This is a genomic window from Pseudomonadota bacterium (assembly GCA_039193195.1).
In the GTDB taxonomy this organism is placed as follows: Bacteria; Pseudomonadota; Gammaproteobacteria; order Steroidobacterales; family JBCBZW01; genus JBCBZW01.
On sequence record JBCCWS010000026.1, the window covers coordinates 1 to 82,972 of the forward strand.

At 64.8% G+C, this 82,972-nt stretch carries 71 protein-coding genes; 46 read left to right on the forward strand and 25 right to left on the reverse strand.

Translation table 11 applies throughout. The features are described 5' to 3' along the window. Nucleotides 1-192 precede the first annotated feature (192 nt). Both AAGA68_17835 and AAGA68_17840 read right to left on the reverse strand, forming a co-directional pair. Nucleotides 193-798, reverse strand: a complete 606-nt coding sequence (locus AAGA68_17835; protein MEM9386927.1) for a hypothetical protein — start codon at nucleotides 796-798, stop codon at nucleotides 193-195. 9 nt (nucleotides 799-807) lie between these two features. After that, nucleotides 808-2,481 (reverse strand): hypothetical protein, encoded by a 1,674-nt coding sequence (locus AAGA68_17840; GenBank protein ID MEM9386928.1) that lies wholly within the window; start codon nucleotides 2,479-2,481, stop codon nucleotides 808-810. 264 nt (nucleotides 2,482-2,745) lie between these two features. Here AAGA68_17840 and galE point away from each other — a divergent pair, with 264 nt between their 5' ends. The 3 genes from galE to AAGA68_17855 are packed head-to-tail and all read left to right on the forward strand — an operon-like array spanning nucleotide 2,746 to nucleotide 6,586. After that, on the forward strand, nucleotides 2,746-3,738 hold the full coding sequence (galE, locus tag AAGA68_17845) for a UDP-glucose 4-epimerase GalE (protein ID MEM9386929.1): 993 nt from the start codon (nucleotides 2,746-2,748) through the stop codon (nucleotides 3,736-3,738). After that, entirely contained in the window at nucleotides 3,735-5,336 is a 1,602-nt protein-coding gene (locus AAGA68_17850) for an acyl-CoA ligase (AMP-forming), exosortase A system-associated (GenBank protein MEM9386930.1), read from the forward strand. Before galE ends, AAGA68_17850 begins: the two co-directional genes overlap by 4 nt. After that, a complete protein-coding gene (locus tag AAGA68_17855; GenBank protein ID MEM9386931.1) occupies nucleotides 5,333-6,586 on the forward strand; it encodes a pyridoxal-dependent decarboxylase, exosortase A system-associated in 1,254 nt (417 codons plus the stop codon). Before AAGA68_17850 ends, AAGA68_17855 begins: the two co-directional genes overlap by 4 nt. A gap of 11 nt (nucleotides 6,587-6,597) precedes the next feature. Here AAGA68_17855 and rimI read toward each other — a convergent pair whose 3' ends face one another. Together rimI and AAGA68_17865 are read right to left on the reverse strand one after the other, a co-directional pair. Further along, entirely contained in the window at nucleotides 6,598-7,113 is a 516-nt protein-coding gene (rimI, locus tag AAGA68_17860) for a ribosomal protein S18-alanine N-acetyltransferase (protein ID MEM9386932.1), read from the reverse strand. Continuing rightward, a complete protein-coding gene (locus AAGA68_17865) occupies nucleotides 7,110-7,871 on the reverse strand; it encodes a uracil-DNA glycosylase (protein ID MEM9386933.1) in 762 nt (253 codons plus the stop codon). The genes rimI and AAGA68_17865 overlap by 4 nt, the downstream gene beginning before the upstream one ends. Before the next feature lie 189 nt (nucleotides 7,872-8,060). Between AAGA68_17865 and AAGA68_17870 the strand changes: the two genes are divergently transcribed. Both AAGA68_17870 and AAGA68_17875 read left to right on the forward strand, forming a co-directional pair. Continuing rightward, entirely contained in the window at nucleotides 8,061-9,773 is a 1,713-nt protein-coding gene (locus AAGA68_17870; GenBank protein MEM9386934.1) for a proline--tRNA ligase, read from the forward strand. 65 nt (nucleotides 9,774-9,838) lie between these two features. After that, entirely contained in the window at nucleotides 9,839-10,438 is a 600-nt protein-coding gene (locus AAGA68_17875) for a lytic transglycosylase domain-containing protein (protein ID MEM9386935.1), read from the forward strand. A 2-nt stretch (nucleotides 10,439-10,440) separates the two neighbouring features. Here the strand turns inward: AAGA68_17875 and AAGA68_17880 are convergent, their stop codons facing one another. From AAGA68_17880 to AAGA68_17895, 4 genes are all read right to left on the reverse strand, one after another. Beyond that, nucleotides 10,441-10,743, reverse strand: coding sequence for an acylphosphatase (locus tag AAGA68_17880; protein MEM9386936.1), 303 nt, complete (start codon nucleotides 10,741-10,743; stop codon nucleotides 10,441-10,443). 12 nt (nucleotides 10,744-10,755) lie between these two features. Next, complete coding sequence (locus AAGA68_17885) at nucleotides 10,756-11,061, reverse strand: DUF4398 domain-containing protein (GenBank protein ID MEM9386937.1); 306 nt, start codon at nucleotides 11,059-11,061, stop codon at nucleotides 10,756-10,758. 81 nt (nucleotides 11,062-11,142) lie between these two features. Further along, nucleotides 11,143-11,868, reverse strand: coding sequence for a DnaA regulatory inactivator Hda (gene hda / locus AAGA68_17890; GenBank protein ID MEM9386938.1), 726 nt, complete (start codon nucleotides 11,866-11,868; stop codon nucleotides 11,143-11,145). A gap of 35 nt (nucleotides 11,869-11,903) precedes the next feature. Beyond that, nucleotides 11,904-13,172 (reverse strand): DUF2066 domain-containing protein, encoded by a 1,269-nt coding sequence (locus AAGA68_17895; GenBank protein MEM9386939.1) that lies wholly within the window; start codon nucleotides 13,170-13,172, stop codon nucleotides 11,904-11,906. A 184-nt stretch (nucleotides 13,173-13,356) separates the two neighbouring features. Between AAGA68_17895 and purM the strand changes: the two genes are divergently transcribed. Further along, complete coding sequence (purM, locus tag AAGA68_17900; protein ID MEM9386940.1) at nucleotides 13,357-14,400, forward strand: phosphoribosylformylglycinamidine cyclo-ligase; 1,044 nt, start codon at nucleotides 13,357-13,359, stop codon at nucleotides 14,398-14,400. Here the strand turns inward: purM and dcd are convergent. Together dcd and apbC are read right to left on the reverse strand one after the other, a co-directional pair. Continuing rightward, entirely contained in the window at nucleotides 14,397-14,963 is a 567-nt protein-coding gene (dcd, locus tag AAGA68_17905; protein ID MEM9386941.1) for a dCTP deaminase, read from the reverse strand. The two genes, purM and dcd, sit on opposite strands and share 4 nt — an antisense overlap. Next, nucleotides 14,963-16,054, reverse strand: coding sequence for an iron-sulfur cluster carrier protein ApbC (gene apbC, locus AAGA68_17910; protein ID MEM9386942.1), 1,092 nt, complete (start codon nucleotides 16,052-16,054; stop codon nucleotides 14,963-14,965). The genes dcd and apbC overlap by 1 nt, the downstream gene beginning before the upstream one ends. A 166-nt stretch (nucleotides 16,055-16,220) precedes the next feature. Between apbC and AAGA68_17915 the strand changes: the two genes are divergently transcribed. The 14 genes from AAGA68_17915 to AAGA68_17980 all read left to right on the forward strand — a co-directional run bounded on the left by AAGA68_17915 (nucleotide 16,221) and on the right by AAGA68_17980 (nucleotide 30,668). Continuing rightward, nucleotides 16,221-18,677: a HEAT repeat domain-containing protein gene (locus AAGA68_17915; protein MEM9386943.1), complete on the forward strand. Its 2,457-nt coding sequence runs from the start codon at nucleotides 16,221-16,223 to the stop codon at nucleotides 18,675-18,677. A gap of 5 nt (nucleotides 18,678-18,682) precedes the next feature. Then, the gene (locus AAGA68_17920) at nucleotides 18,683-19,783 is read left to right on the forward strand and encodes a PilT/PilU family type 4a pilus ATPase (protein ID MEM9386944.1); all 1,101 of its coding nucleotides are present in this window, start codon (nucleotides 18,683-18,685) and stop codon (nucleotides 19,781-19,783) included. Next, nucleotides 19,780-20,877 carry a type IV pilus twitching motility protein PilT gene (locus tag AAGA68_17925; GenBank protein MEM9386945.1) on the forward strand — a complete coding sequence of 366 codons (1,098 nt, stop codon included), beginning with the start codon at nucleotides 19,780-19,782 and terminating at the stop codon, nucleotides 20,875-20,877. Before AAGA68_17920 ends, AAGA68_17925 begins: the two co-directional genes overlap by 4 nt. Nucleotides 20,878-20,962: 85 nt before the next feature. Beyond that, nucleotides 20,963-22,615, forward strand: a complete 1,653-nt coding sequence (gene metG, locus AAGA68_17930) for a methionine--tRNA ligase (protein ID MEM9386946.1) — start codon at nucleotides 20,963-20,965, stop codon at nucleotides 22,613-22,615. A gap of 9 nt (nucleotides 22,616-22,624) precedes the next feature. Then, a complete protein-coding gene (locus AAGA68_17935; protein MEM9386947.1) occupies nucleotides 22,625-23,197 on the forward strand; it encodes an Rnf-Nqr domain containing protein in 573 nt (190 codons plus the stop codon). A 22-nt stretch (nucleotides 23,198-23,219) separates the two neighbouring features. Continuing rightward, nucleotides 23,220-23,747 (forward strand): RnfABCDGE type electron transport complex subunit B, encoded by a 528-nt coding sequence (locus AAGA68_17940; GenBank protein MEM9386948.1) that lies wholly within the window; start codon nucleotides 23,220-23,222, stop codon nucleotides 23,745-23,747. Further along, nucleotides 23,744-25,381, forward strand: a complete 1,638-nt coding sequence (gene rsxC, locus AAGA68_17945) for an electron transport complex subunit RsxC (GenBank protein ID MEM9386949.1) — start codon at nucleotides 23,744-23,746, stop codon at nucleotides 25,379-25,381. Before AAGA68_17940 ends, rsxC begins: the two co-directional genes overlap by 4 nt. A gap of 6 nt (nucleotides 25,382-25,387) precedes the next feature. Beyond that, entirely contained in the window at nucleotides 25,388-26,416 is a 1,029-nt protein-coding gene (locus tag AAGA68_17950; protein ID MEM9386950.1) for an RnfABCDGE type electron transport complex subunit D, read from the forward strand. Then, the gene (locus AAGA68_17955; GenBank protein ID MEM9386951.1) at nucleotides 26,406-26,993 is read left to right on the forward strand and encodes an FMN-binding protein; all 588 of its coding nucleotides are present in this window, start codon (nucleotides 26,406-26,408) and stop codon (nucleotides 26,991-26,993) included. Before AAGA68_17950 ends, AAGA68_17955 begins: the two co-directional genes overlap by 11 nt. Then, nucleotides 26,990-27,592: an Rnf-Nqr domain containing protein gene (locus AAGA68_17960; GenBank protein ID MEM9386952.1), complete on the forward strand. Its 603-nt coding sequence runs from the start codon at nucleotides 26,990-26,992 to the stop codon at nucleotides 27,590-27,592. The genes AAGA68_17955 and AAGA68_17960 overlap by 4 nt, the downstream gene beginning before the upstream one ends. Before the next feature lie 44 nt (nucleotides 27,593-27,636). Further along, nucleotides 27,637-28,071 carry a DUF1841 family protein gene (locus AAGA68_17965; GenBank protein ID MEM9386953.1) on the forward strand — a complete coding sequence of 145 codons (435 nt, stop codon included), beginning with the start codon at nucleotides 27,637-27,639 and terminating at the stop codon, nucleotides 28,069-28,071. A 220-nt stretch (nucleotides 28,072-28,291) separates the two neighbouring features. Continuing rightward, a complete protein-coding gene (locus AAGA68_17970; protein MEM9386954.1) occupies nucleotides 28,292-29,146 on the forward strand; it encodes a DUF692 domain-containing protein in 855 nt (284 codons plus the stop codon). Next, nucleotides 29,139-29,957, forward strand: coding sequence for a putative DNA-binding domain-containing protein (locus tag AAGA68_17975; protein ID MEM9386955.1), 819 nt, complete (start codon nucleotides 29,139-29,141; stop codon nucleotides 29,955-29,957). Before AAGA68_17970 ends, AAGA68_17975 begins: the two co-directional genes overlap by 8 nt. A 30-nt stretch (nucleotides 29,958-29,987) precedes the next feature. Next, entirely contained in the window at nucleotides 29,988-30,668 is a 681-nt protein-coding gene (locus AAGA68_17980) for a DoxX family protein (GenBank protein ID MEM9386956.1), read from the forward strand. 237 nt (nucleotides 30,669-30,905) lie between these two features. Here AAGA68_17980 and AAGA68_17985 read toward each other — a convergent pair whose 3' ends face one another. Then, a complete protein-coding gene (locus AAGA68_17985) occupies nucleotides 30,906-31,247 on the reverse strand; it encodes a histidine triad nucleotide-binding protein (protein ID MEM9386957.1) in 342 nt (113 codons plus the stop codon). 178 nt (nucleotides 31,248-31,425) lie between these two features. Between AAGA68_17985 and AAGA68_17990 the strand changes: the two genes are divergently transcribed. Together AAGA68_17990 and AAGA68_17995 are read left to right on the forward strand one after the other, a co-directional pair. Then, nucleotides 31,426-32,853: an MATE family efflux transporter gene (locus tag AAGA68_17990; GenBank protein ID MEM9386958.1), complete on the forward strand. Its 1,428-nt coding sequence runs from the start codon at nucleotides 31,426-31,428 to the stop codon at nucleotides 32,851-32,853. Nucleotides 32,854-32,991: 138 nt separating this feature from the next. Continuing rightward, nucleotides 32,992-33,474 (forward strand): DUF6265 family protein, encoded by a 483-nt coding sequence (locus tag AAGA68_17995; GenBank protein MEM9386959.1) that lies wholly within the window; start codon nucleotides 32,992-32,994, stop codon nucleotides 33,472-33,474. Between the two features lie 4 nt (nucleotides 33,475-33,478). On the opposite strand, the gene AAGA68_18000 is transcribed toward AAGA68_17995, so the two are convergent. The 5 genes from AAGA68_18000 to aceE form a co-directional block, all read right to left on the reverse strand. Beyond that, the gene (locus AAGA68_18000) at nucleotides 33,479-35,293 is read right to left on the reverse strand and encodes a hypothetical protein (protein MEM9386960.1); all 1,815 of its coding nucleotides are present in this window, start codon (nucleotides 35,291-35,293) and stop codon (nucleotides 33,479-33,481) included. A 1,113-nt stretch (nucleotides 35,294-36,406) separates the two neighbouring features. Beyond that, complete coding sequence (locus AAGA68_18005; GenBank protein MEM9386961.1) at nucleotides 36,407-36,664, reverse strand: hypothetical protein; 258 nt, start codon at nucleotides 36,662-36,664, stop codon at nucleotides 36,407-36,409. Between the two features lie 18 nt (nucleotides 36,665-36,682). Then, nucleotides 36,683-38,113 (reverse strand): dihydrolipoyl dehydrogenase, encoded by a 1,431-nt coding sequence (gene lpdA / locus AAGA68_18010; GenBank protein ID MEM9386962.1) that lies wholly within the window; start codon nucleotides 38,111-38,113, stop codon nucleotides 36,683-36,685. After that, on the reverse strand, nucleotides 38,110-39,987 hold the full coding sequence (locus AAGA68_18015) for a 2-oxo acid dehydrogenase subunit E2 (protein ID MEM9386963.1): 1,878 nt from the start codon (nucleotides 39,985-39,987) through the stop codon (nucleotides 38,110-38,112). Before AAGA68_18015 ends, lpdA begins: the two co-directional genes overlap by 4 nt. 16 nt (nucleotides 39,988-40,003) lie before the next feature. Beyond that, the gene (gene aceE / locus AAGA68_18020) at nucleotides 40,004-42,664 is read right to left on the reverse strand and encodes a pyruvate dehydrogenase (acetyl-transferring), homodimeric type (protein ID MEM9386964.1); all 2,661 of its coding nucleotides are present in this window, start codon (nucleotides 42,662-42,664) and stop codon (nucleotides 40,004-40,006) included. A gap of 263 nt (nucleotides 42,665-42,927) precedes the next feature. On the opposite strand from aceE, the gene AAGA68_18025 reads away from it, so the two are divergent. The 3 genes from AAGA68_18025 to rnt all read left to right on the forward strand — a co-directional run bounded on the left by AAGA68_18025 (nucleotide 42,928) and on the right by rnt (nucleotide 46,248). After that, the gene (locus tag AAGA68_18025; GenBank protein ID MEM9386965.1) at nucleotides 42,928-44,487 is read left to right on the forward strand and encodes a leucyl aminopeptidase family protein; all 1,560 of its coding nucleotides are present in this window, start codon (nucleotides 42,928-42,930) and stop codon (nucleotides 44,485-44,487) included. Then, entirely contained in the window at nucleotides 44,484-45,542 is a 1,059-nt protein-coding gene (gene pyrC / locus AAGA68_18030; GenBank protein ID MEM9386966.1) for a dihydroorotase, read from the forward strand. The genes AAGA68_18025 and pyrC overlap by 4 nt, the downstream gene beginning before the upstream one ends. A gap of 85 nt (nucleotides 45,543-45,627) precedes the next feature. Beyond that, nucleotides 45,628-46,248: a ribonuclease T gene (gene rnt / locus AAGA68_18035; GenBank protein MEM9386967.1), complete on the forward strand. Its 621-nt coding sequence runs from the start codon at nucleotides 45,628-45,630 to the stop codon at nucleotides 46,246-46,248. A 26-nt stretch (nucleotides 46,249-46,274) separates the two neighbouring features. Here rnt and grxD read toward each other — a convergent pair whose 3' ends face one another. Together grxD and AAGA68_18045 are read right to left on the reverse strand one after the other, a co-directional pair. Further along, nucleotides 46,275-46,592 (reverse strand): Grx4 family monothiol glutaredoxin, encoded by a 318-nt coding sequence (grxD, locus tag AAGA68_18040; protein MEM9386968.1) that lies wholly within the window; start codon nucleotides 46,590-46,592, stop codon nucleotides 46,275-46,277. 58 nt (nucleotides 46,593-46,650) lie between these two features. Next, nucleotides 46,651-46,962 (reverse strand): BON domain-containing protein, encoded by a 312-nt coding sequence (locus AAGA68_18045; protein ID MEM9386969.1) that lies wholly within the window; start codon nucleotides 46,960-46,962, stop codon nucleotides 46,651-46,653. 191 nt (nucleotides 46,963-47,153) lie between these two features. On the opposite strand from AAGA68_18045, the gene nadC reads away from it, so the two are divergent. Beyond that, nucleotides 47,154-48,029: a carboxylating nicotinate-nucleotide diphosphorylase gene (nadC, locus tag AAGA68_18050; protein ID MEM9386970.1), complete on the forward strand. Its 876-nt coding sequence runs from the start codon at nucleotides 47,154-47,156 to the stop codon at nucleotides 48,027-48,029. A 13-nt stretch (nucleotides 48,030-48,042) separates the two neighbouring features. Here nadC and AAGA68_18055 read toward each other — a convergent pair whose 3' ends face one another. After that, a complete protein-coding gene (locus AAGA68_18055; GenBank protein MEM9386971.1) occupies nucleotides 48,043-50,751 on the reverse strand; it encodes an EAL domain-containing protein in 2,709 nt (902 codons plus the stop codon). 231 nt (nucleotides 50,752-50,982) lie between these two features. On the opposite strand from AAGA68_18055, the gene AAGA68_18060 reads away from it, so the two are divergent. Further along, a complete protein-coding gene (locus AAGA68_18060; GenBank protein ID MEM9386972.1) occupies nucleotides 50,983-51,159 on the forward strand; it encodes a hypothetical protein in 177 nt (58 codons plus the stop codon). 62 nt (nucleotides 51,160-51,221) lie between these two features. Here the strand turns inward: AAGA68_18060 and AAGA68_18065 are convergent, their stop codons facing one another. Beyond that, on the reverse strand, nucleotides 51,222-51,908 hold the full coding sequence (locus tag AAGA68_18065; protein MEM9386973.1) for an FKBP-type peptidyl-prolyl cis-trans isomerase: 687 nt from the start codon (nucleotides 51,906-51,908) through the stop codon (nucleotides 51,222-51,224). 416 nt (nucleotides 51,909-52,324) lie between these two features. Here AAGA68_18065 and AAGA68_18070 point away from each other — a divergent pair, with 416 nt between their 5' ends. The 11 genes from AAGA68_18070 (at nucleotide 52,325) to hisIE (ending at nucleotide 64,783) form a co-directional block, all read left to right on the forward strand. Further along, the gene (locus AAGA68_18070) at nucleotides 52,325-55,498 is read left to right on the forward strand and encodes a TonB-dependent receptor (GenBank protein ID MEM9386974.1); all 3,174 of its coding nucleotides are present in this window, start codon (nucleotides 52,325-52,327) and stop codon (nucleotides 55,496-55,498) included. Between the two features lie 65 nt (nucleotides 55,499-55,563). Continuing rightward, nucleotides 55,564-57,051, forward strand: coding sequence for a hypothetical protein (locus AAGA68_18075; GenBank protein ID MEM9386975.1), 1,488 nt, complete (start codon nucleotides 55,564-55,566; stop codon nucleotides 57,049-57,051). A 185-nt stretch (nucleotides 57,052-57,236) separates the two neighbouring features. After that, complete coding sequence (locus AAGA68_18080) at nucleotides 57,237-57,551, forward strand: YerC/YecD family TrpR-related protein (GenBank protein MEM9386976.1); 315 nt, start codon at nucleotides 57,237-57,239, stop codon at nucleotides 57,549-57,551. After that, nucleotides 57,548-58,465 (forward strand): ATP phosphoribosyltransferase, encoded by a 918-nt coding sequence (gene hisG, locus AAGA68_18085; protein MEM9386977.1) that lies wholly within the window; start codon nucleotides 57,548-57,550, stop codon nucleotides 58,463-58,465. Before AAGA68_18080 ends, hisG begins: the two co-directional genes overlap by 4 nt. A 33-nt stretch (nucleotides 58,466-58,498) precedes the next feature. Further along, on the forward strand, nucleotides 58,499-59,809 hold the full coding sequence (gene hisD / locus AAGA68_18090) for a histidinol dehydrogenase (protein ID MEM9386978.1): 1,311 nt from the start codon (nucleotides 58,499-58,501) through the stop codon (nucleotides 59,807-59,809). Then, nucleotides 59,806-60,879, forward strand: a complete 1,074-nt coding sequence (gene hisC, locus AAGA68_18095; GenBank protein MEM9386979.1) for a histidinol-phosphate transaminase — start codon at nucleotides 59,806-59,808, stop codon at nucleotides 60,877-60,879. Before hisD ends, hisC begins: the two co-directional genes overlap by 4 nt. Next, nucleotides 60,876-61,952: a bifunctional histidinol-phosphatase/imidazoleglycerol-phosphate dehydratase HisB gene (gene hisB, locus AAGA68_18100; protein MEM9386980.1), complete on the forward strand. Its 1,077-nt coding sequence runs from the start codon at nucleotides 60,876-60,878 to the stop codon at nucleotides 61,950-61,952. Before hisC ends, hisB begins: the two co-directional genes overlap by 4 nt. Then, a complete protein-coding gene (gene hisH, locus AAGA68_18105; GenBank protein ID MEM9386981.1) occupies nucleotides 61,949-62,587 on the forward strand; it encodes an imidazole glycerol phosphate synthase subunit HisH in 639 nt (212 codons plus the stop codon). The genes hisB and hisH overlap by 4 nt, the downstream gene beginning before the upstream one ends. Further along, entirely contained in the window at nucleotides 62,584-63,330 is a 747-nt protein-coding gene (locus tag AAGA68_18110) for a HisA/HisF-related TIM barrel protein (protein MEM9386982.1), read from the forward strand. Before hisH ends, AAGA68_18110 begins: the two co-directional genes overlap by 4 nt. Further along, complete coding sequence (gene hisF / locus AAGA68_18115; protein MEM9386983.1) at nucleotides 63,327-64,124, forward strand: imidazole glycerol phosphate synthase subunit HisF; 798 nt, start codon at nucleotides 63,327-63,329, stop codon at nucleotides 64,122-64,124. The genes AAGA68_18110 and hisF overlap by 4 nt, the downstream gene beginning before the upstream one ends. After that, complete coding sequence (gene hisIE / locus AAGA68_18120) at nucleotides 64,121-64,783, forward strand: bifunctional phosphoribosyl-AMP cyclohydrolase/phosphoribosyl-ATP diphosphatase HisIE (protein ID MEM9386984.1); 663 nt, start codon at nucleotides 64,121-64,123, stop codon at nucleotides 64,781-64,783. The genes hisF and hisIE overlap by 4 nt, the downstream gene beginning before the upstream one ends. Nucleotides 64,784-64,791: 8 nt before the next feature. Here hisIE and AAGA68_18125 read toward each other — a convergent pair whose 3' ends face one another. Then, nucleotides 64,792-66,831: an NADPH-dependent 2,4-dienoyl-CoA reductase gene (locus AAGA68_18125; protein ID MEM9386985.1), complete on the reverse strand. Its 2,040-nt coding sequence runs from the start codon at nucleotides 66,829-66,831 to the stop codon at nucleotides 64,792-64,794. 283 nt (nucleotides 66,832-67,114) lie between these two features. On the opposite strand from AAGA68_18125, the gene AAGA68_18130 reads away from it, so the two are divergent. Both AAGA68_18130 and AAGA68_18135 read left to right on the forward strand, forming a co-directional pair. After that, complete coding sequence (locus AAGA68_18130) at nucleotides 67,115-67,993, forward strand: EAL domain-containing protein (GenBank protein ID MEM9386986.1); 879 nt, start codon at nucleotides 67,115-67,117, stop codon at nucleotides 67,991-67,993. Between the two features lie 101 nt (nucleotides 67,994-68,094). After that, nucleotides 68,095-69,834, forward strand: a complete 1,740-nt coding sequence (locus AAGA68_18135) for an EAL domain-containing protein (GenBank protein MEM9386987.1) — start codon at nucleotides 68,095-68,097, stop codon at nucleotides 69,832-69,834. Nucleotides 69,835-69,851: 17 nt separating this feature from the next. Here the strand turns inward: AAGA68_18135 and AAGA68_18140 are convergent, their stop codons facing one another. Beyond that, nucleotides 69,852-71,246, reverse strand: coding sequence for a hypothetical protein (locus AAGA68_18140; protein MEM9386988.1), 1,395 nt, complete (start codon nucleotides 71,244-71,246; stop codon nucleotides 69,852-69,854). A gap of 245 nt (nucleotides 71,247-71,491) precedes the next feature. Between AAGA68_18140 and purT the strand changes: the two genes are divergently transcribed. From purT to AAGA68_18165, 5 genes are all read left to right on the forward strand, one after another. Continuing rightward, entirely contained in the window at nucleotides 71,492-72,709 is a 1,218-nt protein-coding gene (purT, locus tag AAGA68_18145) for a formate-dependent phosphoribosylglycinamide formyltransferase (GenBank protein ID MEM9386989.1), read from the forward strand. 154 nt (nucleotides 72,710-72,863) lie between these two features. Beyond that, complete coding sequence (gene folD / locus AAGA68_18150; protein MEM9386990.1) at nucleotides 72,864-73,766, forward strand: bifunctional methylenetetrahydrofolate dehydrogenase/methenyltetrahydrofolate cyclohydrolase FolD; 903 nt, start codon at nucleotides 72,864-72,866, stop codon at nucleotides 73,764-73,766. A gap of 68 nt (nucleotides 73,767-73,834) precedes the next feature. Further along, nucleotides 73,835-74,443, forward strand: coding sequence for a TetR family transcriptional regulator C-terminal domain-containing protein (locus tag AAGA68_18155; protein MEM9386991.1), 609 nt, complete (start codon nucleotides 73,835-73,837; stop codon nucleotides 74,441-74,443). Nucleotides 74,444-74,777: 334 nt separating this feature from the next. After that, a complete protein-coding gene (locus AAGA68_18160; protein MEM9386992.1) occupies nucleotides 74,778-77,423 on the forward strand; it encodes an EAL domain-containing protein in 2,646 nt (881 codons plus the stop codon). Nucleotides 77,424-77,507: 84 nt separating this feature from the next. Then, nucleotides 77,508-78,455 carry a universal stress protein gene (locus tag AAGA68_18165; protein ID MEM9386993.1) on the forward strand — a complete coding sequence of 316 codons (948 nt, stop codon included), beginning with the start codon at nucleotides 77,508-77,510 and terminating at the stop codon, nucleotides 78,453-78,455. Nucleotides 78,456-78,490: 35 nt separating this feature from the next. On the opposite strand, the gene AAGA68_18170 is transcribed toward AAGA68_18165, so the two are convergent. From AAGA68_18170 to AAGA68_18180, 3 genes are all read right to left on the reverse strand, one after another. After that, nucleotides 78,491-78,913, reverse strand: a complete 423-nt coding sequence (locus AAGA68_18170) for a type II toxin-antitoxin system VapC family toxin (GenBank protein MEM9386994.1) — start codon at nucleotides 78,911-78,913, stop codon at nucleotides 78,491-78,493. A gap of 42 nt (nucleotides 78,914-78,955) precedes the next feature. After that, nucleotides 78,956-79,171 carry a hypothetical protein gene (locus AAGA68_18175; GenBank protein ID MEM9386995.1) on the reverse strand — a complete coding sequence of 72 codons (216 nt, stop codon included), beginning with the start codon at nucleotides 79,169-79,171 and terminating at the stop codon, nucleotides 78,956-78,958. A gap of 84 nt (nucleotides 79,172-79,255) precedes the next feature. Next, a complete protein-coding gene (locus AAGA68_18180; protein MEM9386996.1) occupies nucleotides 79,256-80,824 on the reverse strand; it encodes an FAD-binding domain-containing protein in 1,569 nt (522 codons plus the stop codon). A gap of 143 nt (nucleotides 80,825-80,967) precedes the next feature. Between AAGA68_18180 and AAGA68_18185 the strand changes: the two genes are divergently transcribed. After that, nucleotides 80,968-82,605 carry a S8 family serine peptidase gene (locus AAGA68_18185; GenBank protein ID MEM9386997.1) on the forward strand — a complete coding sequence of 546 codons (1,638 nt, stop codon included), beginning with the start codon at nucleotides 80,968-80,970 and terminating at the stop codon, nucleotides 82,603-82,605. The last annotated feature ends 367 nt before the right edge of the window (nucleotides 82,606-82,972 follow it).

Genomic DNA, 82,972 nt, shown 5'->3' on the forward strand with positions numbered 1-82,972 from the left:
CCATAGCCGAGCTATGGCTGCATTTGACCAACGCCGCGATGGCGCCCGTGCTACTCGCCCTTCGGGTCTGCCCAGGGGCAGCGTCCGCGGCGTTGCATCGCTTGCCAATGGCGATGCCATTGGCTGCGCGACGCGCCTTGCTGACGCTGCCCCTACACAGACGGAGCGTTACCTAATTTGCCAAGCGGCCCACTAGGGTGCCGCGAGCACCTCCTCGCGCGCGGGCATGGAGCGAACCACCACGCCGTGACCATCCGTACTCACACGGGCGTAAGCCTTAGCACGTACTGCGCCAGGGTCGACGACCACGGGCACGGCGAATCCACGCATGCGACGCGCTCCCCAGTCATCGACGGTGCTCACCACGATGTTCAGGTATCGGCGCGAGGCGAGCGTGGGCGTTACCAGGATCTGCTCGCTCCAATGCTCTCGGGCAAGTCGGTGCCCGATGGCAAAGTCTGCTGACTGCACCTCTAGACCCTCTTCACCGATTAGCTTGACCTCAGCCGAGAGCCCCGTGAGGGCACGGAAATCGAGATGTATGGCCACGGGCTCGCCGAGGGTCGGGGGTGCCGCCAACCGCCAGCTCAAGGAGATCGGCGCCTTGCTGGCGAAGGCCGTGGCCGGTAGGTGGCTGTGCGCGTACTTGCCGAACGCGGGGTGGCTCGTCCCCTCCAGCAAGGCAGACGGATAGTCCGCATCCTCGGCGCCGAGCATCGGCTCAGCGGCGAGGCCCGGAATTGACACCAGCAGCGCCAACGCCAGCACGAGGCAGGGGCTTGTGACATCTGCGTTCATAACACTCTCCTAGCTGATGGCAACGGACACATCGAGGCAGGCGCGCCCACTTGGCACACCGCTGCCCAAATTGGTGAACACGAAGCTCGCTTCGTAGACCTCTACTAGGTAACGCCCTGGCGCCAACACGGGCGTTGTCATCGTCTCTTGGCCATTCAGCTCGAGCTGAGAGATGGCCAGGAATCCACGTTGCCAAAGGACGATGTCAGGGTCGGAACCGGCGGGACCCGTTACCCGCACCTCGTAGCGTGCGGATGTCGTGACGTCGAAGCGTAGGAAGCGTCGGTTGGACAGCTTGTTGAAGTCACCGAAGTTATCAATTGAGCAAACGGTTTGCGCTGGTCCGCCAACGGTGAGCTCCGTGTACACAGGCAGCACATCCGCGTTGCCCGCGTCGTTAGTCTCCGTACTCGCGAAGGGCTCGATGGTGGCACTCACTATATTCTGAGCGGCTACCACGGCATCGATCGACGCCGCATCCGCCGGGCGCGCGATCTTGAGCGCATCGATGTAGCTGAATACGGTGGTGAAGGCGTCGCTGTCGCGCTGAGTGCCGATCAGGACGTCGTAGAGCGGCTGGAATCCAAGGGCGATGTTGTCGACACCATCGTCATCTGCATCGAACAGATCGTAGAGGATCGACTGGGCCGAACCCTCGCTGTACCACCCAGGGTTGGCGTTGTTGTTGCGATCGACGTCGATCGTGAAGCCGAGCGACTGATCGTTGCCAAAGGAGTCCTGGGTTACCGGATCGCCCAACGCGATTCCCGCCCAGGCGTAGCCGAAGCCTTCGCTGAAAGCCACGCGGGGGTCGAGGATGTCTGCCGTCGTGTGCGGGCCGCCGACGCTGTCGGCGCGCGAGAGCGTGTCTTCGAAGAAGTGACCGAACTCATGAACCACGACATGACCGTCGTACTCATCCGTGTCGTTGTCCTCCGCGCCCAGCACGAAGATCTCGTTTGCGCTGTAGAAGGTGGTCCCGATCTCACCGTTGGCACGATTGCCGGACACGGGACGATTGTCAGGGCTCCAATTGACCGTCAGGGCTTCGAAGCTGACGTCAGGGTCCACGGCGAGCACGGCCAGGCGGGCCTCATTGACCGAGTCGAGGATGGCGAAAGGGCCCGCCGCGCGGGCGCTGGCGTAGGAGAAGCCGTTCCAACCCGTCTGCGCCGTCAAGTTGCGCACGGAGTCGGCGTCGCCGCTGCTCGCCACGGCCCCGTCCAGCACGTACAGCGCACCGTTGCTGGTGTTGTCCACGACCTTGAAATTCCAGCGTCCGCCTGGATCGACCATCTCAGCACGGGCGCGGATGAACAGCTGCGTCTGTCCTGGTACGACGATGGCGTAGTCGCCAGCGTCGTCCGTGCGCGTGGTCTCGAGCACCGTGCCGCCACCGTCGACCGCCTGCACCACCGCCTGGCGCACGGGCGCGTCGAAGGTGGCACCGTAGTCGAGCGGGCCTGTTCCCAAGTGGGGGACGCGCTCGAATTGGATCTTGCCGCTGATCGTCACATCGGGGACGTTCCCGCCTCCGCCTCCGCCTCCCGTGCCGCCACCACCACCAGGGTCGCCACCGCCACTATTCCCGCCGCCGCCACAAGCCGTGAGGCCCAGCGCGGCCGTCATCAGTAGGCAGAGGAGGATCCCAGGTCGGGCGACCCTTCCGTCGACTGCTCTCATAGGTTGGTCTCCAGCTCAGCCATTGTTCACAGCATGCCGTGACTTATGCACGGATCCCGCACGAGTGCCGTGGCACAGTTTGCGGTTGGCGAAACCGCCGGGATGGAACCCGACGCTACCTTGGGGCTAGTTTGGCGCGCCAAGGCTGAACTGGCCCTGAAGCGCGCCGACTTGTGGCGCTGCTATTATCGCGCCGGCGGGGGATCCCCTAGCAAGCAGGATCCCTCAGTCACCTCCCAACAGCAGCCTCGAGTCGAGAACCTAATGAGCAACGCGATACTCGTGACCGGCGGAGCCGGCTACATCGGCAGCCACGTGGTGCGCCAGCTCGGCGAGCGCGGCGAACGTACGGTCACCCTGGACGACCTCGCCACCGGCTTTAGCGATGCCGTTCTATACGGCTCGCTGGTGGAAGGCAACACCGGTGACCGCGAACTGGTGATGCACCTCCTCGACGAACACCAGGTGGACGCCGTCATGCACTTCGCCGCTTTCACCATCGTGCCGGAGAGCGTCGCAGATCCCCTGCGCTACTACCAGAACAATACGGCTGCCACATTGAACATGCTGCGCTGTTGCCGCGAAGTGGGCGTGCGACGTTTCATCTTCTCCTCCACCGCTGCCGTCTACGGCACACCCGCTTCCGGCGTTTGCGAGGAAACCGATCCGACCGCCCCTATCAACCCCTACGGCAGCTCAAAGTTGATGAGCGAGTGGATGCTGCGCGACCTGTCTGCTGCGGGCGACATTGACTACGTGGCCCTGCGCTACTTCAACGTTGCTGGCTGTGATCCTGGGCAACGCATCGGCCAATCGACGCGCAAGGCAACACTGCTCACCAAGGTGACGTGTGAGGTAGCTGCTGGCGTGCGCGACCACGTCAAGATCTTCGGCACGGACTACGACACGCCGGACGGCACCGGCGTGCGTGACTACATTCATGTGGAAGACCTCGCCGATGCCCACGTGCGAGCCCTCGATCACCTGCGCGGTGGCGGTGACTCGCTCACCCTCAACTGTGGCTACGGTCGCGGATTCAGCGTGCGCGAGGTGATCGATGCCGTGGCTCGCGCCCACGGCAGCCCCCTCAAGGTGATCGAGGAAGGTCGCCGTGCCGGCGATCCACCCACGCTGATCGCCCGCGCTGATCGCATACGCGACGTGCTCCAGTGGAGCCCGCGCTACGATGATCTCGACGTCATCGTGCGCACCGCGCTCGCCTGGGAGCACAAGCTGAAGGAGCTACGTAACTCATGAGCCATACTGGCCTGATTCACGGGCTACTGCTCGACGCTGCGGCCCGTTGGCCGCAGGCAAGCGCGGTGTTGCACGGCAAGCGAGAGCAACGATACGTCGAGCTGGCGAACGACGCGCGCGCCGTAGCGAACGGGCTGATGGCCCACGGACTGGAGCGCCAGCAGCGCGTTGCCGTCTACCTGCCCAAGCAGCTGGAGACCGTGGCCAGCCTGTTCGGCGCAGCGACCGCCGGCGGCGTGTTCGTGCCCATCAATCCGGTGCTCAAGCCACCGCAGATCGCGCATATCCTCAACGACTGTGACGTGCGGGTGCTGATTACCGCCAAGTCCCGCCTGCGCCAGCTCTCGACCACACTAGCCGACTGCCCAGCCCTGCGCCTGGTCGTGCTCACGGACGCCAAAGCGGACGAGGCGCTCGAGCCGCTAGGCGACTGCCCGGTGATCGGCTGGCCGGCGCTTATCGACGCCCCCCCAGCCACGCCCCATCGGGTGATCGATCGAGACGTGGCCGCGATCCTCTACACTAGCGGCAGTACGGGCAAGCCCAAGGGCGTCGTGCTGTCTCACGCCAACATGGTGGCGGGCGCCATGAGCGTAGCAGAGTACCTGGAGAACACCGCGGAGGACCGCCTCCTGGCCGCCCTGCCCTTCAGTTTCGACTACGGCTTCAGCCAGCTCACCACGGCCTTCAGCCGCGGCGCCAGTGTCGTGTTGCTGGACTACCTGATGCCGCGCGACGTAGTACGCGCCATCGAGCAGCACGGGGTAACAGGTCTAGCCGCCGTTCCGCCCCTGTGGGTGCAACTGGCAGGGCTCGAGTGGCCCGACGCGGCGCGTCGTACGCTTCGCTATGCGACTAACTCCGGCGGCGCCATGCCAAAGCGCACCCTCGCCGCCTTACGCGAGTCTCTACCTAACACTAGCTTCTACCTAATGTACGGACTTACTGAGGCTTTCCGGTCCACCTACCTGCCGCCGGATCAGGTGGACGCGCGACCCGACTCGATCGGTCGTGCCATCCCGAATGCCGAAGTGATGGTACTGCGTCCCGATGGCACTCCCTGCGATCGTGACGAACCTGGCGAGCTCGTGCACCGCGGCGCCCTCGTATCCCTCGGCTACTGGAACGACCCCGAGCGCACGGCACGCCGATTCAAGGCCTTGCCCACCAGCAACGGCTCGCCGCTAGAGGAGATGGCCGTCTGGTCTGGCGATACGGTGCGCATGGACGTGGAGGGCTACCTCTACTTTGTCGGCCGCCAAGACGACATGATCAAAACCTCCGGCTACCGCGTAAGTCCGGCGGAGGTGGAAGAGGAGGCCTACGGCTCCGGTGCCGTCGCCGAAGCAGCCGCCGTTGGCGTGAGCCACCCAGAGGCGGGGCAGGCGATCGTCCTTATCTGCGTGGCCAAGCAGAACGCACAGCCCGAGGAAAGCGAAGCGGCACTGCGCAGCCACTTGCAGGGCCGCCTACCGAACTTTATGCAACCTGCTGCCGTGGCCTGGGTTGACGGTCTACCGCGCAACCCCAACGGCAAGCTCGACCGCACCCAGCTGACAAGCACCTACGCCAAGCAGTTCCACGAGGATGGCGAATGAGCGAAGCGAAAAAGAAGGCTCCACCGGCGCACGCCGAGCATCCGTTCTTCCACAGCGGCGCAGCCAACGGTTTTTTGGAGGTGGATGGGCGCCCCCTGGACCTGCTGGTAGAAGAGGCCGGCGGCACGCCGCTGTTTATCTACTCGCGAAGCGCGATGGCGGCGCGCGTGAAGGCTTTGCGCGACACGATGCCAAAAGCACTGCATCTGCACTACGCCATGAAGGCCAATCCGATGCCCGCCGTGGTCGGCTACATGGCGGGTCTGGTGGACGGCCTCGACGTCGCCTCCGGCGCCGAGCTGCGGGTTGCCCTTGACGCGGGGATGCCCGCGGAACGGATAAGCTTCGCGGGCCCGGGCAAGCAGGAAGGTGAGCTAACGCAAGCTATCGCCGCCGGCGCCACCATCAATCTCGAGTCCGAAACAGAGATGCGGCGCGCGGCCGCCATCGCCGAGCGCCTCGACATGCCGGCCAAGGTGGCCGTGCGCGTCAATCCGGATTTTCAGCTGAAGACTTCAGGGATGAAGATGGGCGGCGGCTCGCAGCAGTTTGGGGTCGATGCCGAACGCGTGCCCGAGATGCTGCGGGAGGCGGCCAGCCTACCGGTTCAGTTCACTGGCCTGCACATTTACAGCGGCTCCCAGAACCTGCGTGCCGACGCCATCATCGAGTCTCAGACCAAGACCCTCGCCCTCGCCGCGCAGCTCGCTGACGCAGCGCCTGCCCCGATCACCCACGTCAACATCGGCGGCGGCTTGGGTGTTCCTTACTTTCCGGGGGAATCACCCCTCGATCTCGACGCGGTGGGCGAGGCGTTGGGGCGCACGATGGCAGATCTCCCAGCGCCCCTGCGCGAGTGCCAGATCATCATGGAGCTGGGACGATTCCTCGTGGGCGAGGCCGGCCTGTACGTGTGCCGGGTGGTCGACCGAAAGATATCCCGAGGACACCCGTTCCTGATCACCGACGGCGGCCTGCACCACCAGCTCGCCGCCTCCGGCAACTTCGGTCAAGTGCTGCGCAAGAACTATCCGGTGCTTGTCGCCTCGCGCATGCACGAACAAGCGCGCGAGGTGCAGTCCGTGGTGGGCCCCCTCTGCACGCCTCTGGATCTGCTGGGCGACCGCATGGCACTGCCGCCGGCCCAAGAGGGGGATCTGGTGGTCGTGCTCCAATCCGGTGCCTACGGCCCAACCGCCTCGCCCAGCGCTTTCCTATCGCACCCGGGCGCTCGAGAGATGCTGGTGTAGGAGAGTGCCCCTTAGCGGGGGTCGTGCGGATCCTGAGACATAGTGTCGGGATCCGCCGAGGGACCGAGATCCAGGGCTAGCACCAGTGCGTCCTCACGTCCGTGGGGTGCCTTGTAGTAGGCCGTACGCCGGCCGATCGTGCGAAAGCCGAGCGAGTCATACAGGCCGCGAGCGGCGTGGTTAGTTGGCCGCACCTCCAGAAACAGGCGCGTCGCGTTGAGCAGCGCCGCCTCGGCTATGACCTTATCAAGGAGCTTGCGACCATAGCCCCGAGCACGCGAGTCCACACCGACGCACAGGTTCAATAGGTGCGCCTCACCCACCGCCACGCTCATGATGGAGTAACCGTGCGCCACGCCGCCTTGCTCCGCCACGCGGCAGCAGTAGCCCACGCGCAGGCAGTCACGAAAGATGGACTGGCTCCACGGGTACTGGTAGGCGCCCTTCTCGAGCGCCCACACCGCGGGCAGATCGTCCTCGCTCATGGCGCGAACGATTGCCGAGGCCTCTGCGCTGGCCGCACTCATGCACTGAGCTCCATGATCAGGCGCAGGTCCTCCCACGCCTTGCGTTTCTCGCCGGGACTGCGAAGCAGATAGGCCGGATGGTAGGTCACCACCAACGGCACCGGGCCGCTGTCAGTTTGCCACTGATGGGCGCGTCCGCGAAGCCGACCAAGAGGCGTATCGACGCCCAGCAGGCGTTGGGCGGCGATACGCCCCAGGGCGATGATGACTTTCGGTCGTATAAGGGCGATCTGTCGCTGCAAGTAGGGGGCGCACTGGGCGGCCTCGTCGGCGCTCGGATCACGGTTGTTGGGCGGACGGCACTTGAGCACATTGGCGATGAAGACTGCCTGGCGCTCGCGTCCGGTGGCGTGCAGCATGGCATTGAGCAAATGACCGGCGCGGCCGACGAAGGGCTCGCCCTGGCGGTCCTCCTGCGCACCGGGGGCCTCTCCAACGAACATCCAGTCGGCCTGAAGACTGCCGACGCCGAACACCGTGTTGGCACGCGTGCGGTGCAGGCCACAGCGCTGGCAACCGGCCACCGTGGCGCGCAGGGCATCCACGTCCATGGCCTCGACGTCGATCGTGTCCGCAAGCGGCGGGGGAGCGGGAGCGGGGGCCGGCACGGCTCCAGCGGGCGCCGACGCGGGAGCAGCCGGGGCTGCCTCCGAGTCTCGCGCGCGCCTCTCGCCGGCCTCGGCGCTCTCGCCCGCCGCTCGCAAGGTCCAGCGCTCGATCCCCATCAGCGCGAGTGCGCGACGGGCGCGTCGGTCCAACCCCACCGCCATATCTCCCCAGCCTTACCTGCAACGGCGCTCAGGGTACCGCCCACATCGACGGTACCGCCATCCCCGGCACCGCCCCCGGACCCTAAGCGGGTAGAATCCCCTAAATTTTGCGCCGGTCGCCGCCGGCGCACGCCTTGACGCCACGCCTCGCGTGGCCAACTCGAAGGACCGTAGATCGTGCGACTCTCTACCCTGCCCCTGCAGACCGCCCGCGAGGCGCCGGCCGACGCGGAGATCATCAGCCACCAGCTGATGCTGCGCGCGGGGCTGATCCGCAAGCTGGCCGCGGGCCTGTACTCCTGGATGCCGCTCGGCTTGGCCGTGCTGCGTCGGGTCACCCAAGTCGTGCGAGAGGAGATGGACGCAGCTGGCGCTCACGAGCTGCTGCTGCCCTCAGTCCACCCCATGGAGCTGTGGCAGGAAACCGGTCGCTGGGACCAGATGGGGCGCGAGCTACTGCGCCTGCAGGACCGCCACGAACGTTGGTTTTGCTACGGACCGACGCACGAGGAGGTGATTACGGATATCGTTCGCCGCGAGATCCTTAGCTATCGCCAATTGCCCGTCACCTACTACCAGGTGCAGACGAAGTTTCGCGATGAGATCCGTCCCCGCTTCGGCGTAATGCGCTCGCGGGAGTTCATCATGAAGGACGCCTACAGCTTTCACGTGGGTGCGCAGTCGCTAGGGGAGACTTACCAGCGTATGCATCAAGCCTACACGCAGGTATTCGAACGCCTCGGCCTGCGCTTTCGCGCGGTCACCGCCGACAGCGGCAACATTGGCGGCGCCGTGTCGCACGAATTCCACGTACTGGCCGATTCCGGCGAGGACGCGATCGCGGTCAGCGACGAAGGCCCCTTCGCGTCGAACGTCGAGCTCGCCCCGGCCCCCACCCCCAGCACGCCCCGCCCCGCCCCGGGCGCGGACATGAGCAAGGTGCACACGCCCGGCGCACGGACGATCGATGCGCTTACCGAGCAGCTCGGCATCGCCGCTTCAACATGTGTCAAGACCCTACTTGTCGAGGGCAGCGAAGACGGTGGGCTGGTCGCACTCTTGGTGCGCGGAGATCACGAGCTGAACGCGGTCAAGGCGCAACAGCTAGACGCTGTCGCATCGCCCCTGCGCATGGCCTCACCCGAGGCTATCCAGCGAGCAGCCGCCTGCCCGCCCGGATACCTCGGCCCGGTCGGTCTGACCTGCCCCATCATCGCTGACCACGACGTGCTCGCTATGGGCGACTTCGTCTGTGGCGCGAACGAGAAGGAGCAACATCTGACTGGGGTGAACTTCGGCCGCGACCTACCCGACCCGAAGGGCGCTGATCTGCGCAACGTCGTCACAGGCGATGTGAGCCCGGACGGCGTCGGCACGTTGGAGATCGTGCGCGGCATCGAGGTGGGCCACATCTTCCAGCTCGGGGACAAGTACAGTACGGCGATGGGCGCCGCCGTCCCGGACGAGAGCGGCGAGCAGCAAACGCTCCAGATGGGCTGCTACGGCATAGGCATTACGCGCATCGTCGCCGCGGCCGTCGAGCAAAACCATGACGAGCGCGGCATCATCTGGCCGGCAGCGCTCGCCCCCTACCAGGTGGCCTTGGTGCCGCTCAACGCGCACAAATCCTACCGCGTGCGCGAAGCGGCCGATGCCTTGTACGAGCGCTTGGGCGAGGCGGGCTTCGAGGTCCTGCTCGATGATCGCGACGCCCGCCCCGGCGTAAAGTTCGCCGACATGGACCTCATCGGCATCCCCTGGCGCGTGGTGATCTCCGAGCGCGGCTTAGACGCCGGCACCCTTGAGCTCAAAGACCGGGCGGCCGCTGAGCCGGAGCACGTTGCAGACAGCGACCTGATCGAACGCCTGCGCGCGGCACTCGGCCGTTAACCTGAGATTCTCGAAGCTTGCCCCCATCATTTGCGCACAGGGTAGGAGGAGTGGGTCAGCCTCGTGTGAGCGATGGGCGCGCCACAGCATCTTCCCGATGGGCACTCGCCGCACTTGCGGCGCTCCTCGCGGGCTCCCTCGCGCCAGCCCAGCCTTCCGACACGCAGTCGCCAGACCCTGCGCTGCGGCGACTGCTCGTCGACGCGGTCAACGATGCCGAGAGCTTCCGCGATCGTTTCGATGCGGAAGTGTGGCTGGTGGACATGTCGACACGCCTCTCGCGAAAGCTGCCCGACACCAAGGAGCGACTCGAACTGCTCAAGCTAGTGCATGCGGAAGCCGCCCGGGTCGATCTTGCGCCTGAGTTGGTGCTGGCAGTGATCGATGTGGAAAGCAACTTCGATCGCTACGCCATCTCCAGCGCCGGTGCGCGCGGACTCATGCAGATCATGCCCTTTTGGTTGGATGAGATCGGTCGCCCCGATGACAACCTCTTCAAGGTACCGACCAACCTGCGCTACGGCTGCACGATCCTGCGCTACTACTACGACATGGAGAAAGGAGACCTAATCCGCGCCCTAGCGCGCTACAACGGCAGCCTCGGCCGGCGCACCTACCCGTACAAGGTGCTAGATCGTCTGCGCTCCCGCTGGTATCGACTCTAACGCTATCCGGCACTAAAGCCGCCGGGCACGCCGTCCTCGCCTAGGCGGATCTCCTCAACCTGCACCGCCTCCACGCGGGCGAGCAGGGGCCCGCGGTGCAGCCATTCGAGCAGACGGTCGAGGGCCTCAGGGTGGCCGCAGGCGAGCACTTCGACACGGCCATCGGGCAGGTTGTGGGCGTAACCTCGGATACCTAGGGCTTGAGCTTGGCGAGCGGTGCTGGCGCGGAAGGACACGCCCTGTACGCGACCGCTCACCCGCCAGCGCCGCACCTGATATGTGGACGACGAATGCTCAGGCGACACGCCAGAGGAGTCTCAGCGGTTTTCGGGGAGATTAGCCCGCGCGATGACCCGTGCCTCGACGGCGCGCGAGTGCGCGCTCACAGCATCCGTGCGAGCACCGCGGTAATCCTGCTCCTGCAGCTTCTCCTCGGCGCTCGCCAGCAGCATTTGAGCAGCGTTGAGGCGAGCTGTAGCGTAGCGATCTGCGCCGGCGTCTTCGGCAGCCATGATCGCCTGACGCGCATCGCTGAGTTCCTGCACCGGCGGGGAGGAAGCGCAACCGACGGCCAAACCAGCCACGACTCCGGCCATCGCCGCCAAGGTGATACGTCTCATCATTCTTGTCTTCGCGTGCGTCTACCGACTGTTCGACGTTAGCAGCGGCTCAAACTACCCGTCAAGCAGGGCCGAAGGGAGACTTCAATTGTCGTGCATTCGCAGCATGTCGCGTACGAAGGGCACAGTGAGCCGGCGCTGCTCCACCAGCGAAGCCTCGTCGAGTCCGTCCAGGAGTGCACACAGGGAGTGCATATCGCGGCGTGCACGGCGCAGCAACCAGCTGACCGTCTCCTCGGGCAACTCCAGCCCTCGGGCGGCGGCGCGCAGACGTAAAGCCGCGCCGGCCGCCTCGTCATCCGGCGCCTGCAAACTGGCATGTAGCCCCGACCGCAGGCGCGAGGCCAGATCGGCCAGCTGCGGCCCGCGCGCCGACAGGGGTTGTCGTGCGGCGAGCAGCAAACGCCCGCCTCGCCGCTGCAAATCGTTGTACAGACGCATCAATGCCACTTCGGACTGGTGGTCCCCGAATGCGCCATCCACCCGATCCAAAACGACCAAGGCCAACTGTCCCCAACCCTCCAGAGCTGTCGTCAGACGCACCGAGGGGAGATCGCCAAGGGAGAGGTACCCGCACGGACGCGTCCCACCGCCTGCCCTGTCCTGTCCTGCACTGAAGCGTGCACAGGCGGCCTGCAACAGGTGGGTCTTGCCGCTTGCCGATGGGCCTGACAGCACCAGGCTGATGCCATCGATCCCGGCGTCGACAAACGCCACCAGGCGCTCCAGGGTCGCGCCATTCGCACCGGGGTGGAAGGTGTCGAGCGTCGCGTGATCGGCCAGGCGTACGCCGAGCGGCAGTTGGCGCATCGTCTCAGCCTCCCGATGCCCTCTCGCCGAGCAGCTCAGCGAGACCCCGCACCATCACCGGTCAGACCCTGGGCCGGAAGTGACAGCCCGGGGGTCATGGTGACCGGTGCGCTCTGATAGTCGAAGCGTAGCGTATCGGGCAGTACCCCACGACCATCGTTCGTGGGAACGAGGAAATCCGATAGCTGCAGCAAGCGTTCGAGCTTGGCTGGCTCGTAGCGTGTCGTCAGCGACAGCATCAGCCGCCCGGCGCGCGCCTGGCGCAGGTCCACCCGTTGCACCAGGTCCAGCCGTCGCAGATAGGCGAGGGTGCGCTCGTAGGCAGTGGCGTTAGCGACTCCGTTTAGCTCCAAGGCCACCTGGCGCACGCCGATGGCCGCGTAGGCGGCGTAGCGCGAAGCCAACACATCGGCGAGGTACTCGGGACCGGACTCCAGTCCGCCAATCCAGGGCTGGGACTGCGCGTCGGCGAACAGCTGCCAACGCACCTGCCAGATACCGTTGGTCGTTCGATCGCCCTCGCCCATGAGAATCACGTCGGCGCCCAGGCCACCGGCTAGCACCTGGGCCGGATGAGTGGCGTCGTCCGCAGTCGGTAGCACGGCGGTGGCACCCGGGCGATCGAAGCGTGGGGCGTCGTCCGCTGGCGCGGCGTCCAACGGCGTATCGGCGAGCGCCGCTTGCGTGGGCAACAGGAGCGGTAGGCCGCGGCGATCGGCCGCGCCAAACAAGCTAGCGGGCACCTCGCCCTCATCCTCGCTCGTCAGGTAGCGCACACGCCAGGCGATGCCAGCGCCGCGCACGGGTGCCCCAGGGCCCGGCGCCTGCAGATCGCTCTCGAGCGCGTCGGGCGGCAATTTGAGCAGCACCAGAACATGCGGCCGATCGTCATCCCAGTACGGCAGACCAGCCGCGAGTACGGCTTCGCGGGTAGCAGCCTCATCGAACACGTAGCGCAGCGTTCGGCGAGAGCTGAAACCCTGTTGCTGCACCAGTTGCTCAGCCTGCGCCAACACTGGGGCGACCAGTGCCGAGCCCGTCACCTCGGCGAGGCCAGTCACCTTGACCAGAACCGCGGCAAGGGCGCGCTGGGCCGTCGCTTGCGACGCCGCTCGCTCCCCGGCGATCAGATCGATCGACACGCCGTAGAGATCATCGACCGTGGAGGCGGAGCCCAGCAACGGGGCGAACATCATCACCCAAGCGAGCCACGCACGCCCGATACTCGATGCTCGCTGGGAAAACGGATAAGCACCGTCCCAGTCGGTGCCACGGCGCTCTGTCGCACATGATGTCTCGCGCATGATTTGGTGACTTCCGCGAAGGTGAGCTGGGAACCGCCAGGTGCGGGCGCTTGGGACAGCCTCCGGTGGCGCGCGCGGGCGAGAACATACCACAGCGACGCCCACACCCTGCTGCTCGCCGCGCGCCGTGCGACAATCGCCGGCGCAACGGTGCCGACAGGCCGCCCAAAGGAGACTCGACCCGATGACCGACCGATCCCTCACCTACCGCGACGCTGGCGTGGACATCGACGCGGGAGACCGCCTCGTAGACCGCATCAAGCCCGCCGTTCGGCGCACGCAGCGACCGGAGGTGATCGGAGGCCTCGGCGGCTTCGGCGGGCTCTTCGCGCTGCCTCCCGGGCGCTACCACGAACCGGTCCTTGTCGCCGGGACCGACGGGGTCGGCACCAAGCTGCGCCTGGCTATCGACCTGCAGCGCCACGACACGATCGGCATCGACCTCGTTGCCATGTGCGTCAACGACGTTATCGTCCAGGGCGCCGAGCCTCTGTTCTTCCTCGACTACTACGCCACCGGCAAGCTCGACGTGGATGTGGCCGCCGACGTGGTGGCCGGCATCGCCGAGGGTTGTCGCCTCGCCGGCGCGGCCCTGATCGGCGGCGAGACGGCAGAAATGCCCGGGATGTACGCCGAAAGCGACTACGATCTGGCTGGTTTTTGCGTCGGCGCCGTGGAGCGCGCCCAGCTGATCGACGCCAGCCAGGTGGCCTCAGGAGACACGCTCATCGCCCTGCCTTCGAGCGGCCCCCATTCCAACGGCTACTCGCTGATTCGCCGCATCATCGAGCACAGCGGCGCGGACCTGCAGGCGCCGCTCGCCGCGGCCAGCGACGACTTGTCCCTAGGCGAGCACCTGTTGGCGCCCACCCGCATCTACGTAAAGGCGCTGCTGGCCGTACACGCGGCTGGCGCGTTGCACGGCGCCGCCCACATCACCGGTGGCGGGATTCCAGGCAACGTCGTACGCATCCTGAGCGACACGCTGGACGCTCACCTGCAAGCACAGAGCTGGTCATTCTCGCCGGTTTTTCACTGGCTGCAGCAAGCCGGCAGCGTTGCCCGCGACGAGATGCTGCGCACCTTCAACTGCGGCCTGGGGATGATCCTGGCGGTGCCGGGCGAGCGCAGCGCCGAGGTGTTGAATATCCTCGCCGTGCACGGCTACGAGGATGCCTTCGAGGTCGGTTCGATCCGCTCAGGCTCCGGCGCGGTGATCGTCAGCTAGGCCTTGGGCAAGGTCACACCGCGCTGCCCTTGGTACTTGCCCGCGCGATCAGCGTAACTCACTTCACACGCCTCATCGGACTGCAGGAACAGCACCTGGGCCACGCCTTCATTGGCGTAGATGCGCGCCGGCAAGGGCGTGGTGTTGGAGAACTCCAGAGTCACATGCCCTTCCCACTCAGGCTCCAGCGGCGTTACGTTGACGATGATACCGCAGCGTGCGTAGGTCGACTTACCCAAGCAAATCACTAGCACGTCACGTGGAATCCGAAAGTACTCGACGGTGCGCGCCAAGGCGAAGGAATTCGGCGGGATGATGCACTCGTCTGCGCTTATGTCGACAAAACTGCTTTCATCGAAAGCCTTGGGATCGACGACCGCGGAGTTGATGTTGGTGAAGACCTTGAATTCGCGCGCACAGCGCACGTCGTAGCCGTAGGAAGACGTGCCGTAGGAGATCACGCGACGGTCCTCAACCGTGCGCACCTGACCGGCCTCGTAGGGTTCGATCAGTCCGTGCTCTTGTGCTTGCTGGCGAATCCAGCGATCGGATTTGATGCTCATCATTCCACCACGATATTCGGGAAGCGGTGCGAGTAATCTCGCTTTTGCGCGGCGAGGCGGGAGGTCGCCCGCAGGGCGATCCGGCGGTAGTCGTCGGCGAGCCCACCGTCAGGCTCAGCAATAACGGTCGGCACGCCACCATCGGCCTGCTCGCGGATGCGGATGTCGAGCGGTAGGGCGCCGAGGAAGGGCACACCATCCTCCTCGGCCATGCGCCGCCCGCCGTCGTTGCCGAAGATGTGTTCTTCATGGCCGCATTTCGAGCATATATGGGTGCTCATGTTCTCCACCACGCCCAGCACGTTCACGTTAATCTTCTCGAACATCTTCAAGCCCTTTCGCGCGTCGAGGAGGGCAATGTCCTGTGGCGTGGTCACGATCACCACACCGCTAAGGGGCACGCGCTGACCGAGCGTGAGCTGCGTGTCGCCTGTACCGGGCGGCATGTCAACGATTAGGTAGTCCAGTTCGCCCCAGTTTGTTTGGGCGATTAGCTGGTTTAAGGCCTGGGTCACCATCGGACCGCGCCACACCATTGGCGTAGCCTCGTCCACCATGAAACCGATCGACATGGCGACGATCCCGTGGGCCTTCAGGGGATCGACATGCTTGCCATCAGGGCTCGTCGGCTGGCGCCCGCGCAGTCCCAGCATGCGCGGCTGACTTGGGCCGTAGATGTCCGCATCGAGCAGTCCCGTGCGGGCTCCCTCGCTAGCGAGGGCCAAGGCCATGTTGGCCGCGGTGGTGGACTTGCCGACCCCGCCCTTGGCGGAAGCGACCGCAATTACGTTCGCGATACCGTCGATAGGCTTCAAATTGGCCTGGACGGCGTGAGACCGGACGCTGCTCTGCACCTCGATTGTGACCTTGTCTAACGCCTCAAACGCCTCGCGCAGAGCAGCCTCCAGGGCGGCGCTTAAGCGGTAGCGGTGGCGGGCGACGGGGAAGCCCACGCCCAGGCGGACCTTCAGATGTGACTCCTCGAGCTCGGCACTGATCTCGGCACCCGCCTCATCGAGGCGCAGATCAATGAAATCGTCGGCGAACTGGTCTAGAAAGGTATCGATCGTGGATTTGCTAAGATCGGACATGTGAGGCTCTGGTGTAGATCAGGGCGACGCGCGCTCAAGCTGCGACCGGCGACAGGGAAAGTCGGCGATTGTAGCAATATCCTGCGCCGCGGCTGCCGCGTGCGCCCCGGCCCGTGTCGCCCCCTGCAGCCCACCCTCGCGTGTCATCTGGAGATCTAAGGGAAAGATGAAACTCCTTGCGGGCATGCAGGCGGAGAAGCTGATCGCCGAGCTCACCTCGCTCGACGACGGCTCCCCGGAGCAGGTCAACTCGCTGGTAGAACGAATCGCCAAGCTGGGCGGAGGCGCCGTGCCGCGCCTACTCGGCACCCTGGCCGATGCGGATCGTCAGCAGATGATGCTGCTCATCGAGCCCCTCGGGCGCCTGCTCGACGAAAAGTCCCTTCGCCATTTCCGCGACGCCCTGCGCAATGACAACCCTAAGGTTGTGCAAGGGGCCGCGTGGGCGATGGCCAGTCGGCGCAGCTACGATCCGAACAGCCTCCTCGACCTCCTGGAAGACCAGGAAGTTGCGCGCTCGCGCCTGCTCGAGGTGCTGGACGCACAGAAGGACCGCCTGGACGTGCGCCAGCTCCTGCGCTACGCCTACGAGGTGGACGGCAAGGACAAGGAGGCCCTGCTGCGCATCATCGGTGATTTGGCCAACGAATCGCTGGTGCCGGACCTCCTCGACCGCCTTACCGGTGCCGACCGCGACGTGCGTCGCTGCATTACCGACATTGTTGGCCGCTTCCCGCGCGACGACGTGGCCAGTGCCCTGGCCCGCCAGCTCGACGACCAGGACCGCGGGGTCCGCAGCGCCGCGATCCGCGGCATGGCGCGGATGCCCAACCGGATCAACATCACGCGCCTGTGCCAAATGCTGTTAGATCCAGACGTCGATGTGCAGAACGCTGCCGTCGAGGTGATCACCGAACTAAATCACCCGGAGACCACCCAGCATCTGGTGGCCGTACTCAAAGACGAGAACGAGTACGCACGCCGCTCGGCGGTGGAAGTGCTAAACGAAATCGGCACGGCTGAGAACGTGAAGGACCTGCTTTCCGCCCTGCGTGATGATGACTGGTGGGTGCGCTCACGGGCAACGGACGCGTTGGCGTCGATCGGCGGTCCACGCGTGGTGGATGCTGTGCTTTCGCTGTTCAACGACCCGGACGAGGAAATCCGTCGCGCAGTCATCGAGATCCTTAACACTACCGAGGACAAGCGCGCCCTTGACTACCTGATCAAGGCAACCCAAGACGACGACTGGTGGGTGCGCGAGCGCGCGGCCGACGCCCTGGCCAAGATCGGCGACCGCAAGGCAGTTCCAGCCCTGGTCAACATGCTGCGCACAGCGCCCAGTTCCGCCCCGGCGGTGATCCGCGCCCTCGCCGCCTTCGGCGACCGCCGCGTGGTGCCGCATTTGATGCCGCTGATTCAGGCGCCCGACAAGTCGGTCAAGATCGAGGCGATCAATACGGTAGTGCGCCTTGCGGACAAGGATCTGGCGCCCACCCTGCGCACGCGGATCGCCGCCGAGTCGAGCAGCGACACGGAGGTCATCCTGGCGATCAAGGACGCGGTGCGCAGCCTCGACCAGCGCTTCCCCGATACGCTGAGCACGGATAGCGCGAATCAGTTCGGCAACCCCTCGCGCACGCTCCTCGCCGAAGTACCCGATGCGAGCGGCCTTGCAGCCCTGCTAGGCGAAACACAGCCATCGCCCACGGAAACGCCGCCGCCGCTGCCCGATGCCGCCGCTGCGGCGTCGCGCTTCGACATCGCCAACCTCAACCCCAGCGACATGATCGACGGGCGCTACGAGTTCATCAAGCAGATCGGCCGCGGCGCCTTTGGCACGGTGCTGCTGGTGAGCGACACGGTGGTGGATGAAAAGCTAGTGCTCAAATTCCTGAACAAGAGTATCGCCAACGATCAGGAGACCATGCGCCGCTTCGTACAGGAGGTGCGCCTGGCGCGCAAGATCACCCACCGAAACGTGATCCGGCTCTACGACTTCCTCTCCCTCGAAGGCCTCAATGCGATATCGATGGAGTACTTCCCGTCGAATCCCCTGACCGCCGAGGTGGCCGATCGACAGCCCGTGCCCATGCTGCGCGCCCTGCGCATCGCCCACGACGTGGCTCTGGGCATGACCGTGGCGCACCAGGAGCAGATCGTTCACCGCGACCTGAAGCCCGCCAACATCCTCGTGAATGAGGCAGATCTTGTGAAGATCGTGGACTTTGGCGTCTCATCAGTGATGAATGCGGAGACGGACCTGACCAAGACCGGCTATGTGATCGGCTCGCCGAAGTACATGGCGCCGGAGCAGATCTTGGGCAAGGAGATTGACCAGCGCGTGGACATCTACGCCCTCGGCGTCATCCTCTACGAGCTGCTCACCGGTCGCCCGCCCTACGCGGAAGGCGATCAGATGGCCGTCATGTACGCCCACGTTCAGGGCACGGCTAAGCCGGTGGACGAGGTGAATCCGGATCTCCCGGATTCTGTCGCCGAGTTGGTCAAGCGGCTGATGATGGTGCAGCCGGACCGGCGCTACCAAACGATGGAGTACGTCGCCCGCGACCTGTCGCGGCTGATGGAAAAGCTGAGCGACCGGCCCGCCGAAGAGGACTGACCTGAATGGCCCGTATCGACGCCTTCTTGAAACTTGGCCTGCAGCAAGGCTGCTCTGATGTGCACCTCGCCGTGGGCGTGCCGCCGATGCTCCGCATGCGCGGCGACTTGATCCCGATCAAGTTCCGTGACCTCGGCGCGACGGAGCTGAACACCTACATCAGCGAGGTGCTCACGACGCAGCAGCAGTCGCGCCTGGCCGCGGGCGAGGACCTCGACTTCTCCTACGTCACGGCGGAGGGCACACGCTTTCGTGCCAACGTCTTCCACAAAGCGACGGGGGTTGGCGCTGTCCTGCGGCACATCCCCAACGACATCCCCAGCATGAAGAAGCTGAATCTGCCGCCGATCATCGAGAAGCTGTGCGACCTGCACCAGGGCATGATCCTAGTCACAGGCGCCACCGGCACGGGGAAGTCGACCACTCTCGCCTCGATGATCAATCACCTGAACGAGACGCGTAAGCTCAACATTCTCACGCTCGAAGACCCGATCGAATTCGTTCACCCGAGCAAGCAGTCGCAGGTGATCCAGCGTGAGGTGGGCTCCCATCTACAGAGCTTTGCCGACGGACTGCGCGCGGCCCTGCGTGAAGATCCGGACGTAATCCTGGTGGGTGAGATGCGCGACCCCGTCACCATCTCCATGGCGATGACCGCCGCAGAGACCGGGCATCTGGTGTTAGGCACGATGCACACCACGGGGGCTGTCAAAACCGTTGATCGCGTGCTCGACGCCCTGCCCGCGGAACTGCGCGAGCAGACCAAGGCCTTCCTATCCCAGAGCCTACAGGCCGTGGTCAGCCAAATCCTGCTGAAGACCCCCGACGGGCGCGGGCGCACGGCCGTGCAAGAGATCATGGTCACCAACCGCGCCATCGCCAAGCTGATCACCACGGACCAGACGCACCAGATTCCCTCGATCATCCAAACCGGCGGTGATCAGGGCATGCAGCTCATGGATCAGGCCCTGCTGGAAGCGGTGAAGGCGAAGAGCGTCGACCCCGACGAGGCCTTCCTCTACGCCGCCAATAAGAAGCCCTTCGAGCGCTACGTCACCGATCTCGACCTGCTACCCCAGATGCAGCAGGGGGAGAAAAGCGCATGAGCACCAGCAGCACCGCCAGCACTGGCGAGAAGCTCAGCATCGATCACTTCCTGCGCACGATGATCGAGCAGGACGGCTCCGACTTGCACCTGCTCGCCGGCGATCCACCGCGCGTGCGACGCTACGGCGATCTCGAGCCCCTGTCCGACGAGAAGCTCTCGCCCGTGGCCCTGCGCGAAGCCCTGTTCTCGATTATGCCGGCGCGCCAGCAGACGCTCTTCGACCAGCACGATGGCGCCGACTTCGCCTACGAGATCGAGGGCCTCTCGCGTTTCCGCGTGAACGTGTTTCGACACATCGGCGGAATCGGCTCGGTCATGCGCGCCATTCCGTCCCAGGCCTTGACGCTTGAGGAGCTCAACCTGCCCGACGTGATCCAGGGAATGTGTCGGCACAAGCAAGGACTAGTCTTGGTCACCGGCAAGACGGGCTCGGGCAAGTCCACCACGCTGGCGGCGATGATCGACTTCATCAACAAGGAACGTAAGGGCCACATCCTCACCATCGAGGACCCGATCGAATTCACCCACGAGCGGCGCGGGTGCCTCATGAGTCAGCGCGAGGTGGGCTCGCACACGAAGAGCTTCGCCGCCTCCCTGCACTCGGCCCTGCGCGAAGACCCAGACGTGATCCTAGTCGGTGAGATGCGCGACCTGGAGACCATCGGCATCGCGGTGACCGCCGCGGAGACGGGCATCCTGGTTATGGGAACCCTGCACACGAACGGTGCCGCCTCTACGGTCGACCGCATCGTGAACACCTTTCCCGCAGACAAGCAATCGCAGATACGTTCGATGCTCTCCACTTCGCTAAAGGGCGTGATCTCCCAGCAGCTATGCAAGAAAGCCGGAGGCAAGGGTCGGGTGGCCGCCCTCGAGATCATGGTGAGCACGCCGGCGGTGGGCAACCTGATCCGTCAGGGCAAGCTGGATCAGCTGGAAACGGCCATGCAATCCGGGGGCAACCTCGGCATGAAGACCATGGACAGTGCCCTGATGGCATTGCTCAAGGAGCGCCAGATCGAGCCCCGCGAGGCGTACGAGAAGGCCATGAACAAGAGCAAGTTCGAGTCCTTCGTGAGCGAGCCTTCCTAGGGTTCGGTTTCCCTGCAGGCGGACGGGGCCTGCCCAGGCTTGTGGCATACTGGTCGACTTCGCGCCCCAACGCGTCGGACACCTCATGAGCACGCCCCGAAAGATCCTCATCACGAGCGCCCTGCCGTACGTTAACGGTCCCATTCATCTGGGCCACCTCCTGGAGGTGGTGCAGACGGACATCTGGGCCCGCTTCCAGCGCATGCAAGGTCACGACTGCTACTACGTCTGCGCCAGCGATGCCCACGGCACGCCGGTGATGCTTCGCGCCCGCAACGAGGGCCTGGAGCCGGAGGTGATGGCGCAGCAGTTCGGAGAGGAACATCAGCGCGACTTCGCCGACATGCTCATTAGCTTCGACTTCTACCACTCCACCCACTCGCCCGAGAACGAGCGCCTAGTGGGAGAGGTCTTCACGTCTTTGGATGCGGGGGAGCACATTGTTCGCCGCAACGTTCGCCAGGCGTACGACGAGCAAGAGCAGATGTTCCTGCCCGACCGCTTCGTGAAGGGCACGTGCCCGGTGTGTAAGACGCCAGACCAGTACGGCGACTCCTGTGAGAACTGCGGCGCCACCTACAGCCCGGCGGAACTGATCGAACCGGTGTCGGTGATCTCCGGCACGCCGACGGTCGAGCGTGACAGCGAGCACTTGTTTTTCCGCCTCGAGCATTTCGCTGAGAAGGTCAAGTCCTGGCTGGACACGGGCGCGGTCAGCCGGGAGGTGCGCGCCAAGCTCGACGAGTGGCTGAACGGCGAACTGCGCGACTGGGACATCAGCCGCGACGCGCCGTACTTCGGCTTCGAGATCCCCGGTCACCCGAGCAAGTTTTTCTACGTGTGGCTCGACGCCCCCGTCGGCTACATGGCGAGCTTCACAGCCCTGTGCGAACGCGAGGGCTTGGACTTCGAGGCCTGGTGGGGCGCGGACAGCGGCGCCGAGCTACACCATTTCATCGGCAAGGATATCTTCTACTTCCACTGCCTGTTCTGGCCGGCGGTGCTGTATGGCTCCGGCCACCGCCTGCCGACCAACGTGCACGTGCACGGCTTCGTCAACGTGAACGGCCAGAAAATGTCAAAGCGTCGCGGCACGTTCGTACGCGCCCGCACCTATATCGACCACTTGAATCCCGAGTGGCTGCGCTACTTCTACGCGGCGCGCCTGGGCCCCGGCATCGACGACATCGACCTCGCCTTCGATGACTTCGTAGCGCGCGTAAACTCGGACCTGGTGGGGAAGTTCGTCAACATTGCGAGCCGCTGCGCCGGCTTCATCACCAAGCGCTTCGACGGTCGCCTGGCAAACGCGCTACCCGACGAAGCCCTCTACAGGTCTTTTGTCGAGGGCAGCGAGTCCGTAGCTCAAGCCTACGAGCAACGCGAATTCTCGCGCGCGATGCGCGAGATAATGACCTTCGCCGACCGGGCGAACCAATACGTGGATCACCACAAGCCCTGGGTATTGGCCAAGGACCCCGATCGCCTCGATGAGGTGCAGGCGATCTGCACGCAAGGCTTGAACCTGTTCCGCACCCTGCTGGTCTGGCTCAAGCCCGTGTTGCCGTCGGTGGCCAAGCAGTCCGAGGCATTCCTGCGTATCGAACCGCTGACCTGGGAGGATGCGCACACGCCGCTGCTCGGCACGGAGATAGCCCCCTTCAAGGCGCTGATGACGCGCGTGGATGCGGCGGCAGTGGAGCAAATGCTCGAGGCAGGTCGCGAGCCGGCTGCCTAGGGGCCGGCCGTGGAATCCCTCGTCTCCGCCTTTATTTCTCTCGCCCTCCTGCGCAATCTGTTGCTAACGCAGGCGATCGGGCTTGGCGCCGCCCTTGCCACTGGGGGGCGCCTGGATACGGCCTGCGCCCATGCTGCGAGCACGCTGCTCGCCCTGGTGGCGGCGGCACCTGTGGCCTTTGCCGCAGATCGTTGGCTCCTTCAGCCGGCGGATGCCACAGCCCTGCGCCTGCTGCTTTGGTCGGCCCTGTGTCTTGCGTCGAGCGCCCTCGCGCAACGCCTTGTCAGCGATCGTCACCCGGTGTTGGGTGAGCGCATCGTCGCCCAGGGTCTGATCGGCGCTGGGTACCTGCTTCAGCTGGTCGTCCTCTCGATGGTTACCGTAAACAGCGATTCCGTGGCGCACGCCACCTTCAATGCGCTCGCCCTGGGCGCTGGCTACGGTGCTGCCACCATCACCCTCGCCGGATGGCACGGACGGCTCCTGAGCGCTGGTCTACCCAACGCGGTCAGCCTGAGCGCTGCGTTGCTCCTCAGCACGGCGATCGCCAGCATGGCCGTTCTCGGCCTAGGCGGCGCCTAATGCGCAGGACAGGTGACGACACATGCTGACACTGCTTTGCCTCGTGCTCACGGGGATCCTCACTGCCTTTGCCCTGACCCTCGATCGCAGATCGGCAGCGCCGCCCGCCGACGCGACCGCGGCGCTGACCGAGCGCCTGGACCGCCTGCTGCCACAAACACAGTGCCGCCAGTGCCTCTACGACGGCTGTCGACCCTACGCGCGGGCGATGGCGCGCGGCGAAGCCCAGATCAACCGCTGCCCGCCGGGTGGCGAGGCAACGATCGCGCTGCTAGCGCGGGAGCTCGGTCGCGCACCGATTCCCTTGAATCCCGCGCACGGCACGCACGGCCCCCTCCAGCTCGCGCGCATCGACGAAAGCCGCTGCATCGGATGCCGCCTGTGCATCAACGCTTGTCCCGTCGATGCCATCGTCGGCGCGCCTAAGCTGATGCACACCGTGCTGGCCGAGGACTGCACCGGGTGCGAGCTATGCCTGCCGCCGTGCCCCGTCGATTGCATCGAGCTAGTGCCCGCACCACCGCTGTCCGATGAGGCAAGCCCCTCGTGAGCCTCAGCACATGGTGGCAAGGCCTTCGCCCTGGCTTGGCCCTTGCGCCCGAGGTGCTTCAGGGCTCTGCGGAGGAACCGGCTGGCCTGCGCCGCGTGCCGTTGCCCGAACGCCTAGCCTTTCCCCTGCACCACCCAGGAGGGTGGCCGCTAACGCCCGTGGTGAAAGTTGGCGATCAAGTGCGCTTCGGCGAGACCTTGGCAGAAGGCCCCGTTGGCTCCGCCCTGTCTCTGCACGCCGCCGCGGCGGGCACCGTACTCGCGCTTGGTGAACATCCAGTGATCGATCCCGTGGTGGAGAACGCCCGCTGCATCGTGATCGCAACGCAACCCCAAGACCATGCGCCATGGCTGGCGCCGATCGCGGCGCCCGAACAAGCGCCCCCGCCCGCCCTGCGCGCGCGCGCGGGCGAAGCGGGCCTAATGGGCATGGGAGGTGCGCAGTTCCCCACCGTAACGAAGCTCGAGCTGGCCGCAGCGGCTGGCGTGCACACGCTCATCGTCAACGGTGCCGAGTGCGACCCAAGCCTCACCTGCGATCAATGGCTGATGCAGTCCTACTCCGCGCAGATCGTGCGCGGCGCCCGGCTCCTCTTGCACGCTTGCGGTGCCGAGCGCTGCGTGCTGCCCTTAGAGGATGACAAGCCCGCAGCCGTCGCTGCGATGGCAGAGGCAGTCGCCGAAGCAGGGGACCCGTGCTTGGAGGTCATCCCCGTCGCCCCGCGCTACCCCGCGGGCGGGGAACGGCAGCTCATCGAGCGCCTGTTCGGCGTCGAGGTGCCCACCGAGACTTGGCCCGTGGACGCAGGCTACGTAAGCTTCAACGTCGCCACAGCCGCTGCCTTCGACGACGCCGTGCGTCAAGGCCAACCACTCACCGAGCGCATCATCAGCATCGCAGGCCCGGGCGTCGCCCAGCCGGGCAACGTCATCGCGCCCCTGGGCTCATCGATCGCCCATCTGATCGAACACGGTGCCGGTGGCTACCGTGAGGGGGCCAGCCGCCTAGTGGTCGGGGGCGCCATGATGGGCATCGCCATGGCGAGCGATGAGGCACCGATCACTGCGGCCAGCAACGGCCTGTTGGTCCTCACGGATGTGCGCACGCACGCTGCGCGACGGCGACAGGGCACCCTGCCCTGCATCCGCTGCGGTGACTGCGCGTCGGTCTGCCCCGCCCGTCTCCAACCACAGGAGCTTTTTCGTCAACTCCAGGCGGACGATGTACCGGGCGCCACCGCCCTGCACATCGTCGACTGCATTGAGTGCGGCAGCTGCGACACCGTATGCCCTAGCCAGATACCGCTTACCGAAGCGTTCCGTCAGTCCAAGCGTAGGCTAGCGCGAGCGCAGCGGGAGGTGCAGCGCGCTGACCGCTGGCGCAGCTTGTTCGAGCAGCGCAACGCCCGCCTCGCCACGGACGAGCGAGCGCAGGCCGCGCGTGCCTCCCGTCGGGCAGCGCAGACGGCACGACCGACGCCGGAGATTTCCAAGGAGGCGGCTGCGGTCAATCACGTCCCAGGACGCCCCCGGACCCAAGCGAACGAAGACGATCGCCAGGCGGTCATCCGCGCCGCGGTGGAGCGAGCGCGCGCACGACGGCGCACACGCAGCACCCCGGGCACGGACTCGTAGCACAGCATGCGCTTCGCGTCGGGAGCCGCTCCTCACCTCACCCCTACGCGTCAGGTCATCGGCGTGATGGCACCGGTCTGCATCGCTCTGCTGCCTGCCGCGGCAATCCACCTCCTGTGCTTCGGCCCGGGACTGGCCTTGAACCTCGCGAGCACCGTGACCGTGGCCCTGGCGAGCGACCTCCTTGGCGCGCGCTGGCTAGGCAACGCGCAGAGCTGGCACCCTCCGATCGGCGACGGGAGCGCCGTAGTCACGGCCCTACTCGTCGCCTTCTGCCTACCACCGTTGACCCCTATCTGGGTAAGCGCCAGCGCGGCGGGTATCGCCATCGTGCTCGGCAAACAGCTGTTTGGTGGACTCGGTCATAACGCCTTCAACCCAGCGATGGTCGGCTATGCCGCCGTCCTACTCGCCTTCCCTGCCCAGCTCGCGGGCTACCCTGACGAGGCTGCCGGCAGCGCTTCCCTAGCGCATAGCCTATCGGTATTCATTGGTGGTCTACCGGAAGATCTCACACAAATCGATGCGATGACCGGCGCGACGCCGCTCGATCGCCTGCAGGATGGCCTTTCCCAGATGATGATGGTGTCTGAGATTCGCGATGCAGATGCCTTCAGCGCGGCCTACGGCCCACGCTGGGACCTTCTAAGCCTATCTTTTGTTATAGGTGGACTTGGATTGCTCTGGCGTGGGACCATCACCTGGCATGCACCGCTCGGCGTGCTGGCAGGCGTCGCGTTCACAGCCACCTTCCTGAGTGCGAACGCTCCCGACAATAATGCGAGCACACTATTTCACCTTGCCGTGCCATCCACGGCCCTCGCCGCCTTCTTCATCGCTACGGACCCCGTCTCCGGGGCCACATCCCCACCCGGGCGCTTTGTCTTCGGACTCGGCGTTGGCGCCCTAAGCGTGCTTATCCGACGATTCGGGGCCTATCCTGACGGGGTTGCCTACGCCGTGCTGCTGATGAACCTCATTGTGCCGTTGATCGATCGCTGGACCCGTCCACGGGTGGTGGGCAATGAGCGCTGAGCGACCGCGACCACTAACCCTGCTGCTAGGCCTTACTCTGGCCGCCGCCGTGCTCGTGGTCCAGGCGCTGTTGGCGGAACCGACTCGGCAACGAGAACGCCGCGCAGCCCTGGGCGACCTCGCGGCCCTCGCCGCCCCAGTCACCTTCGACAACGACCCTTTCGATGCAGTCCAAGAGCTGCGCACGCGTCCGCCGACCCCAGGGTTAAACGCGACCCTCGTGCAGGCCATGCCCCTGCGAACAGGCGATCGGCAGGTGGGGCTGGTGGTGGATGCGCGCGCCACCGGCTACGTGGACCAGATCGTTTTGAGGGTCGCCTTCGCGGCGGACGGTCGGGTGCTCGGCACGCGAGTGCTAACCCAGCGCGAGACGGCAGGCCTCGGTCGCCGTCTAGTCGACTCCGATTGGCTGCGCCGTTTCACGAACAGGATCGTTGATGCTGGCGATCAGCGATGGCGCCTTAGGCGCGATGGGGGAGAGGTCGATCAGATCACCGGCGCCACCGTGACCTCTCGGGCCGCCCTGCACGCCCTGTTGCTCGCGGCCAGCGTCGAGCTACCAGCGTCTGCCCCATGAATGCCCTGCGCGCTTCAGCTACAGGCACGTTGCGCGTCGTTGCGATGGCGCCCCTGTGCATGCTCGCCAACAGCGCGCTCACGGGGCTCACGGTGACGTGCGTCGCGGCAAGCACGCTCGTGCTGAGCCAACGCCTGTCTGCGCTCGTCGCCGCTCGCTTGCCAAGTCTGCACGCATGGAGCACTGGCATTATGGTGGCTGCGGCTTGGGTGAGCGTGCTGGATCTGGTACTACAGTGGCTCGCGCCCGAACTGCGCGTAGCTCTTGGGCCGTACGCCCCGTTTATCGCCGGCACCTACGCTTTGCTGCCCGGGCGCCGTGAAGAGGGAGAGACTGCCACCGAGCGCGGTGGCGAACCGCTCGGCGCTGTACTGTTGCTGCCCTTGAGCACTGGCACGGTGCGTGAAGTCCTTGGTGCGGGACGGCTGCTCGGAGACCTCGACATGATTACGCACGACCCCAGCACGGGTTGGGTGCTATTCGCACACGCACCGCTGCCAGTGTTCGCCTTAGCGCCGGGTACGTTCCTGGTCCTTGCGATCCTGCTGATGGCATGGCCCTTCGAGAGTCGCTCGCAAGACAAAAACAACGCTAACTAACAAAACCATAAACACGGTTCAGACCTTCTCCCGAGGGCTACGGAATGATCTTCTCCAACGACCGAACGGCCCTGCGCGGCATGTACCAAGACGCCTGGCAACGGGCCCGCAGGGGCTCTCCCCTCGAGCCCCTGCAAGCGCAAATCGTCGACGTTGTGGGCGAGCACCCGGAGTATCACGCGCTGGTCGAAGCACCCGAGACCTTGGAGCGAGACTGGACGCCTGAGGAGGGCCAGGCCAATCCCTTCCTGCACATGTCCCTACACCTTGCGATTCGTGAGCAGTGCGCCACCAACCGCCCGAACGGCATCAACCAGGTGCGCGAGCGACTCAGCGCCCAGTTCGGCGGCCTCCACGGAGCCGAACACGCGATGCTAGAGGTACTAGGACGCACCCTATGGGACGCCCAAAGAGCTGGCCAAGTGCCTGACGAACAACGCTATCTGCAGACGCTGCGAGGGCTGATCCAGAGCCCCTGAATGGGGCTCCTCGCCCACCGGGCCGACCCCTGCGCCGGGGCCAAGTGCCGCTCGGCGCTGTAACCCATCGGCATTCGAAGCAACCCGGAATACAATTGCTCAAAGCGGGTCGAACCTATGGCTGACCCCGTCGGGCGGCAGCGTGGCGCTGCCGCCCGAACCCTTGAGCCTCGAGGAGTTCCGTGTGGCCGCAACTACCGACAGCAGCGCCCTGCAGGGCATCCACCCCGAGACACGACGCTACCCCGTCGCAGGCGCCGGCCTGGGCTTGCGCAGGGACTTTCTCACCAAGGCGATGGCCACCCCACCGACCGTAGACTTCATGGAGGTCGCGCCGGAGAACTGGGTGGGGGTGGGCGGCGCCCTCGCGCGCAAGCTGCGCTTTTTCACCGAGCGCTACCCCTTCGTCTCTCACGGCTTGTCCCTCTCGATCGGTGGACCGGCGCCGTTGGACGAGACCTTCCTCGGCCAGCTGAAGGCATTCCTCGACGAGCACGGCATCCGCTTCTACAGCGACCACCTGAGCTACTGCGGCGACGACGGCCAGCTCTACGACCTGCTGCCCATCCCCTTTACGGAGGAAGCGGTGCACTACGTGGCGGGGCGCATCCGCCGCGTACAGGAGGTGCTCGAGCGGCGCATCGCGGTGGAGAACGTCTCCTACTACGCTGCGCCGGGACAGGAGATGAGCGAAACCGACTTTATCAACGCCGTACTCGAAGAAGCCGACTGCGATCTCCTGCTCGACATCAACAACGTCTACGTCAATAGCATCAACCACCGCTATGATGCCGAGGCCTACCTCGCGGCGATGCCCGCCGATCGCGTGGTCTACTTCCACATCGCCGGGCACTACGTAGAGGCGGAGGATCTGCGCGTGGACACTCACGGCAGCGACGTGTGCGATCCGGTATGGGACCTCCTAAGAAAATCATATGCCCGCTTTGGCGTTGTGCCAACCCTGCTCGAGCGCGATTTCAACATCCCGCCACTGCAGCAGCTGCTGAGCGAGGTGGAGCAGATCCGCGGAATTCAGCGCGACAGCGAGGGCGCGGAGGCCGCTCGCCGTGGCTGAGGGCTACACCTCCCAGGAGCCGCTCAGTGAGCGCCCTCGTTTCCAACAGCTGCAGTACGGCCTCACCGCCCACATTCGCCGCCCAGACAAGCACCCAGCGCCAAGCGACATCGAAGACCGGCGCATCAAGGTCTACCGCGATCTGCTGTTCAACAACATCACGGGCTTGATCGGGTCCACCTTCCCGGTCATCCGCACCCTGTACCGGGCAAAGCCCGACGGCGAAGCCGCCTGGCGGCACCTCACGCGCGCCTACTTCTCGCGCCATATCGCCCGCACGGCGCTGTTCCCTAGGGTGCCCGAGGAGTTTCTGCGCTACCTGCAGGAGAGCCACGAACCGACGGCGGACGATCCACCATTTCTGCTCGAACTCGCCCACTACGAGTGGGTAGAGCTCGCCCTGTCGATTGACCCGGCGGAGATAGATGAGACGGCCGCCGATCCCAACGGTGACCTTCTCGACGGCCATCCCGTGCTCTCTCCCGTGGCCTGGCCCCTGGCCTACCAGTACCCCGTGCACCGCATCTCACCGAAGTTCCAACCCGACGCTCCCAGCGCCCAACCGACCTTCCTCGTCGTCTACCGCGACCGCGCGGACAAGGTGGGTTTCATGGAGATCAACCCGGTCACCGCTCAGCTGCTGGAACAGCTGCGAGCGGCACCGGGGGAGCGCACGGGGCGCGCACTTCTCATCGCCATTGCACAGCAGCTGGGTCACCCCGAGCCGCAGGTGGTAGTGCAGGGGGGTGCAGACATCCTAAAGACACTGCGCGCGCGGGACATCATCCTCGGCGCCTGTCCCGATAACTGATCCCATCGATAAGCGTTCCACGGAGGACCCATGCTGGCATTCATCGAGGCTTTCAACCGCATCTACGTGATGGCTTTCGGTGCCCTAAGGCACCTGGACGGCCTCGCCCCGCTAGCAATACGTCTCTACCTAACGCCCGTGATGCTCTCCTCCGGCTACACCAAGCTCACCGGGGACAACTTCTTCATGCATATCCAGGAGGACTTCCCGTTCCCCTTCAGCGTGCTGCCCTCGGCCCTGAGCTGGTTCCTCGCCACGTGGACGGAGTTCCTGGGCGGCATCCTGCTTTTCTTCGGCGTGGCTGTGCGGGTGATCGCAATTCCCCTGCTCGTGACCATGTGGGTAGCGGCCGTGTCCGTACACTGGGACAACGGTTGGGCGGCGATCGCCCCGTCCAACCCCTCGCCCGTGTGCATCGAAGGCACGAACGAGCGTGCGCAGGCGAGCGCGTTCGTGAAGTTCGTGAAGTGCTACAACGTGAACGAGCGCACGATCGCCGCCTCCGAGCGCCTGGCCAAGGGCAAAGAGATCATGCAAGCGAACGGCCGCTGGAGCTGGCTAAACGCCCACGGCAGCTTCGTCAAGCTCAACAGCGGCATCGAGTTCGCGACCACCTACTTCGTGATGCTGCTGGTGCTGCTGTTCATGGGCGGCGGACGCTACGTGAGCGTCGACTGGTGGTTAGGCCACTGGGTGGATCGGCGACTCTAAAGCCCATTCGCACTAACGCCCCGGTCGGGCGGCTCCATCCACCGCTCGACCGCCCCTCTCCTTACGAGCCCGGCTCCTAGTGGGCCGCTTGGTAAACAAGGTGACACTCAGCGAGTAGCACGGGCGCCATCGTGGCGTTGCATCGCTTGCCAATGGCGATGCCATTGGCTGCGCGATGCGCCTTGCCGACGCTGCCCCTACGCAGACTGAGCGTTGCCTTAACTACCAAGCGGCCCACTAGCCCGGCGGCCAGCTGAGCGAGCGACCACCGAGCACGTGCAGGTGCAGGTGGAAAACGGTCTGCCCCGCGCCTTCGCCGTTGTTCACTACCAGCCGGAAGGCGTCGCCGTAGCCCTCCTGTTGCGCCACCTTGGCTGCCGTCAGCATCAGGTGGCCCAGCACGGCCTGATGCTCGGACTGCGCCGAGGACAGCATGTCGATGGGCTCCTTGGGGATCACCAGCACGTGCAGCGGCGCCTGGGGCGCGATGTCGCGGAAGGCCAGAGCGTGGTCGTCTTCGTAGACGATGTCGGCGGGTATCTCCCGCTTGATGATCTTCGTAAAAATAGTCTGCGACATCCGCATGAGCCTCCCACGGCGAAAAAAGCACAGGTAAGTTCGTAGGTACCCGCGACTTGGCGGTCCACCTGGCCGATCTTATACTGCCGGCGCTCCAACTGACGCGCTCCCCCACTCGCCCCCGCGGCACGCCGATCAGAGGTTCGCCTGCCGCCGCTACGCATGGACGTTCCTCGTCATGGCATCGCCTACAGACATCCCCGCCGCACCGTCCTCCTGGGGGCAGCGGACGTGGCACACGATCCGCCGCAGCCTGCGCAACGAGACCGCCGACGCCACCCAGGGGCCCGTCGCCGACACGCTCACCTTGCTCGCCATCCCCATGGCGGCGGAGATGCTGCTCGAGGGCGTGTTCGCCCTGGTCGACATCGTGCTGGTCGCACGCCTCGGCAAGGAGGCGGTCTCCGCCGTTGGCCTCACGGAGGCGATGCTCACGCTAATCTACGCAGTGGCCATCGGCCTCGCCTCGGCGGCGACGGCGATGGTTGCGCGACGGGTTGGCGAAGGCGCCCCGAAAGCGGCGGCCGACGTGGGCGGCCAGGTGTTACTTCTGTGCGGCGTCCTCGGCCTCGTCATCGCCCTCGTCGGTTTCAACTTTGCCGACGAACTCCTGGCGCTGATCGGCGCCGACGAGACGGTGATCGAGACCGGTCGCCACTACACGACGATCCAGCTCGGCGGCGCCGTGTCCGTACTCGCCCTGTTCGTCATCAATGGCGTGTTCCGCGGCGCCGGCAACGCCGCTATCGCGATGCGCGCCCTGTGGCTCTCCAACGCGATCAACATCGTGCTCGACCCGCTGCTGATCTTCGGCCTAGGTCCCTTCCCCGCGATGGGCGTGACCGGCGCCGCAGTGGCCACCGTAATCGGTCGCTCCACCGGAGTGCTCTACCAGTGCTGGCATCTGTTCGGTGGCACCCAGGCGGTCCATCTGAGCCTCGGGTCCCTCCTGCCACGACCGCGCCTGATGGGGCGGCTCATCTACGTCGCCTCCGGCGCCATCGCCCAATTTCTGTTCGCCACCTCTGCCTGGATCTTCCTCATGCGCATCGTCGCCACCTTCGGCAGCGGCGCCGTGGCGGGCTATACGATCGCCATCCGCATCGTCGACTTCGTGATCATGCCCATGTGGGGGCTTGGCAATGCGACCGCCACCATGGTCGGCCAGAACCTCGGCGCCAAGCAGCCGCAGCGGGCGGAGGATGCCGTGTGGCTTGCATCGCGCTTCACCTTCGTGGTCATGGCAGCTGCTGGCCTTCTGATCGCGCTTATCGCGCCTTGGTTGATCGCTCTGTTGATCGACGACGGGGAGGCCCTGCGCTACGGCATCGCCGCACTGAGGTTTTTGGGTATCGGCCTCGGCGCCTTTTCCCTGGGGCTGATGCTCATCCAGGCCTTCAACGGGGCTGGGGACACCTACACTCCCATGCGGATTAACTTCGTCGTGTTCTGGGTCATGCAGTTGCCCATGGCGTGGCTGCTCGCAATCTCGGCGGGGCTTGGACCGAATGGGGTCTTCGCGGCGGTGATCGGGTGCGAAACAGTGCTGTCGATTGCGGCGTTCGTGCTGTTTCGCCGCGGGAAGTGGAAGCTGCGCGAGGTGTAGAACGTGGTGGTGCTGCGTTGCCATCACACCGCGCGTCAGCCCGGCGAGCTTGCGCAAACTTGACCTCCTGGCGTGGGTGCTGGAGGCTGTACGCAGCCTGAGCAAGGGCTCGAATAGGCTTTGAGCGCGGAGAGGAATGTGGCGAGCACGCTTTCGAAACAACCCGGTAGCCGGCGGTGCTTGCTCGCAGTGCTGCTGCCCTTTCTCGTTTATTCGGGCTCGGTGCAGGCCGACGAGACACTTACGCTTCCGCTCTGGATCATTGGGTGCTGGGAATCCGAGGACGGCAGTTCAATCGAGGCTTGGTCACGTGACGATGACACCACGTTAATCGGCTTCTCGAGCATCGTTAGCGAAGGCAAGTTGTCCTTTTACGAGCTCATGAGCATCCGCGTGCACGATAGCGGCGAGTTAGTCTTCACCGCTTACCCATCCAATCAGCCTGGCGGGTCATTTCCAGCCATCGGTCAAGACGCGCAAGCCGTCGTGTTCCAGAATGCCGAACACGACTATCCGCAGCGGATTCGATACCGGCGATCCGGTGACCAGCTGATCGCGGATATCGCCCTTACTAGCGGCGAGAAGCAGTACGACTTCATCAAGGCGCGCTGCACGAAGTAGCCTCCTAAGGCGCGTCGCCTTGCTCGCGAATGCCTACGTACAGGTTGTCGATCACTGCGCTGAGGTCCTCACCGTCTCCGCCCGCCTCGAATGCCTCGCCATAGAAGCGCACGCGCAAGGGGCCTGGCCCCGCAAGCACTGCGGACGGGATCGATAGGGACTGGAAGGCCTGGATATCGGCAGCTTCCCGTGCTCGCACGCGGCCCAAAAACGTAAAGGCGCTGCCACCGTCGCCGGACACTTCCACCTCCAGTTTGGCCAGGCCGCGTACCGCCTGGCGCACGAACAGCTGGAACTCGAGCGCGACCGCTTCGCCCCCGAGGGCGGACAGCGGGACTTCGAAATCGACGTAGCCGCGAACCTTCACTTCGGCGCGAGAGCGGGAGGTGATGCGAAGCGCCTGCAAACCCGCGTAGATGCCCTGCCCCTCATCGATTACCCGCACGTCGAAGTCGTCCGCCACCTCAGAGTACCCGCCCGCGTAGATGGGGTCTTCGAAGGGTCGCCACTCACCGTCGTCCTCGGGATCGACCTGCACGCCGATCTCGACGATCGTTGGCGGAAGATCATTGGCGTTCTGACCTCGCGGAGGCGACGCGGTGTAGTGGTCGAAGGCATCGAAGTAGAGGTAGCTCTCGAACCATCGCTTGCACGACTCGATCGTTGTGGGGTGCGAGATGCAGATCCTGTGCGCGGGATTGTTGGCATCGCTTGGAAACACGTTCGCCTCAAAGGTACAACGCTTGCCCTGCGAGTTGAGCGCGTCACACACATCGCGCATGGCCTGCTCGGTGGGGCCGTCGTGCGGTAGGCCCGAGACACCCACCTCTTCCATGTCGTCGGGGTTGTGGTCGTTGAAGCACACATCGAGGGGATCAGAGGCGCAGGAGACGATCTTGAACATGTCATGACCGAAGTCCGCACCGCTCCAGGGCGCGTGCCCAACGCTCACCAACGAGTCACGCTTCATCAACTCACATCCGGCTGGCGCGGGCCCTGACAGGGTGGCGCACTGCTCGTCACCGACGCCCTCCGGCAGCAGTTCGTTGCAGGCGAAGCTCCCTCCTTGTGGCACATTGACGCGGAAGCGCTTGCAGATGTTGTTGACGCGCGTGCCGTTGCCCTCGCCGTTGCAGTAGTGCGGCGCTTCGACCAGCACGTAGTCGCGCTCGCGAGCAATCGCATCGAGCGGCGCGTCGTAGGCGCAGATTCCGGATTTTACCGTGCCTCGAAACAGCGCCCGTGCGTCGCGCTCCATGTCGGAGCGGGCGAGACCAAGGATCAGTGCCGCTGGGCCGTGGCTCACCCCGCTCAGCAATAGATGCTTGCCGTTCCATCCCTGACCGATGCGCGGTTCCACCTGGATGCGCTCGAGCAGCGCCTTCACGCGATTGGCTTCGAGATGAAAAGGCAAATGGTTCGAGGGGCGTACCTGGCGCTCGCGATCCCCGGGCTCGACCACGCAGGCCTGCACGACGAGGTAGTTGCCCGCGGTGATGTAGCGGTCGAGATGCTGGGCGTAGCCATCCACCTGCCCACCGCCTGGCGGCATTGCATTGGGGTCGATATCGTCCGCCTCGCACCTCATGCCGCCGCCGGAGAAACTCACCACAAGGTTGTCGCAGGGCGTGATTGCGTTGCACTCGCTCGTGTCTACGCGGTAGACGAAGGAGCAGTCGATGATGTTCGTGCCCGTGCCGTTCTCATCGTTGGGCTCACCGCCGAGCCATTCGACATCGTCCGCGGGTCTGCCCTCCCGCAGATCGACGCAATCGTCCATGTGTACCTGGATGATCACGGGGTCGGCGTGCGCCGTCATCGTCAGCATCAAGAGAGAAAAGACCGCAGCCGGAAGTAGGCGTTCTGGAATCGCGCGGATCATCGTGCCCCTGGTGTACTTTTCTTAGACATAAGGGCGTGAGGGTAGCTCGACGCTACGGCCAGCTTCCGAGACGTGCGTAGCGGATCAGCGCTTCACAAACGGGTCGCTGCGGGGCACCTTTGGGCAGGTGGGGGTTAGCGTCAGGTTGGCGCCTTGGGATCTAGCGTCTGTCCGGGCCTGGCGCCAAGCTCGCGGGTTCGGCAAAGCTCACCCGCTCCAGCCGCAAATCGAGAGTGCCAGAGCATGCCACCGCCGTGCGCGTCGTAGCGCTAGCGAGGGTGGCTGTCGAAACCGTGTACTTCGGGCAGACCGCACACCTCACCCAACGCGAGCTGCGCACTACAGTACCAGTCGAGAACCCTTCCCGGAACGTCTGGAACATCACGTGCGTGGGGCCGCGGTCGCGATCGATGGCCGAAGCAGAAGCCGGCGCTCCCCAACGCCTTGACCCTTCGCTCACGCTCGAACCGTGACGATGCTGTCGAACTCACGGGCTCCGGCGTCTTGCGAGTATTCGACGAGGCGATACCGACGTGTTCCGAGCCGCCAAGGCCGATGCGGCGTTGGATGCGACCTTCACTCCGGGGTTCGACAAGCAGCCTTCACTACACACGGCTGCCCGTGGGCTAGCAACGATCGCCGGATTCAGATGACCTAGCACTTGCGCTCGCCTGCCTCGGGCCCGAGAAGTTGAGCTTGCGCCCGCCTAGGCTCAACACGCGCAGGAACTGGACTACTCGCAGCGGGGCACTGGTTGCGGGCGAGCCCTGCCGTTGTAGCGCGTGACCCAGCAGCGCTCGTAGATGGAGCAGTAGCACAGATCGAGCTGCATCGCCCACACGCGAGGCATGAATTCGTTTAAGGCTTGCTCGACAGCTTCTGAGCGCTGCCAGTCCATTTGGAGCGCGGGCTGGGACTCACCGGCGCCGAGCAGGTAGCCACCAAGCGCACCGCTGTAGCTCTCGGTCCAAGGGTCGTCCCGCAGCGTGTCGGGTCGGGCTGTAGCTCAAGGAAGTTCTGCGCACCGGCTAGGGGTCGGTCGTCCATACGTCATTGCGCCGTATCCACGTAAGCTGGCCCAATCGCTACGTTAGTCACCTCGAGCTTGAACCGTCGCACGGGCCTGCCCTGGCGGTTCTCGGCCGTGACGTAAGTGGTACCGATGCGCAGCACAGGGACGACGTCGGCATGCGGTTGGTTGCGCCCTATGCGTGCCTGATCCCACGCGACGTATAGCGCCACCACCGCCACGAACAGGGCGACCGCATTCATCAGATCACCGGTTCGGGAGCGCTTCTCGCCCGCCATCTCCCCCGTCCGTGACGCTCAGCGCGCCTTGCGCTTAGGCAGGTACAGATCGGTGATCGTACCTTCGAACACCTCCGCCGCCATCGCCACAGTCTCCGACAAGGTGGGGTGAGGATGGACCGTCAAGCCAATGTCCGCTGCGTCACAGCCAAGTTCGATGGCCAAACCTGCCTCGGCGATGAGATCGCCTGCGTTCGGGCCCACGATTCCGGCCCCCAACAGCCGGCCACTCGCGTTGTCGAACAGCAGCTTGGTGAACCCTTCGCTGCGATTGATGGCCAGGGAGCGCCCGCTCGCGGCCCAAGGGAAGTTGCCCTTCCCGTACTCCACACCCTCAGCCTTCAGCTGCAGCTCGGTCTTGCCGACCCAAGCAACCTCAGGATCCGTGTAGGCGACGGACGGAATCACACGCGCGTCGAAGAACGATTTCTCACCCGCTGCCACTTCGGCCGCCACCTTCGCCTCGTGGGTGGCTTTGTGCGCCAGCATCGGCTGCCCAACGATGTCGCCGATGGCGAAGATATGCGGCACGTTGGTGCGCATCTGGCGATCGACGTTGATGAAGCCGCGCTCATCGACGGCGACGCCGGCCGCTTCGGCGTCGATCAAGGCACCGTTCGGCTTACGGCCCACGGCCACCAGCACCCGCCCGTACACCTGTGGCTCTGGCGCACCTTCTGCGTCGAAGGTGACCTTCAGGCCAGCGTCCGTACCCTCCGCGGCGACGACCTTGGTGCCAAGCATGATCGCTTCGTAGCGGCTACCCATCAGCTTGGCCAGGGGCCGCACGAGATCGGGGTCGGCGCCGGGCATGAGTCCATCGGTGAGCTCGACGATACTCACCTTCACGCCGAGGGCGTCGTAGACGCTTGCGAGCTCCATACCGATGATGCCGCCACCGACCACCAGCATGCGCTCGGGTAGCTCCTCGAGCTCAAGGGCATCGGTGGAGTCCATGACGCGCGGGTCGTCATGATCGATGAAGGGCAATCGCACCGGCTCACTGCCGGCAGCGATGATGCACTGCTGGAACTCGACGCGGGTGGTGCCTTCATCGCCCACTACCTGGAGGGCGTTCGGCGAGGCGAAACGACCATAGCCGTGCACCACCCGCACCCCACGCTTGTTGGCCATCTGATCGAGCCCCCCCGTGAGGCGGCGCACGATGCCGTTCTTCCAGCGACGCAGGCGATCCGTATCGATCTCCGGATCGGCGAAGCGTACACCGAACTCGGCCATCGAATGGGCCTCTTCGATTACCTTGGCCGCGTGTAGCAGAGCCTTCGAGGGAATGCAGCCCACGTTGAGGCAGACGCCGCCCAGGTTCGGATCGCGCTCGATGAGCACGACGTCCTGACCGAGGTCAGCGGCACGGAACGCAGCCGTGTAACCGCCGGGACCTGAGCCCAGGACGACCAGATCCGCTTGCACCGTCGTCGCATCGCTCATCCGCGTAGGTCCTCCGGCAGCAGGCCTTGCACCTCTTTCAAGATCTCGCCCAAGCGCACCGTGAAGCGTACGGCCGCTGCACCGTCGATCACTCGATGGTCGTAGGACAGGGAAAACGGCAGCATTAAACGGGGCTGGAATGCCTCGCCGTCCCAGACAGGCGCCATCGCCGAGCGCGACACGCCGAGTATCGCCACTTCCGGAGCATTGATGATGGGCGTAAAGGCCGTGCCGCCGATGCCACCGAGGCTGGAGATCGTAAAGACTCCACCCTGCATCTGATCGGCCTTCAGCTTGCCCTCGCGGGCGAGGCCCGCGAGCGTGCCGAGCTCCCGTGCGATATCGAACAGATCGCGCTTGTCGGCATCCTTGATCACGGGCACGACGAGGCCATTAGGCGTGTCCGCCGCAAAGCCGATGTGCGTGTAGCGCTTCATAACCAGGGCATCGCCGTCGAGGGACGCTTTGAACACCGGGAACTCATCCAGAGTCAGAGCACACGCGCGCACCAGGAAGGCGAGCGGCGTAAGCTTCGCCTCGCGCTGCGCGGCCACCGGCTTGAGGCGTTTGCGCGTCGCCTCCATGTCCGTGATATCCGCTTCGTCGAACTGCGTGACGTGCGGCAGATTCACCCAGCTGGCGTGCAAGCGCGGGCCCGAGATCTTCTGGATACGGGTGAGCGGCTCGCGCTCGACCTCGCCGTACCTGGCGAAATCGACCTTGGGCACCTCCGGAAGCGACGCCTCCGTGGCCACCGGGGTAGCGCCGGTGACGATGGACTTAACGAACCCCTTCACATCATCGGCGGTGATACGCCCTTTTAGGCCGCTGCCTTTAACCAGCCCGAGGTCCACGCCGAGTTCGCGGGCAAAGCGCCGAACGGATGGGCCTGCGTGGGCGCGGGCGAAAGCGCCCTCATCAACCGGCGGCAACGACGCCGCGCGCTTGGGGGCAGGTGCTGGCGTCGACGCGGGCGACGGTGCCGCTGGCGATGGCCCGGGCGCGGCGGGTGCGGTGCTTGCTGGCCCCACGGCATCGAGATGGATGATCAAATCGCCCGGCGAAACACGATCGCCCACCCCCACGTGCAGGGCAGCGACACGGCCTGCAGACGGTGCCGGCACGTCCATCGCGGCCTTGTCTGTCTCTAAGGTGATCAGGGAAGCCTCTGCTTCCACCTCATCACCGGGCTTGACCAAGACGTCGATGATCTCCACATCGGTGAAATCACCCATGTCGGGTACACGAACTTCCACTCCGGGCACGACCACCGGCTCGTTGGTGGCAGGTGCCGTCCTAGCGGTGGCCGCCAGCAGGCTGCCCTCGTGCGGCGCTGACGCTGTGCCCGCCCCGTCGGCGTAGGTGATCACGAGGTCGCCCTGGGACACCTTATCGCCGGTCTTGACGTGCACCTCGCCCACTACGCCTTCTCGCGGCGCGGGTACGTCCATCGCGGCCTTGTCCGTCTCCAGCGTCATCAGCGCTTGCTCGGCGTCGATCTTGTCGCCGGCACTTACCAACACGTCAATCACATCCACCTGGGCGAAGTCGCCGATGTCAGGCACGTACACCTCTTCGCCGCTGCCTGAGGCCTGCGCAGGGGACGCAGGCGTGGGCGCGGCGGTAGCTGCCCCCTCTGCGAAGGTGACGACTAGGCTCCCCTCGGACACCTTGTCGCCGGTTTTCACGTGCACCTCAGCCACCACTCCAGCGTGCGGTGCGGGCACGTCCATCGCCGCCTTGTCTGTCTCGAGCGTGAGCAGTGGCTGCTCGGCCTCCACGTTGTCGCCGGGGTTTACCAGCACGTCGATTACGTCGACGTCGGTGAAATCACCGATGTCCGGCACGCGGACTTCACGATCCTCAGTTGTCACGTCAGCCCCCTTGCGTTCAGGACAGCCACGGCGCTGGCCGGTTGGGATCGATCTCGAAGCGCTCGATAGCCCGCGAGACGAGCCAGCGCTGCATGCGCCCTTCGTCAGCCAGGGCCTTCAAGGCGGCGAGAGCGATGTAGCGACGATCGACCTCGAAGAAGTCGCGCAGCTTGGCGCGCCCGTCGCTGCGACCGAAGCCGTCCGTGCCCAGGCACACGTAGCGCCCTGGCACCCATTCACGGATCTGATCGGCGAAGGACGCCATGTAGTCGGTGGCGGCGATGAAGGGGCCGCTGCGCTGGTCAAAGCACGCCTCCACGTGACAGCGCTGCGGCGTCGTCTCCGGACGCATACGGTTGTTGCGCGCAACGGCTAGGCCCTCGCGCCGCAGCTCCGTAAAGCTCGGCACGGACCACACATCCGCAGCCACACCAAACTCACCCAGTAGCTCGGCGGCGGCGATCACCTCGCGCAGGATGGTGCCGCATCCAAGCAGCTGCACGCGCAGCTCGCCCTGTTGACCTTCCTGCAGCAGGTACATTCCCTTGACAATGTCCGCCTCGGCGCCGGCGGGTATGGCCGGATGAACGTAGTTTTCGTTCATGCAGGTGAGGTAGTAGAAGACGTTCTCGTCCTCCTTGATCATCCTCCGCAGACCGTCCTTTACGATCACGGCTAGCTCGTAGCTGAAGGTAGGATCGTAGGAGACGCAGTTCGGCACGGTGGCCGAGAGCAAGTGGCTATGCCCATCTTGGTGCTGTAGACCTTCGCCTGCGAGCGTGGTGCGCCCCGCTGTGCAGCCGGCGAGGAAGCCGCGGGACTGCATGTCACCCGCCGCCCAAATGAAATCGCCCACGCGCTGGAAGCCGAACATGGAGTAGAAAAGGTAGAAGGGGATCATCTGGATGCCGTGGTTGGCGTACGCCGTCGCGGCGGCGATCCACGAGCAGAGCGAGCCCGCCTCGTTGATGCCCTCCTCTAGGATCTGGCCCTTCTTGTCCTCGCGGTAGTACATGAGCTGATCCGCATCTTGCGGGCGGTACAGCTGACCGACGCTCGAGTAAATGCCGAACTGGCGGAACATGCCCTCCATGCCGAAGGTGCGTGCCTCGTCGGGCACGATCGGCAGGATCCGTTGGCCCACCTCCTTGTCCCGCATCAGCTGCGTGAGGATCCGCACCAGGGTCATGGTGGTGGAGACCTCGCGATCGCCCGAGCCCTTGAGCTGTGCGTCGAAGGGGTCGGGCGCCGGCACTTGCAGCGTCGGCAGGGAGATCGTGCGCTGAGGCAGGGAACCGCCCAACACCTTGCGCCGCTGCATCAGGTAGCGATGCTCGCGACTGTCCTCGGGCGGACGGCAGAAGGGCAGCTTGTTGATCTCGTCATCGGCCACCGGGATATCGAAGCGATCGCGGAAGTGACGCAGTGCGTCTTCGTCGAGCTTCTTCTGCTGGTGAGTGGTGTTCTGCCCCTCACCGGCCGCCCCCATGCCGAAGCCCTTTACGGTCTTGGCCAAAATCACCGTGGGCGCACCCTGCATGCGCGAAGCCGCCGCGTACGCCGCGTGCACCTTGAGCTGGTCATGGCCGCCGCGGTTCAAGCGCCAAATGTCCTCATCGGACATATTGGCCACCATCGCCTCGAGCTCGGGGTACTTGCCGAAGAAGTGTTTACGCACGAAGTCGCCGCCGTTGGCCTTGAAGGCCTGGTACTCGCCGTCGACGGCCTCTTCCATGCGCTGGCGCAGGAGGCCATCGGTATCGCGGGCCAGGAGCGGATCCCAGCGCGAGCCCCACAGCACCTTTATGACGTTCCACCCGGCACCGCCAAAGCTGGCCTCGAGCTCCTGGATGATCTTGCCGTTGCCGCGCACGGGACCGTCCAGACGCTGCAGGTTGCAGTTGATGACGAACACAAGGTTATCCAGGCGTTCGCGCACCGGCAGGGTGATGGCGCCGAGGGATTCGGGCTCGTCCATCTCGCCATCGCCTAGGAAGCACCAGATCTTGCGATCGGACGGCGGCACCAAGCCGCGGTCCTGCAGGTAGCGGGTGAACCGAGCCTGGTAGATCGCCTTCATGGGGCCGAGGCCCATCGACACGGTCGGGAACTGCCAGAAGTCTGGCATCAGGTAGGGGTGCGGGTAGGAGCTCAAGCCCCCGCCACCCACTTCTTGGCGGAACGAGCGTAGCTGCTCCGCACTCAGGCGCCCTTCGAGGAAGGCGCGGGCGTAGATGCCCGGTGCCGAGTGCCCCTGAATGAAGATCATGTCACCCGGATGGTTCTCGCTCGGCGCACGCCAGAAATGATTGAAACCCACCTCGTAAAGCACGGCGCTTGAGGCGTAGGTAGCGATGTGGCCGCCCAGCTCGCTGTTGGCGCGGTTGGCCTGCACTACCGTAGCCATCGCGTTCCAGCGGATGTAGGCGAGGATGCGCTTCTCGACCGCCAGATCCCCGGGATAGGGATCTTGCTGACCAACTGAAATCGTATTCAGGTAAGCCGTGTTGGGGCTGTAGGGGAGGTATCCGCCTGAGCGCCGCGTGTGATCGATGAGCCGATCAAGCAGGTAATGTGCCCGCTCTGGCCCATGCACCTTGAGGACGGAGTCGATGGACTCCAGCCACTCCCGTGTTTCCGCTGGATCAAGGTCCTGCGACGTATGGTGTTCCGACATACGCTCCCCGCAATATTCGGATACTGAAAGCTAGAGGAACCGACCAACGCTTCCGTTTAGCTTCGGGCCCTTGCGCGGCGTCGCAGGCCGGTGAGCGAGCGCGGTGCAAGGTCGCCGCGTCGGTGGTTTGAGCATGCCGGTGAAGCGATCGTGGTCGGTCGAATTGCCGCCATCCACCTGCTAGCATGCGCATAACGCGCGGCGCTGTTCGAAAGCGGCGCCATCATTACTTTTTGCCTCCTAGCGGTCAAGAAATCCTTATCGTGCCCCTGCAGCTCCCCGCATCTCCGCGCATCGAGGCCACACACCATCGTTCCCCGCTCTCGGAAGCCGACATCGCGCAATGTGATCACCTCGTCATCGCCCTGCCGAGCAGCACGGCCCAGGGCGACGGCTGGCCCGAATTCCCACACCAGTCCTTGGTGCGCAGCCTTCTGGAGCGCCTGACGGAGGTGGGCGAGGCGAGGCGCGTGCACGCGGTGTTGCCAAACGCGAACGCCACTGGCCTTAGCGCAGGTTTCGTGCCAGCGGGCGAGGATGCCTTCGCCAGCCTGACGGCGGCGCGCAAGCTCGTCGCCGACGTCGCCCGTCAACAGGTGGCCAGGGTGGCGGTCGTCGCACCGGGGTTCTCCGCCCAGGAGCAGGCCCAAGTGCTGAGCGCTATCGTCCGCTCGCTGGCCGCCGCAGCCTTCGAAATGCCGTCGGCGAAGCAGGCCCCGCGCAGCGACAGCAACCGCGTCCTGCTGGAGCACATTGACACCTTCAGCCCTACCCAAACACTCGATTACCGGCGGGAGCTGGCAGAGGCCCAGGGCAACGGCCTCGCCCGCTGGCTATCGGCCCTACCCTCTAATGCGCTTACGGTCCAGGGCTACCTCGAGCGGGTGGAGACCCTCGCCGGCGAGCTCGGTTGGGAACTTGAGGTGTTGCGCACGCAGGAGCTGGAGGCACTCGGGGCGAACGCATACCTGGCAGTCGCCCAAGGCAGTCGGGGCCACAGCCCTTCGGAGCCCGCCCTGATTCACCTGCGCTACCGACCGCCGGGCGGCAGTGTTCCCAACGCGCCCGCGGAACTGGCGCTGGTCGGCAAGGGCATCTGCTTCGATACGGGCGGTGTCAACGTCAAGCCGGCCCAGTACATGCAGACCATGAACGAGGACATGGGCGGCAGCGCCGCAGCCCTCGGCACCCTGTACACAATCACCGAACTGGGCTTACCGATCGCCGTCGACGCCTGGCTAGCGCTTGCCGAGAACGCCATCGGCCCCGCGGCGTACAAGCCGCAGGACCTGATCACCGCGGCCAATGGCACCACGATCGAAGTGGTGCATACGGATGCCGAGGGGCGCATGGTGTTGGCCGATACGCTGCACCTAGCGGCCCGCGAGCAGCCTGCCCTGCTAGTCGATCTCGCCACCCTGACGGGCGCTTGCGTCAACGCCCTCACCACCGCTTACAGCGGCGTTTTCGTCAACCGCCCCGAGCTGCAGGACATGCTGGTGGAGGCGGGGCGCTCCAGCGGTGAGCGAGTCTGGCCATTCCCGCTCAGCGCTGACTTCGATCACGCCCTGGAAAGCGACTTTGCCGACGTCAAGCAATGCACTATCGATGGCCGCGGCGACCATATCCTCGCGGCTCGCTTCCTCGGTCGCTTCGTCCCCGACAGCATTCCCTGGGTACACATCGATCTTGCCGCCTCGCGCCATAAGGGTGGCCTTGGTCACGTCCCTACGGATGTGACAGGCTTCGGCGTCCACCTACTAACGAGCTTGCTAGTCGACCAGATGCTGACAAGTGCCGACGAGGATGGGCAGGCCTTCTGATGGAGCTCACGATCACGCGGCCCGACGACATGCACCTACACGTGCGCGACGGAGCCGCCCTGGCAGCCGTGGTGCCGCACAGCGCCGCGTGCTTCAATCGCGTTGTGGTCATGCCGAACCTCGTGCCACCGGTCACAGACGTGGACGCGGCGGCCGACTATCGCATGCGCGTGCGAGCCGCCGTTCCGGCCGCGCGCAAGGCCGACTTCGAACCGCTGATGACCTTGTACCTCACCGATCGCACGAGCGTACAAACCGTGCGGGAGGCGAGCACCCACGCGTGGATTGCGGGCTTCAAGCTGTACCCTGCCGGCGCCACCACTAACTCCGATTCGGGCGTGTCGCGCATCGAGGCGATAGAACCGGTGCTCGAGGCGATGGAGGAGCACGGCGTGGCACTGCTGGTCCACGGCGAAGTCACGCACGCCGAGGTGGATGTCTTCGACCGCGAAGCAGCTTTCATCGATCAGGTGCTGAGTGGCGTGCGCGAGCGCTACCCCCGCCTTCGCATCGTGTTTGAACACATCACGACGGCAGCTGCCGTGGCCTTCGTGCGCAGCTGCGATCGGGCGACCGCGGCCACTATTACGCCTCAACACCTGCTGCTCAACCGCAATGCCCTGTTCAGCGGCGGCCTGCGCCCGCACATGTACTGTTTGCCCGTGCTCAAGCGCGAACGCGATCGCCAAGCGTTGGTGGAGGCAGCGACCAGTGGCGATCCGCGCTTCTTCCTTGGCACCGACAGCGCGCCCCACGCGCGCAGTGCCAAAGAGTCAGCGTGTGGCTGCGCCGGTATCTACTCGGCCCACGCCGCCATCGAATTCTATGCGGAGGCCTTCGAGGAGGCGGGTGCACTCGAGCGGCTGGAGGGCTTTGCCGCCCACTTCGGGGCTGACTTCTACGGCCTGCCGCGCAACCGCGAAAGGATCACCTTGCGCCGCGAACCCTGGCAGGTGCCCGCCGCCTACCCCTTCGTGGAAGACGAGTCTTTGGTGCCCCTCGGCGCGGGCGAGACCCTCTCGTGGCGCTACGTCAGCGACGGCATAAGCGGCTAGTTCTGAGCGCATGGCTATCCCGTCCGACACACCCCCGACGGAGCCTGAGGCGACGGACGCCCCGGCGACATCCCAGGCGGGGGTGATGGCGAGTCGCTTTCGCGGTTTCCTGCCGGTGGTGGTGGACGTGGAGACCGGGGGCTTCAACGCTGCCACCGATGCGCTCCTGGAGATCTCGGCGGTCACCCTGCGGCTGGATGAGGATGGGCTGTGCGAGATCGACGATACGCTCAGCTTTCACGTGCAGCCCTTCCCAGGCGCCAACCTAGAGCCTGCCTCCCTGCAGGTGACCGGCATCGATCCGGACCATCCCCTGCGCCCCGCCCTGCCCGAGCGCGACGCCCTGACTCGCGTGTTTCGCGAGGTGCGTCGGCTGCTGAAGGAAACGGGATGCCACCGCGCCATCCTGACCGGGCACAACGCGGGATTCGACCTCGCCTTTCTGAACGCTGCCGTCGCCCGGTGCAACCTCAAGCGCAACCCGTTCCATCCCTTTAGCTGCTTCGATACGGTGACGCTGGCCGGCGTGGGGGTTGGACAAACCGTCCTCGCCAAGGCGATGGTAGCGGCCGGTCATGGGTGGGACAACGCGCAGGCCCACTCGGCGACCTACGACGCACGCCAAACGGCGGCGTTGTTCTGCACGATCGTGAACCGCTTCCAGCCGGTCTACCAATCGTTCATGGACGCCGACCACGAGGCGTGATCGGCGCCCGACGCCGGCCCACGCGCTTAGGCGCTGGCAGCTTCGCCCAGCACCTGCTTCAGCTCACCGCTCTGGTACATCTCCAACACGATGTCGCAGCCGCCGATCAGCTCGCCGTTCACATACAGCTGCGGGAACGTCGGCCAGTTCGAGTAGACCTTCAGTCCCTCGCGAAGCTCCATATCCTCGAGGATGTTGACGTGCTCGAAGGACGTGCCCAGGGCGCGCAGGGCCGCGACAGTCTGCGCGGAGAAGCCACACTGGGGAAAGTCTGGCGAACCCTTCATGAAGAGCAGCACGGCATTGCCGTCGAGTTGCTGCTTGATTCGTTCGTTGATGTCCATGATGTCTCCTCGGAAAAAACGCTGGTTGTGGGCCCTCCGAGGGCCCGTGCAAAAAGGTCTAGGCGCCGTCCAGGGCCAGGCGGTCGACCACACGGGTGACGCCGCTGGTGGCAGCAGCGATCGCCACGGCTCGCTCACGCGCCGCTGGCGTCGCCACGCTGCCGTTTAAGGTCACCACCGTGCCGCTGGCCGTCGCCCGCACGTTTTGGGCGTCTTGGCCACCGTCTGCGCTCAGCGCATCGTTGACGGCAGCTGCGATCTCCACGGCCTGCTGCGCCTTGGCATTGGGGTCCACGGCCCCGGTGACGAGTAGGGTGGCACATCCGCTCGTGCCCGCAAGGAGCAAAGCGCCGATGAGCGCCGCACGCAACGCTCGGCACCTAGGCACCGGCGCGAGATTCCTAAGAGAGCTCACGACTCACCTAGCGTAGTGCAATTCGGGAAGCTGGTGACTCATGCAGGCACTCCTCACGGGTTGAGTCTTCAAGATCGGGACGCGAGTATACCAGCGCCTTGCAACACCACCGGCGCAGGCCCCGCCCAAGCACGAGGATTCGCTGCATGATCAAGACAATTTCGCCCCAGTTGCCGTCACTTCCGCCAGGAATCCCCCCCCAAGTGGCCAGTGCGATCGCCGAGGATCTAGGCCCGGGCGATGTCACCGCGGCCCTGGTGCCCGTCGACGCCACGGCACGTGCTCGGGTGATCTCCCGGGAGCCGGGGGTGGTGTGCGGCACGCCATGGGTGGATGAGACCTTCGCGGCGGTCTCCGACGGCAACATCCGCGTGCGCTGGCACCTGGGCGATGGCGAGCGTTGCGACACCGACTCGCCCTTGTGCGAGATCGAGGGCCCGGCGCGCGCCCTGCTCACGGCGGAGCGCACGGCGCTCAACTTCCTGCAGACCCTGTCAGGCACCGCCACCGCCGCACGGCGCTATGTGGATGCCTTGGGCGAGAGTGCCTGCCGCCTGTTGGACACGCGCAAGACCCTGCCCGGCCTTCGCCTAGCGCAGAAATACGCGGTGCGGTGCGGTGGCGGCTCCAACCATCGAATTGGCCTGTTCGATGGCGTCTTGATCAAGGAGAACCATATCGCTGCTGGCGGCGGGATCGGTCCGACCATCGCCGCAGCACGTGTTGAGCGCTCTTCCCTCGCCGTCGAGGTTGAGGTGGAGTCCCTGGAAGAGCTGGCCGAGGCGTTGGCCGCGGGCGCCGACATCGCCATGCTGGATAACTTCTCGCTGAACGACATGCGCACCGCGGTCGCCCGCGTGCGCGAGGCTGCGCATCCTCTTCGCCTAGAGGCGTCTGGGGATATCACCCTGGAGAACGTGGCGCAGGTCGCGGCCACCGGCGTGGACTTCATCTCGATCGGCGCTCTCACCAAACACGTGCGAGCCCTCGACCTCTCGCTGCGCATTTTGCAGGTGAGCTGAGCTTCGCTTGGCGTCAGCCGATGGGCGTGGGTTCGTCCATCGCGTAACCCTGGGCGTAGTCGACGCCGATCTCGCGCAGCATCTGGCAGATCGCATCGCTCTCTGCGAACTCTGCGATTGTGCGCTTACCCATGAGGTGGCAAATATCGTTGATGGAAACAACCATACTGCGATCAACGGTGTCGTTCTCGATGTTGCGAACGAAGCTGCCGTCGATCTTCACGTAGTCCACGGGGAGGTGGCGCAGGTGGGCGAAGGACGCCATGCCGGAGCCAAAGTCATCGAGGGCAAAGCGACACCCGCGCTGGCGTAGGCCGGTGATGAAGCGCTGCGCCTGGGCGTAGCTAGCTACCGCTGCCGTCTCGGTTATCTCGAAGCAGAACTTCTCGCCGGGCAGGTTGTGGCTATCGAACTGCTCCATCAGGAAGGGCAGGAACTTGTCGTCGGCTAGGCTTTGCGCTGATAGGTTGATCGAGCAAACGGCGAGGGCGTCGAGCTCGTGGGGATTGGCGAGGAGCCAGCGAAAGGCACGGTTGATCACCCAACGGTCGATGCTCGGCGTGATGTTGAAGCGCTCGGCAGCTCGAATGAAGCGCGCCGGGGAGACGGGCATACCGCCGTCCTCATCGCGCAGGCGCAGCAGTAGCTCGTAGTGCTCGCCCTGTTCGGCGCGCTCGGTGAGCGGTCGAATAGACTGGCGGTAGAGGTCGAAGCGGTTCTCCTCCAAGGCCGTGGTGAGTCGCGCCACCCACTGCATCTCCCGCCGCCTCGACATTAGGGCGACGTCGTTCACCTGGTAGGCGTGCACTCGGTCTCGGCCCGCATCCTTCGCTGCCTGGCAGGCGACATCCGCCGCCGCCAAGAGGCTGGCCACGGTTTCGCTCTCGCCGGTGATCGGCACGATCCCCACGCTGACCCTAAGGGAGTAGACGTGTTCATCCCAGCTGAAGCGAAAGCCGCGCACTTCCTCGCAAAACGCTTCCGCGGCGCGCATCGCCTCATCCAGGGTGGCTCCCTCCATGAGCACGCCAAACTGGTCGCCACCGAGGCGCGAGGGCGTGTCGCGCCAGCGAACCTTCGTCTTCAGCAAGGAGCCCAGCTGGGCGAGCAGCGCGTCGCCGGCCGTGTGCCCGGCGTTGTCGTTGATGACACGGAACTGGTCGATGTCGATGACGCACAGGGCGAACCGCCCCTCCCCCGCGCGTACCGTATCCAAGGCCGATTCCAAGCGCTGCTCGAACTCGTGGCGATTGACGAGCCCCGTGAGCACGTCGTGGCTGGCGTGGAAGGTGAGGCGACGCTGTAGCTCGCGAGACTCGCTGACATCGTGGAAGACCAGCACGCCGCCGGACATGGCGCCGCCGCGATCGCGAATGGGCGAAGCGGTACTCTCGATAAACAGCTCCCGGTAGTCGCTAGTACGGATGAGCAGCGTGGGTCGGATCGACTTGATCGAGCGACACTGGCGAATCGCAAGGGCGAGGGGATTCTCAAGTGGCTCGCAGGTCTCCTCGTGGTAGGTGCGGAACAGCTGGTCGATAGGTCGTCCGAGGGCGTCGTCGAGGGACCATCCGGTCAGATCTTCGGCCACGGGGTTCAAGTACTCGACGCAGCATTCCGAGTCCGTGCGTATCACCCCATCGCCGATCGACTGAAGGGTGATGAGAACGCTCTCCTTCTCTCGCCGTAAGGCTTCCTCGTAGTGTTTGCGCTCGGTGATGTCGAGCTCCACGCCCACCAGGCGCTTGTGCCGATGCTGCCCAGTGCCGCTAGCTTTGGCGCGGCTTTGCACCCATATCCAATGGCCGTCGCGATGGCGCAGGCGATGCACGCTCTCGAACACATCCGTGCGTCCATCGAGGTGCTCCTTCAGCTTCGCCTGCACGTGGGCGTAGTCCTCGGGGTGCACCAAGTTGCGCCAGTCCGGGACGTTATCGTCCAGCTCGTCTTCGCGATAGCCGAGCATCTTCTTCCACCGCGGGGAGAAGTGCGTTTGCTTGTGCCGCTCATCGAAATCCCACACGCCATCGTTGGCCGTCAGCGCCTCCAATTCCTCGCGCTCGCGCACGGAAGCGAGCCGACGCGACACCCGCAGTCGCTCCAATCCGGCCGCCAGCGACGCGCCTAGCAGGCGCATCACCAGGCAGAAACTCGCTTGCCACCTCACCGCGTCTTCGCACGCGAGGGCAGCGAAACCGATAGGTCCCTCGCTGCCGTGCAGGCTGATCAACACGCAGGCCCGTACGTTGGCTTGGGACAACCAATCAGCTTCCCGCTCGGTGCCCTCGGTCGGCACCAGACAGTCGTCCATTTGCAGGTAGCCACCGGCGATCGCCAGCTGACGGTGAAGCTCGGGCATGGCCTCGAGCTTGCGCCCGAGGAGGTGGGCAGGCTTGATACGGGATCGAGGCTCGACGGACTCGAGTGCGGTCGCGAAGGTCTCCCCACGCGCGTCCAGCAATCCCACGAACATCGCGTCCGTATCGACAGCTTTGCGCACGTCTTCGAAGACGCGGGTGATCGCCGGGGTCAGCTCTTCGGAGTCGATCTGGGACAAGGCGATCGACGCTTGTGCAAACACGGGTGCGATCCCCTGTTCGCCCCCGGCGGGCACTTCGGGTGCGCGCGGGTTATTGCGCACGGGGAACAGGCGCTTGGCCTCCGTGCCTCCGCGACCCGCACGGCCGGCGGATCCTTCGCCTTCTCGTTCCGTGCTTTCCACCCTCAGCTCCCTCCGCTGTCGGTGCTTAGGTGCCACCGGTAGGCGAAGTCACACGACGCGCCTCATGCTGCAAGCGCACAATGCACCTCACCTCAAGCGGCTAAACAATAACAGGCTTTCTTGACTGAGGCCTGAAGTAACGTGACGTACGTCACAGCCGCGCCGTGGTCGAAAGACCACACTTGACGCCTCAGGGCCGGGACCGGCCTTCCGCCGCGAGAGAGCACACCGATGAGTGATCGCCGATTCGACATCGAGACCGTAGTACTCACGCGCGAGTACCTGGAAACGGTCCACGGGCGCATGACCTTTTCGGACGCCGAGGACGGCGAGGAGGCCGTGCTGCTAGGCGAGTCGACCTCCCTAGAGACCGCGAGCGACCAACCGATCGAACCCCTCGCCAGCTGATAAACAGCTGATCGCGCGAGGGAAGCCGCCGATCGAATCCTCGATCGACGGCCGCGCGCGAGCTACTCGGCGCTCGTGACGATCTCGAGCAACTCCACCTCAAAGGTCAGCACAGCGCCGCCGGGAATGCGTGGCGGTGCTCCGCGATCGCCGTAGGCGATGTTCGACGGGCAGGTGAGCTTGGCCTTAGTGCCCACTTTCATCAACTGCAGACCCTCGGTCCAACACGGGATGACCCCGTTCAGCGGGAAGGACGCGGGCTCCCCCCGGTCGTAGGAACTGTCGAAGACCGTGCCATCACGCAGGGTGCCGCGGTAGTGCACGCGCACCGTATCCGTGGCGGCGGGCATCGCGCCAGCACCGGCCTGCACCTCGCGGTAGATCAGACCTGAGTCCGTGCTGGTGGCGCCGTCCGCAGCCTTGGCTTCCTCAAGCGTGGCAGCAGCAGCAGCCTTCTCCTCTTCGATCACCAAGGCCACGCGCTTATTGCGCAGCTCCTGCACCTTGGCCTGGTACTCCTGGGGCGAGACCACGGGCTCGTTTCCTTCCACCCGGTCGCGAAGGCCCGCCATGACCATCTTCAGTTCCGTCGCGCTCAGCCCAAACGGGGTTAGGGCCTCGCCAAGCAGGAAGCCAATAGCGTAAGTGGTCTTCTCGTCCTCGCTCTGCGGCTCCTGGGCCACGGCCATCGGCGCAGCGGCGATCGCTCCGGCCAGCAGTGCGGCCGAAAGGGTGCTCAGACTCTTCATGAATTCTCCAATGGGTTGGGTTGAGGCGGGTTGAGGTCCGCCTTTGGGAAAATCGAGCTTCCTAGGGCGCAGCGCGCTGGCACACCCAGGATTCACTTGAGATCGCGGGCGCGCAAGCGGCCGCCCGGAGCCGCCCATAAGCCGAGGCCGCGCACAGTACCCGCTTGTGACAAGGGACGCCACAGTACGCTTCTCACCAGCGTTCCCGGGCGGCCCCTCACATATTAATTTTCGGACACGCGCCTGAAATAGTACTGAAATATTACTTTGTTCTAATCCGCCGCGTCGCAGCGGATCGCGGCCGGCAGTACGTCTCTTCCGGTACCTAAATCTGGCCTCCCCGCTGGTCCATGTGTCGGTGCGTCGCTCAAGGAAAACGACGCCTCGACCGATGAACCGCAACGTTAGAGGCCCCCATGATCAAGTCGTTCCTCAGCCGTCCGGCGATGTGTGTCCAGGTGCTGGCACTCGCCGCGATCTCGCCCGCCTTCGCGGACGACGAACTCGCGGTGTACACCTTCAATAACCGCCAGCCGGGCGTCGGGCTGACCCTCGTCCTCGACGGTCAGGAGACCACCACCGTCGGCAAGGATGGTGCGGCCTTCTTCGATCTTTCCGAGGGCGTGCACAGCCTGCAGGTACGCGACGGCGAACAGAGCCTCTACAGCTTCCGCTTCACCACCGCCCGAGGCCAGCAGGTGGACGCCCTGATCACTTTGGGCGACGACACGACTCACCGGGTAGAGACCTACTCCCCGTCCGAAAGTGCCGAAGACAAGCGTGACGCCCCGACCGGTACCCTCAGCGGCACGGTCAGCGCCGCCGCCGGTGGCCTCGCCGGCGCCAGCATCGTGGTGGAAGACACGGGCGAGCTGCTGCTGGCGGACGCCGACGGCCGCTTCAACGTGACCCTGCCCCGCGGCGAGTACCGCTTGACCGCCTACCACCCGACCGACGATCGCACCGCCTCGCGCACGGTTCGCGTGGTGTCGGGGGTGACGCGCGGCGTGGGCCTCACCATCCGCAACCAGTCGGCGCTGGATGTGCAGGCGCCCACCCTGAGCGGCATCGAGGAAGTGGTGGTCGTGGCCACCTTCGACCCGAACGCCTTTGAAGCTTCAGAGCGCGACACGAACCAGATCATCGACACCCTCGACATTGAGACCCTCTCGCGCTTCGCGGACACCAACGTGGCCGCCTCTGTGGTGCGCGTGCCGTCCGTGACCGTGCAGGACAACCGCTTCGTATTTATTCGAGGCCTAGGCGATCGCTACATCAGCACCACCCTGAACGGCGCCACCATGCCGAGTACGGATCCGGCCAAGCGCACCGTGCCGCTGGATCTGTTCCCGAGCAACTTCGTTAACCAGCTTGACATCCGCAAGACCTTCATCCCGGGCATGCCCGGCGAGAGTACGGGCGGCAACCTGGTGATCAACACCCGCACCTTCCCCACGGAACGCTCGGGGCAGTTGCAGGTGCGCATGAGCGCCACGCCCGGCGTCACCGGCAACGATGTCTTCGCGGATCCCACGGACGGCGACTTCGACTACTTCGGCTGGGACGCGGGTGCCCGTGAGGCCCCGGTGGCTGTGGAAGCGATCACCCAAGCGCTCAACATCGGCACGGTGACGGACTCCAACACCGGCGGCGTCTTCCAGATCAACGACACGGTGGAGCGCGAGCTGCGTCGGGTCGGCGGCCTACTGATCAGCGACAACCTCGACCTCGAGCTCACCAACGCCGCGCCGGACACGCGCATCGGCGCCAACTACGGTGACGTCTTCGACATCGGCCGTGTCGAGCTCGGCATCTTCGCCGCCGGCAACTTCTCCAACCAGTGGAGCCAGCGCAACGACGGCGTGAGCAACACCTTCACGCCCTCCGGCGACGACCTGAACCGGTTCCGCTTCCAGGAATACACCAACAGCATCGACGCCAACGCTCTGCTTTCAGTGGGTCTGAACGTCGGCCAGCACACGATCGAACTCAATAGCATCGCCTCGCGTGCAACGGAGAACCGCGTCGTGCGTACGGTCGGCCAGGAAGGTGACGAGTTCCAGGCTCGCTACCGCAACACCATCGATTGGGTGGAGCGCCAGTTCCTGTCCCAGCAGATCGCCGGTAACCACTCGCTGGTCGAGAGCGGCGCCGTCTACCTGGATTGGCAGTTCACCGCCAGCCAGGCGCGCCGCGACGCTCCTGATCGCCGCGAGATCACCTTCAGCGCGGATCAGTTCCAGACCGACCCGCAGTCGTTGCTCGATGGCTTCGATCTCGACCGCCTGAACGACGATCAGGACGTGGAGCTGAATGGCTTCTTCCTCGAGTCGAACGCGCTGGTTCGCCGCTACGACGAACTGACTGATAACAACTTCGACTTCTCCACGTCCCTGGGCTGGGATCTGATCGACAACGGCAACAGCTTTGCCAGCCTGCAGATCGGCGGCCAGATCATCTACCGCGAGCGTGACTCCGACTCGGACACCTACGGCTTCAACCTAAACCAGCAGAACGTCGAGAACCTGATCACCGAAGAGATCCTGGTCAGCGACATCATCACGGAAGAGACGATCACCGGTGACCCCGCGACGGGCTTCACCTTCCTCGATCGCACCCTCGCCAGCGACAGCTACGAGGCGGAGCTCAACTACAACAGCATCTTCGCGACCTACGATCACACCTTTAACGACCGCTTCCAGGTGGTGATCGGCGCGCGCTACGAAATGTACGACCAGACCACCGACACCTTCTCCCTGCAGGGCGCCGGCGAGGCCGTACAGTCGCGCATCGACGAGGGGTCGTTCCTGCCGAGCTTCAGCTTCAACTGGTTCGCCACCGAGGCCCACCAGTTCCGCTTCGCGATCTCGCAGACCGTCGCACGACCAGACTTCAAGGAATCGGCCAACGCCACCTTCTACGATACGGAGTTCGACTTCCGCGTGCGCGGCAATCCGAACCTCGAGATCTCGGACATCCTCAACGTCGACGCCCGCTGGGAGTGGTACCCGAACGATCGCGATAGCTTGTCCGTCGCGGCCTTCTACAAGGACTTCGACAACCCCATTGAGCGCGTCGTGCAGCAGGCCTCAGGCACCGCGGGCAACTCGCGCACCTTCTCAAACGCTGACTCCGCGTTCCTCTATGGCGCGGAGATCGAAGCGCGTAAGGAGTTCCTGATCAGCGACGACTACGCGCGCTCCTTCTTCCTCGCGCTGAACGCCAGCTACATCGAATCGGAAGTTCAACTGCCGACGCGCACGCGCGCCCTGCAGGGTCAACCCCAGTACACCAGCAACCTGGTGCTCGGCTTCGACCACGCGGGCTACGGCCAGCAGGTCACGATCCTCATCAACCAAAACGGCGAGGCGATCCGCGACGTCGGCATCCTCGGCAACCCCGACGTGATCGAAGAGCCGCGCCTTGACATCAACCTCGTGTACCGCTGGGACATCAGCGATAGCTTCACCTTCCGCGCCAAGGCGAGCAACTTGCTCGACGATGAGGTGGAGTTCACGCAGGGCGGCAGAACATTCTTCGCTTACAAGCGGGGAGTCGAATTCCAGCTCGGGGCAGACTGGAACTTCTAATTACCGAACGGCCCTATTGACCTTACGACTTCTCTTGCCACTACCACACTATTGGGAAAGGACTCATGGCACGTAAACTAATGCTCATGGCGGCGCTGCTGCCTTCTCTTGCGGCTCTGTATGGCTGCGCCGAGGGCGACCTCGCCACTATCACCATTGACGCGCCCACTGAGAACGTCACCAACAACACCGACGGCGGTGGCGATTCGGGCGACGCGGGCGATACGGGCGGTCAGCCCGGCGACGTGTCCACCAACTGCCCGGCCTTCTCCGGCGCCAAGCCGATCAACGCTGACGGCAACGACGTCTGCGCCCTGCCCGCGGTGATCTCCGAGAGCCAGACCCTCACGCCCGACGTGATCTGGCTGATGGAAGGCACGGTCACCGTCGGTAACGGCAACAACGAGATCGACGAGAACGGTGAGCTCACCAACGGCAACCCGCTGCTGAACGTCGTGCTGACGATCGAACCTGGCACCCAAATTCAGGGCGCCACCGGCACCTTCGCCAACATGATCATCACCCGCGGCAGCCGCATCGAAGCGGTCGGCACGGAAGCGGATCCGATCATCTTCAGCTCCGACGATGCCGGCCTCGACGGCTCCGGTGAGTGGGGCGGTCTGATCATGCACGGCTTCGGTGAGCACAACCAGTGCGACACCGTGCAGATGATCTGCAACATCGACTCCGAGGGTGAGTCCGGCTTTGCCGGCGGCTTCGTCGCCGACGACAACAGCGGCACCCTGTCCTACGTGATCGTGGCCGAGGGCGGCTTCGAGTTCTCCCCGGGTAACGAGATCAACGGCATCTCCCTGGTCGGCGTCGGCTCCGGCACCACCATGGATCACATCCAGGTGCAGGGTAACTCGGACGATGGCATCGAGTTCTACGGGGGTGCCGTAAACCTCAAGTACGGCGTGTTCACCGACAACCTCGATGACTCAGTCGACTGGGACGAAGGCTTCGTCGGCAACCTGCAGTTCATCATCGTGCGTCAGTCCGAGAACAGCTTCGGTAACGCCTTCGAGATGGACACCCAGGGCAACCCGCTGCCCCTGTCCAAGCCGACCCTCGCCAACGTGACCGTGATCGGCCACGGCGTGGAAGGCGATGAGACCGAGATGCTCGTGTTCAAGGCCGGCTCTGGCGGCTTCTTCCACAACACCGTGCTGACCGTCGACGATGCCAACGGCACCATCGACAACTGCCTGCTGATCGAGGGTGCAGACTCCGAAGCACTCATCAATACGGCGCTCGTGGTCAACAACTGGGTGGCAGACTGCCAGGGCGGCGCTGGTGTAGGCGTGATCGGCAACGACACGCTGGACGCCACCACCATCTCGGCGGTAGAAGCGCAGCTCGACATGAACCTGGCCTCGCAGGCACCGGAAGCGCTGCTCGCCGAGCCCCTCGACTGGGTGGCGATCAACGGCATCTTCTCCGAGAGCCTGGCCGACGTGGACTTCCTGGAAGCGACCGACTTCATCGGCGCGGTGAACCCGGACGGCAGCGACGTCTGGTGGGCCACCTGGACCCTCGACGGCACGCTCTAAGCTGATCGGTCCTCGGACACAACCGACCTCGCAGGGCCGCCCACTCGGGCGGCCCTTTGCGTTGTGGGACTCAAATGACAGGTGCCCGCGCCCCCCGCCCGTCGAACCCGGACCTTTTGGTCGAGCTTGTGCCTGGCGTCTCGTTGTTTTAATGTATTAACACGTTAATACACGCGACCTCCCCTATGAAAGCCAACCGACGCCTCAGCCCCACCCAGGAAGACGCCGAGGAACAGGCGCTCTACGCCGCCATCCTGACTTTGCGCAACGCGCAGGAATGCCAGCGCTTCTTCCGGGATCTGTGCACCCCAGCGGAGCTGCAGGCACTGAAAGACCGCTGGCACGTGGTGGGCCTGCTTGAAGACGGCCAGGCCTACCGCACCATCCAGGCGCAGACAGGTGTGAGCGTCACCACCATCGGCCGCATCCGCCGCTTCCTAGACGAGGGCTTCGGCGGCTACCGGATCGCGCGAGATCGCATGCAAGGAAATACCGAGTGAGCACTACCCCTACGCCCCCGAGCAGCGAACGCCTGCGCATCGCGCTGCAGAAGTCGGGCCGACTGGCCGACAACTCGCGCGAGCTGTTAGTGCGCTGCGGTCTGCGGATCAGCGCGAACCGCGACGGCTTGGTCTGGACAGGCGAGAACCTCCCCATCGACCTCATGTTGGTGCGGGACGATGACATCCCCACGCTGGTGGCCGACGGTCACTGCGACGTCGGCATCGTGGGGCAGAACATTGCCCGCGAGATCGCCTGCGAGCGTCAGCAAGAGGGCGAGGCCGGGGGCTACGAAGAGCTCCTGCCGCTGGACTTCGGCTATTGCCGCCTGAGCCTTGCCAAGCCGGTCGAAGCTCCCTTCAAAACGTTGAGTGACCTCGCCGGCAAGCGTATCGCCACCAGCTACCCCGCCTCCCTACAGGCCCACCTGAACGAGCACGGAGTGGATGCGCAGGTCGTACTACTCTCAGGCTCCGTCGAGCTAGCGCCTCGCTTAGGTAAGGCAGATGTGATCTGCGACCTAGTCTCCACGGGGGCGACGCTCGCTGCCAACGACCTAGTGGAAATGAAAACTTTACTCGAGAGTAAGGCAACGCTGATTCGAGCGACACGCCCCTTGAGCGAAAGCTCGGAGACCCTCCTAGCGCGCTTACTCAAGCGCATGCAGGGTGTTCTGCGCGGCCGCGAGAGCCGCTACATCATGCTCCACGCACCGCGCGATCGCCTGGCCGAAGTGCACGAGCTTCTGCCGGGTGCCGAGGCCCCGACCGTGCTCACCCTGGATGGCCGACCGGACCGGGTCGCGGTCCATGCGGTGTGCAATGAACAGGTGTTCTGGGAGACCTTGGAAGCTCTCAAGGACGTTGGTGCCAGCGCCATTCTGGTGCTACCGGTGGAGAAGATGCTGGCGTGAGCCCGCGGGCTCCACCGCTTGGCGAGAATAGCTGTGAAGAAGATTGTTTGGTCGAAACTGTCGCCCGACGCACAGAAGGAGGCCCTGCGCCGCCCGGCGCAACGCCTCGGCGCCGCCTTCCAAGCGCAGGTCGAGAACATCGTCAATCGCGTGCGCGCGGATGGCGACTCTGCCCTACTCGCGCTGACCAAGGAACTCGACGACGTCAACCTCGAGAGCCTGCAGGTCAGTAGCGCAGAGCGCGAGGAAGCCGTAGCCGCTCTAAGTCCTGCCGAGCATGAGGCGCTGACCATCGCCCGCGCCAACCTGCAGCGCTTCCACCAAGCTCAGGTGCCGGGCGAGCCGCTGGCGATCGACACCCAACCCGGCGTGCGCTGTGAGCGTATTCGCCGGCCCATCGAGGCCGTCGGTCTTTACGTTCCTGCGGGCAGCGCGCCCTTGCCCTCTACGGTGTTGATGCTCGGTGTGCCCTCGGCGATCGCCGGCTGCCCCGTGCGGGTGCTCTGCGCACCGCCGCAAGCGGATGGACGTATGGCGCCGTCCATCATCGCGGCGGCAGCCCTGTGCGGCATCGATCTCCTGTTCAAGGTCGGCGGCGCGCAAGCTATCGCCGCGATGGCCTTCGGCACCGAGACCATTCCTTCCACGGATAAGCTCTACGGCCCAGGAAACGCCTGGGTCACCGCCGCCAAGCGCATGGTGAGTACCGACGATGCCGGCGCCGCCATCGACATGCCCGCCGGCCCGTCGGAGGTGCTGGTCATCGCCGACGCGCAAGCCGATCCAGCCTTCGTGGCGTCGGATCTGCTGTCTCAGGCCGAACACGGCCCCGATTCCCAAGCCCTCTTGGTAACGCCAAGCACAACGCTCGCCGACGCCGTTGCCGACGCCGTTGGCCAGCAGCTGCAAGTGCTCACGCGGGCGGCGATCACCGGCCAGGCGATCGAGCACGCGCGCCTGATCGTGGTCGACGACCTGGCCGAGGCCGTGCAGGTCAGCAACCAGTACGCGCCCGAGCACCTGATCATCCAGACCGCTCAGCCACGAGCCCTCCTGCCGCAGATCACTGCCGCGGGCTCGGTATTCCTCGGCGCGTGGTCGCCGGAAGCGGTCGGGGACTACTGCAGCGGCACAAACCACGTCTTGCCCACCTACGGCCACGCGCGCGCCTGGAGCGGCCTATCCGTCGACGCCTTCAGCAAGAGCGTCACCGTGCAGGAGCTCACGGCGCAGGGCCTGCGAGCGCTCGCTCCCACGGTCCTGACGATGACCAAGATGGAAGGTCTCGACGCCCATGGCTGGGCCGTACGCCATCGGCTAAACCGCCTAGGGCCTGCCCAATGAGCAAGGCTGATGTGCTCGAACTCGTACGCGATGACCTAAGGCAGCTAAAGGGCTATCAAGCAGCTGCCCCGGACTTCGAACGCCTGCGCTTGCACGCCAACGAGAGCCCATGGGACGACACGCTCGAGGTCGATCAGCGCCAGATCAACCGCTACCCGCCAGTACGCGCTCTGGACCTAGAAGCGCGCCTGGCTGAGGTGTACGGTGTGAGCTCGGAGCAACTCCTCGTCACACGCGGCAGCGATGACGGTATCGACCTGCTGGTGCGCACCTTTTGCGCCGCGGGCCAGGACGCGGTGCTCGTAACGCCCCCCACCTTCGGCATGTACGCCGTTGCCGCTCGCCTGCAAAACGCGCAGTGCGTGGAGGTCCCCCTTAGGGCAGACCAGGGGTGGCGCGTCGATGAATCGGCGATCTTGAACGCGGTGGACGCACACCCCGTGCGCCTGCTCTTCCTGTGTTCCCCGAACAACCCCACCGGCAGCACCCTGGAGCGAGATGCGGTGCTGCGCCTATGTCAGGCCCTGGGCCGCAAGGCGGCTGTCGTCGTCGACCAAGCGTACGGCGAGTTCACTGGTGAGGCTGGATTCGCAGCGGATCTCGATACGCAGCCCAACCTGATCGTCCTACGCACGCTCTCAAAGGCCCATGGGCTCGCCGGGGTCCGCTGTGGGGCCTTGCTGGCCGATCCCGCACTGATCTCCCTACTCGCCACCCTCGCGCCCCCTTACGCCACGCCCTCACCCGTGATCGGCGCCGTGCTCCAGCGCCTCAGCGATGAAGCACTCGCGCAGACGGACCGGCGACTGCAGGTGATCGCCGAGCAGCGCGCACGTCTGCGCAAGGTGCTGGACATGCTGCCCTACGTACACAAGGTCTGGCCTAGCGAGGCGAACTTCCTCCTCGCACAGGTCGACGACGCTGCGCGACTGGTAGCCGATTGCTACGAACAGGGCGTGCTCCTGCGCAGCTTTCGTGACAAGCCTGGTCTCGGCGAGGCCGTGCGGATAAGCGTAGGCACGCCGGCACAAACGGACCGACTCATCGCGATCCTGGAGAGCATCGCGTGAGTGGCCTAAGGGTATTGTTCATCGATCGCGACGGCACCCTTATCGAAGAGCCCGAGGACAAGCAGATCGACCGCCTGGACAAGCTGCGCCTGGTGCCGGGCGTCGTGCCAGCACTGCTGCGCCTTCGGGCAGCGGGCTACCGCTTTGTGATGGTGAGCAACCAAGACGGCCTCGGCACGGCGTGCTTCCCTCAGGCCGATTTCGACGCTCCGCACGCCTTCCTCCTCGACCTGCTCGCCAGCCAGGGCATCCACTTCGATGAGGTCTTCATCTGCCCACACCTCCCTGACGCCGCCTGCGATTGCCGCAAGCCGGCCACGGGCTTGCTCACCAAGTACCTGGCGGGCAACACCCTAGACCTCGAGCATTGCGCCGTGATCGGCGATCGGCAAACGGACATCACCTTGGCGGAGCGCCTCGGCGTGAAGGGCCTGCGCGTACGTGTGGGCACAGACCCGGGCCTTAGCTGGGAAGAGATCACCGCCGAGCTCACAAGCCAGCGCCGCGCCGCGCAACACAGGCGCAGCACCAACGAGACAGACATTCACTGCGAGGTAGACCTCGATGAACCTAACCTAACGGTTATCGCCACGGGTCTAGGATTCCTCGATCACATGCTCGAACAACTGGCCCGTCACGGCGGCTTCAGCCTGAAGCTACGCTGCGATGGCGATCTGCACATAGACGAGCACCACACGCTCGAGGATGTGGCCCTCACCTTAGGCGAGTGCATACGCGAAGCCCTGGGCACGAAGATTGGCATCGCGCGCTATGGATTCGTGCTGCCGATGGACGAGGCCCAAGCGCAGATCGCCATTGATCTGAGCGGGCGCGCGCACTGCGAGTGCGAAATGGACCTGCGGCGCGAACACGTAGGTCAGCTGCCGACCGAGCTCGTTCCTCACTTCTTCTCATCCCTGTCACAGGCCCTCGGAGCCGCCATTCACGTGCGCGTGAACGGCGACAACGATCACCACGTGATCGAGGCCGCGTTCAAGGGACTCGGGCGCGCGCTACGCCAGGCCGTGCGGCTGGAGGATCAGGCGCTGCCAAGCACGAAGGGCGTCCTGTGAGCGAGCCCAAGGGCCAACGAGAGGTCGTGGTGATCGACAGCGGCGGCGCCAACCTGGCGTCTGTTCGCTTCGCCCTCGAGCGTTTGCAGTGGAACCCTGTGGTGAGCACGGACCCCGCCCAGATCCGCGCAGCAGAGCGCGTTATTCTGCCGGGCGTGGGGGCTGCGAGCGATGTGATGGCGCGCCTTCGCAGTGGCGGCTTAGATCAGGTAGTGGCATCGCTCACCCAACCGGTATTGGGGATATGCGTCGGCTTGCAGGTGCTCTACCAACACTGCGCCGAAGGCCAGGTCGACGGCCTTGGGTTGCTGGATGGGGTGGTCGAACACCTGCCGAGCGCTCCGCAGCTCAGCGTGCCGCAGATGGGCTGGAATCGAATTGCAGCACTCGCTGACCACGCCCTATTCGACGGCTTGGATCTAACTGAGGCGCACTTCTACTTCGTGCACAGCTACGCGGCAGCGCCCGGCGCACAGACGCTGGCCACGGCGTCCTACGGCAACACGTTCACCGCCGTCGCCGGTTGCCGCAACCTGCTCGCAACCCAATTTCACCCAGAGCGCTCGGCGCGCTGGGGCCATCGCTTACTCAAGAACTTTCTGACCACACCGCCGGAGAACTTGCTGTGCGAATGATCCCCGCCATCGACCTGATCGACGGGCGCTGCGTACGCCTGCGCGAGGGGAACTTCGAGGCTCAAACTGCCTACGATGCCGACCCCATCGAACTTGCGCTCGAGTACGCCGAGGCCGGCGCGCATTGGCTTCATGTGGTGGATCTCGATGGCGCGCGCGATGGGAAACGGCGCAACGCCTCGCTCATCACCCGCCTGGTGGAGGCTGTTCAGGAGCGGGCGGACATGCAGGTGCAACTGGGCGGCGGCATACGCAACGCCGACGCGATCGCCAGCGCCCTAGGGATGGGCGTTGGTCGCGTCGTGGTGGGGAGCGCCGTGTGCGCTAACCCCGGGCTACTGGTCGATTGGCTGGACACCTTCAATCCGGCGAGCGTCGTGCTCGCCGTGGACGTGCGGATCAGCGATGACGACGGCCGCCCCTGGCCGTGGGTGCACGGCTGGACGCAACGGGCCGACATCGACTTATGGGCCTTGCTAGGTGCAGCCTCGAGCGCCGGCCTGCGCCAGGTCCTGTGCACGGACATCAGTCGTGATGGCACCCTCGCTGGTCCCAACATAGCGCTCTACGAAGCCCTTCGGGACCGCTACCCAGGGCTGTGCATTCAAAGCTCAGGCGGCGTCGGCAGCGTGGACGACCTGCGTGCCCTGGAGCTTGTCCGGGTCGACGCCGCCATCACGGGTAAGGCGCTTCTGGACGGGCGGATCAGCCTGGATCAAGCACGTCCTTGGCTACGCGGATGAGCGCCGTGCAAGTGAGCGCCCCCATCACCCGACGCATCGTGCCCTGCCTCGACGTGCGCGATGGGCGGGTGGTCAAGGGCGTTCGCTTCGCGAATCACCAGATCGTGGGTGATATCCCCACGCTAGCGTCACGCTACGCGCAGGAGGGCGCCGACGAACTGGTGTTCTACGACATCACCGCGAGCCCGGAGGGGCGCTCGGTGGACCGCCTGTGGGTAAGCGCGGTCGCCCGCTTACTCGACATTCCCTTCTGCGTGGCCGGGGGTATCCGAAGCGTCGACGACGCGCAAGGCGTCCTCCACGCAGGCGCGGACAAGGTCTCCATCAATACGCCGGCGCTGCGTGATCCTAGCCTCATCGATCGCTTGGCAAAGCGCTTCGGCAGCCAATGCGTGGTGATCGGCGTCGATGCCAAACCCGACGACGACGGCGTCTGGCGTGTCTATCGCGATACGGGAAGCGACAGTACCCGCCGCGGCGCCGGCCGCGAGCTACTCGCGTGGCTCGCTGAGGCGCAGGACCGTGGGGCTGGCGAGATAGTTCTCAACTGCATGAACCAGGACGGGGTGCGACGCGGCTATGATCTCGACGGCCTACAAGCTGCTCGCGAGGTCTCCCGCGTACCCCTGATAGCCTCCGGCGGCGCCGGCGCCATGGAGCACTTCGCCAGTGTCTTCACCCAGGCCCACGTCGACGCCGCCTTAGCGGCCAGCGTGTTCCATTCCGAAGAGATTCGCATCCCTCAGCTCAAAGCCTTCCTAGCCCAGTCTGGCATCGCGGTGCGCCCCGTATGAGCATCGCAGAAGGTCACGAGTCGCGCGTAGAGAAGCTCGCCTGGGATAAGTCCGCGGACGGTCTGCTGCCGGCCATCGTGCAGGATGCGGACGACGACCGCGTGCTGATGCTCGCCTACATGAACCGTGAGGCCCTAGATCACACGCTGAACAGCGGCCTGGTGACCTTCTACAGTCGCTCCCGGCAGAAGCTGTGGACCAAGGGTGAGAGCTCCGGCCACACGCTTACCTTGGTCGAGCTGCAGGCGGACTGCGACGGCGATACGCTGCTAGTAAAGGCTCGCCCAGCCGGACCCGTTTGCCACTTGCTCACGCCCACGTGCTTCGATGCCGATACAGAGCACAGGAAGAGCGAACTCCCCTCGCCTGGCCGTGTGCTAAGCGAGCTCGAAGGGATTATCGATTCCCGCGCGCAAGGCTCGGACGAGGGCAGCGCCGGTGGCAGCTACGTCGCCAAGCTCCTCAGTCGTGGCCGCGGCAAGGTGGCCCAGAAGGTGGGGGAAGAGGGAGTCGAGGTTGCCCTTGCGGTGGTCGGCGAGGACGATGAGTCGCTGGTGGGCGAAGCGGCGGACCTGCTCTTCCACCTGCTCGTCGCCCTCAAGGCCAGGGGCTTAGGGTTGCATCGGGTGACGGACGAACTCGCCCGTCGCCGACGCTAGCACACCGCCTAGAGACCCGCGGCCAGCCGCGTGCCTTGATCGATAGCCCGCTTGGCATCCAGTTCCGCCGCCACGTCCGCGCCACCGATCAGGTGCACGGTTAGGCCAGCTTCGATCAAGGGCTGCGCCAAGCCTCGGCGCGGCTCCTGACCAGCGCAGATCACCACGTTGTCCACGGCCAGGACCTGCGGTGCGTCTTCTCCCCGACGGATCGTGAGTCCCTCGTCGTCGACCCCGAGATACTCGACGCCGCTGACGGGTTTGACCCGCTTGAGCCTAAGCTCCTGGCGATGTATCCACCCGGTAGTTTTCCCAAGGCCCGTTCCCGGCTTCGCCAGGCGGCGTTGCAAGATGAAGATCTGCCTTGGGGATGGGTCCGGCCGCGGCCCCTCGGGCGCCAGACCGCCGCGCGCAGTCGCCGGGTCCGTGACTCCCCACTCGCGTAGGAACGTCTGCGTATCCACACTCGGCGCTACCGTACCCGGTCGGTGGGAGAGGAAGATCGTGGTGTCCACTCCGATGCCGCCGGCGCCGATCACCGCCACCCGCTCACCCACCGCAGCCCCACCGGCCAGCACATCCACGTAGGAGAGCACCTTGGGGTGATCGAGGCCTGGGATGGCAGGCACGCGCGGGGATACCCCCGTGGCCAATATCACAGCCTTATAGGCTCCCTTGGCAAGTTGCTCGGCGCTTGCACGCGTGTTGAGCAGGACGTTGACCCCCGTGCGCTGGAGACGCGCTCGAAAGTAGCGGAGGGTCTCGTTGAATTCCTCCTTGCCGGGCACCTTGCGAGCCATATTGAACTGGCCACCGATCTGATCAGCTGCCTCAAAGAGGTCCACCTGATGACCTCGTTCAGCAAGTGTGCAGGCGCAGGCGAGGCCGGCCGGCCCTGCCCCAACCACCGCGAATCGATCGCTGGTCGTCGCCGGTGTAAGCCTCAGCTCCGTCTCGTGGCAGGCCCGCGGGTTGACCAGACAGGAAGCCAGGCGCTTGGAGAACGTGTGGTCTAGGCATGCCTGGTTGCAGGCGATACAGGTGTTGATCTGCTCCTCTCGCCCCTGCTCTGCCTTCGCCATGATCTCGGGGTCGGCTAGGAAGGGTCTCGCCATGGAGATGAGATCCGCTTCCTGGTCCGCGAGGATACGCTCCGCCACTGCCGGATCATTGATCCTGTTCGTCGTGCAAAGCGGCAGCGAGACCGAAGACTTCAGCTTCGCCGTGACCCAACTGAATGCGCCTCTCGGCACCATGGTGGCAATCGTGGGAATGCGCGCTTCGTGCCACCCGATACCCGTGTTGATGATGTTGGCACCGGCAGCTTCAATCGCCTTGGCTAAGGTAATGACCTCTTGCCAGTCTTGGCCGTCTTCGATCAAATCCAACATCGACAGGCGGTAGACGATGAGAAAGTCGGGCCCAACCGCCTCGCGTACGCGCTCGACGATCGATACCGGCAGGCGCATGCGATTGGTGAGGCTCCCACCCCATTCATCCTCGCGCCGATTGGAGCGTGATACCAGAAACTGATTGATGAAGTACCCCTCGGAGCCCATGATCTCAACGCCATCGTAACCTGCCGCGCGCGCAATGCTTGCGCATCGTGCGAAGGCATCTATCTGGCGCCGCACCCCTCGACTGGAAAGGGCACGTGGCCGAAACGGAGAAATGGGTGACTTCACGGCGGAAGCGGATACGCAGAGGGGGTGATAGCCGTAGCGCCCGGCATGCAGGATTTGTAGCGCGATATGCCCACCGTGCTCGTGCACGGCCTCGGTGATGGGGCGATGCCAGCGGGCCTGGGAGGGAGAGGACACGGTCGACGCAAACGGTGCCAGCCAGCCCTCCACGTTCGGAGAGAATCCCCCGGTGATCATCAAGCCGGCACCGCCCTGGGCGCGTTCGGCAAAGTAGGCGGCTAAGCGAGGGAAGTGCTTGCGCCTATCCTCGAGGCCCGTGTGCATGGAGCCCATGACGGAACGGTTGCGCAGGGTGACAAAGCCGAAATCTAGGGGCTGGAATAGGCTTGGGTACTTGGGATGCATTCTCATTCAAGGTCCGTGGAGAGAAGGAGCGAGGCAGACGCGCGACCTGGAAGCATTTCCTGTCGCGGGTAAACACCCTACCCGACACCGCGACATCAAACTTTGCACCGCCTTCAGCCCCGTACGCACTAATCACACTTGCCTTTCCTTCGCAAGCGTGTAGGCTCAACGTCAAGTGAAGAGATCGGATAGCCATTCGGGGTGGCCATCCGCGGGCTCGCAGGGATCGCGGCCCGCTGACCCTCCCAAGGACGACGACGCTGTGCGGAAGGTCGCCCCTCGAATGAATGAGTCTACATCCACCGCCGCTCCCTGTGCAGCATTGTCCCTGGCCACCCGCGCCAGCCCCAGCAGCGTGCTTCCACCGCCCTGCGCCGTGGGCAGCGCCGAGAGGGACATCGCCCGGGGCATCGCCCAAAGCGAGTTCATCGTCTACTACCAACCGGTAGTCGAGACCGCGGGGCTCAGCGTCGTCGCGGCCGAGGCGCTGCTGCGCTGGAAACACGCTGAGCGAGGCATCCTACGACCCGAGGCCTTCATCGCAAGTGCCGAGCGCACGGGGCAAATCCTAACCCTGGACCGAATCGCCCTGGGACTAGCAGCACGACAGGTGAGTGCGTGGGAGCGCTCGGGCGAAGGGCCTGCCAACGTGTCCGTAAATCTCTCCGCGATGCACTTTTGCACGGACGATCCTCTAGGGCCGTTGCTGCGCACTCTGCGAGCAGCTCAATGCCCGGCTCGCCTGATCGATCTCGAACTCACCGAGAACGTGCTCATCGGCGATGTCGAACGGGCTATCCGGGCCATGAACACCGCCTGTTCGCTCGGCATGTCCCTGACCATCGACGACTTCGGCGTGGAGTACGCCGCGCTCAATTACCTCCGTCGCTTACCGGCGAGCGGGCTGAAGATCGACCGCAGCTTCGTGGTGGATCTGGATAATCACAAGACGCGCACGATCGTCGCCTCCATGATCCGCCTGGCCCATCGCCTGGACCTGACGGTGACCGCCGAGGGCATCGAAACGCGCACCCAGGAACACTTTCTCCGGGCCAGCGGTTGTGACTACCTGCAAGGCTACCGCTACGGCGCGCCAATGCCAGCAGAGGATCTCCAGGAGCACGTTAGAGCCTTTGCAAGCCGCAAATCCTGTCGCCTTTAGCGCGCAAACGTGACCCGGCTCACAGTTCCGGCGTCCGGCGCTGTGATCTGCGGCGATAGATGGGAATATGTCATCTCAGACCTTCCTGGGAGCACCCGGTCATGAAAGTGCTGCTTGTCGAAGATGTCGACAGCGATGCAGAACTGACGACCCGAGCCCTAATGAAAGCCTTCGGCTCAGCGCCGGAGCTATCCCGGGCAAGCACACTCACGCAAGCTCGCACCCTCCTCACCGCCCGCGAAGTTGATGTGGTTCTTCTCGACCTATCACTACCAGATGCCAAGGCGCTTGATGGACTCCATAGCTTAGTTTCTATCGATCCCCTCGTGCCGATCGTCATCGTTAGCAATAAGCAAGATGAGGAGTGTGCCCTTTCCGCTGTCCGAGCTGGCGCGGAGGACTTTCTGGTCAAACATCGCGAGTCACCCGAACACTTACGCAGGGCAATCCATCACGCGATGGAGCGCAAGCGCACGACCAGACGCCTGCACGACATGGCCAGCCTGGACGAGCTCACAGGCTTAGCGAATCGCGCCACCTTCAACGAGCGCGTCGAGCAAGCCGTTGGCAGGGCGACCCGCAACAACGGCCGATTCGCCCTCTTGTTCATGGATCTGGACGGCTTCAAGGGCATCAACGACGCCTACGGCCACCAGATCGGCGACACGATACTGCGCGAAGTAGCCGCACGCCTGTCGCGCCAGCTACGGCGAGACGATCTTGTGGCACGCATTGGAGGTGACGAGTTCTGCGTCATCGTCGAGGGGCTGCAGCGCGAGGACGACGCCCGATTGATCGCCGAGAACCTCAGCACGATCGCTGACCGACCGGTAGTGGTCGGCAACGACCGCATCAGCTTTGGCCTAAGCACCGGGGTGAGCATCTACCCCGATCACGGGACCAGCCCGGAGGCACTCCTTCGCCACTCTGATCAGGCGATGTACCGAGCGAAATCGCAAGGCGGCAACAGCTACTCAGTCTTCCGCGGAAACGGTCCGCCGTCTCCGGAAGCGGCGCTACAGAGAGAGTTCGAGGAGAGCCTTAGCAACGGCGCGCTTCAGCTACGCTTTCAGCCGATCGTGGAGACTGGCTCACTGCGAATCAAGCGATTTGAGGCCCTGGTGCGCTGGCGTCATCCTCGCCTCGGGCTGCAGCACCCAGGCAAGTTCCTAGGCATGGTGCGGCGACGAAACTTGGGCCCGAGGCTCGATCATTTCGTGGTCGCGACCGCCTGCGATGCGGCAGCACGCTGGAACGAGGCGGGCATCATCGACTGCCCCATCGCGATCAACATCGGCAGTGAAAGCGTCAACGCAGGCTCCTTGGAGCACCTGGTTGGCGAATGCCTGACCGCCAGCAAGTGCCCTGCGGATCTGCTGGAGATCGAATTGAGCGAACGGGCCTTGATCGCGGACCCGGCGCGTACCCAGTCGGTGATTGAGAGTCTGCGGGCGATGGGCGTGCGCATCTGCATCGACGACATGGGCACCACGATGACCTCACTCGCCTACCTTCGCCACCTGCCCATCGACAGCCTGAAGATCGACCGGATGTACCTGAGCGGTTTGGACAACTCCTACACGCGCTCAATCGTGCGCGCGATCATTGGCCTCGGTCGCAGCATGCGGGTAAAAGTGGTCGCGCAGGGCGTTCAGACACGCGCCCAACACCAGTTCGCGGTGGAGAATCGATGCGATCAGATGCAGGGCTACCGCTTCGGTATGCCGATGACGGCAGCGCAGATGGAACAGCGTAGCCCCGTGGCCATGATCACTGCCCCCTTGGGAGCACCTAGCGCGGGCGTCACGGCCGTGGCGAGCAGCAGCGCGCTGCGCCACTAAGCTTCCTGCGGGCGCCCCTAGCGCTGACCCTCGCAGGTGCTTCCCTGGTTGAGCAAATCGAGCTCATCCCCGATCCGCCGCACCAAGTCCAACATCTGCAGCGCTAGATCGCGGGCGCGATCGTTCGCAGCACCGCTGTAGCCCAGGTAGTCCCAAGGCGTGAGGTGCTGCTTGTGCAGTTTCAGCTCGACTAGATCGAGCAGCAGGGGACGGTCGTCCTCGCGCAGGGCGCCACCGCCCTTGCCGGCGTGCAGCACTTGGAGTGCATCGCGCACGATGCGCTCGTGGTAGCTGGTGCCTCGGGTGGCGTGTCGCGGTCCAACGAAGCGATCGTGATAGAGGGCGTTGCCCATCGGCGTGGCGATGAGCCACGCATCGACGAGGCGCAATACGTGCTTAGCCTCCTCGAGGGCGGCGGACAGGAGCCGGCGCTCGCGCAGGCGGTCCACATCGGCAGAGGGGTCGCGTGAGTCCTCCTCGTGCGCCACCCGCATCAAGGAAGATCCCATATGGCAGGTCACATCACTGGCGAATGTCACCGCGGACTCAGGCGCAATCGAGCGCGGATGGCACGCGCGCTCAACGAGGCCGCGCAGCGGCCGGCCGCTGTAGTACATCTGGTTGACGATCCAGCGCAGCCCCGCATCGCAAACGAAACGACTTGGGTTGTTGGTGCCGATCGGAACGCGACAGCCTGGCGGCAGCATCTGCGCGTCCGCATCCCCTTCCCGACTCGCTGGCTGGACGAAGACATGCAGATCGAGCGTTCGGTTGCAGCCGCCAGCGCTTAGCGGGTAGCCCGTCCAAGCGAAGCTAGTCGCCAGGGCTTCGCTAACGCGGGCAAGCTCCTTTGGCGAGGCGCTATCGGTGAACACTGTAAAGTCGATATCTCCAAAGATCCCCCTGTACTCGGGATCGCCGCGGGTGGCTCCACCTTCCACGATGGCGACGACGCGGTGTTCGAGGTCCGGGTAGTTGGTGAAGAAATCGCTCAGCAGTCGTTCGATCAATGCGCTGCGGCGCGCATCGACGGTAGCGGCGGCCTCGAGCGAGCCGATAACCCCCTCCCCGTCGTCCGTCTCGCGAGCGGCCGTATACGCCTCGCGCAGAGCCTGGCGGATTGGTGTGATCGGCAGAGAGTCTGTGAGCAGAGATGCTTGGATGGCAGCGCGCGGGTGAGCCAAGGCGCTCAATAGGGCTGGAGAAGGCATAGCGCCGGTGAGCAACGCGTGGTGCATCGCCGGTGAGACCTGGACGCTTGGGGCAGGTCCTCGCCTCGCCGTCGCCCCGCCTACGCTGCGTCCGGACGGACTGCTCGATCCAATGTCGCGACGCCAGGAGCCGCTAAGGTCGATGGTGCCATCGTCTTCCGGTGTGGAGACGATCCGCAGGCGGTCTGTTGGTTCAGTCAATCGATCACCGATAGAGAGCTGGACGGCGTTTTGCCGCAGGCCCACGCCGCTGAGGCTACACGCTCACGTATCAAGTGTGGCGCCGCAAGCGCGTTCTTGCGGCGTCTGATCAGGTGGCGTCGCCCGACGCTTAGGAGCGATACTCCACACCGATTATGGGCAACGACCCAGAGCGAAGGTGTGACGCAGCTCACACGACGCGGGCACCCTGCGCGCGCAACACCCCCCACGAAAGGCACCTCACCATGATGTCCATCGGCACGCCCCTCACCGACTCCGCCCGGCGTGTGATCCTGCTCGGTTGCGGTGAGCTCGGCAAGGAGGTCGCGATCGAATTGCAGCGGCTGGGGGTGGAAGTGATCGGCGTGGACCGATACTCCAACGCCCCTGCCATGCAGGTTGCCCATCGTAGCTACGTGATCGACATGCTCGACGGGGAAGCGCTGCAAGCGGTGATCGAACAAGAGCACCCCGCCTTGATCGTGCCGGAGATCGAAGCCATCGCCACGGACACGCTATTGGAGCTGGAAACACGCGGCCACCGCGTCGTGCCCGTGGCGAGGGCAGCCCACATCACTATGAACCGGGAGCGAATCCGACGTCTGGCGGCCGAAGAGCTGCGCGTACCCACCTCTCCCTATCGCTTCGCTGACAGCGCGGATGCTTGTGCGGAGGCCGTAGACGCGCTGGGCCTGCCCGTGTTCATCAAGCCGGTGATGAGCTCCTCAGGTAAGGGCCAATCGATCGTGCGTGAGGCGCAGGACGTGGCCGCTGCCTGGGATCACGCCCAAGTGGCCGGGCGCGCTGGCGGTGGACGGGTGATCGTCGAAGGCCAGGTCAGCTTCGAGTCGGAGATCACCCTGCTGACCGTTCGCCATCGAGGCCGCGACGGACAGGTACGCACGAGCTACTGCGCACCGATCGGTCACCGTCAGGAGGACGGCGACTACCGCGAGTCGTGGCAACCCCATGCGGTCAGCAAGCCTGCGCTCGAACGTGCCCAGGAGATGGCCGGGAAGATCACCAACGCCCTGTGCGAAGAACGTCCGGACGCAGGCTTCGGTGTGTTTGGCGTCGAGTTTTTCTTGCAGGGCGATGAGGTGATCTTCAGCGAGGTATCGCCCCGCCCCCACGACACTGGCTTGGTCACTTTGATGACCCAAGACCTCTCTCAGTTCGCCCTTCACGCGCGGGCAATCCTCGGGTTGCCTATCCCTGTGATCAGACAACTCGGCCCAGGCGCGTCCTACGCGTTGGTGGCCGAGGGGGACTCGAACGCACCGCGCTTCGAGGGCTTGGAAGACGCCCTCGCGATGTGCGATGTCCATCTGCGCCTCTTTGGCAAGCCGCAGATTCACGGACGGCGCCGAATGGGGGTCGTCCTTGCCGCCTCCGATACGCTGGCCGAATCTCGCCTGCGGGCGCAGGCCGCGGCAGATTCCATTCGCATCGCGCTGGAGTGACCGAAGTCCGGCACTGCCACATCTGCTTATGGCCTGCTAAAGGATCCTGAGCCACCCGGCCCGCAGCGGCCGGTCGCGAGTCGTTAGACTCGGAGGCGATCGGATAAGGCCTGACAACGAAAAGACTCCAACGGACGACACTGAGGGGATACGAATGAGCGCTACGGTCATCGACGGCAAGGCATTCGCTGCCAAGATACGCGGCGAGGTGGCAACGCAGGTGCGCAAGCTATCCGAACAGCATCAGCTGCAGCCAGGCTTAGCCGTTGTCCTCGTTGGCGAGAACCCGGCGAGCCAAGTCTACGTGGCGAACAAAGCCAAGCAGACCGTCGAAGTGGGCATGCGCTCGATCGAGCATCGCCTCGAGGCAGACGTGTCTGCCGACGAGCTGCTCGGCCTCGTTCATCGACTCAATGACGATCCTGAGGTGAACGGGATCCTCGTGCAGCTGCCCTTGCCCGATCACATCAATTCGGACGACGTGCTCAACGCTATAGATCCCGCCAAAGACGTCGACGGCTTCCACGTGGTGAACGTGGGTCGCCTTTCCACAGGTATGCGCTCGTTGGTGCCCTGCACACCCCTTGGCTGCCTGCTCATGCTTCGCGATCACCTCGGTGATATGTCCGGCGCCAATGCGGTAATCGTCGGTCGCTCAAACATCGTGGGCAAGCCGATGGCGCAGTTGCTGCTCAGTGCCAATGCCACGGTCACCGTTGCCCACTCACGCACGCGCGACCTGGCGGACGTGTGCCGAGCCGCGGACATCTTAGTGGCCGCGGTCGGCCGCCCCGAGATGGTTCAGGGCGAGTGGGTAAAGCCCGGTGCCACCGTGATAGATGTTGGCATCAACCGCGTGCCTGCGCCGGAGCGCGGCGAAGGTAAGACGAGGCTGGTTGGCGACGTGGACTACCCCGCGGCGGTGCAGGTGGCCGGCGCGATCACGCCGGTGCCCGGCGGCGTGGGTCCGATGACAATCGCCTGTCTGCTCGCCAACACGGTAACGGCCACCTGCCTGGCGAACGAGCTCGACCCGCCGGCGCACCTGACCGCCTGAGTTCGTCACCCGTTGCCAACCGACCGGTCGGTTTGTATAGTGAGTGCGTTACTAGCAGAGTCATCCTCATGACCGACCGGCTGCAGCAGGCTGAGCACACGCGCGAGCGCATTCTCGAGGGCGCGGCCCAGGAGATGTACCGCGTCGGCTACCAAGCTGCTTCCACGGGCAATATCCTCAAGCGCCTCGGGATTTCCAAGGGCGCCCTCTATCACCACTTCCCGAGCAAGCAGGCGCTTGGCTACGCAGTCCTCGACGAGTACTTGGCCGCGCGCCACGCACGCCACTGGGACCACGTGAGCCAAACGGGCGATCCCCTAGGCGCCGTCATCGACCAGCTCGCCACCCAGTGCCAGTCGATGCGGGCCGAGCAGATGCGTCATGGCTGTCCAATCAACAATTTGGCCCAGGAAATGTCTCCTCTGGATGAAGGCTTCCGAGAGCGCGTTAGCGCCATCTACGCGTGTTGGCAGCAGTCCCTCGAGCGAGCCTTCGAGCGGGCCCAAGCGCTCGGCACGATGGCGCCCACCACGGACGCCCGAGGCTTAGCGACGCTGATCGTGGCCACCACTCAGGGGGCAGTTGGGCTGATGAAGAACTCGATGGACGAATCGCTGTTCCGCCAAGCCATCACGGCTCTGCTGGTGCACCTACGGGCCCAGCGCATCCAACGCTGATCTTCCCAACGTAAGCGCTTCTAAATACGCCCTTGAGAAGCCTTGCTCCCCAACAAACCGACCCGTCGGTACGCACAGACACCCGCTGATGATGACCAAACCCCCAATGCGTCGCTTTGACAAGCTGTTCTCCATTGCTTTGCTGCTCGTAGGCCTGTTCGTGCTTACTCAAGCGGGGATCCGCCTCGCGGCTCCCTGACGGCACCAGTCTTATGCGGACTCACGCTAAAGCCGACAGGAGAATTGCCGACACCATTTTGTAGATTCGCAGCCCGCCGCCCGGTTCTCGATGCACCAGCGCCGCACGGCGCGGCGCCGTCGCAATGAGGATTTCGTGAAGCTGTCGCCGCCCATAAAGCGAGAGGGCCCATCCCAACACCCTCTACGCCTGGACTCCCTGAAGATCCTGGTGGTGGAGGACTTGCGTCCCCAGCAACAGGTCATCGAACGCCTGCTGCAAAACATGGGTTGCGTGACGACCGTGGCCGGGGATATGCGCCTAGCACTCGAGTACGCGCGCTACCGTCAATTCCACGCCATTCTCATCGACAGCCTGGTCGGCGACGTCGCGGGTGAAAGCAGCGTGGAGGCGATCCGCGGGGTGAGCGATGCCCTCGGCCGCGAAATCCACGTGGTCGCCATATGCGGAACCGCCCACTGCCACCCGCAGGCTGCGCAGCTCAAGCAAGCGGCCGACGCAACATTGCGCAAGCCCCTTCGAGCCGAGACCCTGTATCGGTGTCTACAGCCCCTTACGCTCGGCGCCGCCGCCGTGGAGGCAACCGCACCCATTGAGGCAGCTGCCCAGACCACTGCCGATGCGCCGGATGCAAACGCACCCCTACCTACAGGCCATGACGGTGCTCGCCCCCTGCGCGTGGTCCTCGCGCACGTCGACGCCTCAGCGTGGCATAACGCGTCCGTTGCCCTGTCCGTGCACCTCGGCGATCACGCTCTGGAGGTGCAGTGCGTGATGGCCCGCGAAGAACTCTCGCAGCGCCTCACCGATGACTCGGTAGATCTGCTGGTGGCGGACTACCCCCTCATCCAGGCGCTCATACGCGACGACACCGCGCTCAGTGCCGACGTTCCCTGGATCGCGCTCGTTAGCAACCTTGCGGACGCCGACGCGGCGCTGGAAGGGGGCGCCAGTGACTTCGCAACCGCACCCTACGATTGGGCCGCCCTGGCCCGGCGCCTGCAGCGCCTGCAACTGGCCCAGACGCAACTGCGTGAGCTTCACCAGTACCGCGACCGACTATTGATGATGCAACGGGTTGCCCGCGTCGGCGAATGGGCGCTCGACCCGAGCAGCGGTGAACTGCGCCTATCCAGCCAAGCACGCCAACTCCTGCGCCTTGGTCAACGACATGATGAGCAGTTCAAGCAGCAAGATCTGCTGCGCAGGGTGCATCCGCGCGATCGTGAGCGCTGCTCCCGCACCCTGCGCGCCGTCGCCGAACGTGGCACCGCTATGGAGTGCGAATTCCAACTGGCGATAGGCGATGTTTGGCTGGCGCAGCACATCGTGCCCGTGCGCTCGGGCGGCGCCAACGTACGTCTGCGCGGCACCTTGCAAGACGTCAGCGCGCGCCGCGCGCAAGAGCAGGAAATACGACGGCTGGCCTATTTCGACGACGTGACTGGCTTGCCCAACCGCCGCCACTTCCGCGAACGGCTAGGGCGCGCCCTGGACCGAGCCACGGTCAATGAGAGAAGCCTCGCAGTTCTGTTCATCGACCTTGATGAATTCAAGCGAATCAACGACACCTTGGGTCATACCTTCGGCGATCTACTCTTACGCCAGGTGGCAGATCGACTGGCCGCGGTGGTCCGCGAGAGCGACGCGATCGGTCGTGGCCCCGGAGATACGCAGGAAGTCGTCGATGACGCGGACCGACTCGACGAGGTCGCGCGCATGGGTGGCGATGAATTCGTCGTGCTGCTTACACAGCTGCCCGAGGGTCAGGACGCAGCTGGGGTTGCTGCGCGCATCGTCAATGTCCTAAACCGGCCGATCGTCGTGGACGGCCATGACATGCGGGTCACACCGAGCATCGGAATCGCCCTTTACCCGCGCGATGGACAGGACGTGGAGACACTCCTGCGCTGTGCCGACACGGCGATGTACCATGCGAAGTCGCTAGGCAGGAATCGCTTCGAGTACTTCTCCGAGGAGCTCGGCGAACGCGCCCTGCGCCGCCTGACGCTCGAAGGCCGGCTGCGCGTCGCGCTGCGCGCCAATGAGTTCACCCTCGCCTATCAGCCCAAGATCGCATTGTCGAGCGGCCGCTGCGTCGGCGTTGAGGCACTCATCCGCTGGGAACGCGACGGCAAGGCCCAAATGGAGCCGCTCGACTTCCTGCCCGTCGCGGAGAGCTCGGGCCTCATTATAGAGATAGGAGAGTGGGTACTAGCCGAGGTACTGCGTCAGCTAGATGAATGGGCAGCGCGCGGGGTGCTCGTGCCGCGCGTATGTATGAACACCAGCGTCATTCAGTTCAACCGCGGCAAGTTCTGCGACGTGCTTTCGTACGTGAGCGAACCAAAGCGACTGCTTGAACGCCTAGAGCTAGATCTGACCGAGCATGCGCTGATGAGCATCAGCGATAGCGCCATCTCCGAACTCGCGGCCCTGCGCGATCGTGGCCTTCGCGTTGCCGTGGACGATTTCGGCACAGGCTACTCGAGCCTCCAGAACCTGCGGCGCCTTCCCCTAGACGCCCTCAAGGTGGATCGTTCGTTCATCGACGGACTGCCTGCGGACGCGGGTGACCAGGCCATCGTGAGCGCCATCATCTCCCTCGGCCAGCAGTTGGGGCTCGAGGTGGTGGGCGAGGGCGTGGAGAGTGAGGCCCAGCGCGAGTGGCTGACCGCCCACGGTTGCGACACGATCCAAGGCTTCCTCATCTCCCGCCCTGTCAGCGGCGCAGAAATCGCAAACCTGCTCGCAGACCAAACCCGGGTACAGGCGAGCTAGGGGCGAGTTCACTACGGCATTCCACGATTGCTGAGGTCCCTTGACCTGATCATACTTGGGCCATAGCAGCAGGAGGAACCGCCAATGGAAGCGATTAATCGCATACTTGTGGTACTCGACCCGTACACAGCGCCGACAAGCAAAGCGCAACCGGCTATGGATACGGGAATCACCCTGGCGCGGGAGATTGGGGCGGAACTGCACTTCGGCCTCGTGCAGTACAACAACCAGCTCACTGGTAAGTCCTCAGCCATGGCGCAGGCTCGTGAGACATTCATGCAAACCTGGCGGGAGTGGCTTGCAGATTGCATAAGCAAGCTCGACACCGATGGCGTTGCGCAGGTACAGGCGCATCTAGAATGGGACCATCCCTGGCACGACGGCATTTTGCGCCAGGCGATGAAGCTCGAGGCAGACCTGGTGATCAAGGACATTCACCACCACCCTCGCTGGGGTAAGTCGATGTTTACCAACACCGACTGGCACCTCGTGCGCGAATGCCCGACGGCATTACTCATGCTGAAGAGCGGGCACTGGCACAAACCGCCCAGAATCCTCGCGGCTGTGGACCCGATGCACGAGCGGGACAAGCCTGCCGCCCTCGATCACCGCATCGTCGATCATGCGAAGCTACTGCGTGATGCTATCGCGGGTGAGCTCAGCGTCTTCCATGCCTTCCAACCGGTACTCAATCGCATCCCCGTCGAGGCCGGCGGCATACCTCTCGATCTGCCGATCGAGCAAGATGCCAAAGCTATCGAAAGCGCTCACCGCGAAGCGCTGGACGCGCTGCTAGCAAACCGCGAGTGCGAAGCGGAAGAGGTTATCTTGGAAACCGGCTCGCCGGCTGACACCCTGATCGCCCGCATCGAAGACCATTCGATCGATCTGGTGGTGATGGGCGCGATCGCTCGGGGGGCCTTGAAGCGCCTCTTTCTCGGCAGCACGGCCGAGCGGGTGTTCGGCGAATTGAGCGCAGATCTGTTGGTGGTCAAACCTGCCGACTTCGAGTGCCCGGTCGATTTGCACTGACCCGGCGTTCAGCCTAGGCCGACGCCGAGGCCGGCCTAGTTCTCCTCGTATTGGCGCCAATCCTCAAACCGAACGCCGGGGACACGCTGGAACGTCTGAGTCGCATCGAAGGTGACTAGGGCCGCGTCGTTGACCCGGGCGATCGCGCAGGTCATGACCTCAACGGCATTCAGCGTCAGCCCTCGGCGCTCCACCTCGGCTCGCATCAGGCCATACTCCGCCGCCGCCGCCTCACAGTACTCGAGCGACTCGATCGGCGCGAAGAACGTGGCGAGTAGCTGCAGATTATCCTCGGCCAGAGAGCTGTTGCGAGCCCGACGGGCCGCATAGAGCAGCTCGCCCTGAACGACGCTGCAAAGGCGGACGTCCTCTGGCTTGCAAGAGAGTAGGCGTCGACGCGCCGCGCCCGTCGGGTGCTTCAGCAGCTGGGTACAGATCCGCAGGTCGAGGAGATACATGGGCCCTTTAGGAGTGCCGCCGCGGGACGCGGGTCGCTCGCGTCACTTTCGATCCCGCTTGGAACTCCCACCCCCTGGAAGTGGCGGCTCATCCCCCTGCCAGGCCCCAAGCGTGCCCGCAAATTCCTCCGGCCAGCCAGCCACCTCGCGGCGCACGATCTCGGCCAGGTACCGGGACAGGGGCATGTTTCGCGCCTGGGCACGCCGTCGAACGGCATCGGCGATGTCTTCCGGCACGTAGAAGTGGAGTTGGGGCAAGGCAAAAATCCGAATACATTCGGGGCAGTAGGGAAATGCTAGCACATGGATCGCAAATCCCCATTGGCGCATTCCCTATTCCCCCTAGTTTCGCCGCCTACGGCTGCCATGGCGCTGGTGGATGGTGGCCGCCTCGGCCCGCGCCTGGGGCTCGCGGCGACGCGCACGGATCGCCACCTGCGCAGCCCGCGCAGCCTCCACGTGATCCACCACCCGGTGGGGATAGTCTCTGCCCAACACGACACCTGCCGACGCCTGCTCGATCGGCGAGGCAGTCCAGGGGGTGTGGCGGGCCGGGCCGGGAAGGCCTGCCAGCTCGGGTACCCAGCGACCGATGAACTCGCCCTCAGGATCGTGGTCCTGGCCCTGCTTCACCGGGTTGGAGATGCGAAGGGTATTGATGCCGGTGGTTCCAGACTGCATCTGCACCTGTGAGTAGTGGATGCCGGGCTCGTAGTCGAGGAACAGCCTAGCGAGGTGCAGGGCGGGTTCACGCCAGTGCAGCCAAAGATCGTACGCGGCAAAAGACATGAGCATCGCGCGAGCACGAAAGTTGAGCCAGCCGGTGCAGTTCAGATACCGCATGCAGGCGTCGAGGTAGGGATAGCCCGTCAGACCCTCGCGCCAGGCTCGCAAGCGAGCTTCGTCGGGCTCGGCCTCCTCGCGAAGCCCATCGACGCTCGCGGACATGTTATGAAATTCAATCGCCGGTGAGGATTCGAGCTTTTGAATGAAGTGGCAATGCCAGTGGAGGCGACCCTCGAAGGCCTTTAGATCCTCATCCAGGGTGCCGCGACGCTCGGGGGGTTTTGCCAGCAGCTGGCGGCGCCGATGAGTCGTGGCCTGCCAGACCTCGCGCATCGCGAGCGTACCGAGGCTCAGGTGCACGCTCAGGCGCGATCCGCCACGTTCGGCGGTGCGCGGGCTCGACATGTGCTTGCGATAGCCCTCAGCCCGACCGCGCAGGAAGGACTCGAGGTCTCCTACCGCCACCCGCCTGCCCACCCGCTGCATAGCCTCAGGCAGCACCTCGGCGCGTTCCGTAAAGGCCTCGATGCCGCGAAAACCAGACGGTATGGACAGCGCAGGCAAGCGCCGCGGCGGCGCCGTGAGGGACTCGGCCATCTGACGATTCCAGCGCCCCGCCCAACCGTCACGCTGGCCTAGCACCCGCGTCACTCCGAACTGTGGATGCTCGCAGAAAGGGATATGGTGCTCACGACACCATTCGATGACCGACAGATCGCGCTGGTAGGTCCATCCGTTCCCAGTCTCCTCGTGAGCCCACAGGACGAAGGTGCCGAGATGCTCGCGAAGCCGCTGCAACGCGGGCAAGGTTTCGCCAGGATAGACAATCAGACGTGATCCAAGCCGGCGCAGCTGCGCGTCGAGGTCACTTAGGGCCTGCGAAGTCACCGCCACGTGCCGTGCAGAGCGATCGGCTTGAAGCCATTGCTCGGGCTCGCAGACATAGAGCGGGAGTACAGGCCCGCCCGACCGCGTTGCCTCGGTGAGAGGGCGGTGATCGTGGATTCTCAGATCGCGCTTGAACCAGACCACCTGGGGAGTTGAGTCATCCTGCATGGCTAGCGCTTCGCCCCTGCCCGCCGCCTGGATTCGGATCTCGTGCGCGCTGCTGCCGGGGGCGGTCATACTGCGGCGACCAAGGAGTTGACCGCCGGTTATTGCGGGGCCGATCACATGACTGGAACGTCACGTAGTGGCCCGAGTAACGGCCGCCGATGCACCGCGTTCCTACACTCGATGCCTGTTACATCACCCGACCGGGGCGACGGATGGCTAGACGTAGATGGCGCTTGGTGCTGACTTCCCTCACCTGTCTAGGGCTCGGGCTCTCAATGGTCACCATGGGGGCAAACAAGGACGACGCGCTTTGGTTCGTCAGCTCGCCTAACGCCCATTCGACCGACGCGATCGGCGCCGCTATCGACGCCTGCGGCGGCGAGCGGGTCTTCACGCCGGCAACCTTGGACACGGTGGCCGCAAAGTTGACACATCGACAGCGCGCGACCCTGCGCGCAAGCGGATTCACGCTCTATGCAGCTTACGGTCGGCTGTCGACTTCGACCTTTCACGGACGCGCCGATGACGAACTTGCCGCGGCCACGCACACCGCTGCGTCAGGCGCTCTAGCCGTCCATCAGGCAGGTGTCAAGGGCGATGTCACGATAGCGTTTGTCGATACGGGCATCGGACGCGGACAGTCCCACCGCATGCCCGACCGAGTCCTCGCCGAAGTTGATTTCGTCAACGATGGCGTTGACGGAGACCCGAACGGACACGGCACGCACTTGGTTAGGATCGCGATGGCGAGCGCTCAGCAAGACAACCCGCGTCTGCTGGGCATTGCCCCGCGCGCCAGGCTGGTCTCCCTGCGCGCCTTCGACGAGTACGGCAGCGCCACTTACCTAGACGTCGTGCGCGCCCTCGACTGGGTAATCGCCCATCGCGAACAGTACGACATCCGAGTGCTCAACCTCTCCTTCGCAGCGCCCCCCTTATCCTGGTACTGGAATGACCCGATCAACCGCGCGGTCATGCGTGCCTGGGGTGAGGGTATCGTGGTGGTGGCTGCGGCAGGGAACCTAGGACCAGATGCCATGACCATCGGCGTCCCGGCCAACGTTCCCTACGTGATCACCGTGGGGGCGACCACCGTCAGCCAAACGCGCGACCACTCGGGTCATGTTCGGCTCGCATCCTTCTCTTCCGCTGGACCCACCTACGAGGGCTTCGTGAAACCGGAGATTCTCGCGCCCGCGGGCCACCGAGGGGCGTGGATTGTGGATGAGGGGGCGGGGGCGGGCATCGAGCGCGAGGGCGCCCCGGGGGTGACAGGCACATCCCAAGCAGCAGCGGTGGTGAGTGGTGTGGTCGCGCTCATGCTGGACGCGCGCCCGGAACTGACCCCAGACGACGTGAAATGTCGACTGATGAGCTCCGCTCGCACGGCTATCACGCAAGACGGCCAACCGGCCGTCAGCGTGTTCCAGCAGGGCGTGGGCCGAGTCGATGCCTTCGCTGCGGTCCGGTCGCGTCGCAGCGGATGCGCCAACCGCCGCCTCGATGTGCGTGCCGACCTCGCCGGCATCCGCCACTTTGGCGGTCCCGCCAACCAGCATGAGGACGGTCACTTCTTCGTTGTCGCTCCCGAGGACGGCAGTGAGCTCACAACGGCCGGCTATGGCTGGGTTCAAGAGCAGCCAAGCCCCGTGGGCTACACCTGGAGCATGGGCCATGCCTGGAACGACGGCTTCAGCTGGAGCCAGGGCTACACCTGGAGCCAAGGGTACACCTGGAGCCGGGGCTACACCTGGAGCATAGGCTACACCTGGAGCCAGTCCCTGCCCTGGTACGACGAGTTCGCCAGCAAGCCGGTACCGATGGACACCGCCATCAGCCTATCTTGGTAGATAAGTTATGGTTGGACGCAGGCACAGCCACATCATCGGCGCTGAAACTCGCGCGCAGACCCACCCTAGTGGGCCGCTTGGTAGATAAGGTGACGCTCAGCGAGTAGCACGGGCGCCATCGCGGCGTTGCATCGCTTGCCAAGGACGATGCCATTGGCTGCGCGACGCGCCTTGCTGACGCTGTCCCTACGCAGACTGAGCGTTACCATATTTACGAAGCGGCCCACTACTAGCCTGCTTTATTCATGAGGTGTGGCGTTGAGCCCCTGAGATGAGATCGTAGGGCGTTGACCGCAGCTGAGCGAGTGCCTGTGAGGCGTTCTCAGGGTTGAGGCCGGCGTTTTCCGAGTGTTGGGGTCGCTCATGC

Bases quoted from the DNA above. Each gene is read 5' to 3' on its own strand.
- AAGA68_17835 (MEM9386927.1), bottom strand. From the start codon at position 798: ATGAACGCAGATGTCACAAGCCCCTGCCTCGTGCTGGCGTTGGCGCTG.
- AAGA68_17840 (MEM9386928.1), bottom strand. From the start codon at position 2,481: ATGAGAGCAGTCGACGGAAGGGTCGCCCGACCTGGGATCCTCCTCTGC.
- galE (MEM9386929.1), top strand. From the start codon at position 2,746: ATGAGCAACGCGATACTCGTGACCGGCGGAGCCGGCTACATCGGCAGC.
- AAGA68_17850 (MEM9386930.1), top strand. From the start codon at position 3,735: ATGAGCCATACTGGCCTGATTCACGGGCTACTGCTCGACGCTGCGGCC.
- AAGA68_17855 (MEM9386931.1), top strand. From the start codon at position 5,333: ATGAGCGAAGCGAAAAAGAAGGCTCCACCGGCGCACGCCGAGCATCCG.
- rimI (MEM9386932.1), bottom strand. From the start codon at position 7,113: ATGAGTGCGGCCAGCGCAGAGGCCTCGGCAATCGTTCGCGCCATGAGC.
- AAGA68_17885 (MEM9386937.1), bottom strand. From the start codon at position 11,061: ATGATGAGACGTATCACCTTGGCGGCGATGGCCGGAGTCGTGGCTGGT.
- hda (MEM9386938.1), bottom strand. From the start codon at position 11,868: ATGCGCCAACTGCCGCTCGGCGTACGCCTGGCCGATCACGCGACGCTC.
- AAGA68_17895 (MEM9386939.1), bottom strand. From the start codon at position 13,172: ATGCGCGAGACATCATGTGCGACAGAGCGCCGTGGCACCGACTGGGAC.
- purM (MEM9386940.1), top strand. From the start codon at position 13,357: ATGACCGACCGATCCCTCACCTACCGCGACGCTGGCGTGGACATCGAC.
- dcd (MEM9386941.1), bottom strand. From the start codon at position 14,963: ATGAGCATCAAATCCGATCGCTGGATTCGCCAGCAAGCACAAGAGCAC.
- apbC (MEM9386942.1), bottom strand. From the start codon at position 16,054: ATGTCCGATCTTAGCAAATCCACGATCGATACCTTTCTAGACCAGTTC.
- AAGA68_17915 (MEM9386943.1), top strand. From the start codon at position 16,221: ATGAAACTCCTTGCGGGCATGCAGGCGGAGAAGCTGATCGCCGAGCTC.
- AAGA68_17920 (MEM9386944.1), top strand. From the start codon at position 18,683: ATGGCCCGTATCGACGCCTTCTTGAAACTTGGCCTGCAGCAAGGCTGC.
- AAGA68_17925 (MEM9386945.1), top strand. From the start codon at position 19,780: ATGAGCACCAGCAGCACCGCCAGCACTGGCGAGAAGCTCAGCATCGAT.
- metG (MEM9386946.1), top strand. From the start codon at position 20,963: ATGAGCACGCCCCGAAAGATCCTCATCACGAGCGCCCTGCCGTACGTT.
- AAGA68_17940 (MEM9386948.1), top strand. From the start codon at position 23,220: ATGCTGACACTGCTTTGCCTCGTGCTCACGGGGATCCTCACTGCCTTT.
- AAGA68_17950 (MEM9386950.1), top strand. From the start codon at position 25,388: ATGCGCTTCGCGTCGGGAGCCGCTCCTCACCTCACCCCTACGCGTCAG.
- AAGA68_17955 (MEM9386951.1), top strand. From the start codon at position 26,406: ATGAGCGCTGAGCGACCGCGACCACTAACCCTGCTGCTAGGCCTTACT.
- AAGA68_17960 (MEM9386952.1), top strand. From the start codon at position 26,990: ATGAATGCCCTGCGCGCTTCAGCTACAGGCACGTTGCGCGTCGTTGCG.
- AAGA68_17965 (MEM9386953.1), top strand. From the start codon at position 27,637: ATGATCTTCTCCAACGACCGAACGGCCCTGCGCGGCATGTACCAAGAC.
- AAGA68_17980 (MEM9386956.1), top strand. From the start codon at position 29,988: ATGCTGGCATTCATCGAGGCTTTCAACCGCATCTACGTGATGGCTTTC.
- AAGA68_17985 (MEM9386957.1), bottom strand. From the start codon at position 31,247: ATGTCGCAGACTATTTTTACGAAGATCATCAAGCGGGAGATACCCGCC.
- AAGA68_17990 (MEM9386958.1), top strand. From the start codon at position 31,426: ATGGCATCGCCTACAGACATCCCCGCCGCACCGTCCTCCTGGGGGCAG.
- AAGA68_18000 (MEM9386960.1), bottom strand. From the start codon at position 35,293: ATGACGGCGCACGCCGACCCCGTGATCATCCAGGTACACATGGACGAT.
- AAGA68_18005 (MEM9386961.1), bottom strand. From the start codon at position 36,664: ATGGCGGGCGAGAAGCGCTCCCGAACCGGTGATCTGATGAATGCGGTC.
- lpdA (MEM9386962.1), bottom strand. From the start codon at position 38,113: ATGAGCGATGCGACGACGGTGCAAGCGGATCTGGTCGTCCTGGGCTCA.
- aceE (MEM9386964.1), bottom strand. From the start codon at position 42,664: ATGTCGGAACACCATACGTCGCAGGACCTTGATCCAGCGGAAACACGG.
- rnt (MEM9386967.1), top strand. From the start codon at position 45,628: ATGGCGAGTCGCTTTCGCGGTTTCCTGCCGGTGGTGGTGGACGTGGAG.
- grxD (MEM9386968.1), bottom strand. From the start codon at position 46,592: ATGGACATCAACGAACGAATCAAGCAGCAACTCGACGGCAATGCCGTG.
- nadC (MEM9386970.1), top strand. From the start codon at position 47,154: ATGATCAAGACAATTTCGCCCCAGTTGCCGTCACTTCCGCCAGGAATC.
- AAGA68_18060 (MEM9386972.1), top strand. From the start codon at position 50,983: ATGAGTGATCGCCGATTCGACATCGAGACCGTAGTACTCACGCGCGAG.
- AAGA68_18065 (MEM9386973.1), bottom strand. From the start codon at position 51,908: ATGAAGAGTCTGAGCACCCTTTCGGCCGCACTGCTGGCCGGAGCGATC.
- AAGA68_18070 (MEM9386974.1), top strand. From the start codon at position 52,325: ATGATCAAGTCGTTCCTCAGCCGTCCGGCGATGTGTGTCCAGGTGCTG.
- AAGA68_18075 (MEM9386975.1), top strand. From the start codon at position 55,564: ATGGCACGTAAACTAATGCTCATGGCGGCGCTGCTGCCTTCTCTTGCG.
- AAGA68_18080 (MEM9386976.1), top strand. From the start codon at position 57,237: ATGAAAGCCAACCGACGCCTCAGCCCCACCCAGGAAGACGCCGAGGAA.
- hisC (MEM9386979.1), top strand. From the start codon at position 59,806: ATGAGCAAGGCTGATGTGCTCGAACTCGTACGCGATGACCTAAGGCAG.
- AAGA68_18110 (MEM9386982.1), top strand. From the start codon at position 62,584: ATGATCCCCGCCATCGACCTGATCGACGGGCGCTGCGTACGCCTGCGC.
- hisF (MEM9386983.1), top strand. From the start codon at position 63,327: ATGAGCGCCGTGCAAGTGAGCGCCCCCATCACCCGACGCATCGTGCCC.
- hisIE (MEM9386984.1), top strand. From the start codon at position 64,121: ATGAGCATCGCAGAAGGTCACGAGTCGCGCGTAGAGAAGCTCGCCTGG.
- AAGA68_18125 (MEM9386985.1), bottom strand. From the start codon at position 66,831: ATGCATCCCAAGTACCCAAGCCTATTCCAGCCCCTAGATTTCGGCTTT.
- AAGA68_18130 (MEM9386986.1), top strand. From the start codon at position 67,115: ATGAATGAGTCTACATCCACCGCCGCTCCCTGTGCAGCATTGTCCCTG.
- AAGA68_18135 (MEM9386987.1), top strand. From the start codon at position 68,095: ATGAAAGTGCTGCTTGTCGAAGATGTCGACAGCGATGCAGAACTGACG.
- purT (MEM9386989.1), top strand. From the start codon at position 71,492: ATGATGTCCATCGGCACGCCCCTCACCGACTCCGCCCGGCGTGTGATC.
- folD (MEM9386990.1), top strand. From the start codon at position 72,864: ATGAGCGCTACGGTCATCGACGGCAAGGCATTCGCTGCCAAGATACGC.
- AAGA68_18155 (MEM9386991.1), top strand. From the start codon at position 73,835: ATGACCGACCGGCTGCAGCAGGCTGAGCACACGCGCGAGCGCATTCTC.
- AAGA68_18165 (MEM9386993.1), top strand. From the start codon at position 77,508: ATGGAAGCGATTAATCGCATACTTGTGGTACTCGACCCGTACACAGCG.
- AAGA68_18170 (MEM9386994.1), bottom strand. From the start codon at position 78,913: ATGTATCTCCTCGACCTGCGGATCTGTACCCAGCTGCTGAAGCACCCG.
- AAGA68_18180 (MEM9386996.1), bottom strand. From the start codon at position 80,824: ATGACCGCCCCCGGCAGCAGCGCGCACGAGATCCGAATCCAGGCGGCG.
- AAGA68_18185 (MEM9386997.1), top strand. From the start codon at position 80,968: ATGGCTAGACGTAGATGGCGCTTGGTGCTGACTTCCCTCACCTGTCTA.